The 114,705-nt window shown below is 65.3% G+C and carries 102 protein-coding genes and 1 tRNA gene (2 of these 103 cut by a window edge); 50 read left to right on the top strand and 53 right to left on the bottom strand.

Annotated features, from left to right (window positions below):
* A protein-coding gene (locus C5L14_RS19100) for an ATP-binding cassette domain-containing protein (protein ID WP_181161238.1) crosses the window boundary here: on the bottom strand, positions 1-32 show its start. Its footprint begins 922 nt before the window's first position; 32 of the gene's 954 nt are visible here — the first part of the coding sequence; it begins with the start codon at positions 30-32; its stop codon lies off the left edge, out of view.
* Between the two features lie 294 nt (positions 33-326).
* Here C5L14_RS19100 and C5L14_RS19095 point away from each other — a divergent pair, with 294 nt between their 5' ends.
* The gene (locus tag C5L14_RS19095) at positions 327-1,337 is read left to right on the top strand and encodes a hypothetical protein (RefSeq protein WP_146126958.1); all 1,011 of its coding nucleotides are present in this window, start codon (positions 327-329) and stop codon (positions 1,335-1,337) included.
* 146 nt (positions 1,338-1,483) lie between these two features.
* On the opposite strand, the gene C5L14_RS19090 is transcribed toward C5L14_RS19095, so the two are convergent.
* The 6 genes from C5L14_RS19090 to C5L14_RS19065 form a co-directional block, all read right to left on the bottom strand.
* Positions 1,484-2,674, bottom strand: a complete 1,191-nt coding sequence (locus C5L14_RS19090) for a hypothetical protein (RefSeq protein WP_146126957.1) — start codon at positions 2,672-2,674, stop codon at positions 1,484-1,486.
* A gap of 56 nt (positions 2,675-2,730) precedes the next feature.
* Complete coding sequence (locus tag C5L14_RS19085; RefSeq protein ID WP_105863628.1) at positions 2,731-3,537, bottom strand: ABC transporter permease; 807 nt, start codon at positions 3,535-3,537, stop codon at positions 2,731-2,733.
* Positions 3,534-4,571, bottom strand: coding sequence for a hypothetical protein (locus C5L14_RS19080; RefSeq protein ID WP_146126956.1), 1,038 nt, complete (start codon positions 4,569-4,571; stop codon positions 3,534-3,536). Before C5L14_RS19080 ends, C5L14_RS19085 begins: the two co-directional genes overlap by 4 nt.
* Positions 4,572-4,894: 323 nt before the next feature.
* Positions 4,895-6,208 carry a glycosyltransferase family 4 protein gene (locus tag C5L14_RS19075; RefSeq protein WP_105863626.1) on the bottom strand — a complete coding sequence of 438 codons (1,314 nt, stop codon included), beginning with the start codon at positions 6,206-6,208 and terminating at the stop codon, positions 4,895-4,897.
* An 803-nt stretch (positions 6,209-7,011) separates the two neighbouring features.
* Complete coding sequence (locus tag C5L14_RS19070) at positions 7,012-7,620, bottom strand: NAD(P)-dependent oxidoreductase (protein WP_105863625.1); 609 nt, start codon at positions 7,618-7,620, stop codon at positions 7,012-7,014.
* Between the two features lie 52 nt (positions 7,621-7,672).
* Positions 7,673-8,323 (bottom strand): DsbA family protein, encoded by a 651-nt coding sequence (locus tag C5L14_RS19065; protein WP_105863675.1) that lies wholly within the window; start codon positions 8,321-8,323, stop codon positions 7,673-7,675.
* A 162-nt stretch (positions 8,324-8,485) separates the two neighbouring features.
* Between C5L14_RS19065 and C5L14_RS19060 the strand changes: the two genes are divergently transcribed.
* Complete coding sequence (locus C5L14_RS19060) at positions 8,486-9,394, top strand: LysR family transcriptional regulator (RefSeq protein WP_105863624.1); 909 nt, start codon at positions 8,486-8,488, stop codon at positions 9,392-9,394.
* Between the two features lie 12 nt (positions 9,395-9,406).
* Here the strand turns inward: C5L14_RS19060 and C5L14_RS19055 are convergent, their stop codons facing one another.
* Together C5L14_RS19055 and C5L14_RS19050 are read right to left on the bottom strand one after the other, a co-directional pair.
* Positions 9,407-10,813 carry a purine-cytosine permease family protein gene (locus C5L14_RS19055; protein ID WP_105863623.1) on the bottom strand — a complete coding sequence of 469 codons (1,407 nt, stop codon included), beginning with the start codon at positions 10,811-10,813 and terminating at the stop codon, positions 9,407-9,409.
* Positions 10,814-11,117: 304 nt separating this feature from the next.
* The gene (locus C5L14_RS19050; protein WP_105863622.1) at positions 11,118-12,152 is read right to left on the bottom strand and encodes an SDR family oxidoreductase; all 1,035 of its coding nucleotides are present in this window, start codon (positions 12,150-12,152) and stop codon (positions 11,118-11,120) included.
* Between the two features lie 113 nt (positions 12,153-12,265).
* Between C5L14_RS19050 and C5L14_RS19045 the strand changes: the two genes are divergently transcribed.
* The gene (locus tag C5L14_RS19045) at positions 12,266-13,192 is read left to right on the top strand and encodes an AraC family transcriptional regulator (RefSeq protein WP_210203263.1); all 927 of its coding nucleotides are present in this window, start codon (positions 12,266-12,268) and stop codon (positions 13,190-13,192) included.
* Positions 13,193-13,354: 162 nt separating this feature from the next.
* On the opposite strand, the gene C5L14_RS19040 is transcribed toward C5L14_RS19045, so the two are convergent.
* A tRNA-Ser gene (locus tag C5L14_RS19040) sits at positions 13,355-13,444 on the bottom strand.
* Positions 13,445-13,539: 95 nt separating this feature from the next.
* Between C5L14_RS19040 and C5L14_RS19035 the strand changes: the two genes are divergently transcribed.
* The 7 genes from C5L14_RS19035 (at position 13,540) to C5L14_RS19005 (ending at position 22,662) form a co-directional block, all read left to right on the top strand.
* Positions 13,540-13,998, top strand: coding sequence for a hypothetical protein (locus tag C5L14_RS19035; protein ID WP_105863620.1), 459 nt, complete (start codon positions 13,540-13,542; stop codon positions 13,996-13,998).
* A gap of 106 nt (positions 13,999-14,104) precedes the next feature.
* Positions 14,105-14,758: a peptide-methionine (S)-S-oxide reductase MsrA gene (gene msrA, locus C5L14_RS19030; protein ID WP_105863619.1), complete on the top strand. Its 654-nt coding sequence runs from the start codon at positions 14,105-14,107 to the stop codon at positions 14,756-14,758.
* A gap of 208 nt (positions 14,759-14,966) precedes the next feature.
* Positions 14,967-15,785, top strand: a complete 819-nt coding sequence (modA, locus tag C5L14_RS19025; RefSeq protein ID WP_105863618.1) for a molybdate ABC transporter substrate-binding protein — start codon at positions 14,967-14,969, stop codon at positions 15,783-15,785.
* A 153-nt stretch (positions 15,786-15,938) separates the two neighbouring features.
* Entirely contained in the window at positions 15,939-16,601 is a 663-nt protein-coding gene (locus tag C5L14_RS19020) for a TetR/AcrR family transcriptional regulator (RefSeq protein WP_105863617.1), read from the top strand.
* On the top strand, positions 16,598-18,019 hold the full coding sequence (locus C5L14_RS19015) for a DHA2 family efflux MFS transporter permease subunit (RefSeq protein WP_210203259.1): 1,422 nt from the start codon (positions 16,598-16,600) through the stop codon (positions 18,017-18,019). Before C5L14_RS19020 ends, C5L14_RS19015 begins: the two co-directional genes overlap by 4 nt.
* Before the next feature lie 243 nt (positions 18,020-18,262).
* Positions 18,263-19,480, top strand: coding sequence for an efflux RND transporter periplasmic adaptor subunit (locus tag C5L14_RS19010; RefSeq protein ID WP_105863616.1), 1,218 nt, complete (start codon positions 18,263-18,265; stop codon positions 19,478-19,480).
* A 2-nt stretch (positions 19,481-19,482) separates the two neighbouring features.
* Positions 19,483-22,662 carry an efflux RND transporter permease subunit gene (locus C5L14_RS19005; protein WP_181161237.1) on the top strand — a complete coding sequence of 1,060 codons (3,180 nt, stop codon included), beginning with the start codon at positions 19,483-19,485 and terminating at the stop codon, positions 22,660-22,662.
* 73 nt (positions 22,663-22,735) lie between these two features.
* Here the strand turns inward: C5L14_RS19005 and C5L14_RS19000 are convergent, their stop codons facing one another.
* Positions 22,736-23,563, bottom strand: a complete 828-nt coding sequence (locus tag C5L14_RS19000) for a class I SAM-dependent methyltransferase (RefSeq protein ID WP_105863614.1) — start codon at positions 23,561-23,563, stop codon at positions 22,736-22,738.
* Between the two features lie 344 nt (positions 23,564-23,907).
* On the opposite strand from C5L14_RS19000, the gene acs reads away from it, so the two are divergent.
* From acs to C5L14_RS18985, 3 genes are all read left to right on the top strand, one after another.
* Positions 23,908-25,854, top strand: a complete 1,947-nt coding sequence (gene acs / locus C5L14_RS18995) for an acetate--CoA ligase (protein WP_105863613.1) — start codon at positions 23,908-23,910, stop codon at positions 25,852-25,854.
* Between the two features lie 5 nt (positions 25,855-25,859).
* Positions 25,860-26,597, top strand: coding sequence for a DUF4241 domain-containing protein (locus tag C5L14_RS18990; protein ID WP_181161236.1), 738 nt, complete (start codon positions 25,860-25,862; stop codon positions 26,595-26,597).
* Between the two features lie 126 nt (positions 26,598-26,723).
* Entirely contained in the window at positions 26,724-28,520 is a 1,797-nt protein-coding gene (locus C5L14_RS18985) for a chloride channel protein (protein WP_105863611.1), read from the top strand.
* A gap of 10 nt (positions 28,521-28,530) precedes the next feature.
* On the opposite strand, the gene C5L14_RS30395 is transcribed toward C5L14_RS18985, so the two are convergent.
* Positions 28,531-28,686, bottom strand: coding sequence for a hypothetical protein (locus tag C5L14_RS30395; RefSeq protein WP_181161235.1), 156 nt, complete (start codon positions 28,684-28,686; stop codon positions 28,531-28,533).
* Positions 28,687-28,804: 118 nt separating this feature from the next.
* Here C5L14_RS30395 and C5L14_RS18980 point away from each other — a divergent pair, with 118 nt between their 5' ends.
* The 4 genes from C5L14_RS18980 to kdgT all read left to right on the top strand — a co-directional run bounded on the left by C5L14_RS18980 (position 28,805) and on the right by kdgT (position 32,562).
* A complete protein-coding gene (locus C5L14_RS18980) occupies positions 28,805-29,566 on the top strand; it encodes a GntR family transcriptional regulator (protein WP_105863610.1) in 762 nt (253 codons plus the stop codon).
* A 141-nt stretch (positions 29,567-29,707) separates the two neighbouring features.
* Positions 29,708-30,553: a 5-dehydro-4-deoxy-D-glucuronate isomerase gene (kduI, locus tag C5L14_RS18975; protein WP_105863609.1), complete on the top strand. Its 846-nt coding sequence runs from the start codon at positions 29,708-29,710 to the stop codon at positions 30,551-30,553.
* Complete coding sequence (gene kduD, locus C5L14_RS18970) at positions 30,550-31,350, top strand: 2-dehydro-3-deoxy-D-gluconate 5-dehydrogenase KduD (RefSeq protein ID WP_245443429.1); 801 nt, start codon at positions 30,550-30,552, stop codon at positions 31,348-31,350. Before kduI ends, kduD begins: the two co-directional genes overlap by 4 nt.
* A 213-nt stretch (positions 31,351-31,563) precedes the next feature.
* Positions 31,564-32,562, top strand: coding sequence for a 2-keto-3-deoxygluconate transporter (gene kdgT / locus C5L14_RS18965; protein WP_105863608.1), 999 nt, complete (start codon positions 31,564-31,566; stop codon positions 32,560-32,562).
* 19 nt (positions 32,563-32,581) lie between these two features.
* On the opposite strand, the gene C5L14_RS18960 is transcribed toward kdgT, so the two are convergent.
* The 6 genes from C5L14_RS18960 to C5L14_RS18935 all read right to left on the bottom strand — a co-directional run bounded on the left by C5L14_RS18960 (position 32,582) and on the right by C5L14_RS18935 (position 41,049).
* A complete protein-coding gene (locus C5L14_RS18960; protein ID WP_105863607.1) occupies positions 32,582-34,300 on the bottom strand; it encodes a VanW family protein in 1,719 nt (572 codons plus the stop codon).
* Positions 34,301-34,625: 325 nt separating this feature from the next.
* Complete coding sequence (locus tag C5L14_RS18955) at positions 34,626-36,635, bottom strand: aldo/keto reductase (protein WP_105863606.1); 2,010 nt, start codon at positions 36,633-36,635, stop codon at positions 34,626-34,628.
* Between the two features lie 43 nt (positions 36,636-36,678).
* Positions 36,679-37,767 (bottom strand): ABC transporter ATP-binding protein, encoded by a 1,089-nt coding sequence (locus C5L14_RS18950; protein ID WP_105863605.1) that lies wholly within the window; start codon positions 37,765-37,767, stop codon positions 36,679-36,681.
* Between the two features lie 20 nt (positions 37,768-37,787).
* Complete coding sequence (locus C5L14_RS18945; protein WP_105863604.1) at positions 37,788-38,621, bottom strand: carbohydrate ABC transporter permease; 834 nt, start codon at positions 38,619-38,621, stop codon at positions 37,788-37,790.
* On the bottom strand, positions 38,618-39,478 hold the full coding sequence (locus C5L14_RS18940) for a carbohydrate ABC transporter permease (RefSeq protein ID WP_105863603.1): 861 nt from the start codon (positions 39,476-39,478) through the stop codon (positions 38,618-38,620). Before C5L14_RS18940 ends, C5L14_RS18945 begins: the two co-directional genes overlap by 4 nt.
* Positions 39,479-39,765: 287 nt before the next feature.
* The gene (locus tag C5L14_RS18935) at positions 39,766-41,049 is read right to left on the bottom strand and encodes an extracellular solute-binding protein (RefSeq protein ID WP_105863602.1); all 1,284 of its coding nucleotides are present in this window, start codon (positions 41,047-41,049) and stop codon (positions 39,766-39,768) included.
* An 84-nt stretch (positions 41,050-41,133) separates the two neighbouring features.
* On the opposite strand from C5L14_RS18935, the gene C5L14_RS18930 reads away from it, so the two are divergent.
* Entirely contained in the window at positions 41,134-42,069 is a 936-nt protein-coding gene (locus C5L14_RS18930) for a helix-turn-helix domain-containing protein (RefSeq protein WP_245197258.1), read from the top strand.
* Positions 42,070-42,357: 288 nt separating this feature from the next.
* The gene (locus C5L14_RS18925) at positions 42,358-43,644 is read left to right on the top strand and encodes a multidrug effflux MFS transporter (RefSeq protein ID WP_105863600.1); all 1,287 of its coding nucleotides are present in this window, start codon (positions 42,358-42,360) and stop codon (positions 43,642-43,644) included.
* A 9-nt stretch (positions 43,645-43,653) separates the two neighbouring features.
* On the opposite strand, the gene C5L14_RS18920 is transcribed toward C5L14_RS18925, so the two are convergent.
* Positions 43,654-44,367 carry a PH domain-containing protein gene (locus C5L14_RS18920; RefSeq protein WP_105863599.1) on the bottom strand — a complete coding sequence of 238 codons (714 nt, stop codon included), beginning with the start codon at positions 44,365-44,367 and terminating at the stop codon, positions 43,654-43,656.
* 99 nt (positions 44,368-44,466) lie between these two features.
* Positions 44,467-44,958 carry a PH domain-containing protein gene (locus C5L14_RS18915; RefSeq protein WP_146126955.1) on the bottom strand — a complete coding sequence of 164 codons (492 nt, stop codon included), beginning with the start codon at positions 44,956-44,958 and terminating at the stop codon, positions 44,467-44,469.
* A gap of 282 nt (positions 44,959-45,240) precedes the next feature.
* Between C5L14_RS18915 and C5L14_RS18910 the strand changes: the two genes are divergently transcribed.
* From C5L14_RS18910 to C5L14_RS18900, 3 genes are all read left to right on the top strand, one after another.
* Positions 45,241-46,197 (top strand): tyrosine recombinase XerC, encoded by a 957-nt coding sequence (locus C5L14_RS18910; RefSeq protein ID WP_105863597.1) that lies wholly within the window; start codon positions 45,241-45,243, stop codon positions 46,195-46,197.
* A gap of 65 nt (positions 46,198-46,262) precedes the next feature.
* A complete protein-coding gene (locus C5L14_RS18905; RefSeq protein ID WP_105863596.1) occupies positions 46,263-46,544 on the top strand; it encodes a type II toxin-antitoxin system ParD family antitoxin in 282 nt (93 codons plus the stop codon).
* 5 nt (positions 46,545-46,549) lie between these two features.
* Positions 46,550-46,858 carry a type II toxin-antitoxin system RelE/ParE family toxin gene (locus C5L14_RS18900; RefSeq protein WP_105863595.1) on the top strand — a complete coding sequence of 103 codons (309 nt, stop codon included), beginning with the start codon at positions 46,550-46,552 and terminating at the stop codon, positions 46,856-46,858.
* Between the two features lie 20 nt (positions 46,859-46,878).
* Here C5L14_RS18900 and C5L14_RS18895 read toward each other — a convergent pair whose 3' ends face one another.
* The 4 genes from C5L14_RS18895 to C5L14_RS18880 form a co-directional block, all read right to left on the bottom strand.
* Entirely contained in the window at positions 46,879-47,229 is a 351-nt protein-coding gene (locus tag C5L14_RS18895) for a RidA family protein (RefSeq protein WP_105863594.1), read from the bottom strand.
* 25 nt (positions 47,230-47,254) lie between these two features.
* Positions 47,255-48,265, bottom strand: a complete 1,011-nt coding sequence (locus C5L14_RS18890) for an NAD(P)H-dependent glycerol-3-phosphate dehydrogenase (protein WP_245443428.1) — start codon at positions 48,263-48,265, stop codon at positions 47,255-47,257.
* A complete protein-coding gene (gene tsaD, locus C5L14_RS18885; RefSeq protein ID WP_105863592.1) occupies positions 48,262-49,356 on the bottom strand; it encodes a tRNA (adenosine(37)-N6)-threonylcarbamoyltransferase complex transferase subunit TsaD in 1,095 nt (364 codons plus the stop codon). Before tsaD ends, C5L14_RS18890 begins: the two co-directional genes overlap by 4 nt.
* Positions 49,357-49,557: 201 nt before the next feature.
* Positions 49,558-50,196: an HD domain-containing protein gene (locus C5L14_RS18880; RefSeq protein WP_105863591.1), complete on the bottom strand. Its 639-nt coding sequence runs from the start codon at positions 50,194-50,196 to the stop codon at positions 49,558-49,560.
* Positions 50,197-50,322: 126 nt separating this feature from the next.
* On the opposite strand from C5L14_RS18880, the gene C5L14_RS18875 reads away from it, so the two are divergent.
* Complete coding sequence (locus tag C5L14_RS18875) at positions 50,323-51,300, top strand: GlxA family transcriptional regulator (RefSeq protein ID WP_210203258.1); 978 nt, start codon at positions 50,323-50,325, stop codon at positions 51,298-51,300.
* A gap of 116 nt (positions 51,301-51,416) precedes the next feature.
* Positions 51,417-52,397, top strand: coding sequence for a 3'-5' exonuclease (locus C5L14_RS18870; RefSeq protein ID WP_105863589.1), 981 nt, complete (start codon positions 51,417-51,419; stop codon positions 52,395-52,397).
* 233 nt (positions 52,398-52,630) lie between these two features.
* Here the strand turns inward: C5L14_RS18870 and galE are convergent, their stop codons facing one another.
* The 3 genes from galE to C5L14_RS18855 form a co-directional block, all read right to left on the bottom strand.
* Positions 52,631-53,611, bottom strand: coding sequence for a UDP-glucose 4-epimerase GalE (galE, locus tag C5L14_RS18865; RefSeq protein WP_105863672.1), 981 nt, complete (start codon positions 53,609-53,611; stop codon positions 52,631-52,633).
* A gap of 280 nt (positions 53,612-53,891) precedes the next feature.
* On the bottom strand, positions 53,892-55,022 hold the full coding sequence (locus C5L14_RS18860; protein WP_105863588.1) for a serine hydrolase domain-containing protein: 1,131 nt from the start codon (positions 55,020-55,022) through the stop codon (positions 53,892-53,894).
* Positions 55,023-55,110: 88 nt separating this feature from the next.
* Positions 55,111-56,055, bottom strand: coding sequence for an alpha/beta fold hydrolase (locus tag C5L14_RS18855; protein ID WP_105863587.1), 945 nt, complete (start codon positions 56,053-56,055; stop codon positions 55,111-55,113).
* Positions 56,056-56,488: 433 nt separating this feature from the next.
* Here C5L14_RS18855 and C5L14_RS18850 point away from each other — a divergent pair, with 433 nt between their 5' ends.
* The 8 genes from C5L14_RS18850 (at position 56,489) to C5L14_RS18815 (ending at position 64,997) form a co-directional block, all read left to right on the top strand.
* Positions 56,489-56,725, top strand: coding sequence for a hypothetical protein (locus tag C5L14_RS18850; RefSeq protein WP_146126954.1), 237 nt, complete (start codon positions 56,489-56,491; stop codon positions 56,723-56,725).
* A gap of 259 nt (positions 56,726-56,984) precedes the next feature.
* A complete protein-coding gene (hemC, locus tag C5L14_RS18845; RefSeq protein WP_105863671.1) occupies positions 56,985-57,908 on the top strand; it encodes a hydroxymethylbilane synthase in 924 nt (307 codons plus the stop codon).
* 120 nt (positions 57,909-58,028) lie between these two features.
* Complete coding sequence (locus tag C5L14_RS18840) at positions 58,029-58,730, top strand: uroporphyrinogen-III synthase (RefSeq protein WP_105863585.1); 702 nt, start codon at positions 58,029-58,031, stop codon at positions 58,728-58,730.
* A 216-nt stretch (positions 58,731-58,946) separates the two neighbouring features.
* The gene (locus C5L14_RS18835) at positions 58,947-60,278 is read left to right on the top strand and encodes a COG4223 family protein (protein ID WP_146126953.1); all 1,332 of its coding nucleotides are present in this window, start codon (positions 58,947-58,949) and stop codon (positions 60,276-60,278) included.
* 7 nt (positions 60,279-60,285) lie between these two features.
* Positions 60,286-61,962, top strand: coding sequence for a heme biosynthesis protein HemY (locus tag C5L14_RS18830; protein ID WP_105863583.1), 1,677 nt, complete (start codon positions 60,286-60,288; stop codon positions 61,960-61,962).
* A gap of 78 nt (positions 61,963-62,040) precedes the next feature.
* Positions 62,041-62,670 carry a hypothetical protein gene (locus C5L14_RS18825; RefSeq protein WP_146126952.1) on the top strand — a complete coding sequence of 210 codons (630 nt, stop codon included), beginning with the start codon at positions 62,041-62,043 and terminating at the stop codon, positions 62,668-62,670.
* A gap of 56 nt (positions 62,671-62,726) precedes the next feature.
* On the top strand, positions 62,727-63,173 hold the full coding sequence (locus C5L14_RS18820) for a DsrE family protein (protein ID WP_105863670.1): 447 nt from the start codon (positions 62,727-62,729) through the stop codon (positions 63,171-63,173).
* 252 nt (positions 63,174-63,425) lie between these two features.
* Entirely contained in the window at positions 63,426-64,997 is a 1,572-nt protein-coding gene (locus C5L14_RS18815; protein ID WP_105863669.1) for a Na+/H+ antiporter, read from the top strand.
* Positions 64,998-65,052: 55 nt separating this feature from the next.
* Here the strand turns inward: C5L14_RS18815 and xylB are convergent, their stop codons facing one another.
* The 7 genes from xylB to C5L14_RS18780 all read right to left on the bottom strand — a co-directional run bounded on the left by xylB (position 65,053) and on the right by C5L14_RS18780 (position 76,152).
* Positions 65,053-66,516, bottom strand: a complete 1,464-nt coding sequence (gene xylB / locus C5L14_RS18810; RefSeq protein WP_342588414.1) for a xylulokinase — start codon at positions 66,514-66,516, stop codon at positions 65,053-65,055.
* 111 nt (positions 66,517-66,627) lie between these two features.
* The gene (locus C5L14_RS18805) at positions 66,628-67,323 is read right to left on the bottom strand and encodes a hypothetical protein (RefSeq protein ID WP_105863580.1); all 696 of its coding nucleotides are present in this window, start codon (positions 67,321-67,323) and stop codon (positions 66,628-66,630) included.
* Positions 67,324-67,435: 112 nt separating this feature from the next.
* The gene (gene dnaA / locus C5L14_RS18800; RefSeq protein WP_105863579.1) at positions 67,436-68,941 is read right to left on the bottom strand and encodes a chromosomal replication initiator protein DnaA; all 1,506 of its coding nucleotides are present in this window, start codon (positions 68,939-68,941) and stop codon (positions 67,436-67,438) included.
* A gap of 88 nt (positions 68,942-69,029) precedes the next feature.
* Positions 69,030-69,476: a rhodanese-like domain-containing protein gene (locus tag C5L14_RS18795; RefSeq protein WP_105863578.1), complete on the bottom strand. Its 447-nt coding sequence runs from the start codon at positions 69,474-69,476 to the stop codon at positions 69,030-69,032.
* 931 nt (positions 69,477-70,407) lie between these two features.
* Entirely contained in the window at positions 70,408-70,674 is a 267-nt protein-coding gene (gene rpsT / locus C5L14_RS18790; RefSeq protein WP_105863577.1) for a 30S ribosomal protein S20, read from the bottom strand.
* 157 nt (positions 70,675-70,831) lie between these two features.
* Positions 70,832-71,629, bottom strand: coding sequence for a TSUP family transporter (locus C5L14_RS18785; RefSeq protein WP_105863576.1), 798 nt, complete (start codon positions 71,627-71,629; stop codon positions 70,832-70,834).
* Between the two features lie 467 nt (positions 71,630-72,096).
* Complete coding sequence (locus C5L14_RS18780; RefSeq protein WP_245443427.1) at positions 72,097-76,152, bottom strand: Pls/PosA family non-ribosomal peptide synthetase; 4,056 nt, start codon at positions 76,150-76,152, stop codon at positions 72,097-72,099.
* A 258-nt stretch (positions 76,153-76,410) separates the two neighbouring features.
* Between C5L14_RS18780 and C5L14_RS18775 the strand changes: the two genes are divergently transcribed.
* From C5L14_RS18775 to C5L14_RS18740, 8 genes are all read left to right on the top strand, one after another.
* The gene (locus C5L14_RS18775) at positions 76,411-76,731 is read left to right on the top strand and encodes a PepSY domain-containing protein (RefSeq protein ID WP_105863575.1); all 321 of its coding nucleotides are present in this window, start codon (positions 76,411-76,413) and stop codon (positions 76,729-76,731) included.
* Between the two features lie 81 nt (positions 76,732-76,812).
* Positions 76,813-77,478: a response regulator transcription factor gene (locus C5L14_RS18770; protein WP_105863574.1), complete on the top strand. Its 666-nt coding sequence runs from the start codon at positions 76,813-76,815 to the stop codon at positions 77,476-77,478.
* Positions 77,479-77,480: 2 nt separating this feature from the next.
* Positions 77,481-78,905, top strand: coding sequence for a sensor histidine kinase (locus tag C5L14_RS18765; protein ID WP_245443426.1), 1,425 nt, complete (start codon positions 77,481-77,483; stop codon positions 78,903-78,905).
* Positions 78,906-79,348: 443 nt separating this feature from the next.
* Entirely contained in the window at positions 79,349-80,488 is a 1,140-nt protein-coding gene (locus C5L14_RS18760) for an ABC transporter ATP-binding protein (protein ID WP_105863573.1), read from the top strand.
* 20 nt (positions 80,489-80,508) lie between these two features.
* Entirely contained in the window at positions 80,509-81,660 is a 1,152-nt protein-coding gene (locus C5L14_RS18755) for an extracellular solute-binding protein (RefSeq protein WP_105863572.1), read from the top strand.
* Positions 81,661-81,864: 204 nt separating this feature from the next.
* Positions 81,865-82,704: an ABC transporter permease gene (locus C5L14_RS18750; RefSeq protein ID WP_105863571.1), complete on the top strand. Its 840-nt coding sequence runs from the start codon at positions 81,865-81,867 to the stop codon at positions 82,702-82,704.
* Positions 82,701-83,543: an ABC transporter permease gene (locus C5L14_RS18745; RefSeq protein WP_105863570.1), complete on the top strand. Its 843-nt coding sequence runs from the start codon at positions 82,701-82,703 to the stop codon at positions 83,541-83,543. The genes C5L14_RS18750 and C5L14_RS18745 overlap by 4 nt, the downstream gene beginning before the upstream one ends.
* A gap of 1 nt (position 83,544) precedes the next feature.
* Positions 83,545-84,078: a 2'-5' RNA ligase family protein gene (locus C5L14_RS18740; RefSeq protein ID WP_105863569.1), complete on the top strand. Its 534-nt coding sequence runs from the start codon at positions 83,545-83,547 to the stop codon at positions 84,076-84,078.
* Positions 84,079-84,133: 55 nt separating this feature from the next.
* Here C5L14_RS18740 and mutM read toward each other — a convergent pair whose 3' ends face one another.
* The gene (mutM, locus tag C5L14_RS18735) at positions 84,134-85,000 is read right to left on the bottom strand and encodes a bifunctional DNA-formamidopyrimidine glycosylase/DNA-(apurinic or apyrimidinic site) lyase (protein WP_105863568.1); all 867 of its coding nucleotides are present in this window, start codon (positions 84,998-85,000) and stop codon (positions 84,134-84,136) included.
* A 121-nt stretch (positions 85,001-85,121) separates the two neighbouring features.
* Between mutM and ubiE the strand changes: the two genes are divergently transcribed.
* Both ubiE and C5L14_RS18725 read left to right on the top strand, forming a co-directional pair.
* Positions 85,122-85,877 carry a bifunctional demethylmenaquinone methyltransferase/2-methoxy-6-polyprenyl-1,4-benzoquinol methylase UbiE gene (gene ubiE / locus C5L14_RS18730; RefSeq protein WP_105863567.1) on the top strand — a complete coding sequence of 252 codons (756 nt, stop codon included), beginning with the start codon at positions 85,122-85,124 and terminating at the stop codon, positions 85,875-85,877.
* Positions 85,878-86,010: 133 nt separating this feature from the next.
* Entirely contained in the window at positions 86,011-87,810 is a 1,800-nt protein-coding gene (locus C5L14_RS18725) for a cation:proton antiporter (RefSeq protein ID WP_105863566.1), read from the top strand.
* A gap of 224 nt (positions 87,811-88,034) precedes the next feature.
* Here C5L14_RS18725 and C5L14_RS18720 read toward each other — a convergent pair whose 3' ends face one another.
* Both C5L14_RS18720 and C5L14_RS18715 read right to left on the bottom strand, forming a co-directional pair.
* Complete coding sequence (locus C5L14_RS18720) at positions 88,035-88,889, bottom strand: SDR family NAD(P)-dependent oxidoreductase (protein WP_105863565.1); 855 nt, start codon at positions 88,887-88,889, stop codon at positions 88,035-88,037.
* A gap of 142 nt (positions 88,890-89,031) precedes the next feature.
* On the bottom strand, positions 89,032-89,643 hold the full coding sequence (locus C5L14_RS18715; protein WP_105863564.1) for a TetR/AcrR family transcriptional regulator: 612 nt from the start codon (positions 89,641-89,643) through the stop codon (positions 89,032-89,034).
* Between the two features lie 194 nt (positions 89,644-89,837).
* Between C5L14_RS18715 and C5L14_RS18710 the strand changes: the two genes are divergently transcribed.
* From C5L14_RS18710 to C5L14_RS18700, 3 genes are read left to right on the top strand one after another with little or no spacing between them, the layout of a single operon-like run.
* Complete coding sequence (locus C5L14_RS18710) at positions 89,838-90,050, top strand: hypothetical protein (protein WP_105863563.1); 213 nt, start codon at positions 89,838-89,840, stop codon at positions 90,048-90,050.
* 14 nt (positions 90,051-90,064) lie between these two features.
* Positions 90,065-93,250, top strand: coding sequence for an efflux RND transporter permease subunit (locus tag C5L14_RS18705; protein WP_105863562.1), 3,186 nt, complete (start codon positions 90,065-90,067; stop codon positions 93,248-93,250).
* Between the two features lie 10 nt (positions 93,251-93,260).
* Positions 93,261-94,433: an efflux RND transporter periplasmic adaptor subunit gene (locus C5L14_RS18700; RefSeq protein WP_105863561.1), complete on the top strand. Its 1,173-nt coding sequence runs from the start codon at positions 93,261-93,263 to the stop codon at positions 94,431-94,433.
* A 149-nt stretch (positions 94,434-94,582) separates the two neighbouring features.
* On the opposite strand, the gene C5L14_RS18695 is transcribed toward C5L14_RS18700, so the two are convergent.
* Positions 94,583-94,855: a helix-turn-helix domain-containing protein gene (locus C5L14_RS18695; RefSeq protein ID WP_105863560.1), complete on the bottom strand. Its 273-nt coding sequence runs from the start codon at positions 94,853-94,855 to the stop codon at positions 94,583-94,585.
* A gap of 333 nt (positions 94,856-95,188) precedes the next feature.
* On the opposite strand from C5L14_RS18695, the gene C5L14_RS18690 reads away from it, so the two are divergent.
* From C5L14_RS18690 to C5L14_RS18675, 4 genes are all read left to right on the top strand, one after another.
* Positions 95,189-97,177 carry a hydantoinase/oxoprolinase N-terminal domain-containing protein gene (locus tag C5L14_RS18690; RefSeq protein ID WP_105863559.1) on the top strand — a complete coding sequence of 663 codons (1,989 nt, stop codon included), beginning with the start codon at positions 95,189-95,191 and terminating at the stop codon, positions 97,175-97,177.
* Positions 97,178-97,550: 373 nt separating this feature from the next.
* Positions 97,551-98,525: a GAF domain-containing protein gene (locus C5L14_RS18685; RefSeq protein WP_105863558.1), complete on the top strand. Its 975-nt coding sequence runs from the start codon at positions 97,551-97,553 to the stop codon at positions 98,523-98,525.
* 215 nt (positions 98,526-98,740) lie between these two features.
* On the top strand, positions 98,741-100,258 hold the full coding sequence (gene adh, locus C5L14_RS18680; protein WP_105863557.1) for an aldehyde dehydrogenase: 1,518 nt from the start codon (positions 98,741-98,743) through the stop codon (positions 100,256-100,258).
* Positions 100,259-100,462: 204 nt separating this feature from the next.
* Complete coding sequence (locus C5L14_RS18675) at positions 100,463-100,846, top strand: DUF779 domain-containing protein (RefSeq protein ID WP_105863556.1); 384 nt, start codon at positions 100,463-100,465, stop codon at positions 100,844-100,846.
* A 141-nt stretch (positions 100,847-100,987) separates the two neighbouring features.
* Here C5L14_RS18675 and C5L14_RS18670 read toward each other — a convergent pair whose 3' ends face one another.
* On the bottom strand, positions 100,988-101,743 hold the full coding sequence (locus C5L14_RS18670; RefSeq protein ID WP_105863555.1) for an SDR family oxidoreductase: 756 nt from the start codon (positions 101,741-101,743) through the stop codon (positions 100,988-100,990).
* Between the two features lie 133 nt (positions 101,744-101,876).
* Here C5L14_RS18670 and C5L14_RS18665 point away from each other — a divergent pair, with 133 nt between their 5' ends.
* The gene (locus C5L14_RS18665; protein ID WP_105863554.1) at positions 101,877-102,260 is read left to right on the top strand and encodes a hypothetical protein; all 384 of its coding nucleotides are present in this window, start codon (positions 101,877-101,879) and stop codon (positions 102,258-102,260) included.
* Between the two features lie 37 nt (positions 102,261-102,297).
* Here C5L14_RS18665 and C5L14_RS18660 read toward each other — a convergent pair whose 3' ends face one another.
* The 14 genes from C5L14_RS18660 to hisB all read right to left on the bottom strand — a co-directional run.
* Positions 102,298-103,044, bottom strand: coding sequence for an HAD-IIB family hydrolase (locus C5L14_RS18660; RefSeq protein WP_105863553.1), 747 nt, complete (start codon positions 103,042-103,044; stop codon positions 102,298-102,300).
* Positions 103,045-103,274: 230 nt separating this feature from the next.
* Complete coding sequence (locus C5L14_RS18655; RefSeq protein WP_105863552.1) at positions 103,275-104,033, bottom strand: ATP-binding cassette domain-containing protein; 759 nt, start codon at positions 104,031-104,033, stop codon at positions 103,275-103,277.
* 3 nt (positions 104,034-104,036) lie between these two features.
* Entirely contained in the window at positions 104,037-105,023 is a 987-nt protein-coding gene (locus tag C5L14_RS18650; RefSeq protein WP_105863666.1) for an ABC transporter permease, read from the bottom strand.
* 260 nt (positions 105,024-105,283) lie between these two features.
* Positions 105,284-106,165: a substrate-binding domain-containing protein gene (locus C5L14_RS18645; protein ID WP_428832639.1), complete on the bottom strand. Its 882-nt coding sequence runs from the start codon at positions 106,163-106,165 to the stop codon at positions 105,284-105,286.
* 386 nt (positions 106,166-106,551) lie between these two features.
* A complete protein-coding gene (locus C5L14_RS18640) occupies positions 106,552-107,781 on the bottom strand; it encodes an argininosuccinate synthase (RefSeq protein WP_105863550.1) in 1,230 nt (409 codons plus the stop codon).
* Between the two features lie 180 nt (positions 107,782-107,961).
* On the bottom strand, positions 107,962-108,519 hold the full coding sequence (locus C5L14_RS18635; protein ID WP_105863549.1) for a YcxB family protein: 558 nt from the start codon (positions 108,517-108,519) through the stop codon (positions 107,962-107,964).
* 137 nt (positions 108,520-108,656) lie between these two features.
* Complete coding sequence (locus tag C5L14_RS18630; protein WP_181161233.1) at positions 108,657-110,210, bottom strand: Ppx/GppA family phosphatase; 1,554 nt, start codon at positions 110,208-110,210, stop codon at positions 108,657-108,659.
* Positions 110,211-110,353: 143 nt separating this feature from the next.
* The gene (gene coaA, locus C5L14_RS18625) at positions 110,354-111,307 is read right to left on the bottom strand and encodes a type I pantothenate kinase (RefSeq protein ID WP_082979986.1); all 954 of its coding nucleotides are present in this window, start codon (positions 111,305-111,307) and stop codon (positions 110,354-110,356) included.
* 29 nt (positions 111,308-111,336) lie between these two features.
* Complete coding sequence (locus C5L14_RS18620) at positions 111,337-111,654, bottom strand: phosphoribosyl-ATP diphosphatase (protein WP_105863547.1); 318 nt, start codon at positions 111,652-111,654, stop codon at positions 111,337-111,339.
* A 25-nt stretch (positions 111,655-111,679) separates the two neighbouring features.
* Positions 111,680-112,528: an imidazole glycerol phosphate synthase subunit HisF gene (gene hisF / locus C5L14_RS18615; protein ID WP_105863546.1), complete on the bottom strand. Its 849-nt coding sequence runs from the start codon at positions 112,526-112,528 to the stop codon at positions 111,680-111,682.
* A 210-nt stretch (positions 112,529-112,738) separates the two neighbouring features.
* Positions 112,739-113,479 (bottom strand): 1-(5-phosphoribosyl)-5-[(5-phosphoribosylamino)methylideneamino]imidazole-4-carboxamide isomerase, encoded by a 741-nt coding sequence (gene hisA, locus C5L14_RS18610; RefSeq protein ID WP_181161232.1) that lies wholly within the window; start codon positions 113,477-113,479, stop codon positions 112,739-112,741.
* The gene (hisH, locus tag C5L14_RS18605; RefSeq protein ID WP_105863545.1) at positions 113,467-114,117 is read right to left on the bottom strand and encodes an imidazole glycerol phosphate synthase subunit HisH; all 651 of its coding nucleotides are present in this window, start codon (positions 114,115-114,117) and stop codon (positions 113,467-113,469) included. The genes hisA and hisH overlap by 13 nt, the downstream gene beginning before the upstream one ends.
* Positions 114,114-114,662 (bottom strand): DUF2628 domain-containing protein, encoded by a 549-nt coding sequence (locus C5L14_RS18600; protein ID WP_105863544.1) that lies wholly within the window; start codon positions 114,660-114,662, stop codon positions 114,114-114,116. Before C5L14_RS18600 ends, hisH begins: the two co-directional genes overlap by 4 nt.
* A 4-nt stretch (positions 114,663-114,666) precedes the next feature.
* Positions 114,667-114,705, bottom strand: the end of a protein-coding gene (gene hisB, locus C5L14_RS18595; protein WP_105863543.1) for an imidazoleglycerol-phosphate dehydratase HisB. The gene runs 555 nt beyond the window's last position; 39 of the gene's 594 nt are visible here — the last part of the coding sequence; the start codon falls outside the window, past its right edge; the stop codon is at positions 114,667-114,669.

Genomic DNA, 114,705 nt, shown 5'->3' with positions numbered 1-114,705 from the left:
GTGGTTGTCCGATCCGGTACGAAATCGTGCATCCCTGCCATCGCTTTGTCGATCTCTCGTTACGACCTAATCCACTTATCGTAGGTGCGCTATGCCTAAAACGACCAGTGTCAGCGTATGTAGCGATTGTGGTATTTTTGTCTCAGTTGTCTTGATGATATTCCTGCGCTTGTGGCATTGGTATCAGCAAATTATACTCCCTATTCTGCAGTCTGGTCAGTTACATCTGCCGGATCCGGGTACCTGTTGGGGCAAAAGCAAACTGCATGAGTACGATATCGTCAGGATTTATTTTCAAAACGATAAGAAGTGAGTGATCTGTTTTGTTGATAACTGTTCTGGGTTTGCCGACATCCTCATCTCACCGGGCGGCTCTTGCAATCCGTGCGATCGTACAGGTTGCGCTGGGTGACGTCGATTTCCTCCACTTTTCCACGCTTGAGCAATTGAAGGAGCAGTGGTCCCTGCGTCGTAGCAACAACGTCATTCTTTACACGGATGATCCAGATGAGAAGACATCCCAGCTTCTTGCATCAAAGGCAAGGCAAATAATATTTTTAGCCGAAGACCCAATTTTTGTTGCGCTATGCATGCAACAGAAATTCAATCGGCAGTTTCGTGCGTCTCTTATGTTGACATCATCTATATTCGCCTCTTTTCACGATATTGTAGTGGGAGAATCCAACGTCCTGATCCTGCCTCCGGAGAAGCGTTTTACACCGAATTTACTCATAGCAGGGGTGTTGAGTTTTCTCGACATAGCGTTGCCGGACGAGAGAACGGAGGAAATTGTAGATGCGATCGCCGATTTGGACCCGGGTGGAGAACGGGTCGAGGCGGCCTTGGATAGTGACACGTCTTATGCGATGACCGCCGAAGAGCGGATAATGGCGCAGTCGTTGATCCCTTACCGATCGATTTTCACAAACGGCGCCACCGTGCGGTTCAATTGGCCTCGTCAATTGTTCCTGGGTACGGATCAGGTTGGTGCACCGACAGGCACTTCTTTGCCGGAGGTTATAGAGCTGGTTGGCCCGGCGCGTATTCTAAGCTACGGGCCCTATTTCCATCTCCCGCGGGGAGTCTGGCTCTTGCGTACCTTTCTTGAGGTCGAGGATAATTATTCCGGCAACGAGCTTACAATTGAGATCATGATAGGACAGGAGATACTCGTTCATCGGCCCGCCTTGCTGCCGATACAGGGAAGTTACTCCTTTGAAGTTCCGTTTACAGTTACTGAGCCGCGGTATCCCGTCGAGCACCGGTTGCAACTGAGACAGGGGGCCATTGAAGGGGTGCTGATTTTAAAGAAAGTTGAAATAACGAGGGTGAATTAGCATCGATTTATAACGAGACCAAATGCGTTCGGCATGAACGCTACCTTGATTCAATTCTTTGTTTTGACGCTACTTTGCAATTCTTGGTGACTTCGTGAAATCGCAAGGCGCCACAGGTGCGCGACGAGGCTTCTTGAAACTGAGCCTCACGGGCGATGCTCCCCGACGAGGGCGACGGCAAAGCGCAGAACCGCGTAGAAAATGAAGCTGAGGGCGGCGATCAATGCCAGCCAGATCAAGCGTCGCGGATATTCTGCGGTGCTGGCCAGATTCGGCTCGGAAATACGCACGAGATAGACGTGAGGTGTTTCGGCCTCCTGACGAGCTTTGATGAGATTGGTTGTCGCGGCCTCCAAGGTGCGTGCAGCCAATGTTCGTTCCAGGGTCAGGCGTTCATAGCCCGCAATGGCATCCGACATCGCCCCCGTTCCACCGACCACCTCCCGGCGCAGTTTGTTGATCTCCGAACGATAGGAGGTGATTTTCTGGCTGAGGGCGGCGATGCCCGGATTTTCCGGCGAGAGTGTCTTTTGCTGCTCGAGCGAGGCCTGCAACTGGGTGATTGCGGTCGTCATCTTTGCGATAGATTCGAGGGCGGAGGTCGATTCTCCGGTTGGATCGACGAGTTTTGCTTCGTTGCGGTATCGTGTCAGCTTGGCTTCCATCACGGCAACGCCGTCTTGAGCCTTGGCGACGATCTGCTCGGCATAGGCAACACGATCGGCGTAGGCTCTTGTATTCAGCCTATTGACGAAGGCTTCCGCGTGATTGATCACCGCACGGGTGATGTTGCGTGCATCGTCAGCCCGATAGGCATAGCTGCGAATTGAGACAATGCCCGTGCTTTCGTCGATGGTAACGGACACCCAACTGCGATAGTGCTCATAGAACCGTTCGAAGTTGTCTTTCTGCAGCAGGTTAGGAAAACGGCTGAGGAAATCACTCTCCGGCCTGTTGTAGACATCCTTGAGGCCGTTCTCGCTGGAGAGCAGCTGGGCCATGTCACGTGAGCGCATGAAAGCGTAGACCGCCTGAGTTTCTTCGCTCGAACGCGAGAAGCCCTGAGCGTTCAAGATGGCGTTCAGACCATTTTCCGCAGGCGTGCGTACCATCACCTGCGCATCCGAAGCGAATTGATCTGCAGCGAAGACGAACAGGTAAAGGGCGGAGAGCAGTGTCGGTAATATGAAAACCAGCCACAATGGCGAACGGTGCGCAGTCTTTCCGATATTTGGGTCGTCGGGTTGATCCGAAACGACGAGTTCCCCCGCGGAGGTAAGCGGAATCATTTCGATGGGGGCAAAATCCTGAGGCTGGTCGGCTTGTTTGTGCTGCAAGTTTTGATGTCTTCCTGACGCTTCGGGGATCTTACGCGATTTCGGGGTAATACCGCTCAGTTATGAGTTATGTATTTTTGAGCGTAGACGACCAATGGAATTCCTATGGCCGTCAGAATGGAGCAAACTATAGTAAGAAAAGCCGGGTCGTAATATGTCACGATATCTTCAGGAAACGCACCGGCGCGGAACATTTCTACCGAGGTTGCTACGGGGGAGTATACAAGGATATTCTGTGCCTTCTGAGGAAGCCAATCGATCATCGAGAAAACTCCCGTCAAAGGCAGCGTAATATAGAGCAGAGGTGGGATGAATTTCTCCACTGTTTCAAATATCTCCGTCAGTGCGGCCAGGATCAGGCCGATGCCTATTGAGAACCAGGCGAGGAATAGCCAACCACCGATCAGCAGGAGGGTGTCGCGAGGCGGATCTATGACGCCGAAGACGACCAACGGCACATAAGCACAGACGAAGGCCGCAAAAATACCTATCGTTTCCAGGCAGAAGACGGCAATCAGCACGTCGAAGGGCTTGATATTGGCATGGAATAGCAGGGCCGATCGCTGCCTTATCACCCGGGCCGAACGGCCGGTGACATGCCGCCAGAGCGTCAGCGGGCAATAGCCTGTCAGGACGAACAGGACGAGGCCGACGGCTTCGGTGTGGGAATGGTTGGTCGCGTACCACATCAGTGCGACCATGGCCGCCAGCGACAACGGTTCGATCATGATCCAGAAGAAACCGAGATTCTCGTGGCCGTATTTCGCGTTGCCTTCGCGGATCATCAGGGCGGCGATGATGCGCGCTTGCAGACGAAAGGAGCGCCAGAGCGACGGCGCGGGCGCCGAACCGATGCCGCTCATTGCGCCTTCTCCTTGGCACCCACGCTGAGAATCCAGATGACGGCATAGCTCATCAGGGCGGTCATCAGCACCGTGATGATCAGGCGCAGGCGGCGGGGTTCCATCGGCTCGTCGGGGAGATTGGGCTGGGCGATCTTCTCGATATAGATCTGTTGCCGGCGCGCTTTCGAACGCACGCTCTCGAGGGACAATGTCGCGGCCGCCAGGCTCTTGTCGGCGAGGTCGCGATTGAGCGTCAGCCTTTCATAGGCGGACACCTTGACCGCCAGGGACTCGTCATTGCCGGCAAGCTTGCCACGCTCGGTTTCGATCCGGGCTTTGAGGGCTTCCACACGCGCTTGAAGCACGGCGATCTGAGGGGTCGACGGCGAGGTCTGCTGGAGTTGCTGAATCTGGGCCTGGGCCTGCACCAGATCCCGGGTCAGCGTCGTGATGGTATCCAGCGCCGACGTCGATGACTTGGAGGGGTCGACCAGGGTTGCCGCGTTGCGGAATTTGGTGAGTTCGGCCTGCGCATCCAGAACGCGCTGCTCCGCGCGCTGCACTTCTTCTTCGGCGCTCCGGGTCGCATCCGCCTGCGCGCGTTCGTTGAGGCGGTTGACCAGGCGCTCGGCCAGGGTCAGCACCTGTGAGGCGATGCGTTGCGCATCCTCGGCCTGGAACGCCTCCGCATGGACGGTGCTGATACCGCGGGTCGTGTCCTGAATGACTTTCACGCGCCAGGCATAATGCGCGTAGAGGCCCTCGAAACTGTCACTTTCCCAAAACCTGGGGAATCTCGAGAACAGGTCGGCTCGAGGATCGGAGAATATCGCCTTGATATCGATGTCGGACTGCAGCTGCTTCACCGCATCGCGAGACAATATATAGCTTTGGACAATGTTCGTGTCGTCGACGGTTCTGGCAATGCCGAATGTCTTGAATAGGGCATCAAGGCCGGTGAGCCGGCTCGATGACAAGCCTCTGACTATGAACTCGGCTTCCGATACATAGCGGGGTGTGGCCCAAAGGCCGTAATAGATGACGGCGGCCACGGTCGGTGCGATCACCACGGTCAGCCAGAGCAGGCGCCTGCGCAAATAATCGCGGATGAGGCCGGGCGAGGACTTGGCTCTTTGCTGTGCGCCGGGAGGTGGAAGGGCGGCCGTATGAGACAAGGTCGTATCTTGCTTTGCTTAGGAGAGGACAATGCGCCCGAATGGGCACGGGCTGTGCAGAGGACCTGCATCGACAAAGCTCGAAGGCCGCTGGATCTGGCGGCGAAAGTCGCTTCCGGCATCGAACGCACTCATGGTGACAGCGGTGTGTTCATCCTGCCGTAGCGGACTGCGCCGCTTTTCTCGAAGGCGCCTGTCAGTCATAGCAACGCTCCGTAGACCTCAGCGACGCGTCTGCTGTAATTCTCCATCGAAAAATACTGAACCCGCTTTTTTCCCCTGCTGACAAGTTCCGATCGAAGATCCCGATCATTGTCCAGCGCGGCAATGGCGCTGGCCATTTCCTCGATGTCATAGGGATTGACCAGAAGCGCCGCATCCCCCGCGACCTCGGGCAGGGACGACACATTGGACGTCATGACGGGGGCGCCGAGCATCATGGCTTCCAGAACCGGAAGGCCGAAACCTTCGTAGAGCGATGGAAACAACACCGCCTTCGCGCCTTGGATCAGGGCTGTGAGGTGGCTGAGCGGCAGATGGCCGAACCGCCGCACTTTCCGCTCGTGTATGATCTGGTTCTGGGTAATCCGCCAGCTGGAGAAGCTCTCGTTGTTGATCTGCCTCAGTTCCGTCCTGTAGTTCCACCCCAGCCCGCCGGCGATAACCAGGGGAGTGGATACCCCGGAGGCAACATAGGCGTCTATCAGCCGCGAGACGTTCTTCTTGGGTTCGAGCGCTCCAAAAAATAGAAAATACTCTCCCGGCTCCAAGGAGAAGGAGTTCTGAATTAACTTATCAATATTATCTCGCGGTTTGGCGAGGAGGTTTTCAGGTATTTCTATAGATTGGTAGGTAACGCTTATTTTTGAGTCGGGTATTCCAAGTATCGAAGTGATGTCCTTTTTGGAGGTCTCCGATATTGTGACGATGTGATCTGCCTTCTGGCATATTTCTTTCAGTGAATTGAAATAATACGTTTTGTTGTCAAGCGTGGCATTCGGCAATTTGAGCGGGACGAGATCATGGATCGTGTAGATATTTGCCGCACCGGGCACTCTGACGGGCACCGGATGCGTGGCGTGGAAGAGATGTGGAGCCGCTGTCAGTTTCAGGGTCGCAAGCGTGCCATAGCGTGAAAAATGACGCCGTGCGGCCAAGGTGAATTGATGGGCCGCGAACACGCGCGCGAACGGTTCCAGCATGGGATCCTGTTTCAGGATCAGGCCTGACTGGGGCACGGCGTCGGCCCTTATGCCGAAGGGCTTTCCGAAAAGAGTCTCGAAGGGGGTGCGGACATATTTTTCCTTCCAGCCCCGCCGCTTCTTGCCCTCGTGAAAGGAAATCTCGGTGAGGATGGGATCGCCCTGCTGCAGGCGAGCGAGCGATTGGAAAAGTGCCTCCGTCTCATAGCCGAGGGTATTCGCAATTCGGGCGAGGTTCGATGCATAGGTCTTTATGCCCGTTCCGCTCGTCAGCGCCAGATTGAAGCACTCAATTAGGATTCGTTGAGGCAAAGGGCATCCAATCTGTCATTGGTGTCAGTATCTCGAACGGATTACGCCCGATTTTGCTTTCATAAAAGAGTCGATAGAATCATTGGCATGATTTCTATCAGATTCATGGCAGAAAGATGCCGACCTTTATCTGAATCATATTGAGATAAGTACTAATGTACCTCAACGGAAGTAATAAGCTACCACTTGTCTACTAAGGAGGTATCTGCCCGTGGCTGGCGCGTGCGCTGCGGCGCGTAAGGCTGGATTAAAAGCTGTTCGGGACCACGCTGGATGTTGCTGATCACAGCGACAGTTTCCTTGATTTACCCCTATCCCGCCGCGATCGTCCCCGCGATGCGCGTGGTCGAGTGCACCGCCAGCAGATTTTCGGCGTCCAGCCGGTGGGAACATCCCGGTTTTCGATCGCAATTGCCGGACGCCGGCGGCCGGCCTTGATACAAGAGCAGCCACAAGCAGAGGAGGTGCTTGCTCCCTACGTCCTTCCATGGGAGGAGCGAGCCCCGGACGTATCGATGTGGCAAAACATTCGATAGGCGTCCGTCATTGGCGCCGCAGCGGACTATCGGCGAAGCGTTGGCGATCCGATTGGCGTTCCACGCGGATGGCTCGGCCTTCGGGGCAGGGCTGGAACGACATTCGATTATGTTGGATCGAATATCGTTACGCTCTCAATGAGATAGAGGCGTCTTTCCGATCCAGTCGGACCGGAAATCGGCAATGACGGCCACCGCCAAATTCTCTCGAATCTCGCGGTGGCCTGGGGCAGGCTGCCGACGGGCCCTGGAAGGGCCCGTCAGGCTTCAATAGCCGACGGTGAAGCGAGCCCGGCTATGGGCGGGCTTTTCGATCTCGTCCGCCATGGCGATGGCATAGTCCTCGAAGGAGATGCTGCTGCCCTTGTCGTTGCTCAGGAGCTGGTCCGTGCCCAGGCGGAACTTGCCGGTGCGCTCGCCCGGCACGAACAGGGCGGAGGGGGAGAGGAAGGTCCAGTCGAGATCCTTCTCCCCGCGCAGGATGGCGAGGAATTCGGCGCCCTTGGTGGCCTCTTCCTTGTAGATGGCGGGGAATTCAGGCGTCGATACCAGGGTGACGCCGGGCGCGACTTCCAGGCTGCCGGCGCCGCCCACCACCAGATAGCGCTTCACGCCGGAGGCGCGCACGGCCTCGATCAAAATATGAGGATCGCTTGCGACGAAATGCACGCTCGAGATCACGGCATCATGACCCGCGAGTAGGGCCGCAAGGCCAGCCTTGTCATAGACGTCCCCCTTGCGGGCCGTTACCTTGGGATTGGCCGGCACCTTTTCCGGGTGGCGCACGATGGCGGTGACCTCGTGGCCGCGGTTGACGAGTTCGGCGAGAATGCGGGAGCCGGCATTGCCGGTGGCGCCGATCAGGGCGATTTTCATTTGGCTTTCCTTTCGGTTGGGGAGTTCATGGCGTGAGACGGGGGCTAGCCCATCAGGCGTTGAGATGCGAAACGAGATTGCCGAAACTGCCGAACAGGGCATTCGAGGCGATGAGCCGCAACTGTCCGTCATGTCGTGCGGCGAGGGCCGGCACGCCTTGGGCGCCGAGCCTGGCCATCAGGGCTCGTCCTTCGGCAATGCGGGTGCGGTTGGCGGCGAGCAGGTCTTCGTCGGGCACGGCGAGGCGGTCGGCAGCGGCCGCGAAACCCGCCTCGCGCAGGATGGCCACGAGGCAGGCAAGGGAAGTGGTGTCGCGGCCCTCGACATAGCGGCCGGCCTGGATCGCCGCGAGGGCGTCGAGGTCACACTCGGGCTCGGCCAGGGCCACGGCGGTGAGCGCCAGCGTGGCCGGTCCCGAATCGAACAGGCCGTCCGGGGCCTCGAGCACCTGGCTGCGATAGGCCTTCGTGAAACGCTGTCCGGTAAGGCGTTCGATGCGCTGGTCGTTGGACCAGGCATAGGCGGCAAAGCCCGCATCCATCGGCCGGGCGCCCGGCCCCGCGAACAGGCCGGTCGGCAGGGGGCTGACGGCGACGCCGGCCTCATGCAGGCGCTGCAGCATCGGCGAAGCGCCATAGCACCAGCCGCAGAGCGGATCGAACAGATAGGTCACTGTCTGGTCGGAAGTAAGCGGCGTGGACATCGGCATCTCCTTGCCGCGAACCATGGCCTGCGGCGTTCTCAAGAAAAATCCCGAACAATTTGACAGAGTGTCTGATTAAATCAGACAATGGGCGATCGAAGCCGCCATTCCCCTTCGTCCGCCGTCAGCACGGTTCGGAATAGGCGTTCAGGCAGGAGGCCTATGTCCGAGCTTCTCAACCTCAACCGGCTGGCCTTCTTCACAGCGGTGATCGAGACGGGCTCCTTCACGGCGGCGGGGGAGCGGCTCGGCGTCGCCAAGGCGGTGGTCAGCCATCAGGTCGGCAGGCTCGAGGAGGAACTCGGCGTCACCCTGATCCTGCGCACCACCCGCCGCTTGCAGGCGACGGAAGCGGGCCGCGCCTTCTATGACCGCGCCGCCTTGATCCTGCGCGAGGCCGAATCCGCCTTCGGAGAAATCTCCAAGGACGCGGCGGAGCCGACCGGCACCCTCACCCTGGCGGCGCAGATCGACTATGGCGGGGCGGTGGTCGCGCCGGCCATCGCCGCCTTTCGCGAGCGTTACCCTCATATGCGGGTGGAGGTCGCCTTCGACGATACCGTGGTGGATCTGGTGGATGCGCAGGTGGATGTCGCCGTGCGCGTCGGCTGGCTCACCGATTCCTCCAACCAGGCCCAGCGGCTCGGCACCTTCCAGCAGCATCTGGTCTGCTCGGCCGCACTTGCCGCGCGCCTGCCGGCCGATCTCAGCCCCAAGGGGCTGGCGGGACTGCCCTTCGTCGCCAACCATGCCTTGCGCACGCCGACGCGCTGGCTGTTCTCGCGGGGGGAGTGGGAGCGGGAGACGGTGGAGGTCCCGGCCGTCATCGACGCGGACAAGACGCCCACTTGCTATGCCATGGTGCTGGCGGGGGCGGGTTTGTCGGTGTTTCCGGATTTCCTGGTCGCCGGCGACATCGCTGCGGGCCGGCTTGTCCGCCTGCTGGCGGACTGGACGCTGCCCGCAGGCGGCATCCATGTCGTCTACCCGGCCGCGCGTTTCCGCCCGGCCAAGGTGCGCCTGTTCGTGGAGATCCTCAAGGGGCTCGAGCGGGCGCGGAGCAAGCCGTGAGGACTGCGCCGCTCACGCCCGCGCGGTCCTGTCCTCGGGCAGGATCATCTCACCGGGGACGTTGGCGCTCTTGCGTGCCAGGGCGTAGTAGATCACCGAGGTCGCCACCAGGCTGACGATCCAGGAGATGTCGGCGTCGTCGAGCATCTTGGCGATCGGCCCCTCATAGAGCGCCTGGTTCAGGAAGGGGATCTGGATCAGCACGCCGAAGAGGTAGCAGCCCAGCGCCGTCCAGTTATAGGCGCCATAACGGCCCGAGGCGTCGTAGAGGGCGGGAACGTCCACCTTCTCCTTGGAGATCAGGTAGTAGTCGACGAGGTTCACCGCGCTCCAGGGCACGAACACGGCCAGCAGCAGCAGCATGAAATTCTTGAAGGCCGAGAGGAAGTGGGCGCTGGCGAACAGGGCGATCGCCACCGAACCGGCCACGAACAAGAGGATATAGGCCATGCGTGCCGCCTGCGACACGCTGCGCTGGCCGGCATAGGCGCTCACGGTGGTGAGCAGGGTCATCGAGCCGCCATAGGCGTTGAGGCAGTTCACCGTCAGCTTGTTGGTGACGATGACGACATAGACCAGGACGGCCACGCCCGGCCCCGCGAGTTCGCCGAGGAAACCGACCTGGTTGGCCAGGAACTTGCCGCCGAGGGCCGCCACCACGGCGCCGAAAGTCATGGCGATCTGCGCCCCGATGGCCGAACCGAGCAGCGTCGACCAGAAGGTCACCGAAGCGGGAGTGGACGACGGCAGGTAGCGCGAATAATCGGCGACATAGGGCGCGAAGGTCAGCTGCCAGCCGGCGCCGAGCGCGATGGCGAGCAGGAAGGTCGCCATGGTGAAGGGCTTCTGGCCGAAAGCGTCGGCGACGTTGTACTGCCCGAGCAGCCGGAAGGCGAGATAGGCAAAGCCGAGGATGCCGACCACGGTGGCGATCCTGCCGATGACATGGATTAGATTGTAGCCCACCACCGCGACGATCACGGTAATGAGGCCGAAGGCGATCATGCCGAAGGCCGGGTTCTCCACGCCGAACATCAGGTTGATGGCCTGGCCGGAGAGCACGGTGCCGGTGGCGGCAAAGCCCAGATACATCACCACGGTGAGGAGGAGGGGCAAAGTGGCGCCCTTCACGCCGAACTGGGCGCGCGAGGAAATCATCTGCGGCAGGCCGAGCCGCGGGCCCTGCGCCGAATGCAGGGCCATCACCGCACCGCCGAGCAGGTTGCCGATGGCCAGGCCGATGATGGCCGTGAGCGCTTCGGCGCCGAACACGATCGAGAGCGCGCCGTCGACCACCGCGGTGATCTGCAGATTGGCGCCGAACCACAGGGTGAACTGGTTGAAGGGAGAGCCATGCCGCTCACCCTCGGGAATCCGGTCGATCGTCCGTTTCTCGATCGCGCCCGTTTGTGCTGCCATGCCGCCCCTCCCAAGAGCCGATGTGCAAATACCTATGCTGAAATATGTATATACAAATTGTTTCAATGCGCGCAGGAAGGGGGAGAGTCAAGGGGGATTGTGCGTGGGTTGTCGCGCGGAGAAGCGGGGCAAAGGAACGGGGATCGTTGACCTTGCCGGTGTGGTTTTCGTTAGCAATCCCATAGAAGCCGTATCGCCCCGGCAAGCGCGGCGCTTCCATGTCGATCCGGAGGTCTGCGCACCGGACCAGATTTTTCAATTGGAGACGGTGGTCGTTTCTTCGGATGGCAGGATAAGAAGGCCGTCAGCCGCCCCTCAGCAGACCCAACCGGATCAGGCTCTCGGCGGTGGCGACGATAGCCTCCTCGCGCGGACGCGGCGTCCAACCGAGCAGGCGCATGGCTTTTTCACTGCTGGCATTCAGAGTGAGGCCCAGTAGCGGCACGGCCCCTCTCAACGCAGGATCTTTGAGCGCGCCGAGGCGCACCACCGTGTTGGGCAGAACCCGCGTCGATACCTTGTCGGCGGTCGGCCCCATACGCGCTTTCAGCACCTTGGCCACGTCAGCCAACCACATGCTTTCGCCGGCACTCGCCAGAAAGCGCTCGCCCTTGGCAGCCTCGTGGGTCATGGCACGCAAATGCAGGTCGGCCACATCTCGCACGTCGACAAAACACGAGTTTATCTTGGGGTTTCCCGGCTGGCCATCCATGATGTTCTTGATCAGGCGAATGGAATGCGAATAGTCGGCGCCAAGCACCGGTCCCAGCACCGCGACCGGATTGACGGCAGACAGTTCAAGCTCTTGCCCTTCGCGGGCGATGAAGTCCCAAGCCGCCCGCTCCGACAATGTCTTGGATTTCTGATAGGGCCAGATGTTCTTGGCTGTCAGATCGCTCCAGTCGTCCTCATTGAAGGGCCGCGTCATCGGCCCATGCCCAGCACAGATTGCTCCAAAGGCGGACGTGACCACTACGCGGCTGACCCCGGCATTGCGCGCGGCGCGCAACACTCGCAAATTGCCATCGACCGCAGGCTTGATCCACTCCTCTTCGCTCGCCTGATTGCCCGTCGGTGTTGGTGAAGCCCCGTGCATTACATAAGCGCACCCGGTGGTCGCCTCCATCCAACCCGCATCAGCGGAGAGATCGGCGGTGACAAACGACAGGCGATCGCCCGGTTCCGAGCCGCCCATCTTGAGGTGGGCGCGCACTTCCGCTTCCCGCGACCGTGAACGGACGGTCGTCCGCACACGATACCCGGCGTCCAGCAGCGCCAGGATGCAGTATTGGGCTATGAACCCGGTTCCGCCCGTTACCAGTACCAGTTTCTCGCTCACGCAGATCTCCAGAGTCACTTGACCATTGAAACGCCAATGGTTTGATGAGCTAAGGCTCGAGAGGCGGATTGTGAATGCTTGAAAGTTCGCGTTACTTGCGTGAAAGTACGAATATGGAGGCCGATCCCTTTTCCGACATTCTCAAACTCACGAATGCGGCGTCCCTGGTAACGGGAGGTTTCACAGCGGGAGGGCCATGGGCGATCCGTTTTCCTGCGCCGGACAAGATCAAGTTCTTCGCCATCGTGAAAGGCCATTGCTGGGTCAGCATCGACGGCGAGACGGAACCGGCTCGGTTTGAAACCGGAGATGTGGGCCTTCTGACGGCGAGACGGTCTTTCGTTCTGGCTAGCGATTCCAGCGTCGCTCCGGTTGATGCGATGCCTCTGTTTTCGGGCACCGGCAGGTCGACGGCGCAGCTCGGCGATGGCCGAGACTTCGCGTATATTGGCGGCCACGTCCTGCTCGATCCAGCAAGCGGACGGCTGCTGGCGAACGTTCTGCCAGCCTGGATTCACGTACCAGCTACCTCTCCGCAAGCAACGGCTTTTCGATACCTTCTCGACCAGCTTGTCGAAGAACGGTCGAGCGGATTGCCCGGCACGCAACTCGCGTCGGCGCATCTCGCCCAACTCCTATTCATTCAGATTTTGCGGGCGCACCTGAAGACCGCAGCTCCCATGTCGGCAAGCTGGCTGCGCGCACTGGGCGATTCACGCATCACTCCCGCCCTGCAGCTGATGCATAGCGATCCGCGCCGTGCCTGGCATCTGGAGGAACTCGCCCGAGCGTGCGCCATGTCGCGAACGACTTTTGCTTCCTACTTCAAGATGGTCGCGGGTGTTGCACCGCTAACCTATCTTACCGAATGGCGCATGCGCCTTGCCGAGCGCGCCTTGCGGGACAAAGCCGCTTCGGTGGCGGCTATTGGCCAATCGCTTGGCTATGCTTCCGAAAGCGCTTTCAGCAATGCCTTCAAGCGCGTGACTGGCCATTCACCCAGGGCCTACCGAAACCACATGCCACCCCCTCTTCGCTGAGAGAAGCGAAGGTCCTTTAGCGTATTATCGGCGGCTGTATTTAGAGGATCATCCTGTGTGGTTGGACGCGGGAGAGCTCGACAATCCGTTCGGCACGAGATTGTCACCCCTGCCTTAGGTACAAGACGTTACCTATGTCTCTGGGCTGTACAAAGCCATGGTTGGCGGAAGGGGCGGGATTCGAACCCGCGATACGGTTTCCCGTATACACACTTTCCAGGCGTGCGCCTTCAACCACTCGGCCACCCTTCCGTCGAGCGGTGCTTATGGCGATGTCGGCGCAATTTGTAAACGGGGGATTGCAGTTTTTTGAAGGTGGCGGCGCTTTCATTCGCCAGGCAAGCCGCATGCGGTATGTAGGACGCGGCCCGGGTTATGCGGATCGTCTGCTCGCCTCTTCGGAAACGTTCACCTTCGAGCTCGAATTTCCTACGCGCGAGGGAGGCCCCGCGCTAGACTGGCACAATGCAGTGGTGGGGTGCGTGATGCGTTTCCTGGCTCGTTCGCTCGGCCTGTTCCTGGTCGCCGCCGCTTTCGTGGCCGCGGTGGTCGACGGTACGCGCTCGATCGCCGACAATCATTTCGTCTTCCTGCCGGTGCGCGCGGTCTGGCTCTGGCTCAGCCCCGCGAGCTATGAGCATATGCGCGCCTGGGTGGAAGCGTCGCTCTCGGTGTTTTTGTGGAACAATCTGGTCTCGCCTTTGCTCGGCCTGCCCTTCGCGCTGGTGCTGGTGATGCTCTCGGCCCTGTTCTTCTGGCTGGGCCGGCCGCCGGCGAGCCGGATCGGCTATGTCTCGCATCTGTGAAGGGGCGCGCAGCCGGGCTGACGCATCCGTGATGGAACTGGCCCCTGACAAGGGCGGTCCGTACACCCATATTGGTGTGGCAACCATAAGAACAGGAAGGAAGAACATGTTCGGCTTTCGCAAGAAGACGGCGTTTCCCTCCGCCGACGAAGCCCTGCCGGGGCGCGGCGAGGCCATCGAGACGGCGGATACCCATTTCGTCAACGGCGCGGCCCTGAAGGGCCCCTATCCCGCGGGCAGCGAGACGGCCTATTTCGGCCTGGGCTGCTTCTGGGGCGCCGAGCGCAAATTCTGGCAGACCCCGGGCGTGCTGGTCACGGCGGTGGGTTATGCCGGCGGTCTCACTCCCAATGCCACCTATGAGGAGGTCTGTTCCGGCCTCACCGGGCACAATGAGGTGGTGAAGGTGGTGTTCGACCCCAAGGCCATATCCTACGATCAGCTCCTGAAGGTGTTCTTCGAGGCGCATGATCCCACGCAGGGCATGCGCCAGGGCAACGATATCGGCACGCAATACCGCTCGGGCATCTATGTCACCAGCGAGGCGCAGCGCCAGGCAGCCGAGGCGGCCAAGGTGCGCTATAGCGAGGCGCTGGCCGCCAAGGGTTATGGTGCCGTCACCACCGAGATCCTGGAGGCACCGCCCTTCTATTATGCGGAAGCCTATCACCAGCAATATCTGGCCAAGAACCCGGCCGGCTATTGCGGCCTGGGCGGCACGGGCGTCTCCTGCCCGATCGGCGTGGGCGTGGCGGCCTGAAGAGCCCGACCGAAAATCGGTGAAACCCGATTTTCGTCATTGCCGGGTTCGTTCCGGGCCTGACGGGCTCTGAGCCGCCCGAGTTCCACATATTTTCGATCCCTGTCCGGCAGGCGCGACATTCGCGCCTGCCGGCCTGTCTTGCACTCCCTCCCTCAGCGCTATATTCCATGATATATAGCCATTGCGGCTGTCAGGGGATTTCAGCATGTTGCGCTTCGCCCGCCGGGCTTTTCTGGCTCTCTCCGTCGGCCTCGCCTTCGCGCCAGCCATGGCGCGGGCCGGGGATGCTTCTGCCGCCAAGGCCGCGCCGGCAGCGGCGGAGGAGGGGGAGGTTACCGTCTTTGCGGCCGCCAGCCTCAAGGGCTCGCTCGACGAGGCTGCCAAGGCCTGGACCGCAAGCTCCGGCAAGAGGGTAGTGATTTCCTATGCCGCTTCCTCGGCGCTGATGAAGCAGATCGAGCAGGGGGCGCCGGCCGAAATCTTCGCTTCGGCCGATCTCGATTGGATGAAATACGGCGTCGACAAGAAGCTGATCCAGGAAAGCAGCGTGATGAAGCTTCTGGGCAACGCCCTGGTCCTGATCGCGCCGGCCGATGCCGCCGCCACCGTCGAACTCAAGCCCGGAGTCGATCTCGCCGGTGCCATCGGCGAGGGGAAGATCGCCGTCGGCGAAGTGAAGACGGTGCCGGCCGGCAAATATGCCCGGGCCGCCTTCGAGAAGCTCGGGATCCTCAAGGCGGTCGAACCGAAATTCGCGCAGACCGACAATGTGCGTGCCGCTCTCGCTCTGGTCGCGCGCGGCGAAGCCAAGTTCGGCGTTGTCTACGCCACCGATGCCGCCGCCGATCCGAAGGTAAAGGTCGTCGCCACCTTCCCCGAGGATTCGCATGAGCCGATCGTCTATCCCTTCGGTCTGACGGCCGTTTCCAAGAGCGCCGATGCTGCCGGTTTCCTGAGCTATCTCAAGACGCCGGACGGCCGGAAACCCTTTGCCAAGGCCGGCTTCACGCTGCTGAAGGAATAGGCCGAGGAGGCCCTGCTTCATAGACCGGCAACAATCCTCACTCGATTGTGTCCAATCCCGCGCTTCGTCCTCTCCCAATTTGGCCGGAATTCGGGCAAGAAATGAGACTCGTTGGTTTTATCCGTAACCACCGGGTTTTGATTCGGGGCCATCATGGAGCAGCGCACGGACGACAAGTCCACTGGGGAAGAGCACTGGCGCGACGTCCGGCGCAACAATTTGCTGGACGCGGCTGGCCGCATCTTCGCGCGCCAGGGCTATGATGCGGCCTCGGTGGACGATATCGCTTTCGAAGCCGGCATCGGCAAGGCCACCGTCTATCGCTACTTCGCCAGCAAGGAGGCGCTGTTCGAAGCGGTGTTTGCCCAGACGCTCGACGATCTGGAGGTCCGGCTCGACACGGCGCTGCTGCGCGAGGGCAATTTCCGCGAGCGGCTGACCTATCTCGTCGCCGAGATCGTGCCCACGGTGCGCACCCATCTCAGCACCATCCGCGATCTCAACGAGGGCGAAAATTCCAAGCGGCGCATCTTCCGCCGCCGCCGCGGCGCCATCGCCCAGCGTCTGATCACGGTGATCGAGGAAGCCCAGCGCCGTGGCGAGGCCCGGATCTACGATGCCGACATGGCGGCGCGGCTGCTGATCGGCATGGCTTGGACCGGGGTGGGTGCCGATTATCTCTCCGACGTCGAGGTGACGCGCGACGTGGTCGACATGGCGCTCAACGGCATCGCCCAGGGGCGGCCGGCGCCGGAAGGAGTGGTCACCCGGCTCAAGCCGGGCCAGCGCGGCCGCGGAGGGAGAGCACCCTCGTGAGCGAGGGGCTGAAATCGCAGGGCCGATTGCTGCCGCTGATCATCGCCACCGGCCTGTTCATGGAAAACCTGGACTCGACGGTGCTGTCGACGGCGCTGCCCACCATCGCGCGCGATTTCGGCACCAGCCCGATCTATCTCAAGCTCACCCTCACCTCCTATCTGCTGTCGCTGGCGATCTTCATTCCGACCTCCGGCTGGATGGCCGACCGCTTCGGGGCCCGCACCGTGTTTCGCGCCGCCATCGTGGTGTTCGGCCTCGGCTCGATCGCCTGCGGCCTGTCCTCCAACCTCACCGAACTGGTGGCCTCCCGCATCGTCCAGGGCATGGGCGGGGCGATGATGACGCCGGTTGGCCGGCTGATCATCCTCAAGACCACGCCCAAGCACGACCTCGTCAACGCCATGATGTGGCTGACCCTGCCGGCTCTGCTCGGCCCGCTCAGCGGGCCGCCGCTCGGGGGCTTCATCACCACCTATTTCCATTGGCGCCTGATCTTCTGGATCAACATCCCCATCGCCGTGCTCGGCATCGTCCTGGCCAGCCTCTACGTGCCCAATGTGCGCGAGGACGAGCGACGGCCTTTCGACCTCGTCGGCTTTCTCATCCTGGCGCCGGGCCTGGTGGCGCTGATGGGCGGGGCGACCCTGTCGGGCCTCGACCTGGTGCCGGCCAGCGTCAATATCGGCCTGGCCGTGGCGGGCCTGGGGCTGATCGGCCTCTATGTCTATCATGCCGGGCGGGTCGCCAACCCGCTGATCGAACTGAGGCTGCTGCGCTTTCCGACCTTCAGGGCCGCCATCGGTGGCGGCTTCCTGTTTCGTATCGGCGTCGGCGCCACACCCTTCCTGCTGGCGCTCTATTTCCAGCTCGGCTTCGACTTCAGCCCGTTCCAGTCCGGCCTGCTGACGCTTGCCACCGGCGCCGGTGCCATGGCCATGAAGGCGCTCGCCGGGCCGATCCTGCGCCGGCTCGGCTTTCGCCGGGTGCTGACCTGGAACGCCCTCTTGTCTTCCTGCCTGGTGGCGGCCCCGGCCCTGTTCCACGCGGGCATGCCGGTGCTGCTGATCTCCCTCACCCTGCTTGCCGCCGGCTTCACCCGTTCGCTGCAATTCACCTCGATCAACACCGCCGGGGTCTCGGACATTCCGCCCGAGCTGATGGGCAGGGTCACCTCGATGACCTCGGTGCTGCAGGAGCTGGCGGGTTCGGTCGGCGTTTCCATCGCGGCACTGGCGCTGGAGACCTCGATGCATCTGCATGGGGCCAGCCATCTCACCGCGCCGGTCTTCCCGCCGGTGTTCCTGATGATCGGCATGATCGCCGTGACCTCGGGCCTGATCTTCCTCACCTTGCCGCGCAATGTCGGCAGCGAGCTGCTCGCCCCGGCCCCCCGCACGCCCGCCGCGGCGGAGTGAAGCGAGCGGCGCGGTCCCATCACACGGTATCACGATGGGGTGATCCGGAGCCTCCAGACACCAATCGAAGTCTGGCAGAAACATCCCTTAACACTGGCCCACACTTCCGTCGTCATCGCCGCCCAAATCGGGTCCGAACCCCAGGACGTTTCCTGGCTTATGGATCGGGCTCGAGTGCATAAGTGACGAAACGTCCGAGAGCAGGCGCGCTTGCAGGCAGGCGCGATTCGACGGATCGGACCCATGAATATCGAACGTGAACGCAGGCTCCGCCGCTGGCCCGCCGGGCTGGCAATCCTGATGGTCGGCCTGGCAAGCTATGCGGCCTGGCGCCACCTTGCCCAGGCTGCCCCGGCGACCGAGGCCCAGGCCGCGCCCGCCGCCAAAGTGCCGGTGACCTTCGCAACGGCGGCGAAAGCCGACTATCCGGTCGAGGTCGAGGGCCTGGGCACGGTCTCACCCTTCAAGACGGTGACGGTGAGAAGCCGGGTCGACGGCGAGATCACCAGGGTGTTCTTCAAGCAGGGGCAGATTGTCAAGCAGGGCGATGCCCTGGTGGAGATCGACAAGCGTCCCTATCAGGCCGCGCTGGACCAGGCCATCGCCAAGAAGGCCCAGGACGAGGCCAGCCTCAGGAACGACCAGCTGAACCTGCAGCGCTTCCAGAATCTCGCCCAGAAGAGCTTCGAGTCGCAGCAGGCCGTGGACACCCAGCAGGCCTTGGTCGACCAGGTCAAGGCGCAGATCCAGGGCGATGACGCGGCCATCGCCAATGCCCGGACCAATCTCGACTACACCACCATCAAGGCGCCCTTCACCGGCCGCACCGGCTTCCGGCAGATCGATCCGGGCAACATCGTGCATGCCGCCGACCAGAACGGCATCGTCACCATCGCTCAGCTTCAGCCTATCGCCGTGCAGTTCACCGAACCTCAGGATCTGCTGCCGGCCATCGCGAAAGCCTTCGATCACGGGCCGGCCCCGGTCGTGGCCCTGAGCTCCGATGGCCAGACCGTCCTTTCCCACGGCACGCTGGCGGTGATCGACAACACCGTCAACCAGGCGACGGGCACGATCAGCCTGAAGGCGCGCTTCGACAATGCCGACAATGCGCTCTGGCCCGGCCTGTCGGTCGACACCCGCCTGCTGGTCGACACGCTCAAGCAGGTCCTGGTGGTGCCCGAGGATGCCGTCCAGCACGGGCCATCCGGCCTCTTCGCCTATGTGATCGGCGACGACGGCAAGGCCGTGGCGACGCCGATCCAGGTGAGCATGAGCGGCAATGGCCGTGCCGTGGTCAGCCAGGGCCTGTCCGCCGGGCAGAAGGTGGTGGTCTCCGGCCAGGCACGCCTGCAGAACGGGGCGGAGGTCGAGGCCCGGCCGCTGGCCTCAGCCGATGGGAAGGTCGCCGCGCAGGCCGCGCCGCAGGCGGGCACCAATCCTACTGGGAAGGCAGACTGATCATGCCCGGCATCTCGACCCCCTTCATCCGTTATCCGGTCGCCACCACGCTGTTGATGGTGGGTATCCTGTTCGTGGGCATCATCGCCTATCCCCAATTGCCGGTGGCGCCGCTGCCGGAAGTGGATTTCCCGACCATCCAGGTCTCCGCCAGCCTGCCCGGCGCCGACCCCGCCACCATGGCCTCGTCGGTGGCCCAGCCTTTGGAGACGCAGTTTTCGCTGATCCCCGGCATTTCGGAGATGACCTCGTCGAGCCAGACGAGCTCGACCCAGATCACCCTGCAGTTCGACCTGTCCCGCAATATCGACGGCGCCGGCGCGGACGTGCTGGCGGCCATCAATGCCGCCAATGGGCAATTGCCCAAGAACCTGCCGAGCCCGCCGACCTATCGGAAGGTCAACCCGGCCGATTCCCCTATCCTCCTGCTCGGCGCCACCTCCGACACGCTGCCGCTGACCGAGGTTTCCGATCAGGCGCTCACCAAGCTGGCTCAGGCCATCAGCCAGATCGGCGGTGTGGGCCAGGTCAATGTCGGCGGCCAGCAGACCCCGTCGATCCGGGTCCAGGTCGATCCGGCCAAGCTGGTGGCCAAGGGATTGTCGCTGGAGGACGTGCGAACGCCGCTCGCTGTCACCACCGTCAACAATCCCAAGGGCACCTTCAACGGCGCCACCCGCTCCTACACCATCTATGCCAACGACCAGCTCACCGACGCCAAGGACTGGAACGACGTCATCATCGCCTACCGCAATGGCAGTCCCGTGCGTGTGCGCGACATCGGGCAGGCGGTGAGCGCGCCTCAGGACGACACCCAGGCCGGCTGGGCCGACGGCAAGCGCGGCGTCTTCCTGGTGATCTTCAAGCAGCCCGGCGCCAACGTCATCGACACCGTCGACAATGTCATGAAGGTGCTGCCCCGCCTGGAGGCGGGCATTTCGCCCGCCATCAAGATCTCCGTGCTGTCGGACCGCACCCAGACCATCCGCGCCGCCGTGAAGGACGTGCAGTTCACGTTGCTGCTCACCATCGGCCTCGTCGTCATGGTGATCTTCGTCTTCCTGCGCAGCGTATGGGCCACGGTAATCCCCTCCATCACCGTGCCCCTGGCCCTGCTGGGCGCCTGCGCCCTGATGTGGCTGGCAGGCTACAGCCTCGACAATCTCTCGCTGATGGCGCTGACCATCGCGGTAGGCTTCGTGGTCGATGACGCCATCGTCATGCTGGAGAACATCACCCGCCACATCGAGGAGGGCGAGAAGCCGATGGCCGCTGCCCTCAAGGGGGCCGGCGAGATCGGCTTCACCATCCTGTCGATCAGCATCTCGCTGATCGCGGTGCTGATTCCACTCCTTCTGATGAGTGGCATCATCGGGCGGCTGTTCCGCGAATTTGCGATCACCCTGGCCATGACCATCGTGGTCTCGGCCTTCGTCTCGCTGACCCTGACGCCGATGATGGCCTCGCGCTTCCTCAAGCCGATTCACGAGGAGCGTCACGGCAGGCTCTACAAGCTCAGCGAGTCCTTCTTCGAAGCCATGGTGAACACCTATGAACGCGGCCTCGACCTCGTGCTGCGCTTCCGCTTCCTCACCTTGCTGACCTTCTTCGCCACGGTGGCCTTGTCCGGCTATCTGTTCGTGATCATCCCCAAGGGCTTCTTCCCGCAGCAGGATACCGGCCTGATCACCGGCGTCGTCGAGGCGGCGCAGGATACGTCCGTGGCCGACATGGCCCGCCATATGGAGGAGCTGGGCGCCATCGTGCTGAAGGACCCGGCCATCGCCCATATGGCGATGCGCATGGGCGGCAACGGCAACACCCTCAATGACGGCACCATGTATATCACGCTCAAGCCGCGCGACGAGCGCAGCGCCTCGGCCGACCAAGTGATCCGCCGCCTGCAGCGCCAGACCGCTGCGGTCGAAGGCGCGCGGCTCTATCTGCAATCGGCCCAGGATGTGCGCCTCGGCGGCCGGCCCTCGCGCACGCAGTTCCAGTTCACCCTGCAGGGCACCGACATCGACCAGCTCAACCAGTGGGCGCCCAAGCTCCTGGAAGCCATGAAGACGATGCCGGAGCTGCGCGACGTCGCCTCCGACCAGCAGGCATCCGGCACCACGCTGACCCTGTCGATCGACCGCGACCAGGCCGCCCGCTACGGGCTGACGCCCGACATCATCGACGCCACGCTCTATGATGCCTTCGGCCAGCGCCAGATCGCGCAATTCTCGACCCAGCTCTCGACCTATTACGTCATCCTGGAGGTGCTGCCTTCCCTGCAGAAGAGCACGGCGACGCTGCAGCAGATCTATCTGCGCTCGCCGACTACCGGCGGCGAGGTGCCGCTCTCGGCCTTTGCGAAATGGAGCACCGATCCCGTCCGCCCGCTGGCCATCAACCATCAGGGGCAATTCCCGGCGGTGACGATCTCCTTCAACCTGGCGCCCGGCGTGGCGCTCGGGCAGGCCACGGCCGCCATCGAGGCTCTGGAAAAGCGCATGGAGCTGCCGGCCACCATCGGCTCGACCTTCCAGGGCACGGCGCAGGCCTTCCAGGACTCGCTCGCCTCGGTGCCGATGCTGATCGTCGCGGCCCTGGTGGTGGTCTACCTGATCCTCGGCATCCTCTATGAGAGCTTCATCCACCCCCTCACCATCCTCTCGACCCTGCCCTCGGCGGGGGTGGGGGCGCTGGCGACGCTGCTGCTGTTCCATTTCGACTTCAGCCTGATCGCCCTGATCGGGGTCATCCTGCTGATCGGCATCGTCAAGAAGAACGGCATCATGCTGGTCGATTTCGCCATCGTCGCCGAGCGCGATCACCGCATGAGCGCGGTGGAGGCGATACGCCGGGCCTGCCTCCTGCGCTTCCGGCCGATCCTGATGACCACCATGGCGGCCCTGCTCGGCGGCGTGCCGCTGATGCTGGGCTCCGGCACCGGCTCGGAGATCCGCCAGCCTCTCGGCTATGCCATGGTGGGCGGCCTGATCGTCAGCCAGGTGCTGACCCTGTTCACCACGCCGGTGATCTATCTCTATCTCGACGGCTTTTCGAAATGGCTGAGAAGCGGCCGCGATGCGGAGGAGCCGGCCGAGTCGCCGGAAACCCTCCTGGCTGCAGAGCCGGGGGAAGACCAGGATCTGGTCCTGCCCGAACCGCGGGCGGTGGCGATGCGGTGAGGAGCCGCACCCCTGGGCAAAGGACGTTCCTGGGGGAGCACATCCTCGCCTGCCCTCCCAGGAAAAATCGATGTCAGGCGGCCCGCGCGATCATCTCGATGGGGGCGATCAGCCCGTCGGCGAGGGCCGACATGACATTGCCGATGCGCAGGGGAGCGTTCTCGCCCATCAGCACCTGGGGACCGAGCGGCGACGGGCCCTCGCGGGCCACCTTCTCCTTCATCTCGCGGCCGAGCCTGAGCGCAAGGTCGCGATGGCTGCGCTCGAGCTCCAGGCTGAAGCCGGCCTGGGCCAGGGCCTGGCGGTAGCGGCTCGGCGGTTCGACGAAGCTGGTGGCCGAGGTCATCGCCCAGGGCATCGGGAAAGGCAGTTCGCCCTTGCCCTGGTGCATGATGTCGTAGACGCCGACGCGCGCTCCCGGCCTGAGAACCCGGCGTATCTCGCGGAAGAGCGTGTCCTTGTCGGCGATGTTCATGCCGACATGGAACAGGGTGGCGCCGTCGAAGCTCGCGGTCTCGAAGGGCAGCGCGAGGGCGCTGCCCTGCACGAAGGAGACCCGCCCGGACAGATGGCAGCGCCGGGTCACCGCTTCCGCCACGGTGACGAATTCGGCCGTGAGGTCGATACCGGTGACGCTGCAGCCGAGCGCCTGCGCCAGATGCCTTGCCGGCCCGCCGATGCCCGAGCCGACATCGAGCACATGCATGGCATGGGTGAAACCGAGATCTTCGGCGAGTTCCTCGGTGGCGGCCGCCCAGCCGAGATGGAACTCGTCGATGCCGGCGAGATCGCCGGTGGTGAGGCGGTCGGGATCCTTGCCGGCGGCCTCCAGTGCCGCAAACAGCGTGCGTTCGAGCGAACCTTGCGTGTAATGGCTGGCGACGGCGCCTTCGATGTCCATGGCCGCATCCTTTCTTGGCGGGATGGTATTAAGCGGTGGCATCGTAAGTTCAGCAGTCACTATACCGCGCGCGGCCAAGCAATGACAGGCATGTCGCAGTATCGGCTGGAGCGCGCGGGGACTTGCCCTGCGCAGGCGCTTTGTCATAAGCGTTCTAACAAAGCGTTTTGCGATTTTTGCGGAATCGCAAAGACGCCCGGGCCGATCCATCGGATAGGCTTGAAACAAGGAGCTGGAGAGAAGGGCGTTTGGCTAAAACGCGCCGTGCTCTCGAGGAAACGCCGGTTTTAAAGCCGGTGCGCGTTGGAAGGCCGCGGCACGACCCCGGCCGATGGGAGGAAGGCATGTCTGAGGCCAAGATCTACGACGTTCCGCGCGAATGGGCCGAGGAAGCGTATGTCGACAATGCGCGCTACCAGGCGATGTATGAAGCCTCCATCAGCGATCCCGAGGCCTTCTGGGGAGAGCATGGCAAGAGAATCGGCTGGTTCGAACCCTATACCAGGGTCAAGAACACCCGTTTCGAGCCCGACGTCTCGATCCGCTGGTATGAGGACGGCACCACCAACGTCGCCTGGAATTGCGTCGACCGCCACGTCGCCGAGCACGGTGACCGCACCGCCATCATCTGGGAGGGTGACGATCCCTCCGAAAGCCGCCACATCTCCTACCGCGAACTCGCCAGCGAAGTGCAGCGTTTCGCCAATGTGCTCAAGGGCGAGGGCGTCAAGAAGGGCGACCGCGTCACCATCTATCTGCCGATGATCCCCGAAGCGGCCTTCGCCATGCTGGCTTGCGCCCGCATCGGCGCCGTCCATTCCATCGTGTTCGGTGGCTTCTCGCCCGATTCCCTCGCCGGCCGCATCACCGATTGCGGCTCGACCGTGGTGATCACCGCCGACGAGGGCCTGCGCGGCGGCAAGCGCGTGCCCCTCAAGGCCAATGTCGACGCGGCCCTGGCCAAGGTCGGCGGCGTCTCCTCGGTGGTGGTGGTCAAGCGCACCGGCGCGCCGGTGGCGATGGCGACCGGGCGCGATCACTTCTACGCCGATCTCGCCGCCAATGTCTCCGACGAGTGCCCCTGCGAGGAAATGGCTGCGGAGGATCCGCTGTTCATCCTCTACACCTCCGGTTCCACCGGCAAGCCGAAGGGCGTGCTGCACACCACGGCCGGCTATCTCGTCTACGCCGCGATGACGCACCAATATGTCTTCGATTACCGTGCGGGCGACATCTACTGGTGCACCGCCGATGTGGGCTGGGTCACCGGCCATTCCTACATCGTCTACGGCCCGCTGTGTAACGGCGCCACCACGCTGATGTTCGAGGGCGTGCCGAACTATCCGTCGGTGTCGCGCTTCTGGGAGGTGATCGACAAGCACCAGGTCACCATCTTCTACACCGCTCCCACCGCGATCCGCGCCCTGATGGGAGCCGGCGAGGAGGCGGTGAAGAAGACCTCGCGCGCCTCGCTCCGGCTGCTCGGCTCGGTAGGCGAGCCGATCAATCCGGAAGCCTGGGAATGGTATCACCGCGTGGTGGGCGACCATCGCTGCCCGATCGTCGATACCTGGTGGCAGACCGAGACCGGCGGCATCCTGATCTCGCCGCTGCCCGGCGCCACCCGGCTCAAGCCGGGCTCGGCCACGCGGCCCTTCTTCGGGGTGCGCCCCGAGATCGTCGACGCCGAGGGCAATGTGCTGGAGGGTGCCTGCGAGGGCAATCTCGTCATCGCCGATTCCTGGCCGGGCCAGATGCGCACCGTCTATGGCGACCACCAGCGTTTCTTCGACACCTATTTCTCCGCCTATAAGGGCAAATATTTCACCGGCGACGGCTGCCGCCGCGACGAGGACGGCTATTACTGGATCACCGGCCGCGTCGACGACGTCATCAACGTCTCCGGCCATCGCATGGGCACGGCCGAGGTCGAGAGTGCGCTGGTGGCGCATGAGCTGGTGTCGGAAGCCGCCGTTGTCGGCTACCCCCATGATCTCAAGGGTCAGGGCATCTATGCCTATGTCACCCTGATGGCGGGCAGCAGCGGCGACGAGACCCTGCGCAAGGAACTGGTCGGTTGGGTACGCCGCGAGATCGGACCGATCGCCTCGCCCGATCTCATCCAGTTCGCGCCCGGCCTGCCCAAGACCCGCTCGGGCAAGATCATGCGCCGCATCCTGCGCAAGATCGCCGAGGATGATTTCGGCTCGCTCGGCGACATCTCCACCTTGGCCGACCCGACGGTGGTGGAGGACCTCATCGCCAACCGCCAGAACAAGCCCAAGGGCTGAGACCGGTGCCGGGAATCCGGTGGGCATTTCTTGCCGCGCTGGCTTGCTGCTTCGGCACCGCCGCCCCGTCACGGGCGGATGACGGGCCGTTGCGCCCGGATGCCGCCCGCTTCGAAGCGGCTTTCCGGCCCGGCGCGACGGGGACGGTCAAGGGGACATCCGTGCCGCTCGACAGCCATGTTCTCGGCGAGGTCACGGTGTCCACGGGCCAGATCGTGGCCTGCGATCCCTTCGTCTTCATCGAGGCCAAGCCCTTCATTCGCGCCGTGCCGAAGGGGCGCTTTCCCGTACGCATCGCGGTCATGCGTTCGAAGCGTTTCGGCGATCGCATCGCCTTTGCGCGCGTCGAATTCTCGCAGGCGCCGGTCGTGACCTGGGAACGGGCTTTGGTGCCGGGGCAGGACCCGGCCAAGCTCGGCAAGAACGAATATTACGGCTTCCCGGTCGATGCGGGCACCGGCGCCTTTCTTGATCCCGCCGTTGGCGCGGAGATTGTCGCCCTGCCCCCCGATCAGATGCAGGCCCTCGATGACGATTGGATCCGCCAGGCCGAGAGCTATGGCAAGGAGCACGGGCTACCCTTCGCCCTGCCGGTCTCCCGAGGTGCCCATGCCCTCGTATTGTTTTCGAGCGGCTGGGGCGATGGCGCCTATCCGTCCTGGTTCGGCCTGGCGGCCGACGGCAGCGTGGCAATGCTGCTGACCGATCTGCGCGTGGTGGATGACCCCGGCCGGCAGGAATAACGCTCCCCGCCCCGATCGAGCCAATTTTCGTCGCTTGCGGACTTTTGCCGTTCACGGCAAGCGTCTACACAGGATGGATCGGCCTTCCCCTTACTCCTGCCTCCGACGGAGGCGGGCCAGCTTGCCATGTCCAATCAGCGTTTTTCCCGCCAAGCTCTCAACCTTGCCTTCGACCGGATCATCCCTGGCTGGATGCGCCTGCTGGTGCGGCGCAGCGAGAGCGGCATGGTGGCGCTCGCGGCCGTGGTCGGGGCCTTGGCCGGCTTGGCCGTCTACGGCGTCGCCGCCACCGCGCAGCTCGCGCATGAGCTCTTCTTCGGCCTGCAATCGGAGGAGCGGCTGAGCGGCACTCTCGGCCTGCCGGTGATCCTGGCGGTCTCGATGCCGCTGCTCGGCGGCCTGCTGCTCGGCCTGTTCAACCTGGTTCTGGCGCGGACCCGCTCGCCGCGCCCGGTCGATCCGATCGAGGCCAACGCCCTGCATGGCGGGCGCCTGTCGCTCACCGGCAGCATCATCGTGGTGATCCAGACCTGGATCTCCAATGCCTTCGGTGCCTCCGTCGGGCTCGAGGCCGCCTATTCGCAGGTCGGCTCCGGCATCGCCTCGCGGCTTGGCCTCGGCTTCCATCTGCGCCGCGCGGATCTGCGCCTGCTGGTGGGCTGCGGTTCGGCCGGCGCCATTGCCGGCGCCTTCAGCGCGCCGCTGACCGGCGCCTTCTACGCCTTCGAGATCATCATCGGCACCTATGCCGTTTCGCATCTGGCGCCCGTCGCCGCCGCAGCCATCGCCGGCACCATCGTCACCCATCTGCTCGGGATCGATTCCTACGCCTTCGTCATCAATGTCGGGTTCCGACCGCAGGCCTCCTCCTTTGCGGCCCTGGTCGGACTCGGCCTGTTCAGCGCCGCCGTCGCCATCCTAGTGATGCTCGGCGTCGCCATGACGGAAAAGGGGTTTCGCCGCCTGCCCCTGCCGATCTGGCTGATGCCGGGCCTCGGCGGAGTGATGGTCGGCGGGCTCGCCTTGATCACGCCGCAGGTCTTGTCATCGGGGCACGGCGCGCTGGTGAAGATGCTGGCCGGCAGCGAATTGCCGCTCCTGGTGCTGGGCGGGCTGATCGTGCTGAAGGCGATGGCCTCCTGCATCTCGCTCGGCTCGGGCTTTCGCGGCGGCCTGTTCTTTGCCTCGCTCTTCCTGGGCGCGCTGGTGGGGCAGTTCTATCTCGGCGGCATCCATCTGTTCTCGATCACCGCCGGGCTGACGCCCCATGCCGCCGCGCTTGCGGGCATGGCGGCCCTGGCGGCGTCCGTGATGGGCGGGCCGCTGACCATGAGCTTCCTGGTCCTGGAGATGACCGGGGACTTCCAGCTCACCGTCGCCGTGCTGCTGGCGGTGATCATCGCCTCCATCACCGTGCGCGAGACCTTCGGCTATTCCTTCGCGACCTGGCGCTTCCATCTGCGCGGCGAGGCGATCCGCAGTGCCCACGACATCGGCTGGGCGCGCGACCTCACCGTCGGCCGCGTCATGCGCAAGCCGGCGCCGACGGTCGACAAGGACGCCTCGCTCGTCGTCTTCCGCAATGCCCATCCGCTCGGCACCACCCATTACATCGTGGCCGTCGACACCCTCGCCAACCGCTACGCCGGGCTGATCCGGGTCGCGGATGCCTACCAGGTGAGCCCGGAGAACCAGGATGGCGGCAGTCCGGTCGGGGACCTCGCGCTCTATCGCGACGAGGTGCTGACGGCGGGCATGACGCTGAAGGAAGCGACCGAGCGCATGGAGGGCTGCGAGGCCGAGGCGCTGGCGGTGGTGGACGAGGCCGGCCATGTCATCGGCCTCCTGTCGGAAGCCCACGCCCTGCGCCGCTATGCCGAAGCGGCGGACCGCGCCCGCCGCGATTTGGCGGGCGGAGTCTAGCGGACTTCCCCTATCGCGAGGGCTGGACGCGGGCCAGGAAGGCGAGGATCTCGTCGGCGATCTGGCTGTGCAAGGCCGTTCGGCCTGCCAGGCAGACGGCAAGGGCGAGGAGGAAAGAACGCCCCTTTCCTGCTGTGCCGCGGCCGGTTCTTGCGACCTGGAACATGTTTGAGGTCGTGCCGGAAGGCGATGGCGGACCCCGCCCCTATGGGGGACTGTCCATGCCGTTGACGCCGCCTGCGAAAATAGCTAGGATATCTGATATATCAGATATGGTGAGAGCGATGAGCGCCTTTGGCCATTTCCAGGATCGTACCGGCGGGAGGCCGCTTGCGGCTCAGCCGGGCATGACGACGGCGGCGGCCGTGCATCGGGCGCTGCGGGACGAGATCGTCTCCATGATCAGGCTGCCTGGCGAGAAGATTGCCGAGGCCGAGGTCGCGGCGGCGCATGCCGTCAGCCGCACGCCGGTCCGCGAGGCGCTGCTGCGTCTGGCCGACGAGGGGCTGGTCGAGATCGCAGCGCGGTCGGCCACGCGCGTGGCCCGCATTCCCGCCGCCATCCTGCCGGATGCGATCTTCGTGCGCTCGGCCGTCGAGCACGCCACGGCGCGCGCCGCCGCCCATCAGGCTCGGGGCAGCAGCGTCACCCTGCTGCGCGGCCTGATCGAGCGCCAGCGCGAGAGCCTCGGGGCCGGCGACATCAATGCCTTTCATGAAGCGGACGAAGCTTTTCACGCAGCCCTCGCCATGGCGGCGGGCCGGCCCGGCGCCTGGGAGATGGTGCAACAGGTCAAGACCCAGCTCGACCGTTACCGCCGGCTGACCCTGCCGGAGGCCGGGCGTATGCTGCGCGTCGTCGAGGAGCACGGCGCCATTGTCGATGCCATCGAGGCGCATGACGCCGAGAAGGCCGGCCGCGCCATGGATCATCATCTCGACGGCCTGCGCCGGAGTCTCGCCTCCATCCGCGATCACAATCCGGACTATTTCTCCGGGGATGCCGCCGGTATCTCCGCCGCCTTCGAGACGCTGCTGTTCCGGTGAGAAGCTGTCCGTACATCAGCGCTCTGTCATCCCCTTCCCAGGGTCTTCGACCCCGCCGGAGATGACAATCCTCGATTCCCCCAGCCGCGGCCGGTTCTCGATCGGCCCATCCCAGCGATCCCGACAATCCAGAAAGTCCCCATGTCCTGCCAGTCCCTCGAAATTCGCCACGCCAGCCACCCCGAAGCCGTCAAGAGCCTGGATACGCAGGGCCTGCGCCGGGAGTTCCTGATCCCCGATCTGTTCGCCGCCGGCCGCATCAAGCTGGTCTATTCCCATGTCGAGCGCATGATCATCGGCGGCGCCTGTCCCGTCGACGCGCCCCTGGCCCTGCAGACGCCGAAGGAGGTCGGGCAGTCGAGCTTTCTGGCCCGGCGCGAGCTCGGCATCGTCAATATCGGCGGGCCGGGGATCGTGCGGGTCGACGGCGAAGCTCATGACATCGGCACGCGCGAGGCCCTCTATGTCGGCATGGGGGCCGGCGAGGTTGTGTTCGAAGTCAGCGACGGCGCCGCGCCGCCGCGCTTCTACCTTCTCTCCGCTCCCGCCCATCGCAGCTGTCCGACGCGGCGGATCGACGCCTCGGTCGGGCGGATCCTGGAGCTTGGCGACAAGAGTACCGCGAATGAGCGCAGCATCCACCAGATGCTGATCCCGGGCGCGGTCGACTCCTGCCAGCTCGTCTTCGGCATGACCACGCTGGCGCCGGGCTCGGTGTGGAACACCATGCCCTGCCACACCCATGACCGGCGCAACGAGGTCTATCTCTATTTCGACCTCGCGCCCGATGCGCGCGTCTTCCATTTCATGGGCGAGCCGCAGGAGACCCGCCATCTGGTGGTGGGCGAGGGCGATGCGGTGATCTCGCCGCCCTGGTCGATCCATTCCGGCGTCGGCACCGGTGCCTATACCTTCATCTGGGCCATGGCGGGCGACAACCAGGATTATGCCGACATGGACATGGTCGCGACGGCGGATCTGCGATGAGCGGCGCGACGATGAACACGGCTTTCGCCAATCCCTTCGATCTCACCGGCAAGGTGGCGATGGTGACGGGATCGCGCACGGGGCTCGGGCAGGCCGTTGCCATCGCCCTGTCACAGGCCGGCGCCAGCATCGTCGGGGTCGATCGCGGCCCCGCCGAGGAAACCCGGGCGGCGATCGAGGCGCAGGGCGGCGCCTTCCTGGCCGTCACCGCCGACCTTTCCACTACGGCGCCTCTGCCCGAGGTGGTCCAGTCGGCGCTCGACCGTTTCGGTGCGCTCGACATCCTGGTCAACAATGCCGGCATCATCCGCCGCGCCGATGCCCTCGACTTCACCGAGGAGGACTGGGACGCGGTCATCGACGTGAACCTCAAATCGGCCTTCTTCCTGGCCCAGGCGGCGGCCCGCGCCATGCTTGCCCCCAGGGCCGACGGCAGACCCGCCGGCGGCAAGATCATCAACATCGCCTCGATGCTGTCCTTCCAGGGCGGCATCCGCGTCGCTTCCTACACCTCGGCCAAGAGCGGGCTGATGGGGCTGACCAAGCTGCTTGCCTGCGAATGGGCCGCCAAGGGCATCAACGTCAACGCGATCGCCCCCGGTTACATGGCGACCAACAACACGGCGCCTTTGCGCGCCGATGCCGAGCGCAATGGCCAGATCCTGGCGCGCATTCCGGCCGGGCGCTGGGGCGCCCCCGCCGATCTTGGCGGCGCGGCCGTGTTCCTGGCCTCGCAGGCCTCCGCCTATGTCCACGGCATCACCATCCCGGTGGATGGCGGCTGGCTGGCGCGCTGACGAGCCGGTAAGGCGCAACGAACCTTCTCCCCCTGCGGGAGAAGGTGGCATTGCGCAGCAATGACGGATGAGGGGTGTTGGCGCCCGCTTTTGCAAAGGTTGCGTTTCCCCCTCATCCGCCCCTTCGGGGCACCTTCTCCCGCAAGGGGAGAAGGAATTCGCACAGCGGCCGCTTTTGGCCGTTAGCCAAAAATACAATCTGGGAGGCAGTTCATGAAGATATTGCAGGTCATCGACAAGATTCCCGGCGGGCTGATGCTGGTGCCGCTGCTGCTCGGCGCCTTGTGCAAGACCTTCTCACCAGGGGCGGGCAGCTATCTGGGGTCGTTCACCAACGGCCTGATCACCGGCACCGTGCCGATCCTCGCCGTCTGGTTCTTCTGCATGGGGGCGACCATCGACCTGAGGGCGACCGGCGTGGTGCTGCGTAAATCGGGCACGCTCCTGGTCACCAAGATCCTGGTAGCCTGGGTCGCCACCATGATCGCGGCACAGTTCATTCCCGATAGCGGCATCACCTCCGGCCTGTTCGCAGGGCTGTCGGTGCTGGCGATCACCGCCTCGATGGACATGACCAATGGCGGTCTCTACGCCGCGGTGATGCAGCAATACGGCACCAAGGAGGAAGCCGGCGCTTTTGTGCTGATGTCGGTCGAATCGGGGCCGCTGGTCAGCATGCTCATCCTCGGTGCCTCCGGCGTGGCGGTGTTCGAGCCGCGCCTGTTCGTCGGCGCCGTGCTGCCCTTCCTGATCGGCTTCGCCCTCGGCAATCTCGATCGCGACCTGCGCGAACTGTTCGGGCGCTGCGTGCATCCGCTGATCCCGTTCTTCGGCTTCGCCCTCGGCAACGGCATCGACCTCAAGGTCATCGCGCAGAGCGGCTTTGCCGGCGTACTGCTCGGCCTCGGGGTGATCGTGATCACCGGCATTCCCCTGATGCTGGCCGATAGGCTCATCGGCGGCGGCAACGGCACGGCCGGACTGGCGGCCTCCAGCACGGCCGGGGCGGCGATCGCCAACCCGACGCTGATCGGCGAGATGATCCCGAGCTTCAAGCCGGTGGTGCCGGCGGCCACCGCCCTGGTGGCCACGGCCTGCCTGGTGACCGCGATCCTGGTACCGATCCTGACCGCATTGTGGGCAAAGCGGATGGGCCGGGTGCCGGCCCCGCAGGACGAAGCCCTGCCCCGGCATGGCGTAGAGCCGATCTAGCTCCGCCCGCTGCCCTGTCTCAGCCGAGTAGCGCCGCGATGGCCAAGCGCAGGGCAGCCGGGTCGTCCTCCGGCACCAAAGTGAGGCCGGGACGCGCGTGAAGGCCGCAGGCCGGCGTGGCGATCACGGGCAGGCCGGCGGCAAGGGCGGCCAGGAGCAGGCGCGGCTGGTGCTCGACCAGAGCCGGCAGCACCACCCCGGCGAGGGTGGCGGGCGTTTCGCCCGGCGCCAGCAGTCGGACAGGCATGTTGCCCCAGAAGCCGAGGCTCTCACGCGCCTGACCCTTCACGGCAAGCTCGACGGGCAGGCCGTAGAGCGCCTCGCGCAGGGCATAGGCGCCCTTGCGGCCGAGGGGCGAGGCGGGAAACAGCAGGGTGCGGGCCCCCTTCACGGCCGGGAGCGGCCGGGCGGGAGACCAATCGAGCAGGTGGGTTCTGAACGGTTCGAGCGAGGCAATCTCCGCATGCGGGGTCAGCAGCCGGTCGGCCGCGGCCAGGGCGTTGCTTTCGGCCGCCACGATCGCTTCCGGCGCGCGGAAATCCGCCAGGGTCGGGCTTTCGGGATGGCGTGAAGCGGCGGCATCGAGCCTTGCCTGCAGCACGGCAAGCGGCAGGCGTTCCATCAGCACCTCGAAGCTGCGGCCCTGCAAGGCGCCCGACAGCCACAGATGCGGCAGCAGGTTCTGCGAGACAACCAGATGCGTATGCCGGTGCGACAGTTTCGCGGCATAGGCGGCGGCGAGGCGGGCATCGCCCTGCAGCGCCTTCGCCTGCAGGCTGCCGCCAGTGGCGCCCCGCAGGGCGAGCGAGCGGCGCAGCGTGGCGATGGTGGCCGTGGTCTCGCTGCCGACAACGCCGGCCGGCCAGCCATAGCGCGCGGCGCCGAGGCGGCGGGAAGGAAGGAACAGGGCATCCTCGCTGCCGGCCCTCTGCTTCAGCAGGGCCGTGAATTCCGGCCAGCGGGCATCGACCAGCCAGGCCGTCGGCACACTGGCGCGAAGGGGGCGCTCGGGATCGTTGCGATGGCAGTTTTCCTGTCCGCATTGGGTGCAGTCATGCACCGCCGGCCCCGCCGGCGGCGTTTCCGTCGGCAGGTCGGTGGCGTTGGCGCGGCCATGGCCGCGCAGGACGATCTCCAGCCTGTCCCGGCTCATCGTGGCTTCGATGCGGAAGGCGTGGGGGCTGCGGATGCGGAAGTCGACATAGTTCCAGAACACCGTAGCGTCGCGGCCGAGCTGGGCACGCGAACCGGGGACCACGCGGCTATGGGCATGGCGTTCGACGATCTCGAGCCCGGCTGCGAGGGCGGCTTCGTAAAGGGCGTTGGAGAGCTGGCAGAGGCCCCCGCCGACGCTGGCGATCAGGCAGCCTTCGCGCAGCTCACGGCCTGGCACGTAGCCGCGCGCCCGGCTGGCCCGGCCAACCTGCTTCCAGAAGCTGAGCACCGCGCCGGCCGGTACTTCGACGCCGTCCAGTCCTTTCAGGGCCATGCGCAGATTCTGCACCTTGCCGGCGGTGAGCTCGCGATCCCTGGCCCCGGCGAGATTGGTCCATAGCGGCGAACTGGCCCGGCCCAGTACCGGCGCGGCGGCCAGCCGGCTCGAGCGGCCATGGCGGATCACCGGTTCGGCCGTGAATTTCTCGCTCAGGAAGCGCAGGCCCCGCAACGCCATCGCCTTGGCCTCGAAGGCGAGGCTGTCGGCATAGGTGGGCACACTGCGTTGCGGAAGGGCGACCATGGCGGGATCCTGGCTCGGCTGAAAACTTGCCGAGACCTTATCGGCCCCTTGGCGAGCCCGCCGTGCGCGCTGGCACGCGGAGGGCAATTCTGGCTGTCGCGGGAACAGAATGAAGGATTGGGCTGGGTGATGAAGGCGACGTGAGGCCGCGCCGCTCAAGCCCCCCTCGCCCCGCCACTTGCGGGGAGAGGGTTAGGGTGAGGGGCTTCGCAGAGTTCAGTTTTCTACGCGTTGCGCTGACCCTCATTCCGGCCTTCTTCCGTCAGAACCGGGGAGAAGGGGTGGTCGGCGGCGCACCCTTCCTCATAAGCTGCTATCGCGGCCTCTACCCCCGGTCGAGCCAGGCGACCTCTTCCGGGGTCAGCGCGATGTCGAAGGCCTCGAGGCTGTCGTCGAGCTCGCCGAGCGTGCGCGGGCCGATCAGCGGCACCGAGGGGAAAGGCTGGGCCAGCACATAGGCGAGGGCGACATGGATCGGCCTCTTCCCGAGCCGGCGCGCCAGTTCGATCGCCCGGTCCCGGCGCGCGAAATTGCGCTCGGAATACCAGACCCTGACGAGTTCCTTGTCCTCGTGCCTGTCCCGCCCAGCCCGATCGGTGAAGAAGCCGCGTCCCTGGCTCGACCAGGCGAAATTGGGGACCTGGCGCGCGGCGAGCCAGGCCTTCCACTCGTCGTCCGAGGCCGAGACGCAGCCGGCCCAGATCACGTCCTGCATCTCGGCGAGGGCGAAATTGTTGGACAGGGCGCCCGGCCTCTGCTTGCCCGCCCTGTCGGCATAGGCGACCGCCTCGTCGAAGCGCTCGCGCGTCCAGTTCGAGCCGCCGAACGGACCACGGATGCGGCCGTCCCTAACCTCGGCATCCATGGCATCGACGAACTCGCCGACCGGCACGTCGAGATTGTCGCGATGCATGAAATAGACGTCGACATGGTCGGTCTTCAACCGTTCGAGCGATTGGGTGAGCTGCTGGCCGATGAATTCGGGGCGGCAGAGCGGCGTATGCGCGCCCTTGCCGATCACCACGCTCTGCTTGCGCACGCCTCGCGATGTCTGCCATTCGCCGAACAGCTTTTCGGTGATGCCGGCGCCATAGACGAAGGCGGTGTCGAACAGATTGCCGCCCTTCTCGAAGAAGGCGTCGAGTAGGATGGCGGCGCTGGAGAAGCTCCTGAAATCCTCGAAGCCGAGCGCCACGGCGGAGGCGGCCGGTTCGAGGCCGGGAATGGAGCGCCGAGGTATCGGCCCGCTGCCTTGCCGGAGCGGCGTGCCCTTGAGCGTCGATGTCCGCCGCTCCGGCTTCTCGATGCCGTATTCGAGTCCGATCGCCTGCCGCCATTTGTCGAGCACCTTGAGCGAACCGAGGCTGTCGGCCCAACTCATGCCCGGCCAGGCGAATTCCTGGCGGCCTTCGCGAATGGCTTTGCCCGCGGCATCGGCCTCGAAGGAATAGAGATGCCGTGTCTCCTCGACCTTCACCGTCTCGGCCGTACCGTCGGGCCTGACGATGCGGATCTCCTTGGTGCCGCCCGTGAGGCCGCTACCGAACCAGAAATCCGCAACTTCGATGCTGCCTTTGGTGCCGAAGACGCGCAGCACATTGTCCTGCTTCAGCGAGATCGAGCAGGACACGTCGGCGAGGATGCCGCCCGGGAAATGCAGCAGGGCCGAGGTCCATTCATCGACGCCGGATTGCCCGAGATGGCCACTGCCGACGACGCTGTCCGGTTCCAGGACATCCTTGCCGGCGGCGGCGCCGGCGATGAGCCGTGCCATCGAGACGGGATAGCAGCCGACATCGAGGATGCCGCCGCCCGCCAGGTCGTTGGCATAGAGCCGGTGTTCGGGCTTGAATTCCGGCATGGCGAAACCGAAGCTCGAGCGGATCAGCCGGACCTCGCCGATCGTGCCGGAGCGCACCAGCTCCACCAGCTTCAGGGTGAGGGGATGCTGGCGGTACATGAAGCCCTCGCCGAGGAAGGTGCCGGCCTTGCGGGCGGCATGCATCATGGCGTCGGCCTCGAAGGCGGTCAGGGCCAGCGGCTTTTCCACCAGCGCATGCTTGCCGGCCTCGGCCGCCTTGATCGCCCATTGCGCGTGGCCAGGATGGGGGAGCGCGATATAGACGGCGTCGATCCCGGGGTCGGCCAGCAGGGCCTCGTAGCCCTTATGGATGCGGGCGCCGGGGAAGGCTTCGGCAAGGCCCGGCCTTTCGGGATCACGGGTGCCGATCGCCGCGAGGATGCCGCTGTCGGAATCGCCGAGGCCGGCGACGAAGGCCCTGGCGATGGCGCCGGGTCCGATGATGCCCCAGCGGATCTTGTCTTTCTCGGTCATGTCAGTCTTTCCAAAAAGCTTTCAGGAAAAGGGAATGCTGCGCTCAGCGCAGGCGCTGGCCGTCCTTGGCGAACAGCAAGGCGCGGTGGCGGGGGATGGCGACGGTGAGGCGGCGTTCCTCGGCCCATTGGCGGGAATCGTCGCGCTGGATGATCAGCGGTTCAGCGGAGGCGGTGCCGGCATAGACATAGGAGGTGGCGCCCAGATGCTCGGCCATGTCGACCTCGACAGTGAGATCGGCGTCGCCGCTGCCCGCCGGCCCGAAATGTTCGGGCCGGATGCCTATGGCGACGTCGCTGCCGGATGCCGGCGCCGAACCGGCGAGCGGCACGGCAAGGCGCGCGCCTTTCTGGTTGAGCAGTTCGACCGTCACGCTGCCCTGTTCCGCCGCGACGACGCGGCCCGCCAGGAAGTTCATCTTGGGGCTGCCCATGAAGCCGGCGACGAAGCGGTTGGCGGGATCCTCATAGAGCTCGAGCGGACGCCCGACCTGCTCGACATTGCCACCGCGCAGCACCACGATCTTGTCGGCCAGGGTCATCGCCTCGGTCTGGTCATGGGTGACGTAGATCATGGTCACGCCGAGTTCGCGGTGGAGTCTCGCGATCTCCACCCGCATCTGCACCCGCAATTCGGCGTCGAGATTCGACAGGGGCTCGTCGAACAGGAAGACCTTGGGATCGCGCACGATTGCCCGGCCAATCGCCACGCGCTGGCGCTGGCCGCCGGAGAGCTGCTTGGGCCGGCGCTGCATGAGATCGGTGATGCGCAGGATTTCGGCGGCCCGCTTGACCCGCCGGTCGGTATCGGCCTTGGGGTTGCCGTTCATCCTGAGGCCGAAGGAGAGGTTTCGCTCCACCGTCATATGCGGATAGAGGGCGTAGGACTGGAACACCATGGCGATGCCGCGATCGGCGGGCTCGACCTCGTTGACCACCTGGCCGCCGATGCTGATCTCGCCGCCGGAAATGTCCTCGAGCCCGGCGATCATGCGCAGCAAGGTGGATTTGCCGCAGCCCGAGGGGCCGACGAAGACCACGAATTCGCCGTCGGCGATATCGAGGTCGACGCCGTGGATGATCTCGAAATTGCCGAAGCGCTTGACCACGGAACGGAGCGTGAGGCCTGCCATGTCGGTCGCCCTTCTTTTGTTTATTTCACCGCGCCGGCGGCGATGCCGGCGATGAAGTGGCGCTGCAGGAGGAGGAAGACGGCCAGCATCGGAGCGGTCAGCAGCACGGCCCCGGCCATGATGCCGCCCCAGCTCACATTGGAGAGGCCGATCAGGCTGCCCAGCGCTACGGGCGCGGTGAACATCGCCTTGTCGCCGGCGATCAGGAGCGGCCACAGATAATTGTTCCAGCTCGTCAGGAAGAGGATGATGCAGAGCGCCGCCAGGGTCGGGCGCGCCAGCGGCAACGCCACGAACAGGAAGATGCGCCATTCCCTGACGCCTTCCACGCGCGCGGCATCGAAGAGTTCCGCCGGCATCATGGTGAAGGCCTGGCGCATGAACAGCACGCCCAGCGAATTGAACAGGGGCGGCACGATCAGGCCGAACCAGCTGTTGGCCATGCCGAGGTCGCGCGCCACCAGGATGAATTGCGGGATGATCACCACGAAGAAGGGCAGGGAGATCGTGCCCAGGATGATGGCGAGCACCACGCCCCGGCCGTGAAAGCGGTAGCGGGCAAGGGCCCAGCCGGCCATGGCCGTCAGTCCGGCCGAGAGCACGGTATAGGCGAGCCCGACCACGACGGAGACGGTCATGGCATGCAGGAAGTTGGTCGTCCGCTGCAGATTGGCGAGATTGTCGAGGAAATCGGTGCCGAACCAGAACGACAGGCCCGGCGCGTAGATGCCGTAATCGGGCATGGTGGCGAACACGCCCATCATCCAGAGCGGAAACAGCCAGACGAGGGCCATCGGCACGATCAGGGCGTGCAGGATGACGGCGTTGAGCCTTTGGCGGTTGGAGCGGGTCATCGCGGCTCCCTCGACAGGCGCAGCTGGACCAGCGAGACGATCACCGCGAGGGCCGCGATGGTGTAGGCGATGGCGGAGGCGTAGCCGACATTGCCGGAGAGGAAGGCCTGGCGGTAGAGCAGCAGGCCAAGCGTTTCCGTGGCCCCGCCCGGCCCGCCATGATTGGTGATCAGGAAGGGTTCGGTGAAGAGCTGCATGGTACCGGAGATCGAGAGGATGACGCAGAAGGTGATCACCGGCTTCAGGAGCGGCAGGGTGATGTGGAAGAACTGGCGGAGCTTGGAAACGCGGTCGAGCGTGGCCGCCTCATAGACGTCGCCCGGTATCGACTGCAGGCCGGCGAGGATGATGATGGCGTTGTAGCCTGTCCAGCGCCAGGTCAGGGCGATCATCACCAGCGCCAGCGCGGCCGTCGGATTGGAGAGCCAGTCGATCGCGGGCAGCCCGATCGAAGCGAGCAGCTTGTTCACCACGCCGAAATCCTGGGCGAAGATCAGGCGGAAGACGGCCGAATACGCGACCTCGCCCACCACGACGGGAGCGAAGAAGGCAAAGCGGAACAGGCCCCTGGCCTTGAGCAGGGGCGAATTGAGGAAGACGGCGATCACGGTGGCGAGACCGATCATCACCGGCACCTGGATGACCAGGATGATCAGCGTGTTCTTCAGGGCGTTGAAGAAGGCGGGATCGGAGATCAGCCGCCCCCAATTGGCCGCCGGCCTGAACACCCAGGGCGATACCCGCGTCTGATGCAGGGATATGATGAAGGAGGAGATGATCGGCCAGATCCAGAAGGCGAGGAAGATCGCCAGATAGGGCGTCAGGAAGCCATAGGCCGCGCGATTGTGCCGTTGCATCAGTGTTCTCCACGAGGGAGGGGGGATGACCGGAGGCCGAACGGAATGAGGCGCAACTTCCCTCCCCACGAAGCTGGGGAGGGTGGCCCGACGAAGTCGGGTCGGGAGGGGTCTGGCGGGCAATGCGATACCCTCTCAAGAGCTTGCACAACCGTGGTGCCACATGGTTATGCTTACCGCGCTGCCCGCCACACCCCATCCGTCATTGCTGCGCAATGACACCTTCCCCAGCTTCGTGGGGAAGGCGGGTCGCGCCTTTTCCTGCCTGGTTACAGGAAATCCTTCCGCTACTGCGCCACCGGCAACCCCGAGGCCGACGAGATCTGGTTGGCGGCATCGTCGAGCGCCGCCTTGGCATCGGGGTAGCCCCCGCCCAGGAATTTGGTCTGCACCGTCTTCAGCGCCGCCTCGGCATCGTTGAGGAAGGCGGTGCCGTGGGTCGACTTGATCTTCGGCAGGGTGGCGAGAATGTCGGTCCAGATCGCCTGGTTGCCCCAATAGGGCTGGCCCTGCTTCACATAGGGGTCCTCCAGCGCCGAGTTCAGCGAGGGCACCAAGCCATAGGCCTTGAGCATGGTGACTTGGCCTTCATCGGTGGAGAGGGCGTATTTGACGAAGGCGAAGGCCGCTTCCTTGTTTTTCGAGCCGGCCGGGATCGCCAGCGACGAGCCGCCGATATTGGCGGCGCGCGGGCCGTCCGCCGTCAGGCTCGGCATGCGGTAGACACCCCATTTGCCGGCGAGCTCGGGCGCGTTGGTGCGGATCGTGCCTTCGTACCAGCCGCCGAACATGATGGTGGCGACCTTGCCGGCCTTGAGGGCCTGGATCTTGTCGGACCAGCCGGCCGAGATGATGGTGCCCGTGTCCTTGAGTTGCTTGAGCTTGTCGTAGACGGCGATGCAAGCGGGGGCATTGACCGTGACGGCGCTCGCATCCGCGGAGAAATAGTTGCAGCCTTGCTCGTTGCCGACCATGCGGAACCATTCGGTGGTGCCGTCGCCGTCGAGGTCGGTCGCGCTCATGGTCACGCCGGGATTGGCGGCGGCGATCTTCTTGCCGGCGGCGACGAAATCATCCCAGGTCTTGATGCTTGCCGGGTCGACGCCGGCCTTTTCGTAGAAATCCCGCCGGTAATACATCACGACCGGGCCGGAATCCCAGGGCATGGCATAGGCGGCCTCGCCCTTTTCCAGTTCCGCCCGCTTGAAATCGGCGAACTTGCCGGCGATCTCCGGCGTATAGCCGAGCGGCTTGAGATCGGCGAAGCAGTCGGGAAACTGGTTCCAATAGCTCTCCGCCTTGTAGTTCTCGATCGAGACGACATCGGGCAGGCCCGCCCCGCCGGCGGCGCAGCCGGCCTGGGTCTTGGAGAAGACCTGGGCGTTGCCGAGATCCTCCACCGTGACCTTCACATTGGGATATTGCTTGTTGAAGCCTTCGATATTGGCTTTCAGCGAGGCGGCGGCGATATCCCAGCTCCAGACCCGGATTTCTCCCGATTGAGCCGAGGCGGCCGTGGCGTGAAGCCCCGCGGCGAGTGCCAGCGCGGCGCAGCCGATCGTCTTGCGCATTCCATTCCTCCCCTTTTCATTTGCTCTTGTGTGGCGGGAAGCTACTTTAGGCAGGCAGCACGGTCTGTCTGCGATAAAGGGAAGATGGACTTGCCTGAAAGTAAGATGCAGGAACGCTCCTATTATCAGCCGACGGCCAACAGCGTCGAAAACCTGCCGACGGTGCTGCAGACCTTCCACAATACGCCGCGCATCATGCTCTCGCCCCACTGGCACGCCCAGGTCGAGGTGAACTTCATCGTCCAGGGCTGGGTGCATTACCGCATGGCCGGCTACGAGCTCAGGCTGGCGGCGGGCGACATGGTGCTGTTCTGGGGTGGCCTGCCGCATCAGATGGACGATGCCTCCGACGACGCCATCTATGCCGGCGCGCATCTGCCGCTGGTGCATTTCTTCCGGCTGCGCCTGCCCCCGGAGGTGCCGGCCCGGCTGATGGCGGGTGCCACCCTGCTCATCCGCGAGACGGACCCTTCGGATGGCGCCAATTTCGCGCGCTGGAACGGCTACACACGCTCCGGCGATATGGTGCGTGCCCAACATGCGGTGAGCGAATTGCTGCTGCGGCTGGAGCGGGTGCGTTTCGAACCCTACGCCCTGGTGCCGAGCCTCGATGCCCATGTCGGCCAGGCTGGCGCCGCCGATCCGCAGGCGCTGCGCCATGTGCGCAGCCTGTGCGACTTCATCGCCGACAATTTCCTCGACGACATCGACAGCGCCGACATCGCGGCGGCCGCCGACCTCCATCCCAAATACGCCATGAGCCTGTTCAAGAAATGCACGGGCATGACGCTGAACGACTATGTCAGCCTGCTGCGCCTGTCCTATGCGCAGGCGCGCCTGATCAGCGGCGACGGCAACATCCTCAGCGTGGCGATGGAGTCGGGCTTCGGCTCCCTCTCGGGTTTCAACAAGAGCTTCCGCAGGATCGCCGGCATGTCGCCCTCCGATTTCCGCCGCAGCGGGCAGGGCGAATCCATCGCGTCATCCCGGACGCGCCGCGGCACGCAATGGTGCAGCTGAGATCCGGGACCGGGTTCCCGGGAAGGCGCTTTTTCTGTCTTGAGGTTCCCGGATCAAGCACTTGGTTTGGTCCGCCTGGGAGCCAACGGCTCATGCTGCATCGCGCACCGGAGGACCAAGGAGCCGATGCGCGCTCGCCAACCCCAAAATTCGTCAATTCACTTGAAATATTTGCCCTCTGTGGCGAAAAAATCACCTTTTCGTCACGATTGATATGTTAAGGAACGATCATCTGAGCGCCGCTTTATTGCCCCGCCGGTTATAGATTTTCACATTTCCGAGTTTTCCATGCCCCGTCCTGTTGCCGGCACGGCGCTGGAGCCTGCCGTGCGGCGGGAACCCCAGCCGTCCTTTGCCGAGTTTGTTCTCGTGATTGCCCTGATGATGGGGCTCAGTTCCCTCTCCATCGACAATCTCCTGCCAGCCTTCTCCGCCGTGCGGTCGGAATTCGGCATTGCCGACGCCAACCGCATGCAGCTGATCATCACCGCCTATATGGCGGGTTTTGCCATCATGCAGCTGGCCTGGGGGCCGATCTCCGATTCGATCGGACGCCGCAAGGTGCTGATGATCGGCCTGGGCATCTATACCGCCGGCACGCTCCTGGCGATCTTCGCCCCCAGCTACGAGGTGTTGCTGGCCGCCCGCGCCATCCAGGGCCTCGGCGCCGGTTCGGCCCGCGTGCTCTCCATCGCCATCGTGCGTGACCGCTACGAGGGCCGCGAGATGGCACGGGTGATGTCGCTCACCTTGATGATCTTCATCATCGTGCCGGTGATCGCACCGGCCACGGGCAGCGCCTTCCTGATGCTGGGCGACTGGCGCACCATTTTCATGAGCATGCTGGGCCTGGTGCTGGTGGTGGTGTTCTGGTTCGGCCTGCGCATGCCCGAGACGCTGCATCCCGAATATCGCCGGCCGCTGTCGCTGCCCGCCGTCGCCAGCGGCATGCGCCGGGTGGTGACCACGCGCGCCTCCTTCGCCAACATGCTGGCGATGGGGCTCGCCATGGGCTGCCTGATGACTTATCTCGGCTCGTCCCAGCAGATCTTCGAGACCGACATCTACAAGCTCGGCCCGCTCTTCCCGCTGGCCTTCGCGCTGATCGCGATCTGCATGGGCCTGGCCTCCTTCGCCAATTCCCGGCTGGTGAAGCGGCTCGGCATGCACCGGCTGTCACGCTTCGGCATGGTCGGCTTCTGGCTGATGGCGATGGTGCTGCTCGGTCTCGCCGTGCTGTTCCAGGGCCGGCCGCCGCTGATCTATTTCGGCATTGTCATGGGCGTGGCGCATTTCCTGCTCAGCCTGACCATGCCGAATTTCAACGCGCTGGCGATGGAACCGGTGGGCGACATCGCCGGCACCGCCTCCTCCTTCATCGGCTGCGTCACCACGCTGATGGGCGCGGTGATCGGGGCGGTGATCGGCGAAGCCTATGACGGCACCATCTTCCCGCTTGCCTGCGGCTATCTCGGCCTCTCCAGCCTGTGCATGCTGGTGCTGGTGTGGTCGAGCGAACGCGAGGCGGCGGCTGCGGCTCCGGCCGCGACCCCGGCGCTGGTGGCGGGGGAGTGAGGAACAGGCCTATCGAGGGAGCTGCCATGCCGGCGTGATCCCCGGTGAGCCAGCATTCGGGGCTTCAGGCGGCGCGGCGAGTGCCGCCTGGGCCTGCTGGATCTTCGCCATCACCATTGCGGCATCGGGAATCGCCTCGAACCGCGCCGGCTCGGGAGGGGGCGGGTCCTCATCCCGATCGAAATGACCGGGCCTGCCGTCCTGCGGCTTTTGGCGAAGCCAGCCCATGAGGTCGATCCAGACGCCGCCGATCCAAAAGCCGCCGGCCAGCAAGGAGTTGAGGCCGCCATCCGGGCCGAAGGTGATGGTGCCCAGGCCGTCGCGTCTTTGCGTGAGGGCGGTCTGCTGCAAGGTCCTGAGGTCGATCGACAGCACTTTTCGGCTGAAGAAGCCACCGATGATCAGGGCGCGGTGCGTGGTCAGGGCATAGACCATGTCCCGGCGCACATAGGCATCGATGAAAAAGCGCCCGACCAGCAAATAGACGCCAAGCGTGGCAAAGATCGCCAAGGCGGCCATCTCCACCGGATGCATCGTCCTGCCGCGGGCATCCCAGTAAGGCCTCAGGGCCATTCCGAGGAAGACAAGGCTGACGGGAATGGCGAGCCAGTCCGACTTCCTGAACATCAGACCTTCTTTCGGCTTGCCGGCCCACAGAAACTCTTCATTGCCCAGTAGCGGCGCCATTTCCTGAGGCATGGAAGGCGACAACAGATCCGACATGCAGTCTTTCTCCGATGCCAGTCGATCCGCACTGGCTGGGGCGTCGCAGAGGAGGAAGTGGAGAGGAAATCAGGATTCCCCGCACGCAGGTTTGGGTCGTCAGCTCGCCCGAGCGATCGGGTTCAGCAAGGCCGCCTGCGCGTCACGAATGCATGCCATCACCTTTGCGGCATTGGGAATGCCCTCGAATTGCGGTGGGGGCGGGGGCGAGGTCTGGTTGCCAAATCGAAGGCGGCCCCAGGTGGCATTCGAGCCGGTGCCGAAGGTCAAGGTGCCCTTGTCATCACCGGCAAGGGAAAGCGACATTTCCGGCAAGGTCCGCAGTTCGAGCGACGTAACGGTGCGCTTGAGAAGTCCGCCGACGATGAGCACGCGCTCATTGGTGACGACGTAGGCCGTTTTCCCTCGTTCCCACGCATCCGCGAAGAAGCGTCCGGCGATCAGGTAGAGACCGACCAGCACGAAGGGAATGCCCCAGAGCCTGAAGAAGAACGGGGCGCCGGACATCACCGCAGTGGTTTCCCAAAAGATGGCGAATCCACCCCACATCAAGCTGAATGGGATGAAGGCTGCATCCGAACTGCGCAGCATCAGGCCCTGCTTGGGCCTTCCACTCCAGAGAATGCGTTCGCGGTTGGTCAAGAGACGGGAGATTTCAGGCGGCAGAGATTGGAATGACATGCGAAATGCCTAGGCCGCAATACTTGTACATCGTTGATTTTACGCCTTTCCGTAGCGGTTTCAACTGAAACCGGATCGAGGCTCGACCCCCGACTCCATGCGAATTTTGTGCAGTGGCACATTGCGGAGCGTCGTGGCAGCAGGCAAACTAGTGCAAACCTTCTGCTCATTATTTTGCGCCACAGTGGCGGCATGAACGCTTCGCCGCCAATCCTCGTCGCTGCCTCCGACCTTGCCGCCGCCAAGGCGCAATGGCTTGCCTATCTCGCCGTCGAGCGGCGCATGAGCCCCAAGACGGTGGAAGCCTATGACCGCGACGTCACCTCATTCCTGCGATTCCTGACCGGCCATTTCGGCGAGCCGCCGGGATTGGATGACATCGCCTCCCTTGCACCTCGCGACGTCAGGGCCTTCCTGGCCGCGCGCCGGGCCGATGGGCTGAAGCCCCGCTCGCTGATGCGGGCGCTCGCGGCGACACGCGCTTTCGCCCGTTTCCTCGAACGCCAGGGCCATGGTGCCAGTGCGGCGCTGTCGGCCGTGCGCGGGCCCAAGCTGCCGCAGAGCCTGCCCAAGCCGCTCGCCCCCGAGGCCGCCCGCAAGGTGGCCTCGGCCGATACGCGCATGGGGGAGGCGCGCGAACCCTGGATCCTGGCGCGCGATGCTGCCGTGCTGGCGCTGTGCTACGGGGCGGGCTTGCGCATTTCCGAAGCGCTCGGCCTGACGCGCAAGGATGCGCCGGTCAGCGGGCGCGACAGTCTCACCGTCATCGGCAAGGGCAACAAGATGCGCTCGGTGCCCGTGATCGCGCCGGTGGCGCGGGCGGTGGAGGATTATCTGAAAATCCTACCCTTCCCGGGTGGGCCGGACGATCCACTCTTTGTGGGCGCACGCGGGGGGCCCCTGTCGCCCCGCATCATCCAATATGCCATGCAGCATCTGCGCGGTGCGCTCGGCCTGCCGGACAGCGCCACGCCCCATGCGCTGCGCCATTCCTTCGCCACCCATCTGCTGGGGCGCGGGGGGGACCTGCGTTCCATCCAGGAACTGCTCGGCCATGCGAGCCTGTCGACCACGCAGATCTACACCAAGGTCGATGCGACCGAATTGATGCGGGTCTACCAGTCGGCCCATCCGAGAGCGCGGGGATAAAGGGAAACCTCGGTAGGATTAAATCGTGCATTTGTGATAGAATCGCGCATCGGAGGTTCCCAAGCATGCGCTCGACCCAATCCCTCAGCATCACTCTGCCCCACGATATGGCGCAGATGGTGAAGCAAAAGGTCGCTTCGGGAGAATACGCGACCGAAAGCGAAGTTATTCGCGATGGCCTGCGTAGCTTACAGGCCCGCGATGCGGCGCTAGAAAAATGGCTGAGGGACGAGGTCGTCAAAAGCTATGACGAATATAGGGCCGATCCGACGCGTGCCATTGACGGCGCTGAGCTGAAACGCCGAATGGCGGCTCATTTGCGGGCTTTTCACGGCAAGTCGTCCTGATCTGCATGCCCCATCAGGTCAAGTTTACGCCGCGCGCGGAACGGCATCTTCGGGACTTGCAGCACTACATCGCGGCGGAGGCCGGACCTCAGACGGCCGGCAGGTATATCGAGCGGGTGATCGACTATTGCCTTAGGTTGGAGACCTTTCCTCTCCGGGGCACCCAGCGCGACGATCTTCGGGCAGGTCTGCGGGTTTTAGGCTTCGAACGTCGTGTGGCGATCGCCTTCTCGGTCGAAGATGCCGTGGTCGTCGTCCACGGCATCTTCTATGGGGGCCAGGATTTCGAGAGGCTTTGGCGCGACAAATCCTGAGCGTTCCGAAGGCGGGCTCCTTACAGCGCCGCTTCGACCATGATCTCGACGTCGAGGCCGGGGCCGGCGAGCTTGGCTTCCACCGTGGCGCGGGCCGGGGCCTGGCCGGCAACCACCCAAGCGTCCCAGGCCTCGTTCATCTCGGCCCAGGTGCCGATGTCGGTGAGCCAGATATTGGCCTTGATCACCTTGGTCTTGTCGGTACCGGCCTCACGCAGCGTCTCGTCGATCTGGGCGAGGATGTCGGCGGTCTGCTCCTTGACCGACTTGCCGACCGCGGTCTCGGCGACATAGCCGGACAGGTGGATCTTGTCGCCATGGATGACGGCGTCGCTCATGCGGTTGCCGGCGCCGATACGCTTCAGGGTCATGTCAGTCTCCAGTTTGTTGAGAGGATCACTCCGCGCGCGGCGGGCGCGACAGCAATTGCTTGATGGCCTGGTCGACGCTGGCCTTGCCGGCCACCAGAGCGGCGACCGCGGTGGCGATCGGCATGTCGACGTGCCTGTCCGCCGCCATGCGCGCCAGGATCGGGGCGGTCCAGACGCCCTCGGCCAGGCCGACATCGGCGATGGCCGTTTCCAGGCCGATGCCCTTGCCGAGCTCTTCGCCGAAGCGCCGGTTGCGCGAGCGCGAGGAGGTGCCGGTGAGGATGAGATCGCCGAGGCCGGACAGGCCTGCCAGCGTCTCCGGGCGGGCGCCGAAGGCAAGGCCGAAGCGCGTGAGTTCGGCGAAGCTGCGGGCGAGGAGGGCGGCCACCGTGCTCTCGCCGAAACCGCGCCCGGCGGCGATGCCGGCCGCGATGGCCAGCACGTTCTTGGCAGCCCCGCCGATCTCCACGCCCCGCATATCGTCCGTGTGGTAGAGCCGGAAGGTCGGCGACCCGATGGTCCTGGCAAGACGCTCGCCGAGGGAGCCGTCGGCGCAGGCCAGCGTCAGGGCCGTCGGATAGGCCTTGGCGATGTCGGCGGCAAAGCCCGGCCCGGAGAGCACGGCAGGAACGCAGCCCGGCAGGATCTCGGCGGCGATCTGCGAGACGAATTCACCGCTGGAGCGCTCGATGCCCTTGGCAGCCAGGATGAGCGGCGTATTGGCCGCGACCGTGCCGGCCAGCCGCCCGCAGACGTCGCGCAGGGCCTGGGTCGGCACCGCCAGGATCAGGGCATCGGCGCGCGCGGCCTCGGCAAGATCGGCGGTGGGATGGATGGCTTCGGGCAGGCCGACGCCATCGAGCCTCGGCAGCCGGCGCGTCTGTGCCAACTCGGCCATGGCCGTTGCATCACGGCCCCACAGGCCGACATGGCGGCCGGCCCGTGCGGCCGCACAGGCGAGCGCGGCACCGAAAGCGCCGGCGCCGATCACCCCGATGCTCTTGAAGCCGGAGCCGCTCAAGCCAGAAACACTCAAGCTTTCGCCCCCTTGCCAACGCCGGCCTTGCCGAGGCCCTGCTTGCCCGCGCCCGGTGCGTTGGGATCGAGCGGCCAGCGCGCCCTGGGACTTACGTCGAGGCCGTCGGTGATGCCGGCCGAGAGGCGCTCGGCGCCCGCCCAGGCGATCATGGCGCCATTGTCGGTGCACAAAGCGGCCGGCGGCATCACGATGCGCAGGCCCGTTTCCGCGCCGAGGCGCTGCAGCCCGCGCCGGATGGCGAGATTGGCGGCAACGCCGCCCGCGATCACCAGGGCGCTGGGGGACTGTCCGGCGGTTTCGCGGAATCGTCGCAGACCCACGCGCGTGCGGTCGACCACCATGTCCACCACCGCCGCCTGGAAGGAGGCGCAGAGGTCGCGGATATCCTTGGCGGCGAGCGGCGCCAGCCTTTCGGCTTCGAGCCGGACCGCCGTCTTCAGGCCCGACAGCGAGAAATTCGGATCCGGCCGTCCCTGCAGCGGCCGGGGAAAGGCGAAGCGGGCGGCATCGCCGCTCATCGCCTGCGCCTCGACGGCGGGGCCGCCGGGATAGCCCAGCCCCAGCATCTTGGCGGTCTTGTCGAAGGCCTCGCCGATGGCGTCGTCGATGGTGGTGCCGAGCCGGACATAGTCGCCGAGGCCACGCACGGCCAGAAGCTGGGTGTGTCCGCCGGAAGCGAGCAGCAGCAGATAGGGGAAGGTGACCTGGTCGGTGAGGCGCGGGGTCAGCGCATGCGCCTCCAGATGGTTGACCGCGACCAGCGGCTTGCCGAGTGAAAGCGCCAGGGCCTTGGCGGTGGTGAGGCCGACGATCACCCCGCCGATCAGGCCAGGCCCGGCGGCGGCGGCGATGCCGTCGAGCCTGTCGAAGCGGACATTGGCCTCTTCCAGGGCCTGTTCGATGATGTGGTCGAGCACCTCGACATGCGCGCGCGCGGCGATTTCCGGCACCACCCCGCCATAGGCGGCGTGCTCGGCGATCTGCGACAGCACGACATTGGACAGAATCTCGCCCTCGCCGTCCTCATTGCGTGCGACGATGGCGGCGGAGGTTTCGTCGCAGGTGGTTTCGATGCCGAGAACGAGCATGGGACGGGCGGGTACCTGGGCGGCTTGCGATGGATGGATCACCAACAATCGCAAGGACGCGTTGCAAGAGAGAGCCACAGCAAAGAAGCGCTTGCGCCGAAACGCGCCTTTGCTTTTGGAGTTGATGGCCCACCCTATAGCACGATCCGCTCGCCGGGATAGGGGCGAGGGCATGCCGGCCGAGCACGGGAGGCTCCCGTTTCAGCCGTGCCAGTGCGAGCAGCGGATCACCGAGCAGAAATTGCCTCGCTGGAAATGAGGCTCCTTGTCGGCGATCACGTCCGCCTTGACGTTGCCGAAGGTCGTCTGGGGCTTGTGCCGGATGCCGTCATAGAAGGCCTGGATGATGTCCTCCTTGAAATGCGGCGTGCGTGGATGGGCACCGACCACGGCCTCGCGTTCGGCCTCGCCATAGTGGTCATAAGTCAAGCCGAGCACGTCCATCTCGACGCCCGCCGTCACCAGGGCGACGACGGGGTGCATGTGCTCGGGAATGCCTGGCGTGGTGTGCAGCGCGATCGCCGCCCAGACGAGGTCGATGTCGGCAGGATTGATGCCGCGGCTCGACAGGAAGTCGCGGGCGGCATTGGCACCGTCGACCTCGAAACGCTCGGTCGCGCTGCTATGGGCTGGCATCAGCCCGAGATCGTGGAACATGGCGCCGGCATAGAGGAGCTCGGGATCGAAGGTCAGCCCGCGGCGCTTGCCGGCCAGGGCGCCGAAATAGAAGACCCGGCTGGAATGGTGGAACAGGAGCGGGGTTTCGGTGTCGCGGATGAAGGCGGTGATGTCCCGGCACAGGCGGCTGTCCGGGATTTCGATGCCTGAAATGGCGGTCATTTCGGTCTCTCCAGTGGATTTCACTGGCGCAGAGCCTAGGTCCGCCCTAGATCTGTCTTCAATCGATGTATTACGCCGATTTATGCCAAAACCGGTTGCAAGCGGACGCCCATGCCAGGAATGCCGATGTCTGGGGACGAGACCAAGACCATTGCGATACTGGCCCTGCAGGGCGTCCAGCTGCTCGACGTATCCGGGCCGATGGACGTCTTTGCCGAGGCCAATACGCAGGCCGGCCGGGAGGTCTATCGCCTTCTTGTCGCATCGAGAAGCGATGAAGCGATCCGCAGTTCCTCGGGTGCCCGCCTGCTGCCGGACATCGTGATCGGGGCGGATGGCGGCGAGCCCGTCGATACGCTTCTCGTTGCCGGCAGCCCCAACGCAGCGGTGACCGTGCCCGATGCCGCCGTGCTCGCCTGGCTGAAGCGGATGGCTGCCACGACGCGGCGCTATGGGTCGGTCTGCGCCGGAGCCTTCGTCTTGGCCGCTGCCGGGTTGCTGGCGGGCCGGCGCGTAGCCACCCATTGGGCCGTGGCGGATCGTCTGGCCCGGGCCTATCCCGACATTGCCGTGGAGCCCGACGCCATCCATGTCCGCGACGGGCGGCTGCGCACCGCGGCCGGCGTGACGGCCGGGCTCGACCTTGCCCTGGCCCTGGTCGAGGAGGATCTGGGACGGGAAATCGCCATGCGCGTCGCTGCGCAACTGGTGATGTTCTTCAAGCGTCCCGGCGGCCAGATGCAGTTCAGCCGCCGCGAGGAAGCCCTTCCCGCAGGACGCTCGGCGCTGCAGGAGCTCCAGCGCTGGGTGGCCGCCAATCCTGCCGAGCGCCACAGCATCGCCAGCATGGCCAGGCGCCTCAATCTGAGCCCGCGTCACTTCGCCCGGCTCTTCGCCATGGAGGTCGGCGTGACGCCGGCGAGTTGGGTTGAGGCGGCGCGCGTCTCCGCGGCCCGGCGCCTGCTGGAGACAGGTCGAAGCCCGCCCAAACAGGTAGCGGCGGCGTGTGGATTCGCCAATGCCGATGTGCTGCGCCGGGCCTTCATGCGGCATGTCGGCGTCACGCCCGCCGATTATCGCAGGCGCTTCACGCCGGAGGACTGATCGGCATCTTCGGCCATTGCGGGGGAAAACGCCGGCGAAGGTTTGCCTGGCTGCTGCCCGAAACGCTAAACGTTTCACCACTGCCGGATCATTGAGTCGGCGAGAAAGGGGGAAACATGGGCGAACAATTCGACATGTTTCGGACCGAGGCGCTTCCGGAAAGGCAGCCGGCCCGGGCCAAGCGCGCCGCTCCGGCACCGGCCCGCCGGCATGAGGTGCTCGACGAGGCCGCCCTGGTGAGCATGCTCGAAGCCACCGGCCGTTACCGTATCCTGCGCAGGCTGGAGCCCCGCTCCATCGTTCCGCGGGACAAGAGCCGGTTTCCGTGCCTGGCGGTGATCGTCGATACCGAGACGACCGGCCTCGACCACGAAAAGAACGAGATCATCGAGCTCGGCATGGTGGCGGTCACCTATGATCCCGCCGGGCAGGTCGGCGACGTCGTCGGCATCTTCAATGCCCTGCGCCAGCCCAGGGAACCAATCCCGCCCGAGATCACCAGGCTGACCGGCATCACCGACGCCATGGTGGCGGGCAAGACGATCTCGACGGCGGAGGTCGAAGCTTTCATCGAGCCCGCGGACCTGGTCATTGCCCATAATGCGCGGTTCGATCGTCCCTTCTGCGAGCGTTTCACGCCGGGCTTCGCACCCAAGCCCTGGGCCTGCTCGAATGTGGAGATTGCCTGGTCCGACCGTGGCTTCGAGGGCACAAAGCTCGGCTATCTCCTGGGGCAGTCGGGCTATTTCCACAACGGGCATCGGGCCGTCGACGATTGCCATGCGTTGCTGGAGGTGCTCGCACGCCCAAACGGGCCGGGCGGGACCGCGCCGTTCGCCGAGCTCCTCAAGGCGTCGGAACGCGCCCGTATCCGAATTTGGGCGACCAACAGTCCCTTCGACATGAAGGAGCGACTCAAGGCGCGCGGCTATCGCTGGAACGACGGCAGCAACGGCCAGCCCAAGAGCTGGTGGACCGAGGTCGACGAGGCGGATGCGGAGGCGGAATTGAAATTCCTTCGCGCCGAGATCTATCAATGGCCGGAAGCGAGGCCCCTGACGCAGCGCCTGGCCGCCACGGATCGGTTCAAGGCCTAGAGCATTTTCCAGAAAAGTCGATAGACTTTTCGATTAAGAAAGCGTATCAAAACAAAGAGTTAGATCTCACTTTGCTCTAGCCGGGCGGCAAGGTTGCGAAGTGTTTCTGCGCTCTTCGGCGAGGTTGTGCCGCCCCTCACCCTTACCCGCTCCCCGTGATACGGGGCGAGGGTAAGGGTGAGGGGCGGCACAACGCTACCCTATCGAGCGAGTCCGGTATTACCAGAGCCGGCTCAGGCCGCCAGATTGTGCCGGAACCAGGAGACGGCGCTGCCCACGATGGTGTCGATCTCGCGGTGCTGGGGATGCCAGCCCAGCAATTCGGCGGCCTTGGTGGCGGCGGCATAGAGGCTGGCGGGGTCGCCGGGCCGCCGCGGCTGGAAACGGATGTCGAGCTTGCGGCCGGTGCAGCGCTGCACCGCCTCGAGGATCTCGATCACCGAGGTGCCGATGCCGGTGCCGAGATTGAAGGCCGAGCTTTCGCCGCCTGCCTTGAGATAGTCGATGGCGCGCACATGCGCGTCGGCGATGTCGGCGACATGCACATAGTCGCGGACTGCCGAGCCGTCCGGCGTGGGGTAGTCCCGGCCCAGCACATTGAAGACGGGCCGATGGCTGAGGGCGGCCTGGATGGCCAGCGGAATGACATGGGTTTCCGGCTCGTGCCTTTCGCCCAGCTCGCCGTCGAGGTCCGCGCCGGCGGCATTGAAATAGCGCATCGCAGCCCATTTCAGGCCGTAGGCGGTGCCGTAATCGGCCAGGGCATGCTCCACCGCCAGCTTGGTCGCCCCATAGGGGCTGATCGGGTTGCGCGGTGCGTTTTCCAGGATCGGCAGGCAGGTGGGAATACCATAGGTGGCGCAGGTCGAGGACAGGATGAAGGTCTCGATCTCGTTCAGGCGCACGGCCTCGAGCAGGGTCAACGATCCCATGACATTGTTGGAATAATATTTGGCGGGATCGGCGACCGACTCGCCCACCGTCGAGCTGGCCGCGAAATGCATCACCACTTCGGGCTTGTATTGGGTGATCACCTTGTTGAGAAAGGCGCTGTTGCGGATGTCTCCGACTTCCAGCGGCCCCCATTTCACCGCGTCGGCGTGGCCCAGGGAAAGATTGTCGACGACGACGGGGTCGTAACCTGCCAGAGCCAGGGCCTTGCAGGCGTGGCTGCCGATATAGCCGGCGCCACCAGTTACCAGAACACGAGTCATGTTGGTTCCCATACTTGCCGGGGCTCAATCGAACCGGTCCCGCGTATCGGGACTTCTTATCACGACTGGCCTTTCAGGTGCGTTACTGCCGTTAACCAAGATGTACCCTTAGATCGCCGGGCCGACTAGCTGGGAATGAGCGGTATCGCCGCGCCGAAAGGATAGGGGGGCTCGCGCCCCGGCCCCCTCCCAAAAGGTTGAGGCAACCGCTCATTTCGATAGCGGCGAGGGGACCGGCCTCCTGGCACAAAGTGCGATTTTTCTGAAACCTGCCGTCTCCTTAGCCGTAAATGGCGGCGCGGAGGCCGTCGGGATAGGCGCCGCCGACCCCCGCCACGGCCGTGTTGGTGAACATCACCACCGAAAGCCTGCGTGCCGGGTCCACGAACCAGCTGTGGCCGTAGACGCCGCCCCAGTGCCAGCATCCGGGCGAGCCGGGCATGCCGGCGGCGGCTGGATCGCGCAGGATCGACCAGCCGAGGCTGAAGCCGCAACCGGGGTCCTCGATGTCGAGATCGGGGATCGCATCCTCGCTCAGGAGGCGTTGGCTTTCCGGCGAGAGAATCGGCGCCCCGCCGCTGCGGACCGCTTCGAGGAAAGCGAGGAAATCGCCGGCGGTGCCCACCATGCCGGCGCCGCCGGAGGGGAAGGCGGTGGTGTCGAAAGCCCGCTGCGGCACGAAGGTGAGCCACCAGCCATTGTGGCATACCCTTTGGATCTCGCCCATGCGCACCGGGCGGGGCTCGCCATCGGCATAAGGCGTCGCCAGGCGATGAGGCTTGGTGGCGACGAATTCGGTGTCGGCCATGCCCAGCGGTCCGGTGATGCGTTCGGCCACGATCTCGGGCAGGCTCTTGCCGGCGGCCTTTTCCATCAGCCCGCCCAGCACGTCGATCGCCACCGAGTAGCGCCAGGCGCTGCCGGGCGCGAAGGCCAATGGCTGGGCCGCGATCTTGTCGAGATTTTCCGCCATGCCGCGGCCGGGGTGGTCGAGACCGCTGGAGATGTCGGCGGCGGCATCGTAGTCATAAAGCAGGCCCGCTGTGTGGCTGAGGAGATGGCGCACGGTGATCACCGGTTCGCTGCCGTCGGCGAGCCTGGGGCGGAAAGCCGGAAGGTGGCGGGTCACAGGATCGTCGAGCCTGAGCTGGCCGGCCTCGACCAGCGCCAGGGCGGCGGCGGCCACCATCGGTTTGGTCACCGAGGCGAGGCGAAAGATGGTGTCCTCCCTGATCGGGATGCCGGCTTCGCGGTCGGCGTGGCCGGCGGCCCGGCGATAGACGATCTCGCCCGCCTCGGCCACCAGCACCACGGTGCCGACGATGCGCTCCTCGGCGATGGCGGCATCGATCAGGGCATCGAGACGTCCGGCGCGGGCCTGGTCGATGACGGGGGAAGGTTGTCCGTGCATGGGGGAAGCTCCGAAGCGGAAAGGTTCCGGACAATCGGCAACAAATCCGCTTCGTTCAAGCCCCTCCCGGGGCGAGCACCCCAAACGATCACTTGCCGGTCTGGTCGCTCCAATTGGCGGTTTCGTTTGTGCCATCGAGGAAGGGCAGGGCGGTCGCCGTGAGCTGCGGCGAGAGGAAGATGTCGTAATGGGTCCGGCCCGGCAGGATGGCGAGGCGGTTCTTGGCCATGTGCTCGCGCTGCCAGCCGGCATCGCGCAGGCCGCCGCCGAGAAGCTGGTAGAATTTGATCACATGCTCGGGGCGGTACATGTCGCTGTCGCCAAAGATCAGCATCACCGGCATGGTCAGCTTCGGCACGTCGGACGACCAGTCATAGGGCTTGCGCATCAGCGCGCCCATGGCGTCGAGCAGGCGCGGGAACTCGGCGGGGGCGGGCGCGACCCTGACATAGGATTGGTACATCGGCGTCGCCTTCATCATCTCGGCCATACCGGCGCCGACCTGGGCCTGCATCGGCAGCATCTCGGGATAGAAGCCGTCCTGGGCAAAGCCTGCCGAGACCAGCACCAGCCGGCGCACCTTGTCGGGATGCTGGGCGGCGAGCTGGAAGGCGACGCCGCCGCCCATCGAATAGCCCAGCACGTCGACCTGGCCGTAGCCGAGCTTGGCGAGGATCTGGCCCATATCGTCGCCTATGGCCTTGAGATCGATCGGGCGCTGGCCGAGCGGCGTGCGGCCATGGCCCTGGAGATCGACGGCGATGATCTGGCGATGCGCGGCCAGCACCGGCATGACGGGCTGGAACATGTCGATGGAGCCGAGGCCGCCGTGCAGCAGGAGAAGCGGTTCGCCGCTGCCCCGCACCTCGTAGTAATAATTCACGCCGCCGGTCTCGACATGGCCGCTCTTGGCCGGCGCCTGCGCGGGCGTCGCCGTCTGTGCGGCAGCCGCGGCACCCGGAATGGCAGCAAGGCTGCCGGCGCCGATCACGAGGACGGCCAGCAGGGATTTCAGGATGGAGGCTTTCGCCATGGTTCGTCACTCCTGTCTCGACGGATGAGGGCGGTGGAACTTCGAGCCGCGCGGGCTGTTCTTTGCCCGCCGGTTGTCGCGCAAAGGACGCGGGCCGACGGGCCTTTCCGACATTGGACGAGTGATTTTTTGCGGAGGCAGCCGGCCGGAGGAGTGCAGGGTCGAGTCGATTTGCGGCCCACTGTGGCGATTTTGCTCTATCGAAGGAACGACAAGCAGTGTTATAAATCCGTACAAGAAGCTAACTGTATGGCTCTGTTGAATTTTTTGTTTCCGGTCCGGTTAAGTGAAATAGGCGGTCGGAAGCGGGGCGAGCGGCTTGGACAAGGCCGAATTTCGTGTGATGCAGGCCCGCTGAGCGGGCCGGTGTCTCACGCCGAACACCGACAGTGCCGCGAGAACGCGCTTGGGCCAGGGAACAAGGTAGGTCGACATGATGGATGATATCGATGACCTCGACGGCAAGAGCGGAGCGATCGAAGCGCCGGTATTGACCAGCCTGCTGCGCCTCGCCTCGCCTCCCAGCGGCGGCTTCGTGCTGGCCGAATTCCATTTCGACGGGGACGCCGTCCTGAAGGTGCCCCTCTCGCCCGAAGCCGCCGAGGCCCTGCATACCGCCCTCGGCCTCTGGCTCGCCACCACCGGGAGCGAACCCCCGGTGCGGCACTAGAGCGAATTACGACTTCTCTAAATCGCACTTTCAACTCGTTGTTTTAACGCGTTTTCTTAATCAAGGAGTCGATCGACTTTTCTGGAAAACGCTCTGAGCGCAGACATCTGCTGCGGCTCTTCCGGACGTCGATGCGCCGAACGATGTCCAGGGCAAATCGCCCATTGTCCCGCGGGCTTGTGATCGTCCCCATAAGCTCGTCTTTGACTCCCCCGACCTCCGGCGCTAAGCAGCCGCGAGCTTTTTGGGAAAAATATCGATCGTGTCCATTCTGTTGCGCCTCGGCACGCGAGGCAGTCCGCTTGCATTGGCGCAGGCCCGGCAGACGCAGGCCTTGCTGGCCGGTCTCCTGGAGATCGCGCCCGAGCGTATCGAAATCCGGGTGATCAAGACCTCCGGGGACATGATCCGTGACCGGCCGCTGTCGGAAGTGGGCGGCAAGGGGCTGTTCACCAAGGAGATCGAGCGGGCGCTGGAAGACGGCGAGGTCGATATCGGCGTGCATTCTTGCAAGGACATGCCGACCGTGCTGCCAGACGGCCTCGTGCTGGCGGGCTTTCTGGAGCGCGAGGATGTTCGCGATGCGCTGATCGCGCCCGGCATCGCCTCCTTCGCCGAACTGCCGCAGGGCGCCGTGGTCGGCACGGCGGCGCTGCGGCGCCAGGCCCAGGTCAAGCATCTCAGGCCCGATCTCAAGACAGTGCTGTTCCGCGGCAATGTCGAGACGCGCCTGCGCAAGCTCGCTGAAGGGCAGGCCGATGCCACGCTGCTGGCCGTGGCCGGCCTGAAGCGTCTCGGCCTCCTCGCCCATGCCAGCGCCATCCTGTCCGAGGAAGACTTCCTGCCTGCCGTCGGCCAGGGTGCGATCTGCCTGGAGACCCGGGCTGACGATGGCGAAACCAACCGTCATGTCGCCGGCATCGACCATCGCGACACCCATCTCGCCGTGGCGCTGGAGCGGGCGTTCCTCACCGTGCTGGACGGCTCCTGCCGCACCCCGATCGCCGGCCACGCCCTGGTGGAGGGGGACGCCATCCGCTTTCGCGGCCTCATTCTCAAGCCGGACGGCAGCGAGGTGCACGAAGCCCGGCGCAGCGGCGGCGTCGAAGAGGCCGAGGCGCTCGGACGCTCGGCCGGCGAGGAACTGCGCGCCCGGGGAGGTGAGGGGTTCTTTGCCAGCTGACGGCCGCGGCGTGTGTGAGCGTTAGGATTGCCCGCGGCGGGCGGGCCGCGGCGCCTGCCGGAATGCCTCATCCTGCCGCATGGATGGCGCGGGCGGTGAGTTTTCGGCGGAGAGACTGACATGGCGCGCATACTCGTCACCCGGCCGATCGAGGAAGCAAGGCAGACGGCGCAGGCCCTCGTGCGGCTCGGCCACGAACCGCTGGTCGAGCCGATGCTGGAGATCGTGTTCGGCGGTGATGCCCTGCCGGCGGGGCGGTTCGATGCCCTCATCGTCACCAGCGGCAATGCCCTGGCCGCTGTCCACCAGCGGCCGGAATTCCATGGGCTCACCGCCACGCCCCTGATCGCGGTGGGCCGCCGCACCGGGGCCGCCGCCCGCGCCATGGGCTTTATGGACGTCGAGATCTTCGGTCGCGACGTCGCAAGCCTGATCGCCCATGTCCGCCAGGCTTGGCGCGAACCTCACCGGGCCCTCTATCTGGCGGGGGCCGACCGGACCGGCGATCTCGTCGAGACCCTGGGAGCGATGGGACACCGCATCGAGCTCGCCGTCGTCTACAGGGCGCATCAGGCGATGGGGTTCCGGCCGGAGGTCGCGGCCGCTCTGTCTGGCGGGGAGATCGATGGCGTGCTGCATTATTCGGCGCGTACGGCGGAAGCCTTCATCGCCTGCGCCGGCGGAGCCGAGGCCGTGGCGCAGCTGCCGGTGCGGCATCTGTGCCTGTCGCGCAAGGTGGCCGAGGTGATGTCGGCCACCCGCGCCGCCGAGGTCGTCTTTCCGGAGCGTCCGGAGGAGGACGCGCTGCTGGCCTTGATCTAGGATGATTCCAGATCGCCGAGGCCCACCGTTTCCGGGCGCCGTGACGCCGGACACGGTTTAGCCCGCTTCGGTTCGGGCAAATTGGCTTGTCGGGTTTTCATGTTATAGGCTGGGCCTGTTGGGGGTCTCCATGGGGGTCGCATGGCACGGGAAGACAGCACGCAAGGCAGGCCGAAAAAGCAGAAAAGCGCAGGCCTCGGCCCCGCGACGTTGGATTTGAGCGCCACGGAAGTCACCGAATCGCCGGCAGCGTCGACACCGCCGCCTCCGCAGGCCGCCGGCGAGGAAGCGCCCGCCGTAACGCCCGACTCTGCCGCCGAGGCGCAGTCCGTCGCCGCCGAAACGCCGAAGGCCGGCGAGACCGGCTTCGCCAGCGCCGCAGAAGCGGGGGAGACGACGGGCCCGTCCATCTGGGCGCGTGCCTCCGCCGATGGCGAACAGGCCGGCAGCGATGCGCCGCGCACCGAGGCTGCCGCCGGACCGGAGGCTGCCGCTCCCCCGCCCCGGCATGACCCCGAAATTTCGCCCCCACCCGTGCCCTCGCCGCCACGCTCGGGCCTGCCGGTCCTCGCTGCGGCGCTGATAGGCGGTATCGCCGGTGGCGTGCTGGTGGTGCTGGCCGGCGCCCTCGGCCTCGTCCCGCTCGGCAAGAGCGGCGGTGATGACGGACTGGCCTCCCGGCTCGCCATTGCCGAGCAGGACGCCGCTGCCGCCAGAAAGAGCACGGACGAGGCGCTCAGCCGCCTCGCCGCTCTCGAAGCCGGCGTCAAGACGACGCAGGAAGCGGCAAACAATGCCCTCTCTCTCGCGGGCGAGGCCCAGAAGGCGGCGAGCGCCGCCGGCTCGTCCGCGCCGGCGTCCCCATCTCCCGGCCCCGACATTTCGGGCCTGACCGAACGCCTCGCCAAGGCCGAAGGCGAGATCGCCACCCTCGGCGAGAGCCTGCGCCAGGTCGGCACCGCCGCCAACGGCCTTTCGCAGGAGGTCGCGCAGGTCAAGCAGACGGTGAGCGCCACGCCGGACAAGGCGGCCGCCTATGCCGTGGCGCTCGGCCAACTCAGCGATGCCATCCGCAGCGGCAAACCCTTCGCCACCGAATTGCAGACGGCGACCGGCCTCGGCGGCAATGCCGAAGCGCTGGCGCCGCTGGCGAGCCGGGCCTCAGCGGGGGTGCCCTCGGTCGAAGCCCTGGCCTCCAGCTATGACGCGCTGAAGCCGAAGATCGAGGCAGCGCTCGCGCCCAAGCCCGAGCCGCTGTCGCCCGACGCGGGCGTGATGGACCGCATCACCGCCAGCCTCGGCAATATCGTCACCGTCACGCGCGAGGGCGAAGGCGGGGACGGCGATCCGGTCGCCTCGGCCGAAAAGGTCTCGAAGGCCTTGCACCAGGGCGATCTGCCGGCGGCCATCGCGGCCTTCAAGGCGATGCCGGAGGCCGGCCAGCAGGCCGGCGCGGCCTGGCTGAGGGAGGCTTCGGCGACTGCGGAAGCCCTGGCCTTGATCAAGGCGCAGACCGGCGCCGCCCTGCAGAAATTCTCTCAACCGTGAGGCGTCGATGATCCGGGCTCTCGTCACCGTTCTCATTCTCGCTCTCGCGGCCTACGGGCTCTATCTGCTGGCCGGCCGGCCGGGTGATGTCGCCCTGACTGTGGGGCAGGTCACCTATAAGGTGAAGCTGGTCTGGGCCGCCGTCGCCGTGCTGGTGCTGGTCGGCGCACTGATGGCCGTCATCGGTTTCCTGCGCTGGCTGCTGCGCTCGCCCGCCAATGTCGCAGGCTATTTCCGCACCCGCCGCCGTTCCAAGGGTTTCAACGCGGTGACGCAGGGTATGATCGCCGTCGGCTCGGGCGATGTTCGCCGGGCCCAGCGCCAGGCCTCCGATGCCGAGCGCATCCTCGGCTCCGAGCCTCTCGCCCTGCTCCTGCGGGCGCAGGCCTCGCAGCTTTCGGGCGATCGCGCCGGCGCCGAGGCCGCCTTCCGCGCCATGCTCTCGGAGGCCGAGACCAAGCCGCTGGGCCTGCGTGGCCTGTTCGTCGAGGCCCGGCGCCGCGGCGATGCCCATGCCGCCCGTCAGCTCGCCGCGGAGGCGGTGAAGACCTCGCCGACCCTGCCCTGGGCCGGGACCGCCCTGCTCGAATTCCAGTCGATCGAGAAGGACTGGAGCGGCGCGCTCTCGACCCTGGCCCGCAACGCCAATCATCGCCTGATCGACAAGGAAACGGCCAAGCGCCACCGCGCCGTGCTGCTGACCGCCCAGGCGATCGAGCAGGCCGAGCGCGATCGTGCCGGCGCCAAGGCGAGCGCGCTCGAAGCGCTCAAGCTCGCTCCGGGGCTGGTGCCCGCCGCTGTGCTGGCGGCCAAGCTGCTCTCCGAAAGCAACGATATCCGCAAGGCGTCCAAGGTGCTGGAGACGGCCTGGCGCCTGCAGCCCCATCCCGACATCGCCGAGGCCTATACCAATGTCCGGCTCGGCGATTCGGCCCGCGACCGCTACGCGCGCGTCCAGACCCTCGCCGCCCAGATGGCCGGCAATCCGGAGGCGGCGATCGCGCTGGCGCGCGCCGCCCTGTCCGCCCGTGACTTTGCGGTTGCCCGCTCGGCGCTGGCACCCTTGCTGGCGTCGGGTGCCACCGAGCGCGTCTGCCTGCTGATGGCCGATATCGAGGAGGCCGAGCACGGCGCCACCGGCAAGGTGCGCGAATGGCTGTCGCGCGCCGTGCGGGCCCCGCGCGATCCGGTCTGGACCGCCGACGGCGTGGTCTCCGACGTCTGGCTGCCGGTGTCGCCCGTTACCGGCCGGATCGACGCCTTCGAGTGGAAGACGCCGGTCGAGCGCCTCGGCGCGCCGGCGGCCTCCTATGCCGACGATGTGCTGGCCGATGTCGACGAACCCGAACAGCCCAAGCTGGTCGGAGCGCATGCCAAGCCGGTGGAGACGCCGCCGGCAATGCAGGCGCCGATGGAACCCGTCGCCGAAGTGCCGCCAGCCGCGGTGGAACCGGCCAAGGCCGAACCCGTCAGGATCGAGCCGGTCAAGGTCGAACCGCCCAAGGTCGAACCCGCCAAGGTCGAGGTCCTGTCGCCCGAGCCGCCCAAGCCCGAGCCGTTGAAGCCGCCGCCGCGCCGCCCGCCGCCGCCCATGCCGGTGGTGCCGTCCCATCCGGTGCCGGACGATCCCGGCACGGGAGAGGAAGAGCCGAGCCGGGTGGTGCGCTTTCCGATCAATGGCTGACAGCGGGCGGGCGCACGGACAGCGCGCCCGCACTGTTGTAGAATGTTCCGAACTGCGCATCGTCGTCCGGAGGGCCGCATGAAACGTCATTTGCTGATGCGTGTTCTGCTGGCGCAAGCTGCGCTCATCCTGATGGCGGCTGAGGCGCCGCCCGCCCGGTCGGCCGGCTCGGCGCCGGACGAAGCCTTCCAGCGTCAGGTCTTCGGCCGGGTCATCGGCAAGGACAAGATTCATGCCTGCTACCGGCGGGCCTATGACGCGCCGCATCTCGGCCGTCATCCGCAGCAGAACGTGCGCACCATGACGCTGCTGGTCGCGGGTTCGGCGGAAGAGGGGGCCGATCCCGGCTATACGCTCGCGCTGGGCGTCACTTTCCGCAAGGCCGGCACGCATTTCGAGACGTTCGGCGGCTGCGGTTCCATCGGCCCCTCGGGCGCGCCGGCAGCCAAGGCCAACGTCGCCCATTGCAGCGTCGATTGCGATGGCGGCGCCATCGACATCAGGCTCAAGGACGATAAATCCGTCCTCGTCGCCATTCCCGACGGCGCGCGCATCTGGAAGGCCGGCAGCGACAGCGAGGACAGCGACGAACGCAAGCGCTTCGGCACCGACGACAAGCTGTTCCGGCTCGATCGCACCGCGCTGACCGACTGCCTGTCCCTGGTCGGGGACGAGGACGAGAAGGCGATGCTGCGCCGGGGCCAATGAGCGGCTTTGACGAAAAGGAGAGCGGACTGGCAGTCCGCGCTCCGCAGGAGGCCCCGATGGATCGTAGAACCGCGGTGAGGGCCATGCTGGCAGGTGGTCCGGCCGTTCTGGTTGCAGGCTCCGGCGCCCCGCTTGCGGCCGAGGCCAAGCCGGTGCCACGCGTCGCCTATCACCTCGCCGATCTGGAGAAGGCGGGTTTCGTCCTTGGCAATCTGCGCAACCATGTCGATGGCATGGGCGGCCCCGATGGCGTGAAGCTCGCCGTGGTGGTGCATGGCCCGGCCCTGCGGGCCTTCCGCGCGGATAGTGGCAATGCGGATTTCAAGACGCGCTTCGGCCGGCTCGTACAGGAGGGTGTTGCCTTCCACGCCTGCCGGCACACCATGGACGGCATGAAACTCGGCCTCTCCGACCTGCTGCCGGGCTTTGTGGTGGCGGAGAAGGGCGGGGTGGTCCTGCTGGCCGAACTCCAAAGCGAGGGCTGGCTCTATTTGCGGCCCTAGCTCGGCGAGAAGGCAGGGCCTCCGGCGAATCGACCTGTGCCTGGCGGAACCGGGGACCCCCATCCTCTTCTTTCCGGGCGGTCCGCATCGTTGGCGCCGCCTCGGGGGAGCAAGTCCCCTCCATGACAGGAATGGCGATTGGACCCACCTGCCCGGGCGGAACTTCCGGCTGGCCACAGGCCGGTGCGTGTCGTCCTCTTGACGCTTTCGGCAAACTGCCGGATGCAACCGGGAGACGATGTCGAGGTCGCGATGGAAACCTTCGAGTGGATCATTCTGCTGTTGCTGGGTGCGGCCTTGCTGTCGACCCTCGCCCGGCGCCTCGGCGCCCCCTATCCCACCTTCCTCGCCATTGGCGGCGCCTGCCTCGCCTTCCTGCCCAACAGCCCGGAATGGACGCTGGATCCGCATCTGGCTCTGACCCTGTTCGTGGCGCCCGTACTGCTGGATGCCGCCTATGACACGTCGCTGCGGGACCTGCGCGACAATTGGGTGCCGGTCGCCAATCTCGTCGTGATCGCGGTCGGCGTCACCACGCTTGCCGTCGCCCTGGTCGCGCGCTGGCTGGTGCCTGCCATGCCCTGGGCGGCCGCGATCGCGCTCGGCGCCATCGTGGCGCCGCCGGATGCGGCCGCCGCCACGGCGATCGTCCGGCAGGTCAAGCTGCCGCATCGCCTGACCAAGATCCTCGAGGGCGAGAGCCTGCTCAACGATGCCAGCGCCCTGCTGATCTATCGCCTCGCCGTGATCGCCATGGTTTCGGGCGGCATCACCCTCGGCAGCCTCGGCCCGGCCTTCTTCATCACGGTGTTCGGCTCTGTTGCCGCGGGCATCGCCATGGGCCTGGCCTTTCCCTATGTGATCGGGCGGTTCGACGAGGCGCCGACCGCCGTCATCGTGCAGTTCGCCACCACCTTCGGCGTCTGGATCGTGGCGGAAGCGGCGGGGCTGTCCGGCATCCTCACCATCGTCTGCTACGCCATGACCATCGCCCGCCGGCGCGATGCCCCCATGCCGGCGCGGCTGCGCGTGCCCGTCTATGCGGTTTGGGAGACGGTGGTGTTCATGCTGAACGCCTTCGCCTTCGTGCTGATCGGCCTGCAATTGCGCCCGATCTGGGAACGGCTCGACATGGGGCTGCGCCTCCAATATGGCGCCGTCGCCCTGGCCGTGCTGGCCACGGTCATCGTGGTGCGTTTTCTCTGGGTGATGACCTACAACACCGCCGTCCGCTTCAAGATTTCCCGCTATGGCTTCCATCCGCCCCGGCCGATGGCACGGCCGACGGCGCGCGGCGGCATCGTCATCTCCTGGGCCGGCATGCGCGGCATCGTCACCCTGGCCGCCGCCTTCGCCTTGCCCGAACACCTGGCCGACGGCACGCCGTTTCCTTATCGCGACCTCATCCTGTTCACCGCCTTCTGCGTGGTGTTCGGCACGCTCGTCCTGCAGGGCCTCACGCTCAAGCCGCTGATCCGCTGGATGAATCTGCGCGACGGCGATCCGGTCGGCCAGGAGGTGAAATGGGCCCGCACGGAGGCCTATCGCGCCGCGATCGAGGCGATCAAGAACGACGAGTCCAAGCATGCCAAGCTGCTGTGCAAGGAATATGGGGCGGTGGTGGAGCTCAGCGAGGCAAGCCCGTTGCAGGGGGAGATCGGCGACCTGCCCGGCAATCCGCTCAGGCGGCGGGCGATCGCCGCCGCCCGGCTCAAGACGAACGAATTGCGGCGCGAGGGGGCGATCGGCGACGACGCCTATTACGTCCTGGAGGAAGAGTTCGACTGGGCCGATCTCAGCGCGGGGGCGGCGCGGAGCGCGTGAGGGGCCGCCACGACGAGGCGGCGAGAAGCGCGATTCGGAGAAATCGCATCTTGCTCTAACGCGCCGCCTTCGTCGCCTGATAAAGCCGGCGGAAGGCGGCCACCTTTTCGGCATAGGCCTGCGTCAGCTCGGGGCGCGGTTCGGCGACGTCGAGAATCGGGGGCTTGGTGGCGATGGCGGCAATCGGTTCCCCGCTGGCTGCGGCCCGCGCCAGGCGGGCCGCGCCGAAGGCCGGGCCTTTCTCGCCGCCGCGATAGCGCTTCAGCCTGAGGCCGAGCACATCGGCGAGAATCTGCACCCACAAGGCGCTGCGGGCGCCGCCGCCGATCACCGCCGCTTCGCTGAGCTGCGTACCGGCTTCGGCCAGGCAGGCCGCCGCGTCGGCGAAGGAATAGGCGACACCCTCCAGCACGGCGCGGATCAGGTCGGCCTTGCCTGTGCCGCCGGTCATGCCCGTGAACAGGCCGGTCGCCTCCGGATCGTTGTGGGGCGTGCGCTCGCCGGCGAGATAGGGAAGGAACATTACGCGGCCCGGGCCTGGCGGCTGGGCGGCCACGTCGGCCAAAAGCCTCTCGATCGGCTCGTCCACCAGCCCCGCGGCCCAGGCGAGGCAGGAGGCGCCGTTGAGCAGGGCGGCCATCTGCACCCAATGACCGGGCACGGCATGGCAGAAGGTGTGCAGGAACTTGTCGGGCAGGGGCCGATAGGCGGTGCCGGGCACGAAGAACTGGCCGGAGGTGCCGATGGAGAGGAAGGCGCCATCGGCAATGGTGCCGATGCCGATCGCGCCCGCCATGGCATCCCCCGCGCCGCCGGCGACGGGAATGCCGGCCCTGAAGCCGAGGCGGGCGGCGAGTGCCGGACGCAGCTGGCCAGAGATTTCCGTCCCCTCGATCAGGCGCGGCACCTGGCTGCGCTCGACGCCGGTCGCCGCCAGGGCGGCATCGGACCAGTCGCGCCTGGCCTGGTCGAGCCACCAGCTTCCCGCCGCGTCCGACATTTCGCTGACATGCTCGCCGGTCAGCCACAGGCGCACGAAGTCCTTGGGCAGCAGCACGCGCATCAGGCGGGCGCGCAATGCCGGCTGGTGGCGGGCGAGCCACAGCAGTTTGGGGGCGGTGAAGCCGGGGGCGGCCGGCACGCCGAGCTGCCAGGCGAGGTCGGGATGGTCGCGGTTGAGCTCGGCCGCCTCCGCGGCGGCGCGGCCGTCGTTCCACAGCATCACCGGACCGAGCGGCCGGTCCTCGGCATCGAGGCAGACGGAGCCGTGCATCTGGCCGGACAGGCCGATGCCTTCAACGCCGGCGAGCAAAGCAGGCTGCTCGGCCCGCCAGCGGGCCAGGATGGCTTCGATCGCCGCGATCCAGTCATCGGCATTCTGCTCGCTCAGTCCCGGCCCCGGCCGCGACAGGGAAAGAGGCTGCTCGCTCTCGGCCAGCACGGTCTCGCGTTCATCGACGATGACGGCCTTGACGGCCGAAGTTCCGATATCGAGGCCGAGACAGAGCATTGCGATCATCTCAATCTGTTGGACACCGCAGGCAGCGCCGAAACAAAGGGTCGTTTGCGCCTTTGCCCGGATCGCGCAGGCGATGCAAGGGGGAAGATGGCGGCGCCGGCCCGGCCGACATCAGTCGGGCCGGATCACTGCGTCGCGCGGCGCGATCGTCGTGCCGGTGGAATCAGGGATGAAGTCCATGCGGACATCGACCTTGCGATTGCAGCCGCTCAGCGTCCAGGTTTCGGACCAGGGTGCCTTGAGACGGCCTGCTCCCGGCGGCGTGCCTGACGCCGGGGCCCTGGTATCGATCACCAGAAAATTCTTGCAGTCGGCCACGGCGCGCGTAGCGCCGAGATTGGCATAGAGCAGCGCGTCGCGCTGGAGGAGAGGATCGGCGAGTGTGGTGCCGGGCAAGGCGGCGCCAGCCTGGGGTTTACCGTCGGCCCCCACCGAGAAATAGAGATTGAGCACGGTGTCGTTGCCGCAGCCGCTGACCGGAAAGGCTTGCTTCCATCGCCCCGCAACGGGGCTGCCCTGCGGGCCGGCGGATACGGGCTGAAGGATGGTGACGGAGGAGTCCCGCGCCACCAGAGTCGCGCAGCGGGTGAAGATGGCTGGCGGGATGCCTGAAAGGGCCCGGGCCGTGATGTCCCGATAGGCCTGGCTCGTCATGAAGACCTTCAGGACGCCCATGCCCTGATCATCGTCTTGAGCGCTGCCCTGGGCATGGCCGGCGCCCGGCACGGCCAGTGCCGCCAGACAGGCGAGCCAGCGGATGCATGCGGCCGGAGGCGAGAGCGAATTCGTCCGCACCGGTCGAGCCATAGATCCACCTCCAGTTCCCGCAGCGAGCAGGAACTGGGTTAAGCCCATGCTTGGCCGATGGCAAGATGCGCGATGATCGCCCGGCTCCCGCCGCAACCAAATCCCCGGCGTTCTACTCCGAAAGCAGCCGGCGCAGCAGATCCACTTCCTCGGCCAGGCCCGTATCCTTGCCGACGAGGCCCTCGATCTTGCGCACGGCATGCAGCACCGTGGTGTGGTCGCGCCCGCCGAAGCGGCGGCCGATTTCGGGCAGGGAACGCGGCGTCAGCGATTTGGCGAGATACATCGCGACCTGGCGCGGCTTCACCACCGTGGCGGTACGGCGCAGGGAGAGAATGTCGGCTCGGCTGACATTGTAGTGCTTGGCGACGATGCGCTGGATATCCTCGATCTTGACCCGGCGCGGCTCGCGGTTCTTGACGAGGTCGCGGATCGCGGCCTCGGCGGTCTCCAGCGACATGCCCGAGCCGGACAGGGCGGAGTGGGCGAGCAGGCGGTTGACGGCGCCGTCGAGATCGCGGCCATTGGTCGTGACCTGATGGGCGACATAGGCCACGACATTGTCGGGCACGTCGAAATTGGCGTGATGGGCGCGGGCCGCCTCGATGCGGGCCTTGAGGATCTTGATGCGCAGCTCCTCGTCGAGCGAGCCGATCTCAACCACCAGGCCGCCCGAAAGGCGCGAACGGACGCGCTCGTCCAGGGTCTCCAGATCCGCCGGCGGGCGGTCCGCCGCCACCACGACCTGCTTGCCGCCATCGATCAGGGCGTTGAGCGTGTGGCAGAACTCCTGCTGGATCGACTTGCCGGCCAGGAACTGCAAATCGTCGATGACGAGCAGGTCGATGGCGCGCAGCTTCTCCTTGAAGGCGATCGCCGTCTGCGCCTTCAGCGCGGCGACGAAGCCATACATGAAGCGCTCGGCGGTGAGATAGAGCGCGCGCTTGCCCTGGGCCTCCGACTGATGGGCGATGGCCTGGATCAGATGCGACTTGCCCAGCCCCACCGAGGCATGGATGAAGAGCGGGTTATAGGGCAGCGGATCGGCGGCGCCGGCCTTGGCGACCTGCAGGGCGGCGGCGTGGGCGAGCGCGTTCGAGCGGCCGATGAAATAAGCCTCGAACGACATGCGGCGATCGAGGGGAGAGCCGGCGAGATCGTCTTCGCGCGCCGGGGTCTCGACTGCCCGCAGGAAAGGAACGGCGGGCTTGGCGGCCACCGACTCGCCGACGGATTTGGGGCATGGCGCGGCATCGCGCGCCGCCGGCGGACGGGCCACCGCGGTGCGGACGTTGAGCGCGATATGGGCCGTGCCGGGCAGCTCGGCCGACAGCAGGCCGAGGATCTTGTCGATGTAGTGAGCCTGAATCCAGCTGCGCAGAAAGCGGGTCGGTACCGACAGGCTCACGGTTTCGTCGACGACGGCATCAAGTTCCAGGCGGGCGAACCAGCTGGAAAACACGTCCTCGCCATATTCGGCGCGCAGGCGGCGCTTGACGCGATCCCAGGCCGCTGCCGGCTGAATCGCGCCATCGGCGACGGAGGAATCGGAATCCAGGCCGGAAACCGTTTTTGCAGTCTGGCTGGCAATGACTGACAGGCGCTCGCTCGAGGTCATAGGGCTATCGTCTGGCAAAATGAGTTCAAGAAACAGCTCCGGCCTTTCCCGGTCCCGGACCGGCGGCAGCAGAGCGCGAATTGGCTTTTCAGGACTGGATCCAGGGCAAACCGGAGGCTTTCCAGCCTTCGACGCTGCCACGATGCCGTGAGGCATCCATCGGACCTTCAAAGCCCGCGGCTATGTTGCGCGCGCCCTTCCAGCCGGCGGCCAACATGGCCTGGGCGGCCGCGAGCGAACGAGCGCCCGAACGGCAGAGGAAGAGAACGGGCTGGTCCTGTCCGACGCCGCGGCGCTCGAGTTCGCGCTCGAGTTGGGAGACGAAATCGGAAGCGACTTCCATGCTGGGATAGCGCTGCCACTCGGCCAGGACGGGTTCCTTGCCGAGCGCGGAGAGGTCGGGAACGCCAACGAACGACCATTCGGCCCGGGTACGGACATCGACAAGCTGTGCCTTAGGCTGCTGGCTGAGGAGCTCATAGGCTTCCTGCGCCGAAACGTCTCCCGCATAGTCATTCAACCACCCCGACGACATGACACCCCAATTCCGTCTTCTTCAGACTTCGTTCGTATTATACACAACATGCCGTGTAATGCCGGCATGGGACACTTCACCAGAAGGTCCACCTCATTATTGGTCTCAAAAGCAGCAAGCGAATGCTGACGCGGTTACCTTACTGTTTTCAAAACTATACACAGTCATCAAAGCAAACCTCACCGATGCCCCGGGATGGACGGACGTCCGCTCGCAATATCGGGAAGGAACCTACACATGACCCGTTCCGAGAAAAAACATACCGAACCGGCCCTGCCGGGTGCAACAGGCAAATCTCAATGATTCGTTAATGGCCCCTCAATGTTCCCGATTCGGACGGCGGCTGCCTTCGCCGCCGCAGCCGCAAGATGTTGAGGAGTCGACGGAATCATGGAGGCGGCAAAATGACTCAAAAATATTCATTTCGGATGCGTAAAGATTGCGAGGCTTCGTATTTTGCCCGGGTCGCGCCCGGACGGGCGCCGGGCTGCTTTTCTCTTATCCCATAAGCTTATGAAATATAAAGAAAAATTTTGACCGACCAAAGAGGGAAAATGGCTGTGGCAGCCAAACCTAGAGTCAAGGGGAAAGATTGCCCAGTCCATCATCATGAGTACAATAATACCTTTATTGCGAAATATTGTTACGAGACAATGACAATCCAGAGTGGCGCTTTTTGGTAGGGCTCTACCGGGGCCGAAGGTCCCGGGCGCTCCCGCCAGAGGGCGGCGGCAACGCCGGACCAAGAGAGGACGGGACCGGAACGATGGCGCGCGGCGCCGAAAGGGCTGCCGGCCTGCACCCGGCACGTTCCTTCGGCCGGGGTGCGGCAGGCAACAAAAAACCCGGCTTCGAGGCCGGGTTTCTTCACCTAAGGGAACCTAAATAAAGCGGCTTGGTCGCCTGCCCTATCGGTGTCCCGCCGTTCGGCTCAGGCGCTGAGCTTCTTCACGGCATGGGCCAGGCGCGACACCTTGCGCGATGCCGTGTTGGCCGGCAGCACGCCCTTCTGGGCAGCGCGCATGATTTCCGGCTCGGCGCTCTTGAGCGCGGCGACAGCCTTGGCCTGGTCGCCGGCAGCCACGGCTTCCTCGACATTGCGGATGAAGGTGCGCATACGCGAGCGGCGCGCCTTGTTCACTGCGGTGCGCACTTCGATCTTGCGCGTAGCCTTCTTGGCCGACTTCGTATTGGCCATGATCCCTGCCTGTTAAGCCGGCCGCATCCATAACGATCCCGAAAGATCGCCGAAAGGCCGTGCGTTGCCTGAAAATGATAAGCCGCGGGCGCTGTCGGCGCTCGCTATTGGAAGGCGGCTCTTTACATCCCAATGGCTTCGGCGTCAACGACGGACTTCACTGAAACAGCGAAATAACGGCCCGGTGTAAGGGATTGGCCGGGTCGAGCAGCAATTTGACGGCGACCGAGCAGCACACCAGCACAAGAAGGGGCCTGATCACCCGCGCGCCCTGGCGCACCGCCATGTAGGAGCCGGCCTGCGCCCCGAGGAACTGGCCCACGCCCATGACCAGCCCCACCACCCAGACGATCTTGCCCGCCAGGATGAACAGGATCAGCGAGGCGAAGTTGGAGGTGAAGTTGAGGAGCTTGGTGTTGGCGGTGGCATGGATGACGCCGTAGCCGCACAGGGCCACGAAGGCGAGCATGAAGAAGGAACCGGTGCCCGGCCCGAACAGGCCGTCATAGAAGCCGATCAGCGGCGCCATGGTGAGCGTGAACAGGCCAGGGCTCATGCGGGCCTTGCCGTCCTCGATGCCGGCCTTGGGCGAGAAGCGCGAGGAGAAGGCGAAATAGAGGGCCATGGCGATCAGCAGCACGGGCAGGGCCGCCTGCAGCAGCGACAGCGGCGCTATGCTGATCGCGGCCACGCCCAGGCAGGCGCCGAGCAGGGTGGTCGCCACCATCCAGCGCGTCTGGCGAAAGTCGATATGGCCGCGCCGGGCAAAGGCGATCACGGCCGAGCCCGAGCCGAAGCTCGACTGCAGCTTGTTGGTGGCCAGGGCCGCCACGGGATCGAGCCCGGAGAGCAGCAGGGCCGGGATGGTCAAAAGGCCGCCGCCACCGGCGAGCGCGTCGACGAAGCCGGCCACGACGCCGACGGCGCCCAGCATGGCGATGAGAGTCCAGGTCATGTCCACGAGCGAACGTCTTCCTTGCGAAAGCCTGCAGCCGGCACGCTTGGAGGTCCGGAAGGCGGGCCCCCCCGCTAGGCCATCGCAAGGCGCTTGGCAAGCCATTCGCGCCGCTGCAAGCGGCATCGCGGCGGGTCTTCAGCCCCGCCGTGGAAACACCGCGCCAGGCAGCCGGGGCCGAACTCCACTGCGTCAGGAAGCACGCTCTACCCGCCCCCGTCGAGGCGGCCTGTCATTCCTCTTGGAATAACCTGGGGTGGACGCGAAGCGTCGGGGTGGGTGACTTCTTGGCAAGGATGAACCGCCTACCTCACGGCAGCCTGCGTATGACCACCCCACCCCGGCCCCATGAGCCGACCCTCCCCATCGAGGGGAGGGGCAGGAAAGGCGGCTCCTTCATGACGCAGTCGGACGAAGACCTCGCCTCCAAAATGGTCGGAAGCGACAAGTCCCTAGGCGGGTGGGTACTACTCCGCCGCTTCGGCGAGGACGGGAACCAGCATTGGCTCATGCGCCTCGGTGCTTGCCGGGGCCTGGGGCTGGGCCGGAATGCCGGTCCACACCGTCGAGGCCGGGAGAGCTTCGCCCTTCATGATCAGCGTGAGCAGCTCGACCTGCGCGTAGGGGCCGATCTCGGTGTCGTAGAGCACGGTCGCCCCGGTGCCCACCGTGGCGCCCTCGCCGATGCGGATGCGGCCCACCTTCATCACCCGGTCCTCATAGAGGTGGGTCTGCGGGCAGGAGCCCATGTTGAGCACGGCATGATCGCCTATCTCGGTGCAGTCGAACTCGCAGATGTCGGTGGTGTTGATCCAGGTGCCCTTGCCGATCCTGGCGCCGAAGGGGCGCAGGAGCCAGGGCAGGAAGGGCGTGCCGCGGAGATAGTCGAGCAGCATCTTGCTGGCGAGGCCGCCATAAATCACCGCAACGCCTTCCGTGCGCATGGCCCACCAGGACCACATCGGCCGCATCATCGGCTTGTAGGTGCCGATCAGGAGCCATTTCACCGCGACGGCAGCCAGATACATCAGACCGGAAATGGCGAGGCCGGCCACCAGGAAGATGCCGGTAGCGGCCAGCCAGGCGCCCTGCGAGATCACCGAGGCCAGGATGTCGGCGGTGATATAGGCGGCGGCGATCAGCACCGCCGTCGGCAGCGAGGTGTGCAGCGTTTCGAACGCCACGCGCAGGAGCTTCATGCGGAAGGGCGGCGCATAGGTGGTGCCGGCGGCGGCGGACACCTTCTGGCGGGTCGGCATGGCGATGGGCGGGCTGCCGAGCCAGGTCTCGCCGGTTCCCACTTTCAGCGAATCGGGCAGGCGCGACTTGATGCCGATCAGCGCATCGTCCTCGACCACGGATCCCTGCGACACCACGGAGGAATTGCCGAAGAAGCAGCGGTCGCCGGTCTTCAGGCGCTTGAGGATCATGCGGCCATTGCGGATTTCCTCGTCGCCGAAGATCGTCTCGTCGCCGATGAAATTGTCGCGGCCCATCTCGATCAGGTCGTAGCGCCCGGCAAAGCTCGCCGAGATCTCGGTACCCTTGCCGATCTTGGCTCCCATCATGCGGTACCAATTGCGCATGAACACGGTGGCGTAGAGCGAGTTGAGCGTCTCCAGCAGGGATTCGGTGGACAGACCGATCACCCATTTGCGGAAATAGAGCGAACCGAAGATCGAGTAGGCCCCCTCGCGCACCCTCGGCAGCAGCAGCCAGCGCAGGGCCACCATCACCGCCATCGAGACCACGATCAGCACGAGCGCCGCCGGCCAGGCCGCGACCGCCACCAGGCTCCAGGACAGAGGCTGGCCGGGATCGGCGCCGAACAGGGCCTCCACTTCCGAGAACAGCGAGAAGGCCGGGAAGATCGGCAGCAGGCCGATGACCAGGCACAGATTATAGGCGATGAAATAGCCGACCGCCTGGACCGAGCGGCCGAGGCGCCCGAGGCGGGGATGGTCCGCCGGATCGTCCTGCTCGGCCGGACCGACCTCGACGGCGGGTGCTCCTTCCCAATGCGTGCCCGGCGCCACCATGGTGCCCTGCGGCAAGGCGGTGAGGTCGCCGATCTCCGCGCCGTCGCCGATGACGACGTCGGCGCCGATCACGCTGCCATTGCCGATGCGGGCACCGGCACCGATCTCGATGCGCCCGACATGGACCTCGTTGCCGACCACCTCGACATTGGCGAGCTTGAGCTTGGTGCCGAGGCTCGCCCGGTCACCGATGGTGACGAGGTCGATCGCGCCCTCCTCGAAGTCGTCGATCATGGCGTCGTCGCCGATGCGGGCCCCGAGGGCGCGCAGATAGATGCGGATGAGCGGCGAGCCCTTGAGGAATTTCGGCGTGGTGAGCTGCACGATGCGCTGCATCAGCCAGATGCGGAAATAATAGACGCCCCAGAGCGGATAGACGCCTGGCCTGGTGCGGCCGATCACCAGCCATTTCAGGCCGACGACGACGAGCTTGGTGGCGAGGTTGAGACAGATATAGACCCCGCACAGCACGGCGAGCTCGGTGAGGATGGAAGCGTCCTCGCCCACCAGCAGCATGCTGGCGAGCAGGAGGCCGATCCACTGCACCGAGACGAGGGCGACGATGAAGGGCAGCGTGACGGCCTGGGCGAGACCGCACAGGAAACGCCGGGCGAGCGGCACGGGCTCGAAGCTGCGGTCGGGCGGGGGCGCCGCGGCAGTGGCGGCGACGCTCTCATCGAGGGCCTTGGCGAGATTGCGCAGCGTGCGATGCGTATAGAGATCGCGGATGGCGATGCCCGACAAAGCCGGCACACGCCGAATCTCGGAGACGAAACGGGCCGCCAGCAAAGAATGGCCGCCGAGCTCGGTGAAGAAATCGGCCTCGAAGTCGACCGCCGGCGCACGCAGCAATTCCTGCGCGGCCTTGAGCAGCTGGGCTTCGGTCCAGGAGCGCGGGGGCTCCTGTTCGCCGGCGGTGGCCTGGCGTTCCGGCACCGGCAGGGCAGAGAGGGCCTTGCGGTCGACCTTGCCCGAAGGCAGCGCGGGCAGCGCGTCGTGAAGCTGGAAAGCCGAAGGCAGCATGTAGCGCGGGATCTTGGCGGCGAGGCCATGCCTGATCCGGTCGAGGTCGATTTCGCCCCGCGGCACCAGGTGGGCGACCAGCGTATCGCCGGCCTCGCTCTGATTGGCCGTCACCACCGCGGCGCGGATGGCGGGATCGGCGGCGAGCAGGCTTTCGATCTCGCCGAGCTCGATGCGATAGCCGCGGATCTTGACCTGGCTGTCGATGCGGCCCTGGAAGACGATCCGGCCGTCCGGTCTGAGGCTCACCGCATCACCGGTGCGGTAGAGCACGGGATCGGAGTTGTCGGTGGTGAAGGGGTTGGCGATGAACTTGGCCGCCGTCATCTCCGGCAGGTTGAGATAGCCCATGGCGACGCCAGGCCCGCCCACCAGCAATTCGCCGATTTCGCCGGGCGCCAGCAGATTGAGCTGATCGTCGACGACATAGGCGGTGTAGTTGGGGATCGGGCGCCCGATCGTGACGTCCTCGCCGGCTTCCAGTTCGGTCGAGGTCGCCACCACCGTGGTCTCGGTGGGCCCATAGGTGTTGAGGAGGCGCCGGCCGGGCCGTGCAAAGCGGGCGACCAGGGCAGGCGGGCAGGCTTCTCCGCCCAGGATGATCGTCTTCAGCCCGGCGACGTCGCGGCTTAGCATGGACAGCAGGGTCGGCACCGTATCGATCACGGTGATGCCCTCGGCCTCGAGCATCCGGGGCAGGGCGTCGATGTCCTGCAGCACGGCGGCGCTGGCGATCTTCAGCGTGGCGCCGACCATATAGGGAATGAAGATTTCTTCGAGCGAAAGGTCGAAGGCGATCGAGGCCTGCTGGAGCACCACGTCGTCGGCCGTGATGCGCAGGCATTCATTGCCGGCGCGCAGATAGTGGCAGATGTTGCGATGGGAGACCTTGATGCCCTTGGGCTTGCCGCTGGTGCCGGATGTGTAGATGGCATAGGCCGCATCGCTGAGCGCCGGCGCCTGGCTGGCCGGGACATCGCGGCGCGGATCGGCCAGCAGCGTCTCGAGCGTTACCGTCTCGGCCTCGACGGCGGCATATTTCTCGGCCTGCGGCGCGTGCGAGACCAGCAGGCCCGCACCGGCATCGGCGAGGCTCGCCGTCACCCGCTCGGGCGGAATGTCGGCGTCGAAGGGAATGAAGCTGGCGCCGGTCTTGATGAGACCGAGCAGGGCGACATGCAGGCCGATCGAGCGCTGGAACCACAGGCCGACGAACATGCCGGGCCCCACGCCGCGACGGGCCAGGGCGGCGGCGACCCGGTCGGAGCGCTCGTCGAGCTCGCGATAGGTCAGGCGCTCGCCGGTGCCGATCGCACCGAGGGCCTGCTTGTCGGGAAAGGCCGCGGCGGACACCTTGAAGATCGTCGCCAGGGTTTCGTCACGCAGAAGGTCGGGACGCTGCTCGCCGCGGACCACGGCGAGCGGCCCGATGGCATTTACTGGTACAGGAGAAGACAACACACGCGTAATCCTTCGGCCGGCGATTCGGATGGTGGCCAAAATCGTTTCCAGCTATTCTAGCGAGGAGCGCGTTGCGGGCGTCTGACAGCGCCTGTAAGCCAATTGCAAGCTTGGTTCCGCTATAGCGTTTTGCGATTTGACGGCGTTACCAGCAATCGTAAAGACGCTTCGAAACAAAGAGCTGGAGAAAAAGTGCGGTTCGGAGAAACCGCGCTTTGCTCTGGAATTGAAGAGGATCTCGAAACCATAGGGAGACTCATGAGGGCCAGATCGGGCACGTCGCATGCTTGCGCCGGACTTTTGCTGACGATTGCTTGCATCCTGCCGCCGCTCGAAGGGGCCTTGGCGAGCGGAGCGCATCACAGTGTCCCGACGGCAGTGCCGCTGCGCCGGCCGGGCAACCATTCCTTCAAGGATGTCTCGGCGGCCGTCGCCCGCGAGGTGCCTGGCCGCATCCTGCGCGTGCGCGAACTGAGGCGCGGAGGGCGCCTGCTCTATATGGTCCGGGTCCTCCGGCCGGACGGCAAACGCCGCGACGTGCTCGTCGACCCGGTGACGCTGGCTTTGGTGGATAAATAGGCCTAATGTCCGTGCCGGTTCGGCCGGCTATCCCTCTTCTCGCCGGCTGGCCATTCCCTTGAGAGCTTCCCGCCCCGCATCATGCGCATTCTGGTTGCCGAAGACGAACGAGCCATCGTCGACGATATTCGTCGCAGCCTCGAAGCCCAGCAATATATCGTGGTGACCGTGTTCGACGGCGAGGAAGCCCTCTTCGCCGGCGAGAACGAGCATTTCGATCTGGTGATCCTCGATCTGGGCTTGCCCAAGCTCGACGGCCTGACGGTGCTCAGGCGCTGGCGCCTGGCCCGGCGCGGCATGCCCGTCCTCATCCTCACCGCGCGCGACGATTGGCGCGACAAGGTCGACGGCATGGATTCGGGGGCCGACGACTATTTGACCAAGCCCTTCCGCATGGAGGAGCTGCTGGCGCGCGTGCGGGCCTTGGTCCGCCGCGCCTCGGGCCAATCCTCCCCCGTGCTGTCGAACGGCGTGCTGGAACTCGATACCCGCCAGCGGGCCGTCTCCTTCCATGGCAGCCCGGTGCAGGTGACGCCGCTGGAATATCGCCTGCTCGCCTATCTCCTGCACAATGCCGGGACGGTGATGTCGCAGTCCCAGATCACCGAAAGCATCTATGACCAGGATGTGGAGCATGATTCCAATGCCCTGGAAGTCGTGGTCGCCCGCCTGCGGCGCAAGCTCGACAATGGCGTGATCGAGACGCGCCGAGGCCAGGGCTACCTCATCCCGGCCGAGTCTGCCTGACCGTGGCCTTGACCTCCTTCTCCCTCAGGCGTCGCATGCTGCTCGGCTCGGTGGTGGCGATCGTGGTCGCCACCATCCTGGCCGGCATCGGCATCGATGCCATTTCGGGCCTGGCGATCCGGGCGCTCGAACTGTCGGAGATCGAAGACGAGATGCGCCTCTTGCTCGGCAGCATCGAGGTCAACGGCTCCAACCAGCTCACCATCGACGAGGGGCCGCAGGATCCGCGCTTCGAATTGCCCAATGGCGGGCTCTATTGGCAGGTCGGGCGCGGGGGCAATGTCGAATTGCGCTCGCAGTCGCTGTGGGACCAGAACCTGCCCTGGCTGCAGGCGACGGCGGCCAAAGGGGGCGGCAAGGTCAACGACCTCACCGGGCCGAATGGCAGCCAGCTCCTCGCCGTCGAGCGCTCCATCGTCATTTCGACCGCGAATGGCGACCAGACCGTCAATGCCCTGATCGCGCTCGACAATGCCCAGCTCTCGCCGGTGAAATGGCGTTTCTTCTATGCCATGGCGCCCTCGCTCGCCGTGCTGATGGCGGCGCTGCTGGGGGCGGTGATCGCCTTTCTGCGTTATGGCTTCCGCCCGCTCGACAAGCTCAGCGTCGAGTTGCTGTCCTTGCGCAGCCGCCCGGCCCGCAAGATCAGCGGGCGCTATCCCGACGAGATCCAACCTTTGATCGACAACCTCAATGCGCTGATCGCCTCCCGCGAGGCTCAGCTCATCGAGGCGCGCAGCCGGGCTGGCGATCTCGCGCACGGCCTGAAGACGCCGCTCGCCGTGCTGGAGGCGACGGCCCGCTCCCTGGCCGACAGCGGGCAGGCTGCGGCGGCCAACGCCATTCGCGACGAGGTCTGGCGCATGGATGCCCAGGTCAGGCGCACCCTGGCGGAGGCGAGGGCGAGTCTCGCGGCGGCGCAATTGTCGGGACGCGTCGATACCCATGCCGTGCTGTCCAAGCTGGTCTCGACCATGCACAAGCTGTCACGCGACAAGGAGATGACGTTCAACCTCGAAGCCCCTGAGGGCATCGTGATCGCAATGGACGAGAGCGACTTCACCAATATCGCCGGCAATCTGCTCGACAATGCGCGCAAATGGGCGAATTCCCAGGCAAGGGTGCGCCTGATGGCGCAGACGGCTTCGCCCGTCATCCTCCTGTCGATCGAGGATGACGGGCCCGGCCTGCCGCCCGATGCCGAAAAGTCCTTCATCGAGCGGGGCAAGCGTCTCGACGAGACCGTGCGCGGCACCGGCTTCGGGCTCGCCATCGCCAAGGACATCATCGAGGCCTATGGCGGCGAACTTCACATCGCCAGATCGAGCCTCGGGGGCCTCGGCGTCGAGGTGCATCTGCCCAAACGGCTGATCGTCACCGATGCGGGCGATGAGGGCTTCGCCTCGGAAGGACGATCCTCGACCTGAGGCCCAGAAAACGCTGCGCTCGCAAGCGGGTCCGAAGACCTGCCCCCCGGAATGCTGCTTGTGCTCCGGTCAGGTCGAGGCCATGGCCGTCTTGTCCGGTGGCCATGATTTTGGCTGCCGAGGGGGCGAACCGTCATATGCCTGTCACGCCGAAACGGCAGGGATAAAACGCAGCATTGCTTCTGCACAGCTGTGCAAAGTGAGGCTGGCCTATCCCTATTACTGCTTCGGAGCATCGGAGCGGATTACAACCACCCCAGGATCGAGCGACCGATTACGATGGAATGGCTCTGCGCTATTGACAGGAGTTCCGGGCAGAGCGAGCATTGCACAGCTGTGCAATCAGACATGGCGATGAGGAAACGAGAGGGGGACGGCACCTCGGGCTGCAGGCATTTTGCCTCGCCGGGCGGCGCCCGGTTCCGCCCGCGGGAGGTTGCGCCATGAAGCCGAGTGACCAATTCCTGGCGGGGGCTCCTTCGGCGCCGGTGCGGCAACCCTTGCTGGAGGTCGACCGGGCCTCGGTGCGGCTGGGCAATACCCAGGTCTTCGAGGATCTGAGCCTGACGGTGGGCGAGGGCGAGTTCGTCGCCCTGCTCGGCTCGTCGGGCTGCGGCAAGACCTCGCTCCTGCGCACCATCGCCGGCTTCATCCAGCCGCGTTCCGGCGCCATCCGCGTGCGGGGACGCGACATCACTGGCGAACCGCCGGACCGGCGCGGCATGGCGCTGGTGTTCCAGACCTATGCGCTCTGGCCGCATATGACGGTGGCGCAGAATATCGGCTACGGCCTCAAGCTGCGCCGTCTGGCGCGCGGCGAGATCGCCGCCAAGGTCAAGGACATCGCGGCTTTGCTTGGCTTGTCCGGGCTGGAGGAGCGCAAGCCGGCGGCCCTTTCCGGCGGGCAGCGCCAGCGTGTGGCGCTCGGGCGGGCGCTCGCCGTCAGCCCCGACATCCTGCTGCTCGACGAGCCCCTGTCCAATCTCGATGCGCGCATTCGCCTCAGCGTGCGGCAGGAAATCAGCGCCCTGCAGCGCCGCCTCGGCATCACGGCCATCCATGTCACCCACGACCGCGAGGAGGCCATGGTGATGGCCGACCGCATCGTCATTCTCAATGCCGGCAGGATCGCGCAGATCGGCACGCCGGAGGAAGTCTACAACCAGCCGGCCTCCGCCTTCGTGGCCGCCTTCATGGGCGCCGAGAACAGGCTGCGCCTCACTTGCAGCCCCGCTTCCTCGGAGGCGGGCCTGTCGCGGCTGGAAGGAGCGGGCGGTGCGCCGGCCCTGATCGCGACCTTCGGGCCGGCCGCTTCGGGCCCGTGCATTGCCCATTTCCGGGCGGAGGCGGCGGAATTGCAGGCGACCGCCCCTCTGGCGGAGCCCACCCGCGGCTTCCTGGCCCTGGCGGGGGAGATCGTCCAGGTCAGTTTTCCGGGCGGCTTCTGGCGCCATGTCGTCGCCACGCCGGCGGGCCCGCTGGTGGTCGATGCGCCCAGGGCCTGGGCGGCCGGCGCGAAAGTCAACGTTCATATCCCCGAGACAGGCCTGTTCGTCTTCCCGGCGAGCCAGGCTGAATCGTAACGAGAGACAGGAGAGTTCGGATGAGACTGACAGCATTGTCCGCAGTCGCGGGGCTTCTCGCCGCCGCCTTGCCCCTGGCAGGCGCATCGTCGCGGGCCGAAGAGCTGACGGTGATCACGGCCGGTGACCAGAACATGGTCGACTACGTCAATAATTTCCTGGCACCGGCCTTCGAGAAGCAGAATCCGGGCACGACGGTGCGCGTGGTCGGCACCGGCCCCGGCGATGCCGGCTCCCAGAAGATCGTCGAGCGGCTCGATGCCCAGAAGAAGGCCGGCAAGGAGGTCTATGACGTCGATGTCGCCGTCATCCACGAGAAGGTGGCGGGCAAGCTGGTCCAGGACGGACTGCTCGACAAATATCGCGGCAATATCGATACCGGCAAGCTGGTCACGCGGGGCAATGCCAGGCTGGCGCTCGGAGCCGATGTCGACGGCTATGTCATGCCGATGTTCAACAGCCAGACCGCCATCGCCTATAATCCGGACCTGGTGGCCAATCCGCCCAAGACCTTCGACGAACTGGTGGCCTGGACCGAGAAGAACCCCAAGCAGTTCGGCTATAACGGAATCAAGGGCGGCGCCTCCGGCGTCTCCTTCGTGATCAGCTGGATCTACAACTATGCCGGCGACGCCAAGAAGCTGCAGGAAGGCCCCTATGACGCCAATGAGAAGGCCAAATGGGACGATGCCTTCGCCAAGCTGAAGGCCTTCAACAAGAATGTCGCACTGACCCCCGGCAATGCCGGCACGCTCGACATGCTCAGCCGCGGCGAGATCGCCATGGGCGCGGTATGGGTCGACATGTTCTATTCCTGGAAGGCCAACGGCCAGCTGCCGCCCACCATGAAGCTGGTACTGCCGGCGCCCGGCATGCCGGGCCAGCCGATGCATTACGTCATCCCCGGCAAGACCGCCCACAAGGCGCTGGCCGAGAAATTCATCGCACTCGCCACCAGCCCAGAGGTCCAGGCCAACGGCATCGTCAAGCAGTTCAACTGGTATCCCGGCATCGATGCCAAATATGTGCAGGACAAGCTCGATCCGGCGATCTGGCAGAAGCTGTTCACCGACATCTCGCCCGACGACCTCGCCAAATACGGCAAGTCCTTCCCGATCGGGCCTTACTACGCCGACCTGCTCGAAGCCTATGAGAAGAAGGTGGCGGAGTAGGGGACGACGTCGGCACCCCTCATCCGGCTGCCGCCACCTTCTCCCGCAAGGGGAGAAGGGGCCTGATTGGGAGTCGTGAAGCTCCTCGACCCAACCGAAAGAACGCCTTCTCCCCTTGCGGGAGAAGGTCCCGGCAGGGGGATGAGGGGAGTGGTCGCCACGCCATCATCCCCCTGCCGGATACCCATCATCAGGATCTCCACCATGGCTCCTTCACGCACCGCTCCCTCCCTCGCCGGCCTGATGCTGGTGGCGCCGGCGCTCGCGGTGGTGGTTCTGCTGTTCGTCGTGCCGCTGGCGAGTTCGATCACCGGCTCCTTCGCCACGCCGGAGGGACCGGGGCTCGGCAATTTCCGCAAGGCCTTCGAGCTCTACTGGACCGACATGGTCTTCTCGGTGGTGATCATCCTGATCTCCACCGCACTGATCGTGCTGATCGCCGTCGCCATCGCCGGCTATCTCACGCTGGGCAACAACCCCCTCGCCGTCGCCCTGCTGCGCTGGCTCTATCGCTGGCCGCTCTTCGTGCCCTTCATCGTGGTCGGCCAGATCCTGCGCACCTTCCTGGCCAAGAACGGGCTGATGAACTCGATTCTGATCAATGCCGAGCTGCTGACACCGCTGCAGGCGGTGAGTTTCCTCGACTGGCGGGGCATCGTGATCGCCTTCGTCTGGAAGCAGATGCCCTTCGTCACTTTGCTCACCGCCGGCGCCATGGCGTCGCTCGACCGCTCCACCATCGAGGCGGCCCGCAATCTCGGTGCCTCGCGCCTGCGCATCCTCCTGGAGATCGTGGTGCCGCAGGTCGCCTCCACGCTGCTGGTCGGCGCCGTGCTCAGCCTGGTGACGATGATGTCGGTGCTCTCGGTGCCGCTGATGATCAACGCCCAATCCCCCACCATGATCACCGCCGACATGGCCTTCCGCATCAATTCCTATGGCGATTATGGCGTCGCGAATGCGCTCGGCCTGATCTCGCTTGCCTTCACCGGGGCGGTCGCCTGGATCTATCTCAGGCAGACCATGAGGGAGAATGCGCGATGAGTGCTGCCGGTCACGTGCTTGCCGCCCGCAACTGGCGCATCGACTGGCTGTGGATCCCCCGCGGCATCGGACTCGGCCTGCTCGCCTTCGCCATCTTCGGCCCGCTGGTCAACCTGCTGTTGTGGACGGTGGCGGAGCGCTGGTATTTTCCGCACAGCCTGCCGCTGCAATATGGCTTTTCCTTCTGGCCGCGCGTGTTCGCCCCGCGCGGCGACGCCCTGGCCTCGCTCGGCACCAGCGTGTCCATCGCCCTGCTCACCGTGGCCCTGTCCCTCGCCCTCGCGGTTCCCGCCGGTTATGCGCTCGCCCGGCTGAAGCTGCCTTTCCGCGCCGGCATCCTGCTGCTGCTGCTCCTGCCCCAGGCCTTTCCGAACCTGCCCGTCTACGTCAATATCGCGCGCCTTTTCTATGAGATCGGCCTGAACGGTACGGTGCTCGGCGTCGTGCTCGTCCACACCACGCATGGCCTTGTTTATGCGGTGTGGATCGCCACGGCGTCCTTTTCCGCGGTGCCGGCCGATCTGGAGGAGGCAGCGCGCTCGATCGGGGCCAGCGGCCCTCGCGCCTTCCGCGACATCGTGTTGCCGCTGGCTGCGCCGGGCCTGATGGCAAGCGCCATCTTCGTCTTCCTGGAATCGCTGGACGAGTTCACCGGCACCTATTTCGTCGGCGCGCCCGACATCAAGACCATGCCGCTGCTGCTCTACACCGCCAGCGCCGGCGGCAACTATCAGATCGCCTCGATCACCGCCTTGGTGCTGCTGGTACCTTCCATCGCCTTCATGTTCGTGGTCGAGCGCTTTCTCAGCGCGGACGTGCTGGCCAAGGTGGGGCGCTGAGATGGCGGAAGACACGACGAAGAACATGCATTCCGTCTGGCTGATGCCCATGGCCGAGGACGCGCGCATGCTCGCCGCCATCGTCGCCGAACTGGCGCAGACCTTCGGCACGCCGCGCTTCCAGGTGCATCTGACACTCGTCGAGGACCGGCCTTGCGAGGAGGAGGACCTGGCGCGTCAGCTCGTCGCCGTCGCCGCGGGCATCGCGCCCTTTGCCGCCGATGTCAGGGAAATCGGCACCAGCGACCCGTTCTTCCGTGCCTTCTATGCCCGTTTCGAGCGGGCGGGGCCGGTGCTCGAGCTGAAGCGCCGCGCCATCGCCTCGATCGCCGCTTCCCAGATCGAGAGTTTCATGCCGCATGTCTCGCTGGCCTATGGCGTGCAGGACGGGCCGCGACGGCAGGCGGCAGCGCGGCAAGTGGAGGAGCGCCTTGCCGGGCGCGCTGTCCGCTTCGATCGCATTGCGGTGGTCCGCTCGGCCCAGAGCATTCCGATCGAGGATTGGACCGTCAGGGCGACCATTCCGCTGGGCTGATTGGCCAATCCGGGAGAACGGGCAAGATACTCGTACCTCCGGAAGCTCGCTTTCCTTATTTCTGGCAGTGCCGGCACCAATAGGTGGAGCGCCCCGATTGCACCAGCCGCTCGATGGTGCCGCGGCAGTCCGGTGTCGGGCAGGCTTCGCCCTCGCGATCATAGACGCGAAAACGATGCTGGAAATAGCCGAGCGAGCCGTCCGTATGCCTGTAGTCCTTGAGGGTCGAGCCGCCGGCCTCGACCGCTTCGGCCAGCACTTCGCGGATCACGCCGGAGAGGCGTTCCGCCTGCTCGTCGCTGAGCGTGCCCGCGGCCCGTTCAGGTGCGAGGCTGGCACGGTGCAGCGCCTCGCAGACATAGATGTTGCCGAGCCCGGCAATCAGGCCCTGGTCGAGCAAAGCGGCCTTGAGCGGCGCCATCTTGCCCGCGAACAGCCGGGTGATGGTCTCGCCGCTCAGTTCATTGCCGAGCGGCTCGATGCCCATGGCCTTGAAATGGCGCGAGGTTTCCAGCCCGGCGCGCGGCACCAGATCCATGAAGCCGAAGCGGCGCACATCGTTATAGGTGATGGTGAAGCGGTTGGAGAGGCGGAAGACGACATGGTCGTGCTTGGCATCCTCCTTGACCTCGTTTGCGAATTCGCCCGGCTCCTCCACGCCGCCATCCGGCGCCATGATCAGGAAACGGCCGGTCATGCCCAGATGCATCACCAGAACCTCGCCGGAAGACAGGTCCGCCAGCAGATATTTGGCGCGGCGTCCCATCGAGAGGATGGCCTGGCCGGCGAGGCGCTTGGAGAAGTCGGGGGGCAGGGGAAAGCGCAGATCCGGCCGCCTCGTCTCGACCTCGATGAAACGGGCGCCCGTCATGGCCGGCTCCAGGCCGCGGCGGACGGTTTCGACTTCGGGCAGTTCGGGCATGATTCCTCCGGCGCAGGCTGAGGCAGACAGATAGGATGAAGCGCAGCCTTGCGCCAGATGCGGTTCACCTTGGCCTTGCGATGGTCTATAGCACCGGCAGACCTAGTCCGGAGTTCACCCGATGACCGCCAGCACCGACACCCATTTCGGCTTTTCCACCGTGAGGCTGGAAGAAAAGCAGGGGCTGGTCGACGACGTCTTCCACAAGGTGGCCGGGCGCTACGATCTGATGAACGACCTGATGTCGGGCGGGCTGCACCGGTTGTGGAAGGACGATCTGGTCAACAAGCTCAACCCGCCGCGCCAGCGGCCCTTCCGCCATCTCGACGTGGCCGGCGGCACCGGCGACGTCGCCTTCCGCATCGTGAAGGCCGGCGGCCCCGACACCCATGTCACCGTGCTCGACATCAACGGCTCGATGCTGGAAGTCGGCCGGCAGCGCGGCGAGGAGCGCGGCCTTGCCGGCCAGCTCGATTTCGTCGAGGCCAATGCCGAGGAACTGCCCTTCGAAACCGGCAGCTTCGATGGCTACACCATCGCCTTCGGCATCCGCAACGTGCCGCGCATCGACAAGGCGCTGGCCGAGGCCTATCGCGTGCTCAAGCGCGGCGGACGCTTCCTCTGTCTGGAATTCTCCACCGTCGACATGCCCGGCCTCGACAAGATCTATGATCTCTATTCCTTCAACCTGATCCCGCCGATCGGCCGCATGGTCACCGGCGATGCCGAGCCCTATCGCTACCTGGTCGAATCGATCCGCAATTTCCCCAAGCCTGCCGCCTTCTCGGCCATGATCCGCGAGGCCGGCTTCTCGCAGGTCAGCCACCGTTCGCTCACCGGCAACATCGTCGCCATCCATTCGGGCTGGAAGCTGTAGCCCGGAGGCGCTCGCGATCCCTGGGGCTACTATCTCCACTCCAAAATTTATGCCCGCCGCCGGTGATTTTCGGTTGGCGAAGCAGGGTCCTTCGTTGTTCGATAGGCATAATCGAACAATGCGGGGGGCAGGTTTGGCTGGAGCGGTCGATCTCGCGGCTTTGAAGGATGCATTGGTCGTGCTCGGCACGGCCGGCGTGGTGGTGCCGCTCGTGCGCCGCCTGCATGTCAGCCCCGTTATCGGCTTCCTGGCGGCCGGCGCCGTGATGGGCCCGACCGGCGTCGGTGCCCTGTCTTCCTATGTGCCCTATATCGACTGGATCGCCATCAGCGAGCGCGAGACCATCGCCCGCATCGCCGAGTTCGGCGTGGTGTTCCTGCTGTTCGTCATCGGGTTGGAATTGTCGCTCGCCCGTCTGATGACCATGCGCCGCCTGGTCTTCGGCCTGGGCGGCCTGCAGGTGGTGGCTTCCACCATCGCCGTCGCCCTGCTCGCCCGCCTGGTGATGCCGTCCGAGGCGGCGCTGGTGGTCGCCGCAGGTCTCGCGCTGTCGTCCACGGCCATCGTGGTGGAAGTGCTGGCCGGGCAGAAACGCATGGCCTCGGCCACCGGGCGCGTCAATTTCGCCGTGCTGCTCCTGCAGGATCTCGCCGTGGTGCCCGTGCTGTTCCTGGTCGGGACCATGGGCGGGCATTCCGACCGCTCCGTGCTGGTCGGCCTCGGCTATGCTCTCGGCCTGGCGGTGCTGACCATCGCCGCCATCGTGATCGCCGGCCATTTCCTGCTGCGTCCGCTGTTCCGCCTGGTGGCGAATCCCGAGAATCCGGAACTCTTCATCGCCGCCACCCTGTTCGTGGCGATCGGGGCCGGCGTGGCGGCGGCGAGCGAGGGGCTCTCCATGGCGCTCGGCGCCTTCATTGCCGGGCTGCTGCTGGCCGAGACCGAATATCGCCGCGCCATCGAGGCGACGATCGAACCCTTCAAGAGCCTGTTGCTCGGCGTGTTCTTCTTCACCGTCGGCATGAGCGTCGATCTCGGCGTGGTAGTCCGCTACCCGCTGCTGATCGTCGGCGCTGTGCTGGCGCTGGTGCTGGTCAAGGGTCTGCTGATCTTCGGTCTCTGCCGTCTTTACCGGGTGCCCAAGGCTGTCTCGATCGAAACCGCCTTCCTGCTCGCCTCGGCCGGCGAGTTCGCCTTCGTGGTATTCACGCTCGCCACGCAGCTTTCCATCCTCACGCCGGAGCAGTCGGCGCTGGTGGTGGCCATCGCGTCCCTTTCGATGGCCTCCATACCCGTGCTGGGCGTGCTCGGCCGCCGCATCGCCAAGCGCTATGAGCTGGCGGTGCCGGTGGAAGCGGCGGCCTTGGAGGGCCCGCCGGAGGACAAGCAGCGCCGCGCCATCGTGGTGGGCTATGGCCGCGTCGGCCGCCTGGTGGCCGAGATGCTCGCCGAGCACAAGATCGCCTATCTCGCCGTGGATGCGAACGCCAAGGCGGTGGCGCGCTGGCGCGAGAGCAAGAAGCCGGTCTATTGGGGCGATGCCACCAACGCCGCCTTCCTGGAGCGCTGCGGCCTCGCCGAGGCCTCGGCCCTGGTCGTCACCATCGACCAGCCCCGCCAGATCGAGGCCGTGGTCGCCACCGCGCGCAGCCTGCGGCCGGATCTCGTCATCGTGGCGCGTTCGCGCGATGCCGATCACGCCAGCAAGCTTTACGCGCTCGGCGTCACCGACGCCGTGCCCGAAACCATCGAGGCGAGCCTTCAGCTGTCGGAGGCGGCCCTGGCCGGCCTCGGTGTGCCGGCCGGGCCGGTGATCGCCTCCATCCATGAGCGTCGCGACGTCTTCCGCCGCGAATTGCAGACGGCGGCCGGGCGGGAAACCCATGCCGTCAAGCCCAAGCGCAGCCGCCGTTCGGCAGTCACCCCGTCATAGAGTTTTGTTCCCGAGGCCCCCGTGGAATGGGGGCGGGTCTGAAGAGCCTGACCGAAACTCGACTTTTGTCATTGCCGGGCTTCGTCCCGGCAATCCAGCGCCGCAATCTCGACAAATGACGGTCTCTGGATGCCCGGGACGAAGCCCGGGCATGACAAAACCGAGCTTTTCCCGGCTCTGTTTGCGATTATTGAGTCAGTCTCTGAAGACCACCCCCAATGTCCTCATCTCTTCAGGAATTCGGCAAATTTTTCGGCATAGTCTGGATGCCAGCGCGACAGGGGCGGGCGGTTCTCGATGATGTCGCCGGCCGCCCAGGCGATGCGGCGCTCGTCGAGCGAGCGTGGCACCTCGTTGTCGGGGCAGAGAATGTAGAAATCGCCGGCTTCCAGACGTGCGAGCATGAAATCCACGGTCTGCTCCGGGGTCCAGGCGCCCGCCGGCTTGTCGGTGCGGCCCTTGGCGGCGAGCGGCGTGAAGACGAAGCCCGGGATCAGCAGATGCGCCGATATCCGGCAGCCTTCGGTATTGCGCAGCTCGTGCTGCAGAGCCTCGGTGAAAGCCTTCACCGCCGCCTTGGAGACATTGTAGGCAGGATCGCCGGGCGGCGTGGTGATGCCCTGCTTGGAGCCGGTGTTGATGATGAGGCCGGGGCGCCCACGCGCGATCATGCCCGGCGCGAAGATCTGGGTGCCCTGGATCACGCCCTTGAGATTGACCGAGAAAATGCGCTCCCAGGTTCGGTCCTCGCGGGCGTCGAACAGTTTCGAGCCCGGCTGGATGCCGGCATTGTTCATCAGCACGTCCGTGCCGCCGAAACGCTCGTTCACCTGCTGATGCAGGCCGAGCAGGGCCTCCGCGTCGCTGACATCGGTGGCCGAGGCGAGCACGGCCTGCCGTCCTTCCGGCGCGGCCAACGAGATTGTCTCGGCAGCGGCCGCAAGCCTCTCCTCGCCGAGATCGGCGATCGCAACCTTGAGGCCGAGGGAGGCGAATTTGACGGCCGCGGCGAGACCGATGCCGCTAGCGCCGCCAGTGACGACGGCGACCGCGCCGGGCACAAGCGCTGGATGGGACATGGCGGAGCTTCCTTGCAATGCCGAAGGGGACGATATCGGGCATCGCCCACAGCAGAACGATCATGTGCTGATAGCGAAAATTCGACCCAAATGCCATGGCGGCCGACGAAAGTTCGCAGCCGGTCGGAAGATTTTCGGCGGATCAGGCGCTCTTGCCGAAGGAGGCGATGACACCCTCGGCCATGCGCACGAAGCGGGCGCTCGGGCCTTCCGGACCGGCGCTCTGGCGGCTGACGCGGGCGCCTTCCAGCAGGAGATGCAGCGTATCGGCGACCAGATCCGGCTGGTCGAGGCCCGCCTGCCGGCAGAGCAGGGCCAGGCGGTCGCGATGCCTCTTCTTGAACTCCTCGACCAAGCGCCGCGCCGGATGGTCCTCGCCCGAGAGCTCGACGGCGGCATTGGCGAATTCGCAGCCGCGATTATCGGCCTCGATATAGTCGGCGCATTTGCCGACCCAGGACAGCAATTGGGCGTGGGCATCGCCCGGATGCTCGGCCTCGAGCTGGGCCCAGCGTGCCTGGTTGTCGATCTCCGCCGCCCGCAGGCATTCGACGATGAGATCGTCCTTGGAGCCGAAATGACGATAGAGCGTCATCTTGTTGGTGCCGGCGACCTTGGCGATGGTGTCGACGCCGATGGTGTTGATGCCATGCCGGTGGAAGAGGTCACGCGCAGTGACGACGATGCGGTCTCGCGGACGCTGTCCGGGGCAGCAGAGTGACTCTTCGCTTTGTTCCAAAATTTTCTGGCTCATGGCTTGACCAAACTGTTACCGACCTGTAACAGTGTCGCTGTTACTGATCGGTAACAGCTTGGTAAGGCGTCGTCAAGGCCGTTTCGTCATCCCACTGCGATCCAGCCTTGTTAGAGAGACAATTCACCAGGAAACGACACATCGTCAAACGAATTCGGCGGAGCATGGACCCATGTTTCCGCGCTGGAGGAGTCATGGCTCAGCGGGGCTGCAATATGACCGTCGATCAGCTGCTGAACGATCCGCTGACGCTCGCCCTCATGCGGGCCGACGGTGTCGATCCGGTTTCATTGAGGACGATGCTTGCCAGTCAGGCCCGCCGTCTCGCCGAAGAGCAGGACCTGCCGCCGATCCTCCTGACATTTTCTGACACCGCCATGCCACATGGTGGCATCCAAGGCGGCTGACGCAGAGCTTCACCATGGTCAATTACTTCATTCAACGTCCGATCTTCGCCTCGGCCATCGCCATCATCATGGTGATGGCGGGGGCGATCGCTTATTTTCTGCTGCCGGTCGCCCAGTTTCCCAATATCACGCCGCCCCAGATCCAGGTCAGCGCCAGCTATCCCGGCGCCAGCTCGCAGGTCGTCGCCGATACGGTGACCACGCCGCTCGAGCAGCAGATCAACGGCGTGCCGGGCATGATCTACATGTCCTCGGCCAGCTCCAATGACGGTTCGTCCAACATCACCGTCACCTTCGATGTCGGCTATCCCCTGAACATCGCGGCGATGGACGTGCAGAACCGCGTGGCCCAGGCAGCCTCCTCGCTGCCGGCGATCGTCAACCAGTCCGGTGTCTCGGTCACCAAGGCCAATCCCAACTTCGTGCTGATCGTCGACCTGACCTCGCCGGACAATTCGGTGGATTCGGTCGCGCTCAGCAACTACGCCTATCTGCAGATCGTGGACCCGCTGAAGCGCCTGCCGGGCGTCGGCGACGTCAGGATCTTCGGCGAGCGGCGCTATTCCATGCGCATCTGGCTCGATCCCGACAAGCTCGCCAATCTCGGCATCACGGCCGTGGACGTGCAGAATGCCGTCGCCGAGCAGAACGTGCAGGTCGCGGCCGGCAAGATCGGCCAGAACCCGGCGCCGGCGGGCACCGCTTTCGAAATGCAGGTCAACGCCACCGGCCGCCTCAGCGATCCGGAGGAGTTCGGCAACATCGTCGTCCGGGCCAATCCGGCCGGCGGTTCGGTGGTGCGCCTGCGTGACGTCGCGCGCATCGAGCTCGGCTCGCTGCAATATTCGTCCTCGGCCTATCACGGCGAAAAGCCGATGGTAGTGCTCGGCGTCTTCCAGGCGCCCGGCTCCAACTCGCTCAAGCTGAAGGAAGCCGTCGAAGCCAAGATGAAGGAGCTTTCGGCGCGGTTCCCCAAGGGCATCGAATATTCGATGAAATACGACACGACCCGCTTCGTGTCGGCCGCGATGGAGGATGTCGTCAAGACGCTGGTCGAGGCACTCATCCTCGTCGTCCTCGTCGTCTATATCTTCCTGCAGAACTGGCGCACCGTGCTCATCCCGGTCATCGCCATCCCGGTGTCGCTGATCGCGACCATGGTGGTGATGCTCGCCATGGGCTTCTCGCTCAACATGCTCTCCCTGCTCGGCATGGTGCTCGCCATCGGCCTGGTGGTCGACGATGCCATCGTGGTGGTGGAGAACGTCGAAAGACAGCTCGAGGCGGGACATCCCCCGCTGCAGGCGGCCAAGATCGCCATGAAGGAGGTCACCGGCCCGATCGTCGCCACCACGGCGGTGCTGATGGCGGTGTTCGTTCCCGTCGCCTTCATTCCCGGCGTCGCCGGCCAGCTCTACAACCAGTTCGCCTTGACCGTGGCGATCTCGGTCGGCATCTCGGCCTTCAACTCGCTGACCCTGAGCCCGGCCTTGTCGGCCGCCTTCCTCAGCCACAAGCCGGCCTCGCGCTTCTTCCTGTTCCGCTGGTTCAATGCCGGCTTCGACAGGCTGTCGCACGGCTATGCCGCCTCGGTGCGCGGCTTCATCAAGCTGCGCTGGCTGATGATGGGTGCGTTTGCCGTCGTGCTGGCCGCGACCTACTGGATCTCGACGCGGGTGCCCTCCACCTTCCTTCCCTCGGAGGACCAGGGCTACTTCTTCGTCGTCCTGCAATTGCCGGACGGCGCCTCGCTCGAACGCACCGACGCCGCCGCCAAGCAGGTGCGCCAGATCCTGATGGCCGAGCCCGGTGTCGAGGACATCATGTCGATCTCCGGCCTGAACTTCCTCACCAATGCCCAGCAATCGAGCGCCGCGGTCGAGTTCGCCATCCTCAAACCGTGGGATGAGCGTGGACCCGGCCTTAGCGCCACCGATATCGTCAACAAGGTGCGCCCGAAGCTGTTCGGCATTACCGATGGTTTCGTGCTGGCCTTCGAACCGCCCTCCATCCAGGGGCTCGGCACCACCGGCGGCTTCGAGTTCCAGATCGAGGACCTGAACGGGCGCGGTCCCTTCGCGGTCAACGAGGCGGCGCAGGCCCTGCTCGCCGAGGCGCGCAAGCAGCCCGAGCTCAACCCGCAGACCCTGTTCACCACCTTCTCGACCTCGACGCCGCAGTTCAACTACGACCTCGACCGCAACAAGGCCAAGCTGCTCGGCCTGAATCTGCCGGACATCTTCAACACGCTGCAGATCTATCTTGGCTCGCTCTATGTGAACGACTTCAACCAGTTCGGGCGCACCTTCCGCGTCACGCTGCAGGCCGACAAGGATTCTCGAGCCGATCCCGGCGACATCAGCCGCCTCTATGTCCGCAATGCCACCGGCAACATGGTGCCCCTGTCGACTTTGGGGGCGCTGAAGCCGATCGTCGGGCCGGAGACGGTGACCCATTACAACAATTACGGGGCCGCCCTCATCAATGGCGCTCCCGCGCCCGGCTACTCCTCGGGCCAGGCCATCGAGGCGATGCAGAGGGTGGCAGCCGCAACCCTGCCGAATGGCTTCAACTATGAATGGACCGGCATCACCTTCCAGGAACTCAAGGCCGGCTCGATCGCGGCGGCGGTGTTCGCCCTGGCCATCGTGTTCGTCTTCCTGATCCTGGCCGCCCAGTATGAGAGCTGGTCCATGCCGTTCATGGTGCTGCTGGCGGTGCCGCTCGGCCTGTTCGGTGCGCTGCTCGCCATCTGGCTGCGCGCCATGCAGCTCGACGTCTATTCGCAGATCGGCTTCGTCATGCTGATCGGCCTCGCCGCCAAGAACGCCATTCTGATCGTGGAGTTCGCCAAGCATCTGCGCGAGCAGGGCCATGGCATCGTCGAGGCGGCGATGGAAGCCGGCCGTTTGCGCCTGCGCCCGATCCTGATGACGGCCTTCGCCTTCATCCTGGGCGTGGTGCCGCTGGTGAAGGCGACCGGGGCCGGTGCTGCCAGCCGCCAGTCGCTAGGCACGGCCGTGTTCGGCGGCATGCTGGTGGCCACCGTGCTGACGCTGGTCTTCGTGCCGGTGTTCTACGCCATCATCGAGCGCTGGCGCGAGCGCCGGCTCTCCGCCAGGAAAGATTCACGCCATACCGAAAGCACGCCTGACGAGTCCGAGGACGCTGTGCCGCCCCGGATCCAGGCCGCCGAATAAGGGGATACCGATGCGTATCTGGAAAATCGCTACCGCCATCGTCGTGGTCGCCGCCGCAGGCGGCGGCTACTACCTCAAGGACAAGCCGCATCTCCTCGCCGCCGGCCAGGAACTCCTGGCCGGGGTGCTGAGCAAGCCGGCCTCCGCCAATCCGGCACCGGCCATGCAGGCCATGCCGGTGCCGGTCGCCTCCGTGGTCAAGAAGTCCATTCCGCTCTTCCTCAACTATCCCGCCCGTACGGAATCGATCCGCAGCATCGCCCTGCAGGCCAAGGTCTCGGGCTATATGCTCGACCAGGCCGTGCCCGATGGTACCGATGTGAAGCAGGGCGACATCCTCTACCGGATCGACGCGCGCGACTATCAGGCCGCGCTGGCGCAGGTGAAGGCCCAGGCCGAGCGTGATACCGCCGCGCTCGAATATGCCAAGACCAGCCTCACCCGCGGCAATGACCTCAGCAAGACAGGCTTCCTGTCGAAGGACCTGTTCGACCAGCGCACCAGCGCGGTCAAGCAGGGCGAGGCGACCCTTCTTGCCGACAAGGCGGCGATCCAGGCGGCGGAACTCAACCTTGCCTATACCGAGATCAAGGCTCCCTTCGACGGACGGCTCGGCCGCAACCAGGCCGCGGCCGGCACGCTGGTCAGCCCTGGCGGCACCGTGCTCAATACGCTGGTGCAGCTCAGCCCGATCTATGTGACGTTCACGCCGACGGAGGCCGAGCTCACGCAGATCCTCAAGGCCAAGGCAGCCGGCAAGGTCCTGGCCGACATCATCGTGCCCGGCCAGAACGAGGCGAGCCATCAGGGCGAGCTCACCTTCCTGGACAATGTCGTCGACCGCGCCACCGGCACCATCACCGCCCGCGCCACCACCGCCAATGCCGACCGCAGCCTGCTGCCCGGCCAATATGTCAATCTTCGGCTGAGCATCGGCGAACGGCCCGACACGCTGCTGGTGCCGCAGGCCGCCCTCGGTTCGAGCCAGCTCGGCAAATATGTCTATGTCGTCGGCGAGGGCAACAAGGTGGAGATGCGCCTGGTCGAACTCGGCCCGGCCCAGGGGCCGCTGATCGCGGTGACCAAGGGGGTGAAGGAAACCGACCAGATCATCGCCGGCAACATCCAGAAGATCTTCCCGGGCATGCCGGTCCAACCCCTGCCGCAGAAGGCGGGCGCCTGATTCCTTCCAGCGAACGACGGGGCCTCGCCTCGGCCCGTCGCGGCGCAGCCTGGCCGGCCCGGACATCGTCCCGGCCGGCCTTTTTATTCGGGATGCGGGGATTTCGCCGTGCCGCGGTGCCGGTCCTCCGCCGCGAGCCGCACTCCGGATCAGGCCGAGGGGCTTTCCGGCGATTTGGGCAGCTTGAGGCGCACGCCTCGCCCACCCTCGCGGCTGACGGCGTTGTCGCCGATCAGCTCGACGCCGGCTCGATCAAGGGCCTCGATCACTTTCGTCAACGTATCGACCACGCCGCGAACATTGCCCTCGCTCGCCTCCATGCGCTGAACCGTCGGCAGGGAAACCCCCGACAGGTCAGCGAGCTGGCGCTGGTCGATGCCGAGCAGGGCACGGGCAGCGCGCATCTGGGCAGCGGTGATCATGGGCAGCCTCGCATTTCTCAAATACTGAAAGGACGTTCAAGTCATCGATATCGCGGACATCCGCAGCCGACGGAGGAAGTTCCACACCCGGAGGCGCTGCATCGCCCTATAGCCGAAGCGCTTTACGATTTCACCGACTCACCTCGAATCGCAAAGGCGCATCGAAGCGAAGAGTTAGAGCAAAGCGGCGTTTTCGCCTAAACCTGCATTGCCCTGAACGCGCCACGCCCCGGGGAAAGACTGCCACCGTCCAAAAAAATGCCGGTATGGGCAAGCGGCGCAGCTCGAATTCGCGTATCAGCAAGAAAGATCTGATAGGGCGTAGCTGACATCATGGCTGTTTTGTTGGGTATCGATACGGGCGGCACCTTCACCGATGCCGTCCTCTATGACGAAGAGAAGGGCGTTCTCGCCAAGGCCAAGTCGCTGACCACCCATCATGATCTCGCCATCGGTGTCGGCGGGGCCGTCGGTGCGGTGCTGGCCCAGTCCGCCGTCGCGCCCGCGCATATCGCCCTGGTCTCGCTCTCCACCACGCTCGCCACCAATGCCATGGTGGAGGGGCAGGGCGGGCGCGTCGGCCTCGTCTATATCGGCTTCGATGCCGACGACGCCGAGCGGCCGGATCTCAAGGCTGCGTTGAACGGCGATCCGGTCCTGCTGATCGCCGGCGGGCATGACGCCATGGGCCAGGTCCGCGCGCCTCTCGACGAGGCCGGCCTCGCCGAGCAGGCCCGCGCTTTGGCGCCGGGGCTGACCGGGTTTGCGGTGACCGGACGCTTTGCCGTGCTCGATCCCAGCCATGAAATCGCGGCCCGCGAGATCCTGCGGCGTGAAACCGGCCTGCCCGTCACCTGCGGCCACGAGCTCTCCGCCAGGCTGGATGGGCCGAAGCGGGCGCTCACCTGCGTGCTCAATGCCCGCCTGATCCATCTGCTCGAGGCGCTGATCGCCGCGACCGAGGGGCGGCTCGCCGCACTCGGCATCGCCGCGCCCCTGATGGTGGTGCGCGGCGACGGCTCGCTGGTGGCGGCCGAGGTCGCCAAGGCCAAGCCGATCGAGACGATCTTTTCGGGCCCGGCCGCCAGCGCCGTGGGCGGCGCCTTCCTCGCCGGCGCCCCGGACGCCCTGATTTCCGACATCGGCGGCACCACCACCGATGTCGTCGTGCTGCGCGGTGCGAGGCCCCGCATCGACCCGGCCGGCGCCCTGATCGGCGGCTTCCGCACCATGGTGGAAGCCATCGCCATCCGCACCTGCGGCCTTGGCGGCGACAGCGAGGTGGCGATCGAGCAGCATGGCCTGGATACCGCGCTCAAGCTCGGCCCCCGCCGTGCCGTGCCCCTGTCCCTGCTCGCCGAAAGCCATGCCGAGCTCGTGCATTCGACGCTCGAGCGCCAGCTCAGGGCCGATCTGCCCAACGACCTCTTCGGCCGCTTCGCCTTGCGCCTGCATCCGCCCCTGGCGGAATTGCCGGCGCTGGAGGCCGAGGTGCTGGCGCGGCTGGAGGCCGGGCCGATGGCCGCCGACAAGCTGATCAACAACCGGCGCGAGTTCAATGCCCTGCAGCGCCTGGTCAACCGGCGCCTCGCCATCATGGCGGCGCTGACGCCTTCCGATGCCGCCCACCAGCTCGGGCTGCATCGCGCCTGGGACCAGGCGGCGGCCGAGAAGGGCCTGACGCTGTTCGCCAGGCGGCGCAACGCCATGGGGCTGCCCTTTGCCGGCGGTGCCGAGGAACTGGCGCGGCGGATCATCGAGACCCTGACCCGCCGCTCGGCCGAGTTCCTGCTGGAATGCGCTTTGGCCGAGGACGGCTTCCGAGAAGCAGGCCTGTCGCGCCATGCCTTGGCGGTGGCGGCACTCGACGGCCATAGCGGCCTCGTCAGGATCGGCCTGTCGCTGACGGCGCCGGTGGTCGGGCTCGGCGCTTCCGCCGCGACCTATTACGGCGACATCGCCGGCCTGGTCGGCGCGCCCTCGCTGGTGCCCGAACATGCCGAGGTCGCCAATGCGGTCGGCGCCGTGGTCGGCGGCGTGCATGTCTCGGCCGAGGTTAAGGTGCTGCAGCCGGTGGAGGGCATCTTCCGGGTGTTCACCCGCTCCGGGACGCGCGACATTCTCGATCTCGGTGAAGCCTTGGTTCACGCGCAGGAGGCGGCCCGGGTCCAGGCCGAGGGCGACGCGCGTACCGCGGGCGCCGCTACCGTCGAGACCTCGGTGAGCGTCGACGAGAAAAAGGTCGTGGCCGAGGGCCGGGAATTGTTCGTGGAGGCGCTGGTGACGGCCCGGGCGTCGGGCCGGCCCAGGATCAGTGTGTAGGACTACAGTCGTAGTTCTGTTGTTGCACCGTCATTGCGAGCGTAGCGAAGCAATCCAGAAGCCACGGATGCCGTGTTTCTCGGCTCTTGGATTGCTTCGCTGTGCTCGCAATGACGATAGAGGCCGCTGGGAACAGGAACTGCAACTGTATCGTAAGCCGGAAGGAGGTTGAATCTGCCGCCTCTGCGCGATGTTGACGCATCGAATGACAAATTCGTTCTCCAAAGCGCTTTGAGAGCGGGCCAAAATCGCTGCTGCAATTGACAGGCCGGGAAATTCCGGCGGAAGATACCGGCAACCGCGTCGATGCCGGGAGTGACCTGTCGGGCTCCCCCTGTCGGAATGCATGCGGAGGGCGGAGCGAATGCCGGGAATGGGTAAGTCGGACCGTCCGCATCACGCGGATCTGGTCTATGCCACCTTGAATGACGGCACCTCGAGTGCGCAGTCAGCGGTCGCAGCCTCCTGGTCGCGCTCCATGAGCCATTACGGTCTCGATCCCGACCATGCCCCGCCGCCCCTTCGCCTCGGCGACAGCGAATTCAAGGCGGCCTTGTCGCGCATGGAGCTGCTGGTACGGCTGGCGCAGGGAACGCTCGACCGCCTGTTCCAGGCGGTCGGTGACGCCGGCTGCTGCGTGCTCCTCACCGATGATGACGGCGTGCCGCTGGATCGGCGCGGCGTAGCGGGGGACGATGCCGATTTCGAGGCTCTCGGCCTGTGGACCGGCATGGTCTGGAGCGAGCAGAGCGAGGGCACCAACGGTGTCGGCACCTGCATCGCGGAAGGGCGCGCGCTGACCATCCATCGCGACCAGCATTTCCTCACCCGCAATATCGGGCTGAGCTGCACGGTGGCGCCGATCTGGGACGCGAATGGCCGCCTGATGGGCACGCTCGACGTCTCGACCTGCCGGTCCGACCTGACGCCTGGCATCCTCAAACTGGTGGCGGCTGCGACACGGGATGCGGCTACCCGCATCGAGACCCAGCATTTCCGCGAGGCCTTCCGCCATGCGCGCATCCTGGTCGGGCCCGATGCAGGGGCCGGCCCGGCCGGCCTGCTCGCCGTCGACAGGGAGGATCTCGTCATCGGCGCCAGCCGGGCCGCGCGCCTCGTCTATGGGCTGACGGACGAGCATCTGCGCAATCCCTTCCCGGCCAGCGATCTCGTCGATGGCGAAACGGTTCGGCCCGGCGACGGTCTGCTCGCCGGCGAGCGTGCCGCCGTGCGCCAGGCGCTGTCGAGGGCGAAGGGCAATGTCTCGGCCGCGGCCCGCCTGCTCGGCGTCAGCCGTGCCACCATGCATCGCAAGATCGCGCGACTGGGCCTGGGGCGGGAGAGCTGACTTCGGTATGCCGATCCCGCTCCATCTCTTGATGGAGCTGAGGAAATCGGCACGCCGAAAGGGCGATCTGGTATCTCAACCTGTCTCATCCCTGAGACACATCGCTGCCGCCATCGTCCGCGCCTATCCTGACAAGCGCCCCGGTCACGCCCATCCTCCTTCCCCGACGACGCCAGCCCAGAACCATCAATTGGCGCGCTCAAGGAGGAAGTTGCATGAATAAGCCCGAGATCGTCCGCTCGCCCGGAACGCTGTTCAAGCCACGATATGGCAATTTCATCGGCGGCCAGTGGGTGGGGCCGCGCAGCGGCAAATATTTCGAGAACACTTCACCCGTCAACGGTCGGGTTCTGTGCGAGGTCGCCCGCTCCGATGCCGCCGACGTCGAAGCCGCCCTCGACGCCGCCCACGCCGCCAAGGACGCCTGGGGCCGTACCAGTGCGGCGGAGCGTTCGCTGCTGCTGCTGCGCATCGCCCAGGTGATGGAAGACAATCTGGAAACGCTCGCTCTGGCCGAGACCTGGGACAACGGCAAGCCGATCCGCGAGAGCATGGCCGCCGATTTGCCGCTCGGTGTCGACCATTTCCGCTATTTCGCCGGCGTGCTGCGCGCCCAGGAAGGCGGCATCTCCGAGATCGACCACGACACCGTCGCCTATCATTTCCATGAGCCGCTCGGCGTCGTCGGCCAGATCATCCCCTGGAACTTCCCGCTCTTGATGGCGGTCTGGAAGCTCGCCCCGGCGCTCGCCGCCGGCAATTGCGTGGTGATCAAGCCGGCCGAGCAGACGCCCGCCTCCATCCTGGTCCTGGCCGAGCTGATCGCCGACATCCTGCCGCCCGGTGTGCTCAACATTGTCAACGGCTTCGGGCTGGAAGCCGGCAAGCCTCTGGCCTCGTCGAACCGGATCGCGAAGATCGCCTTCACCGGCGAGACCACCACCGGCCGCCTGATCATGCAATATGCCAGCCAGAACCTGATCCCGGTGACGCTGGAGCTCGGCGGCAAGTCGCCCAACATCTTCTTCAAGGACGTTGCCGCCGAGGACGACGATTTCCTCGACAAGGCAATCGAGGGCTTCGTGATGTTCGCCCTCAACCAGGGCGAGGTCTGCACATGCCCGAGCCGCGCCCTCGTGCATGAGAGCATCTATGACCGCTTCATCGAGAAGGCGCTGAAGCGCGTCGCCGCCATCAGGCAGGGCGATCCGCTCGATCCCGCCACCATGATCGGCGCGCAGGCCTCCTCCGAGCAGCTCGAAAAGATCCTGAGCTATTTCGACATCGGCCGCCAGGAAGGCGCCGAGGTGCTGATCGGCGGCGAGCGTGCCGACCTGCCCGGCGAGCTCGCCGGCGGCTATTACGTCAAGCCGACGGTGTTCAAGGGCCACAACAAGATGCGGATCTTCCAGGAGGAGATCTTCGGCCCGGTGGTTTCCGTCACCACCTTCAAGGACGACGAGGAAGCGCTTTCTATCGCCAACGATACGCTCTACGGCCTCGGCGCCGGCATCTGGACGCGTGACGGCACGCGCGCTTATCGCTTCGGCCGCGCCATCCAGGCCGGCCGCGTCTGGACCAATTGCTACCACGCCTATCCGGCCCATGCGGCCTTCGGCGGCTACAAGCAGTCCGGCATCGGCCGCGAGAACCACAAGAAGATGCTCGATCACTACCAGCAGACCAAGAACATGCTGGTCAGCTACTCCCCCAAGAAGCTTGGCTTCTTCTGATCCGTGCTCGGATCGACTTGGTCGCCCGGTCTCGTACCGGGCGACCCTTTTTGCAAGATAGTGAGACATCGGCGACCTTGCCGTCATTGCGAGCGCAGCGAAGCAATCCAGGCTTGTTCAGGCACGGCATTTGCGGCTTCTGAATTGCTTCGCTGCGCTCGCAATGACGCGAGATGGTGATTCATTATGAAAAGGGGAGCGATCATGCCCGATGCCAGTCTCGAACGGGTAACGGCAACGCCCGCCGCTCTCGACCTGATCGCCAGCCTCCAGGCCCGCTACGGCCCCGTGCTGTTCCACCAGTCGGGCGGGTGCTGCGACGGCTCCTCGCCGATGTGCTACAGCCAAGGCGAGTTCATCATCGGGGACCAGGACGTGCTGCTGGGCAGCATCGGCGAGGCGCCCGTCTATATCAGCGCCCCGCAATTCGCCGCCTGGAGCCACACCCAGCTGATCATCGACGTGGTGCCGGGGCGCGGCGGCATGTTCTCCCTGGAGAACGGCACGGAAAAGCGGTTCATCACCCGTTCGCGCGCCTTCTCGGGCGAGGAGATCTGCGCGCTGCCGGCGGCGAGAAGAGGGGCCTGAGGCCCTTTTCGGTGTGCCGATCTCCAGATCGGCATTCTCGCGCCAAAGCGCTCACCGGCAAGGGGGTGGTGCCGATCTGGAGATCGGCACACCGTGCTTCGAACGCCGTGCGCGGCCGGATCGGCGCGCCCGGTTCCTCGCCTACCCGCGCCCCACCAGCGGCATCTTGGTGGCCATCACCGTCATGAACTGCACATTGGCCTCGAGCGGCAGGCCGGCCATATAGACCACCGCATCGGCGACATGCTTCACGTCGAAGGTCGGCTCGGGCTTGATCGAGCCGTCGGCCTGCGGCACGCCGCCCGGCATCTTGGACGCCATCGGCGTCAGCGTGTTGCCGATGTCGATCTGGCCGCAGGCGATGTCATATTTGCGGCCGTCCAGCGACGAGGACTTGGTCAGGCCGGTCACTGCATGCTTGGAGGCGGTGTAGGGCGCCGAATTCGGGCGCGGCGAGGTGGCCGAGATCGAGCCATTGTTGATGATGCGCCCGCCCCGCGGCTCCTGCGCCTTCATCACGCGGAAGGCTTCCTTGGTGCACAGGAACACGCCGCTGACGTTTGTGTCGATCACCGCCTTCCATTGTTCGAAGGGCAGGTCCTCGATCGGCACGCCGGGCGCGATGGTGCCGGCATTGTTGAACACGAGGTCCACGCGGCCGAGCGCGGCGACGGCGGCGTCGAACAGCGCCGTGACGGAAGCGGGATCGGTGACGTCAGAGGCGATGGCGCGGCCGGAGGCCGCATGCGGGCTTTCGGCGATGGCGGCTTCCAGGGCCTCCTGGCGGCGCCCCGTGAACACGACAGACCAGCCATCGGCCAGCAGCGCATGCGCGACGGCCTTGCCGATGCCGCTGGCGGCGCCCGTGACGATGGCGATCTTTCCTTGACCCGACATGGGTTCCTCCCGATTCCAATTCGATTTGTGTTGCAACGCGCGGTCCAGCCCGGCGGAGTACCGCAAGGCAGAGCGACGCTTCCGTTGTCAGACAAATATCTCTAATGGGAATTTTCGGATAGGGCGAGCCTCTATGTCAGATCTTCACATCCGCAAGCTTTGCAACGCTCTCATCCCCGATGCGGCGCCCTCGAAGCTGGCACCCGGCGTCGCGGTCAATGTGGCCGATCGCATACGCCGCAAGGCGGGAGGCCTGTGGGTCGGCGGTCGCGTCGAGATCACGCCGGAAGGGCTGTCCTTCGCCGCCAATGGCCTGAACAGGGCTTTTCATACCGGCCTGCAGCCCGTCCACATTCCGCTGACCGCCATCCGCAAGGCCTGGCGGGAATTCGGCTGGGTTACAGGCATCGTGGCCGTCGAGCATGACGGGGGCACGTTCCGCTTCCGCTGCTACGGAGCCAAGAAGGTCGCGGTGGCGCTGGACAAGCATATCGCAGCGCTGCGGCGCGTTGCGTAAATCGGCCGGCGAATATGGCTCTCAATGAATGAACCAGTCACCCCAGGCAGGCGATGATGGTCTCGATCACCCTCTTGGTCTCCTCGGGATCCCTGACGCGGATCGAGTCGACGCCGGCCTCCTTGGCCGCATAGTCGTTGCCGCCCGGGAAGAGCGCGTCGCCGGCGAAGATCATCTCCTCGATGGCGATGCCCAGCCGGTCGCGCAGCTTGGCGATGCCATAGGCCTTGTCGATGCCCTGCCGCGTCACGTCGATCGAGGTGGCGCCGCCCATGCGCACCGAGAAATCCGGGATCGACTTGTCGAGATAGGTTTTCAGGATGGTGCGCTTCTTGAAATCGGGATCCCAGCTGTGCTTGGCCTCGAGCGGTGCTTCCTGGCCGAGCGCGGACATGGTGATCTGGCTGCCGCGATCCTCGATGCGCTCGCCCCAGATCCGCTCGGGCTTGAAGCCGGCTTGTTCGAAGGCGGCCTCGAGCGCGGCGACGATGCGCTGCTTGTCCTCGGCCGACAGGTCCTCGCGATAGACGGGGACCCAGTTGCTTCCGTCGAAATGGAAGAATTTCGTGCCGCAGGTCGGCAGGAGATGCAGCCGGTCGAAGCGGTCGCCGGCCGGCAGATTGGCGAGGAACTGCTTTTCGAATTGAGGCCAGTCGCCACCCGAGATCACGGCGACCTGGGCAACGGTGAGAAGCTGGCCCAGCAGGGCCGCCATCTCGGCATCGATGGCCGATTTGCTCTTGGCAAGCGTGCCGTCGAGATCGAAAATGACGAGTTTCTTCATGACGAGCTTCAATGTCCCTGGGGAAGGAAAGAGTCCGGCCGTTATAGACGAGTTGGCCGGATGCGCCATTCTACGATTGTACAGCCGGGCTCACCCTTTCGGGGCAGATGCCACAATGCATCCTTCCCTGGGACCGCCAGCATCCTGCTGGCTCTTCTCTCAGACGAACGGCCGCTGCACCAAAGAGCCAGCGGGATGCTGGCGGTCCCGGGAAGAGGGTCGGTCGCTCTTCAGTGGTCCATGCCGGTGATCACCCGCTCCACTGCCTCCACACTGGTCTTTTTGGGATCGATGTCGTCGGCGACGACACGCCCGCGGCGCATGACGACGATGCGGTCGACCACCTGGAAGACATGGTGGATATTGTGGGCGATGAAGATGCAGGAATGGCCGGAACTGCGGGCATTGCGCACGAAGTTCAACACGCCCTGGGTCTCCGCCACGCCCAGATTGTTGGTGGGCTCGTCGAGGATGATCAGGTCGCTGTCGAAATGCATGGCGCGGGCAATGGCCACTGCCTGGCGCTCGCCGCCGGAAAGCGAGCCGATCGGGGTGGTCGGCGCGATGTTCTTGGAGATGCCGACCCTTTTCAGGAGCGTGGTCGCCACCTCGTTCATCTTGGCCTGGTCGAGGCGGTTGAGGAAGCGCGGCCCCTTGATCGGCTCGCGCCCCAGGAAGAGGTTGCGGGCGATCGAGAGCTGCGGCACCAGGGCCGAATCCTGGTAGATCGTCTCGATACCCTGGGCGATCGCATCGGTGGTGGAGCGCATCTCCACCTTCTTGCCACGGACGAAGATGTCGCCGGAGGTGGCGGCCACCGCCCCCGACAGGATCTTGATCAGGGTCGACTTGCCGGCGCCGTTGTCGCCGAGCAGCCCGACGATCTCGCGCCGGTTCACCGTGAGGGTGACGTCCTCGATGGCGCGGATGCGGCCATAGGACTTGGCGATGTTCTGCATGCGGATGAGTTCTTCGCTTGTCTCGGGCATCGCTCACCTCCCTTCCTGGTGCCGGCGGTCGAGCCATGAATGCAGGGCCATCATGCCCAAGATGATCGCGCCGATGAAGATGTTGTAGGCCAGGCCCGGCACGCCGATCAGCACGATGCCGTTGCGCATCACGCGCAGGATGAAGATGCCGAGCACCGTGCCGATGATGGTGCCCCGGCCGCCGGTGAGCGCGGTGCCGCCGATCACCACCATGGCGATCACCTCCAGTTCATAGCCCGTGCCCGAATTGGGATTGGCCGAGGAGGTGCGGATCGAAGAGATGACACCGGCGAGCGTCGAGAGCACCGAGCACAGGATGAACAGCCAGACCTTGGTGGCATCGACATTGACGCCGCGCGCCCGAGCCGCATTGGGGTTGCCGCCCGCCGCCTGGATCCAGTTGCCAGCCTTGGTCTTGGTCAAGACGTAGCCGAGCACGATCGCGGCGATGGCGAACCAGAGCAGCGACATGTAAACGCGGAAGTTGCCGATATAGAAGGTGCCGACCAGGAGCTCGGCGAGCGGCTGGTCGCCCGCATTCCAGGTGCGCTGGGGAAAGCCATTGGTGACGAAGAGAGCCGTGCCGCGCACCACCAGCAGCATGCCGAGCGTGACCAGGAAGGAGGGGATTTTCAGCCGGGTGACGAAGAGGCCGTTCACCCAGCCGATCAGCGCCGCGACCACCAGGGCGATCAGGAAGGCCGCCCAGAGCGGGGTGGCGCCGGAATTGAACAGCGTCCACATCAGCACCGGCGAGAAGCCGAAGAGCGAGCCGACCGAGAGGTCGAACTCGCCCGAGGTCATCAGCAGCGTCATCGCCAGGGCAATCAGGCCGAGCTCGACGGTGAAGGCCAGGATGTTGCTGAGATTGTCCGCCGAGAGGAAATCGGGATTGATGCCGCCGAAGATAGCGAGTTCGACGACCAGGAGAACGAAGGGGCCGAATTCGGGCCGTGCGATCGCGCGCTGGAGCAGGGAGCGTTGTTCCACGAGAAGTCCTTGGCCGGTGGTGGGGGCGGATGCAGGAAAGGGCGCTTTGAGAAAGGTGCTCAGTCCACTGAGTTCGGACTTGGCTCGACCTTTGTCATTGCCGGGCTTGACCCGGCAATCCACTCAGGCTTGAAAGCCGTGTTGCTCGCCGCTGGATGCCCGGGTCAAGCCCGGGCATGACAAAGGTCGGTGCCTCATACATATCAGGAGAGGCCGCCGCGCTGGACAGACATTTCCGGCCGCCAGCGCCTGCGAATGCCCTATTTCTTGCCGCTCAGGATGTCGTCATATTGCTGGGCGGCATCCTTCTCGTAGAGCGCGCCGGTGATGACGTTGAAGCCAGGGCGGATGCCGCTGGAGGCCATGGCCGCCATCGAGAGGGCGATATAGCTGGTCGCCTGCGGATCCTGCCATTGCGCGGCGTTGACATAGCCGTTCAGCACCTCCTGGGTGGTGTCGAGCGAATTGCCCCAGCCGACCACCGGGATCTCGCCGGGCTTGACGCCGACCTGATCGAACACCCGCTTGATCGAGCCGGTGACGAGGTCGCCCAGGCCGATGATCGCCTTGATCTTCTTGCGGTTGGTGGTGAGGTAGTCGGTCATGCGCGAGATGACCTCGGCCTGGTCGAGCGTCGCCTCGGTGACTTCCCAGGTGATCCCGAGCGGCTTGAACACGCTGGAAATGCCCTGCTCCTCCTGCACGCCATAGGTGGCGCCGGGGATTTCGACCGGCATCCAGACGAAATCGCCGGATTTCACCAGCTTCTTGTCGACCAGATACTGGGCCCAGGCCGCACCGAACTTGACGTTGTCGCCGCCGACATAGGCGCCGAACTTGGCCTGCGGATCGGGCGTGTTGAAATTGATGATCGGGATCTTCTTGGCGTTGGCTTCATCGACCACCTTGATCAGGCTGCCGGGATCAGGGCTGGTGGTGACGATGCCGGCCGCCCCCGCCGCGATCGCTGCGCGCACGGCCTCCTGATGCGAAGCCACGTCGCCATTGTGGAAGGAGGTGTTGACCGTGTTGCCGGTGTCGCTGGCCCATTGCTTGGCGCCCGCCAGGAAATAGGTCCAGACCGGGTCGGCCGGGCCGCCATGGGATATCCAATAGAAGGTTTTCGGCGCGGCTTGCGCCATCGGGAGAGAGGCTGCCAGCGCCATTATCGCGCCGGCAACAGCCAAGACGAATTTCCTGATCATGGGAGTGCCTTGCTCGTGTTCCGGGTCTCTGGAGGACCAACGAGCGCGATCATGGCAATTGTAATACGATTAATCAATGCGATCTTTGATATGTGATCGTGCTGCCGTAGAACAATTATCGTGCCGGTCGAAAGAAACAGCCTGTTTTTACTTCCGTGGTCCATGCCGCGGTGCAGAAAATATTTGCTGCAACGCATCAAATTTAGTCTGCCCTGGCTCGTGTGAACTCGAATGCTCTCGATTTGAAGCGCTTTGACCAACAAAAAGCCCTTCCCTGGAGAGGGAAGGGCAGCGATAGACTCTAAATTCGGATGCGAGCCGGATCAGACGCCCAGCTTGCGCCTGCGGCTGCCGAGCGTGCGCAGGCGGAGCGCATTGAGCTTGATGAAGCCGGCGGCGTCGCGGTGGTCATAGGCCACGGCGCCTTCCTCGAAGGTGACAAGGTCCTGGCTGTAGAGCGAATAGGGGCTCTCGCGGCCGATGACGTGTACGCCGCCCTTATAGAGCTTGAGGCGGACGGAACCCGTCACTGCTTCCTGGCTCTTGTCGATCAGGGCCTGCAGCATCTCGCGCTCGGGCGAGAACCAGAAGCCGTTATAGATCAGCTCGGCGTAGCGCGGCATGATCTCATCCTTGAGATGGGCGGCGCCGCGGTCCAGCGTGATGCTTTCGATGGCCCGGTGAGCGGGCAGCAGGATGGTGCCGCCGGGCGTCTCATACATGCCGCGCGACTTCATGCCGACGAAACGGTTCTCGACCAGATCGAGGCGGCCGATGCCGTTGATGCGGCCGAGTTCGTTGAGCTTGGCGAGCAGGGTTGCCGGGCTCATCTTCACCCCGTCGATGGCGACGGCGTCGCCCTTCTCGAAGTCGATGGTGACGACGGTCGGGGTATCAGGCGCGTCTTCCGGATTGACCGTGCGCGAATAGACGTAGTCGGGAACCTCGACCGCCGGATCCTCCAGCACCTTGCCCTCTGAGGAGCAGTGCAGGAGGTTGGCGTCGACCGAAAAGGGCGCCTCGCCGCGCTTGTCCTTGGCGATCGGGATCTGGTGCTCTTCGGCGAACTTGATCAGGGCCTCGCGCGAGCGCAGGTCCCATTCGCGCCAGGGGGCGATGATGGTGACGTCGGGCTTGAGGGCATAATAGCCGAGCTCGAAGCGGACCTGGTCGTTGCCCTTGCCGGTGGCGCCGTGGCAGACGGCGTCGGCGCCGGTCTTCTCGGCGATCTCGATCTGCTTCTTGGCGATCAGCGGCCGGGCAATGGAGGTGCCGAGCAGGTAGACGCCTTCATACTGGGCATTGGCGCGGAACATCGGGAAGACGTAGTCGCGCACGAATTCCTCGCGCAAATCCTCGATGAAGATGTTCTCGGGCTTGATGCCGAGCAGCAGCGCCTTCTGGCGCGCCGGCTCCAGTTCCTCGCCCTGGCCGAGATCGGCCGTGAAGGTGACGACCTCGCAACTATAGGTGGTCTGCAGCCATTTCAGGATGATCGAGGTGTCGAGGCCACCGGAATAGGCGAGCACCACCTTCTTGACAGATTTGGACATCGAGGCGCCTTGGCTTGGGATTGCGCCGGAGAAATTCCGGCGGGGAGAAATCGCGCGCGACTATAGCCAGAAGGCACGACAAGACAAGCACAGGCATCCTTCTCCGGGGCGATCAATCGAAATTGTCGCACGGAGCTTGCAGGGACGATCTGGATAGCGGCCAAAGCCTGGTCGCGGGTTCTACCGTTCGGGAGAACCCGATGCTTTCAAGTCCGCCCGGAATGAATCGAGCTGCCTGGGTGAGGTGAAGGCACGTTTCATGATGAAGTTGAAGAGGATATCGCTCTGGTAGAGCAGAAATGCCTCCTTGCTCTCGCGCCAATAGCGGATATTCGCGGTCGGGATCACATATCGGCTCTCGCCAGTCTCGACGACGGCGCCGTCCCTGTTCCAGCTGATGTCGAAGGGCAGATGCAGGCTCTTCTGCTGTTCGTAGATCCGGTGCACTTGCCGGGGTACCAGGGCCTGGCCCAGCAATGGCAGGCCGATGACGAAGATGAGTATAGCGCCAATCGCCCAGAACAGAAACGCCGGCGTGCGAACGGCAGCGGCAGTCAGATCGGCCGGCGAGCCCCGCCCATTCCAGGCGAAAAAAACGCCGAGGGCGATCATGCCAAGCGCGAAGGCGGTCCGCATCGCAATCGCCTTGGGTGCCATCGCCGCGCGCCAATAATGGAAACGATAGGCGTGAATGCAATCCGTCAAGGTTGGTTGGAAGGAGATCTTGTTCGTACTCATCGTCCCTCGAAAGCGCGTTGCCCTGCCGCTTCGCGATGCCTGATTATCCGGTATAGGATCGCACTGTCACAGTTTCCTTCGTGACGTTCTCTCATCGCTATCATGGCGTGCACAGACCAGCCATTCGCGCCTGCGCCTCAGCCCTCTTCGGCAAGTTCGGTGATCTCCGAGAACTTCACCCCGGCCGCGGAAGCCAGAAGGGACAGGCGCTCGCTCACCGCTTCGCTGTCCGGCACGCGGGCCGAACGGCTGACCTCGAGGCGCAGGCGGTTCGAACCGATCGACAGGCGCGAATTCGCCAGCACGGCAGGCGTGCCGCCGGACAGGCGGTAGGCCACCAGCAAGGCTCGCCCGAGGATCTCGGCGCGCCGGCGCTCCGCCGGCGACAGCAGTTTCAGCGCTCCCGCTAGATAGGGTGCGTCGAACCGGCCGGCGTGGCGGGCATGAAGCGCGATGGCCAGGAAGGCCCGCTCGGCGTGATCCAGGCCGATGAAGGGAAATTGCAACACGCGGCGGTGGCTTTCCTCCGCCCGGATATCGGGATGGTCGCGCCAGCCCAGATCCGAGAGGGCGCACAAGGTCACGCGCAGGCGCTTCTCGGCCGGGGATTCTTCCGCAAACAGGCCCTCGGTCCAGGCAACCAGAGCGGGCGGAAAATCGGACACGCGCGAGCCGGGCAACCCGATCAGCTGGGCGCCTTCGACCAGCGGATCGAGATAGCGTTCTTCGGCGTCGAGCTGCGAATAGAGCCATCCCTCTCTCAGGCCGAGGGCGGAGAACACCACCTCGCCCGGCGCCAGATATTTGAGCACGCGGTCCAGCACCAGGGCGGCGGCGGGCATGGTGCGCGCGCGCCGGCGCGATATGCCCGGCAATTCGGCCATCCTGGCCGGGGGCAGGCGCAGCAATGTCTTGGCGAAGGCGCGGGCCTCGCTCGCCGGGATGCGATAGCCATGCACCACCGGAACCGGGGCCGCATTCAGTGCCATATGGGCCTTGGCCAGGGTTCGCCACCCCCCGCCGACGGCAAAGAAGATCGGCTGTTTCAGGAAGGAGGCCGGCGTCTTGTCCTTCAACAGCGCATCGATCCGCCGCTTTGCATTGTCCGGCCCCTGCATCAGGGCCTCGACCGGCAAGGCTCCCAGGGGAAAACTGACCCAGTCCTCGCCGACCCGGTCATCCTCGGCGGCGGCCAGCTCGAGGCTGCCCCCGCCCATGTCGCCGACGATGCCGACGGGGCGGTGGAAGCCGGAGATCACGCCGAGCGCCGCAAATCGAGCCTCTTCGGCGCCGCTGAGGATGCGGACATCGACACCCGCTTCGGCCCGGATGGCCTCGACCAGGTCCTTGCCGTTCTCGGCCCGGCGCACCGCCTCCGTGGCGGTGGCATCCAGGCGCGCCACGCCCATGGCGTCGGCCACGGCGCGGAAGCGGCGCACGGCCTCCACTGTCCGGCGGAAGCCCTCGACGGCGATCAGGCCGGTCTGGGCCAGGCCTTCGCCGAGACGGCAGAGCGATTTTTCATTGAAGCGCGGCAGCGGCGCCCGGCCCAGCTGGTCGTAGACCACCAGGCGGACCGAATTGGAGCCGATGTCGATGATGCCGTAGTGGGCCCGATCGAGGCGTCCCGCCCGCTTCGGATCGAGGTCGAGCGGACGATGAACGGCTGCCTTTCCGGTACTGGTCCCCATGAAGCACTCCCCAATGGCTGCCGGGAAACTGGTGTCGCCCCAGAATTGCGTACGAGGGATCATGGAGGAAGCAGGCCGCTTCGTCCATCCGTAGGGGAAAGTGTCAGCCTGACCTTGGTGTCGTCTCCGAGAAAAGAGCTGAACTACAGCTTCCGGAGCGAAACCTGCTCGATGTCGTGGCTATCGCCCTTGCGCAGGATCAGGTCGGCGCGTGGCCGGGTCGGCAGGATGTTCTCGATCAAATTGGGCTGGTTGATGCGGCTCCACAGGCCGAGGGCCGTCTCCAGCGCTTCGGCCTCGGTGAGATCGGCATATTTGCGGAAGAAGGAGAGGGGGTTGCGGAAGGCCGTCTCGCGCAGGGTCATGAAGCGCTCGACATACCAGCGCCTGAGCAGCGCCACCTCCGCATCGAGATAGATGGCGAAGTCGAAGAAGTCCGAGGTGAAGGGGATCGCCTTGCCATCGCGGGGCAGGCGGGCCGGCTGCAGCACGTTGAGCCCCTCGACGATCAGGATGTCGGGCTGATCCACCGTGACGATCTCGCCCGGCACCACGTCGTAGACGAGGTGGGAATAGACCGGTGCCGTGACCTTGCCCTGGCCGGCCTTGATGTCCGCCAGGAAACGTAGCAGGCGCTGGGTGTCGTAGCTCTCGGGGAACCCCTTGCGCTCCATCAGGCCGTGTTCGCGCAGGAAGGCGTTGGGAAACAGGAAACCGTCCGTGGTGATCAGGTCGACCTTCGGCGTGTTCGGCCAGCGCGTCAGCAATTGGCGCAGCACGCGTGCGGTGGTCGACTTGCCGACCGCCACCGAGCCGGCCACACCGATCAGATAGGGCACCTTGCCCTGGCTGGTGCCGAGAAAGCGCTGGGTGGCGCGGTGCAGGCCCTGCGTCGCCGCGACATAGAGCGAGAGCAGGCGCGACAGCGGCAGGTAGATTTCTTCGACGTCGGTCAGCGAGACCGGGTCGTTGAGGGCGCGCAGGCGATCGAGCTCGGCCGCCGTCAGGGTCATTGGCGTGTCGGCCCTCAGCTTGGCCCATTCGCTGCGGGTGAACACCGAGTAGGGGGACACGGGCGACTTCACGAGCTGGTCCATGGCGTTTGCCTGCCCCTCAACTATCGGCGTCATCTAGGACGGGACGCTTTTTCAGCAATGCCGGACTGGCCGGTGCGCCGCTCGAGTTCCTGCAGGACCGACGCCAGCGGAATGTTGCGTGCCTTGAGGCCGACAATGAGATGATAGAGCACGTCGGCGGCTTCGGCGACGATCGGACCCTCCTCGCCCTCGGTGAGGGCGATGACGAGTTCCACCGCTTCTTCCCCGAACTTCTTGGCGGCGCGCGGCGGCCCGCCGGCCAGCAGCTTGGCCGTCCAGGACTGCTCCGGCGGCGCCTTGGCGCGCTCGGCCACCCGGGCTTCGAGATCGGTCAAGGAAAAGCTCATGCTGCAATAGCGTTTTGCGATCTGGTCAGATCGCAAAACGCGTCTCCTTTTTTTGAATCATGTGGAGAATTGGATCGGAGTCGATCGAATTCTCCACTTGCCCGTCGAGACGCATCGGCAGGCCCGCCTTGGCCATATAGGTCTTGGCCTCGCGGATCGAGAAGGTGCCGAAATGGAAGATCGAGGCGGCAAGGACCGCGGTGGCATGGCCGTCGCGCACGCCCTCGACCAGATGTTCGAGCGTGCCCACGCCGCCCGAGGCGATCACCGGCACGCCGACCCTGTCGGCGATGGTGCGGGTGAGGTCGAGGTCGAAGCCGATCTTGGTGCCGTCGCGGTCCATGGAGGTGAGCAGCAACTCGCCGGCACCGAGCCGTACGACGTCCTCGGCGAAGGCGACCGCGTCGATGCCGGTCGGGCGGCGGCCGCCATGGGTAAAGATCTCCCAGCGATGGTCCTCGCCTTCGGCGGAGACCCTCTTGGCGTCGATGGCGACGACGATGCATTGCTGGCCGAATTTTTCGGCTGCGCGGGCCACGAACTGCCTGTCGGCCACCGCGGCCGAGTTGATCGAGACCTTGTCGGCGCCGGCGAGGAGGAGCTGGCGGATGTCCTCCACCGCCCGCACGCCGCCGCCGACGGTGAGCGGCATGAAGCAGGCCTCGGCGGTGCGGCTGATGACGTCGAGCAGCAGCCCGCGGTTCTCATGGGTGGCGGCGATGTCGAGGAAGCACAATTCGTCGGCGCCGGCGGCGTCATAGGCGCGCGCGCTTTCGACCGGATCGCCGGCATCGACGAGGTCGACGAAGTTCACGCCCTTGACGACACGGCCGTCCTTGACATCGAGGCAGGGGATCACGCGGGCTTTGAGCATCGACCTTCTTGACCGGAACTGTGGGCCGTTATCGGCACCATGACAGAATTATAAAGGAAAATCACGAGAGGATGGTCATCCCGTGCGCGATGCAACATGAAATGTTGCGGCGCAGACACGGGACCGTTTTCAGAATGAAACTCATTCGGCACGCGGTCCCGCGTCTGCGCATCACATCGTGCTGCACCGCGCAGGGGATGACCCGTCATCTCAGGCCGTCTTGCCCAACAGGGCGAGAGCCTCACGAGGGTCGAGGCGGCGGTCATAGAGCGCACGGCCCGCGATCGCGCCCTCGAGCAGAGCGGCATCCGGCTGGACCAGGCGTTCGACGTCGGCGATGGAGGCAAGGCCTCCCGAGGCGATCACCGGGATCGAGATCGCCCGGGCCAGAGCCAGCGTGCCGTCCCAGTCGATACCCTTGAGCATGCCGTCGCGTGCGATGTTGGTATAGATGATGGCGGAGACGCCGGCATCCTCGAAACGCTTGGCGATTTCCTCCGCGGTCACGGTGGAGACCTCGGCCCAGCCTTCGACCGCGACGAGGCCGTCGCGTGCATCGAGGCCCACGGCGATCTGCCCTGGGAAGGCCTTGGCGGCCTGCCTGACGAAAGCGGGATCGCGCACCGCGGCCGTGCCGATGATCACCCGCGCGATGCCCTTGTCGAGCCAGGCGGCCACGGTCGTGAAGTCGCGGATGCCGCCGCCGAGCTGCACCTTCATGGTGCAGGCGGCGAGGATGCGTTCCACGGCGGCCGAATTCATCGGCTTGCCGGCGAAGGCACCGTCGAGGTCGACCACGTGGAGGTGGGAAAAGCCCATGTCCTCGAAGGCGATCGCCTGTTCGGCCGGATCGTCGTTGAAGACGGTGGCCTGGGCCATGTCGCCCTGGACGAGGCGCACGCAGCGCCCCTCCTTGAGATCGATTGCAGGAAAGAGGATCACGGGCGCCACCGCAGGAAATTGGCGATCAGGGCCAGGCCGAGGGTCTGGCTCTTTTCGGGATGAAACTGGGTTCCCACCATGTTGGCGCGGCCGACCATGGCCGTGACAGGGCCGCCATAGTCGGCCTCGGCGATCACGTCGGCCGGGTCGGCGGCCGCCAGATGATAGGAATGGACGAAATAGGCGTGAAGGCCGGACGGGCCGGTCGGTATGCCAGCAAGAAGGGCGTGGCCGCGCCTGGCGGACAGGGTATTCCAGCCCATATGCGGCACCTTGAGGGCCGGATCGGCAGGCTGGATCGCCTTGACGTCGCCGCCGATCCAGCCGAGCCCCGCGGTGGTCTCGAATTCGAGCCCGCGTTCGGCCATCAGCTGCATGCCGACGCAGATGCCGAGAAAGGGCCGTCCCTTGGTGGCGACGGCATGGCCGAGGGCTTCGATCATGCCGGGCACGGCGAGGAGGCCGCGCTTGCAATCGGCATAGGCCCCCACGCCCGGCAACACGACATGGTCGGCGCCGGCCACCCGCTCGGGATCATCGGTCACCTCGATGGCGACGGACAGGCCGGCTTCGGTCGCGGCGCGTTCGAAGGCCTTGCGGGCGGAATGCAGATTGCCCGAGCCGTAGTCGATGATGGTCGCGATCAAGGTTTTGTTCCATGCGGTTCGGGAAAGACGCCGAGTACGCTCGGCGAGCCGCTGCTCGGGGCAGGCGTCGACCAGGGGCCGACGAAATCGCGGTCGGACGTTGCCTGCCCGTGCTTCGATCGGCCCAGCCACGATTGGCCTGCGGCGGGCGGGTTCGGGAGGTTGATCGTCCGCCCTTCGAAATGGCGTTGTTCGGCTTCATCGAGGGTGTGGCCGGAGGCGATGCCGGTGAAGCGCCAGCCCTGGCGGCGCATGGTCCAGGCGCGCAGGGCATTTGCCTCCAGGGCAAAGCAGAGGCTGACCAGGAGCGAGACGATTCCGGCGGCGCGCTGGTCAAGGGAGAATGTCGATGTCAGCACGGCAAGGGCCACCTGGAGCCCCAGCCAGGCCAGGAACACCAGCCACATCCTGCGCCACAGCAGCCAGACCGGCGTGACCAGAAAGGCGCCGAGGCTGAAGCCATCCTTGACGAAGACGGACTTGTCGGCGGCTTCCAGCGTATCGGGAGCGGTCTTGGTGGGCTCGAAAACGAACCAGCTCGGCATCGTCTCAGCCTCCGAGCTTACCCTTGGTGGTCGGCAATTGGCC

Source organism: Labrys okinawensis, from assembly GCF_002982075.1.
GTDB lineage: Bacteria > Pseudomonadota > Alphaproteobacteria > Rhizobiales > Labraceae > Labrys > Labrys okinawensis_A.
The sequence above is the reverse complement of the archived record's forward strand: the minus strand, read 5'-3'. Positions and strand labels throughout refer to the sequence as shown.

Bases quoted from the DNA above. Each gene is read 5' to 3' on its own strand.
- C5L14_RS18640 (WP_105863550.1), bottom strand. From the start codon at position 107,781: ATGTCCAAATCTGTCAAGAAGGTGGTGCTCGCCTATTCCGGTGGCCTC.
- C5L14_RS18795 (WP_105863578.1), bottom strand. From the start codon at position 69,476: ATGTCGTCGGGGTGGTTGAATGACTATGCGGGAGACGTTTCGGCGCAG.
- C5L14_RS18825 (WP_146126952.1), top strand. From the start codon at position 62,041: ATGAAACGTCATTTGCTGATGCGTGTTCTGCTGGCGCAAGCTGCGCTC.
- dnaA (WP_105863579.1), bottom strand. From the start codon at position 68,941: ATGACCTCGAGCGAGCGCCTGTCAGTCATTGCCAGCCAGACTGCAAAA.
- C5L14_RS18675 (WP_105863556.1), top strand. From the start codon at position 100,463: ATGCCCGATGCCAGTCTCGAACGGGTAACGGCAACGCCCGCCGCTCTC.
- C5L14_RS18900 (WP_105863595.1), top strand. From the start codon at position 46,550: ATGCCCCATCAGGTCAAGTTTACGCCGCGCGCGGAACGGCATCTTCGG.
- C5L14_RS18670 (WP_105863555.1), bottom strand. From the start codon at position 101,743: ATGTCGGGTCAAGGAAAGATCGCCATCGTCACGGGCGCCGCCAGCGGC.
- C5L14_RS19055 (WP_105863623.1), bottom strand. From the start codon at position 10,813: ATGGCAGCACAAACGGGCGCGATCGAGAAACGGACGATCGACCGGATT.
- C5L14_RS18695 (WP_105863560.1), bottom strand. From the start codon at position 94,855: ATGATCACCGCTGCCCAGATGCGCGCTGCCCGTGCCCTGCTCGGCATC.
- msrA (WP_105863619.1), top strand. From the start codon at position 14,105: ATGTTCGGCTTTCGCAAGAAGACGGCGTTTCCCTCCGCCGACGAAGCC.
- C5L14_RS18870 (WP_105863589.1), top strand. From the start codon at position 51,417: ATGGGCGAACAATTCGACATGTTTCGGACCGAGGCGCTTCCGGAAAGG.
- C5L14_RS18600 (WP_105863544.1), bottom strand. From the start codon at position 114,662: ATGCCGAGCTGGTTCGTTTTCGAGCCCACCAAGACCGCTCCCGATACG.
- C5L14_RS18925 (WP_105863600.1), top strand. From the start codon at position 42,358: ATGCCCCGTCCTGTTGCCGGCACGGCGCTGGAGCCTGCCGTGCGGCGG.
- kduI (WP_105863609.1), top strand. From the start codon at position 29,708: ATGTCCTGCCAGTCCCTCGAAATTCGCCACGCCAGCCACCCCGAAGCC.
- C5L14_RS18940 (WP_105863603.1), bottom strand. From the start codon at position 39,478: ATGCAACGGCACAATCGCGCGGCCTATGGCTTCCTGACGCCCTATCTG.
- C5L14_RS18840 (WP_105863585.1), top strand. From the start codon at position 58,029: ATGGCGCGCATACTCGTCACCCGGCCGATCGAGGAAGCAAGGCAGACG.
- C5L14_RS18760 (WP_105863573.1), top strand. From the start codon at position 79,349: ATGAAGCCGAGTGACCAATTCCTGGCGGGGGCTCCTTCGGCGCCGGTG.
- C5L14_RS19035 (WP_105863620.1), top strand. From the start codon at position 13,540: ATGCGGTATGTAGGACGCGGCCCGGGTTATGCGGATCGTCTGCTCGCC.
- C5L14_RS18915 (WP_146126955.1), bottom strand. From the start codon at position 44,958: ATGCTGCGCAGTTCGGATGCAGCCTTCATCCCATTCAGCTTGATGTGG.
- C5L14_RS18950 (WP_105863605.1), bottom strand. From the start codon at position 37,767: ATGGCAGGCCTCACGCTCCGTTCCGTGGTCAAGCGCTTCGGCAATTTC.
- C5L14_RS18745 (WP_105863570.1), top strand. From the start codon at position 82,701: ATGAGTGCTGCCGGTCACGTGCTTGCCGCCCGCAACTGGCGCATCGAC.
- C5L14_RS18645 (WP_428832639.1), bottom strand. From the start codon at position 106,165: ATGGCGCAAGCCGCGCCGAAAACCTTCTATTGGATATCCCATGGCGGC.
- C5L14_RS18805 (WP_105863580.1), bottom strand. From the start codon at position 67,323: ATGGCTCGACCGGTGCGGACGAATTCGCTCTCGCCTCCGGCCGCATGC.
- C5L14_RS30395 (WP_181161235.1), bottom strand. From the start codon at position 28,686: ATGTTCCAGGTCGCAAGAACCGGCCGCGGCACAGCAGGAAAGGGGCGT.
- C5L14_RS18880 (WP_105863591.1), bottom strand. From the start codon at position 50,196: ATGACCGCCATTTCAGGCATCGAAATCCCGGACAGCCGCCTGTGCCGG.
- C5L14_RS18945 (WP_105863604.1), bottom strand. From the start codon at position 38,621: ATGACCCGCTCCAACCGCCAAAGGCTCAACGCCGTCATCCTGCACGCC.
- C5L14_RS18820 (WP_105863670.1), top strand. From the start codon at position 62,727: ATGGATCGTAGAACCGCGGTGAGGGCCATGCTGGCAGGTGGTCCGGCC.
- C5L14_RS19020 (WP_105863617.1), top strand. From the start codon at position 15,939: ATGGAGCAGCGCACGGACGACAAGTCCACTGGGGAAGAGCACTGGCGC.
- C5L14_RS18855 (WP_105863587.1), bottom strand. From the start codon at position 56,055: ATGGCGAAAGCCTCCATCCTGAAATCCCTGCTGGCCGTCCTCGTGATC.
- C5L14_RS18960 (WP_105863607.1), bottom strand. From the start codon at position 34,300: ATGGTCGCCCTTCCGCAACGCAGTGTGCCCACCTATGCCGACAGCCTC.
- C5L14_RS18850 (WP_146126954.1), top strand. From the start codon at position 56,489: ATGATGGATGATATCGATGACCTCGACGGCAAGAGCGGAGCGATCGAA.
- C5L14_RS18910 (WP_105863597.1), top strand. From the start codon at position 45,241: ATGAACGCTTCGCCGCCAATCCTCGTCGCTGCCTCCGACCTTGCCGCC.
- C5L14_RS18635 (WP_105863549.1), bottom strand. From the start codon at position 108,519: ATGAGTACGAACAAGATCTCCTTCCAACCAACCTTGACGGATTGCATT.
- mutM (WP_105863568.1), bottom strand. From the start codon at position 85,000: ATGCCCGAACTGCCCGAAGTCGAAACCGTCCGCCGCGGCCTGGAGCCG.
- xylB (WP_342588414.1), bottom strand. From the start codon at position 66,516: ATGATCGCAATGCTCTGTCTCGGCCTCGATATCGGAACTTCGGCCGTC.
- C5L14_RS18860 (WP_105863588.1), bottom strand. From the start codon at position 55,022: ATGCACGGACAACCTTCCCCCGTCATCGACCAGGCCCGCGCCGGACGT.
- C5L14_RS19085 (WP_105863628.1), bottom strand. From the start codon at position 3,537: ATGAGCGGCATCGGTTCGGCGCCCGCGCCGTCGCTCTGGCGCTCCTTT.
- C5L14_RS18665 (WP_105863554.1), top strand. From the start codon at position 101,877: ATGTCAGATCTTCACATCCGCAAGCTTTGCAACGCTCTCATCCCCGAT.
- C5L14_RS18685 (WP_105863558.1), top strand. From the start codon at position 97,551: ATGGGTAAGTCGGACCGTCCGCATCACGCGGATCTGGTCTATGCCACC.
- C5L14_RS18920 (WP_105863599.1), bottom strand. From the start codon at position 44,367: ATGTCGGATCTGTTGTCGCCTTCCATGCCTCAGGAAATGGCGCCGCTA.
- kdgT (WP_105863608.1), top strand. From the start codon at position 31,564: ATGAAGATATTGCAGGTCATCGACAAGATTCCCGGCGGGCTGATGCTG.
- C5L14_RS18655 (WP_105863552.1), bottom strand. From the start codon at position 104,033: ATGCCCGAGACAAGCGAAGAACTCATCCGCATGCAGAACATCGCCAAG.
- C5L14_RS18755 (WP_105863572.1), top strand. From the start codon at position 80,509: ATGAGACTGACAGCATTGTCCGCAGTCGCGGGGCTTCTCGCCGCCGCC.
- C5L14_RS18660 (WP_105863553.1), bottom strand. From the start codon at position 103,044: ATGAAGAAACTCGTCATTTTCGATCTCGACGGCACGCTTGCCAAGAGC.
- C5L14_RS19010 (WP_105863616.1), top strand. From the start codon at position 18,263: ATGAATATCGAACGTGAACGCAGGCTCCGCCGCTGGCCCGCCGGGCTG.
- C5L14_RS18700 (WP_105863561.1), top strand. From the start codon at position 93,261: ATGCGTATCTGGAAAATCGCTACCGCCATCGTCGTGGTCGCCGCCGCA.
- C5L14_RS18720 (WP_105863565.1), bottom strand. From the start codon at position 88,889: ATGTCCCATCCAGCGCTTGTGCCCGGCGCGGTCGCCGTCGTCACTGGC.
- C5L14_RS18705 (WP_105863562.1), top strand. From the start codon at position 90,065: ATGGTCAATTACTTCATTCAACGTCCGATCTTCGCCTCGGCCATCGCC.
- C5L14_RS18875 (WP_210203258.1), top strand. From the start codon at position 50,323: ATGTCTGGGGACGAGACCAAGACCATTGCGATACTGGCCCTGCAGGGC.
- C5L14_RS18715 (WP_105863564.1), bottom strand. From the start codon at position 89,643: ATGAGCCAGAAAATTTTGGAACAAAGCGAAGAGTCACTCTGCTGCCCC.
- C5L14_RS18830 (WP_105863583.1), top strand. From the start codon at position 60,286: ATGATCCGGGCTCTCGTCACCGTTCTCATTCTCGCTCTCGCGGCCTAC.
- modA (WP_105863618.1), top strand. From the start codon at position 14,967: ATGTTGCGCTTCGCCCGCCGGGCTTTTCTGGCTCTCTCCGTCGGCCTC.
- coaA (WP_082979986.1), bottom strand. From the start codon at position 111,307: ATGGACCAGCTCGTGAAGTCGCCCGTGTCCCCCTACTCGGTGTTCACC.
- C5L14_RS18710 (WP_105863563.1), top strand. From the start codon at position 89,838: ATGGCTCAGCGGGGCTGCAATATGACCGTCGATCAGCTGCTGAACGAT.
- C5L14_RS18630 (WP_181161233.1), bottom strand. From the start codon at position 110,210: ATGGGGACCAGTACCGGAAAGGCAGCCGTTCATCGTCCGCTCGACCTC.
- C5L14_RS18750 (WP_105863571.1), top strand. From the start codon at position 81,865: ATGGCTCCTTCACGCACCGCTCCCTCCCTCGCCGGCCTGATGCTGGTG.
- galE (WP_105863672.1), bottom strand. From the start codon at position 53,611: ATGACTCGTGTTCTGGTAACTGGTGGCGCCGGCTATATCGGCAGCCAC.
- C5L14_RS18770 (WP_105863574.1), top strand. From the start codon at position 76,813: ATGCGCATTCTGGTTGCCGAAGACGAACGAGCCATCGTCGACGATATT.
- C5L14_RS18815 (WP_105863669.1), top strand. From the start codon at position 63,426: ATGGAAACCTTCGAGTGGATCATTCTGCTGTTGCTGGGTGCGGCCTTG.
- tsaD (WP_105863592.1), bottom strand. From the start codon at position 49,356: ATGCTCGTTCTCGGCATCGAAACCACCTGCGACGAAACCTCCGCCGCC.
- C5L14_RS18955 (WP_105863606.1), bottom strand. From the start codon at position 36,635: ATGACCGAGAAAGACAAGATCCGCTGGGGCATCATCGGACCCGGCGCC.
- acs (WP_105863613.1), top strand. From the start codon at position 23,908: ATGTCTGAGGCCAAGATCTACGACGTTCCGCGCGAATGGGCCGAGGAA.
- C5L14_RS19070 (WP_105863625.1), bottom strand. From the start codon at position 7,620: ATGAAAATCGCCCTGATCGGCGCCACCGGCAATGCCGGCTCCCGCATT.
- C5L14_RS18620 (WP_105863547.1), bottom strand. From the start codon at position 111,654: ATGAGCTTTTCCTTGACCGATCTCGAAGCCCGGGTGGCCGAGCGCGCC.
- C5L14_RS18930 (WP_245197258.1), top strand. From the start codon at position 41,134: ATGGACTTGCCTGAAAGTAAGATGCAGGAACGCTCCTATTATCAGCCG.
- C5L14_RS19060 (WP_105863624.1), top strand. From the start codon at position 8,486: ATGTCCGAGCTTCTCAACCTCAACCGGCTGGCCTTCTTCACAGCGGTG.
- C5L14_RS18740 (WP_105863569.1), top strand. From the start codon at position 83,545: ATGGCGGAAGACACGACGAAGAACATGCATTCCGTCTGGCTGATGCCC.
- C5L14_RS18775 (WP_105863575.1), top strand. From the start codon at position 76,411: ATGAGGGCCAGATCGGGCACGTCGCATGCTTGCGCCGGACTTTTGCTG.
- C5L14_RS18690 (WP_105863559.1), top strand. From the start codon at position 95,189: ATGGCTGTTTTGTTGGGTATCGATACGGGCGGCACCTTCACCGATGCC.
- C5L14_RS18905 (WP_105863596.1), top strand. From the start codon at position 46,263: ATGCGCTCGACCCAATCCCTCAGCATCACTCTGCCCCACGATATGGCG.
- rpsT (WP_105863577.1), bottom strand. From the start codon at position 70,674: ATGGCCAATACGAAGTCGGCCAAGAAGGCTACGCGCAAGATCGAAGTG.
- C5L14_RS18980 (WP_105863610.1), top strand. From the start codon at position 28,805: ATGAGCGCCTTTGGCCATTTCCAGGATCGTACCGGCGGGAGGCCGCTT.
- C5L14_RS19005 (WP_181161237.1), top strand. From the start codon at position 19,483: ATGCCCGGCATCTCGACCCCCTTCATCCGTTATCCGGTCGCCACCACG.
- C5L14_RS18935 (WP_105863602.1), bottom strand. From the start codon at position 41,049: ATGCGCAAGACGATCGGCTGCGCCGCGCTGGCACTCGCCGCGGGGCTT.
- hisF (WP_105863546.1), bottom strand. From the start codon at position 112,528: ATGCTCAAAGCCCGCGTGATCCCCTGCCTCGATGTCAAGGACGGCCGT.
- C5L14_RS19000 (WP_105863614.1), bottom strand. From the start codon at position 23,563: ATGGACATCGAAGGCGCCGTCGCCAGCCATTACACGCAAGGTTCGCTC.
- kduD (WP_245443429.1), top strand. From the start codon at position 30,550: ATGAGCGGCGCGACGATGAACACGGCTTTCGCCAATCCCTTCGATCTC.
- ubiE (WP_105863567.1), top strand. From the start codon at position 85,122: ATGACCGCCAGCACCGACACCCATTTCGGCTTTTCCACCGTGAGGCTG.
- C5L14_RS18785 (WP_105863576.1), bottom strand. From the start codon at position 71,629: ATGACCTGGACTCTCATCGCCATGCTGGGCGCCGTCGGCGTCGTGGCC.
- C5L14_RS19045 (WP_210203263.1), top strand. From the start codon at position 12,266: ATGGAGGCCGATCCCTTTTCCGACATTCTCAAACTCACGAATGCGGCG.
- C5L14_RS18895 (WP_105863594.1), bottom strand. From the start codon at position 47,229: ATGACCCTGAAGCGTATCGGCGCCGGCAACCGCATGAGCGACGCCGTC.
- C5L14_RS18985 (WP_105863611.1), top strand. From the start codon at position 26,724: ATGTCCAATCAGCGTTTTTCCCGCCAAGCTCTCAACCTTGCCTTCGAC.
- adh (WP_105863557.1), top strand. From the start codon at position 98,741: ATGAATAAGCCCGAGATCGTCCGCTCGCCCGGAACGCTGTTCAAGCCA.
- C5L14_RS19065 (WP_105863675.1), bottom strand. From the start codon at position 8,323: ATGTCCACGCCGCTTACTTCCGACCAGACAGTGACCTATCTGTTCGAT.